Annotated in this window: 108 protein-coding genes, 1 tRNA gene, 4 pseudogenes and 1 riboswitch (1 of these 114 running past the window's edge); of the genes and pseudogenes, 54 read left to right on the top strand and 59 right to left on the bottom strand. The window is 50.6% G+C overall.

Annotation, left to right across the window (positions count from 1 at the left end; genetic code table 11):
- Positions 1 to 560, bottom strand: the 5' portion of a protein-coding gene (dalD, locus tag A7098_RS00605) for a D-arabinitol 4-dehydrogenase (protein ID WP_105280161.1). 808 nt of this gene lie to the left of the window's left edge; 560 of the gene's 1,368 nt are visible here — the first part of the coding sequence; the start codon lies at positions 558 to 560; its stop codon lies off the left edge, out of view.
- A gap of 208 nt (positions 561 to 768) precedes the next feature.
- On the opposite strand from dalD, the gene A7098_RS00600 reads away from it, so the two are divergent.
- Positions 769 to 1,710: a sugar-binding transcriptional regulator gene (locus A7098_RS00600; RefSeq protein ID WP_105280160.1), complete on the top strand. Its 942-nt coding sequence runs from the start codon at positions 769 to 771 to the stop codon at positions 1,708 to 1,710.
- A gap of 102 nt (positions 1,711 to 1,812) precedes the next feature.
- Here the strand turns inward: A7098_RS00600 and A7098_RS00595 are convergent, their stop codons facing one another.
- From A7098_RS00595 to fbaB, 8 genes are all read right to left on the bottom strand, one after another.
- Positions 1,813 to 2,586 carry a DeoR/GlpR family DNA-binding transcription regulator gene (locus A7098_RS00595; RefSeq protein WP_010347143.1) on the bottom strand — a complete coding sequence of 258 codons (774 nt, stop codon included), beginning with the start codon at positions 2,584 to 2,586 and terminating at the stop codon, positions 1,813 to 1,815.
- 105 nt (positions 2,587 to 2,691) lie between these two features.
- A complete protein-coding gene (gatD, locus tag A7098_RS00590; protein ID WP_105280159.1) occupies positions 2,692 to 3,732 on the bottom strand; it encodes a galactitol-1-phosphate 5-dehydrogenase in 1,041 nt (346 codons plus the stop codon).
- A 48-nt stretch (positions 3,733 to 3,780) separates the two neighbouring features.
- Complete coding sequence (locus tag A7098_RS00585; protein WP_000490656.1) at positions 3,781 to 5,136, bottom strand: PTS galactitol transporter subunit IIC; 1,356 nt, start codon at positions 5,134 to 5,136, stop codon at positions 3,781 to 3,783.
- 3 nt (positions 5,137 to 5,139) lie between these two features.
- A complete protein-coding gene (gene gatB / locus A7098_RS00580) occupies positions 5,140 to 5,424 on the bottom strand; it encodes a PTS galactitol transporter subunit IIB (protein ID WP_000823282.1) in 285 nt (94 codons plus the stop codon).
- A 31-nt stretch (positions 5,425 to 5,455) separates the two neighbouring features.
- Positions 5,456 to 5,908: a PTS galactitol transporter subunit IIA gene (gatA, locus tag A7098_RS00575; RefSeq protein ID WP_032225653.1), complete on the bottom strand. Its 453-nt coding sequence runs from the start codon at positions 5,906 to 5,908 to the stop codon at positions 5,456 to 5,458.
- A gap of 12 nt (positions 5,909 to 5,920) precedes the next feature.
- Positions 5,921 to 7,183 carry a tagatose-bisphosphate aldolase subunit GatZ gene (gene gatZ / locus A7098_RS00570; RefSeq protein WP_105280158.1) on the bottom strand — a complete coding sequence of 421 codons (1,263 nt, stop codon included), beginning with the start codon at positions 7,181 to 7,183 and terminating at the stop codon, positions 5,921 to 5,923.
- Positions 7,184 to 7,211: 28 nt separating this feature from the next.
- Positions 7,212 to 8,066, bottom strand: coding sequence for a tagatose bisphosphate family class II aldolase (locus tag A7098_RS00565; RefSeq protein ID WP_000289781.1), 855 nt, complete (start codon positions 8,064 to 8,066; stop codon positions 7,212 to 7,214).
- A gap of 321 nt (positions 8,067 to 8,387) precedes the next feature.
- Entirely contained in the window at positions 8,388 to 9,440 is a 1,053-nt protein-coding gene (gene fbaB / locus A7098_RS00560; protein WP_000129560.1) for a class I fructose-bisphosphate aldolase, read from the bottom strand.
- A gap of 255 nt (positions 9,441 to 9,695) precedes the next feature.
- Here fbaB and A7098_RS00555 point away from each other — a divergent pair, with 255 nt between their 5' ends.
- Genes A7098_RS00555 through A7098_RS00545 form a run of 3 tightly spaced genes read left to right on the top strand, consistent with a single transcriptional unit; the run spans position 9,696 to position 12,936 of the window.
- Complete coding sequence (locus A7098_RS00555) at positions 9,696 to 10,973, top strand: nucleoside permease (protein WP_105280157.1); 1,278 nt, start codon at positions 9,696 to 9,698, stop codon at positions 10,971 to 10,973.
- Positions 10,970 to 11,974: an ADP-ribosylglycohydrolase family protein gene (locus tag A7098_RS00550; RefSeq protein WP_105280156.1), complete on the top strand. Its 1,005-nt coding sequence runs from the start codon at positions 10,970 to 10,972 to the stop codon at positions 11,972 to 11,974. The genes A7098_RS00555 and A7098_RS00550 overlap by 4 nt, the downstream gene beginning before the upstream one ends.
- Entirely contained in the window at positions 11,971 to 12,936 is a 966-nt protein-coding gene (locus A7098_RS00545; protein WP_105280155.1) for a carbohydrate kinase family protein, read from the top strand. The genes A7098_RS00550 and A7098_RS00545 overlap by 4 nt, the downstream gene beginning before the upstream one ends.
- Here A7098_RS00545 and A7098_RS00540 read toward each other — a convergent pair.
- From A7098_RS00540 to rcnR, 5 genes are all read right to left on the bottom strand, one after another.
- Positions 12,910 to 13,656: a GntR family transcriptional regulator gene (locus tag A7098_RS00540; RefSeq protein WP_032225659.1), complete on the bottom strand. Its 747-nt coding sequence runs from the start codon at positions 13,654 to 13,656 to the stop codon at positions 12,910 to 12,912. The two genes, A7098_RS00545 and A7098_RS00540, sit on opposite strands and share 27 nt — an antisense overlap.
- Positions 13,657 to 13,707: 51 nt before the next feature.
- Positions 13,708 to 14,526: a glycoside hydrolase family 25 protein gene (locus tag A7098_RS00535; protein ID WP_105280154.1), complete on the bottom strand. Its 819-nt coding sequence runs from the start codon at positions 14,524 to 14,526 to the stop codon at positions 13,708 to 13,710.
- Between the two features lie 64 nt (positions 14,527 to 14,590).
- A complete protein-coding gene (gene thiD / locus A7098_RS00530) occupies positions 14,591 to 15,391 on the bottom strand; it encodes a bifunctional hydroxymethylpyrimidine kinase/phosphomethylpyrimidine kinase (protein WP_000822251.1) in 801 nt (266 codons plus the stop codon).
- On the bottom strand, positions 15,388 to 16,176 hold the full coding sequence (gene thiM, locus A7098_RS00525; RefSeq protein WP_105280153.1) for a hydroxyethylthiazole kinase: 789 nt from the start codon (positions 16,174 to 16,176) through the stop codon (positions 15,388 to 15,390). The genes thiD and thiM overlap by 4 nt, the downstream gene beginning before the upstream one ends.
- Positions 16,177 to 16,210: 34 nt before the next feature.
- Positions 16,211 to 16,307: riboswitch (TPP riboswitch) on the bottom strand.
- A gap of 91 nt (positions 16,308 to 16,398) precedes the next feature.
- Positions 16,399 to 16,671 carry a Ni(II)/Co(II)-binding transcriptional repressor RcnR gene (gene rcnR, locus A7098_RS00520; RefSeq protein ID WP_000019944.1) on the bottom strand — a complete coding sequence of 91 codons (273 nt, stop codon included), beginning with the start codon at positions 16,669 to 16,671 and terminating at the stop codon, positions 16,399 to 16,401.
- A gap of 120 nt (positions 16,672 to 16,791) precedes the next feature.
- On the opposite strand from rcnR, the gene A7098_RS00515 reads away from it, so the two are divergent.
- Together A7098_RS00515 and rcnB are read left to right on the top strand one after the other, a co-directional pair.
- The gene (locus A7098_RS00515; protein WP_000134643.1) at positions 16,792 to 17,613 is read left to right on the top strand and encodes a nickel/cobalt efflux protein RcnA; all 822 of its coding nucleotides are present in this window, start codon (positions 16,792 to 16,794) and stop codon (positions 17,611 to 17,613) included.
- A 218-nt stretch (positions 17,614 to 17,831) separates the two neighbouring features.
- Complete coding sequence (rcnB, locus tag A7098_RS00510; RefSeq protein ID WP_000155513.1) at positions 17,832 to 18,170, top strand: Ni(II)/Co(II) efflux transporter accessory subunit RcnB; 339 nt, start codon at positions 17,832 to 17,834, stop codon at positions 18,168 to 18,170.
- Positions 18,171 to 18,251: 81 nt separating this feature from the next.
- On the opposite strand, the gene A7098_RS00505 is transcribed toward rcnB, so the two are convergent.
- From A7098_RS00505 to apbC, 6 genes are all read right to left on the bottom strand, one after another.
- Positions 18,252 to 19,286: a putative fimbrial-like adhesin protein gene (locus A7098_RS00505; RefSeq protein WP_105280152.1), complete on the bottom strand. Its 1,035-nt coding sequence runs from the start codon at positions 19,284 to 19,286 to the stop codon at positions 18,252 to 18,254.
- Between the two features lie 15 nt (positions 19,287 to 19,301).
- Positions 19,302 to 21,782 carry a fimbrial biogenesis outer membrane usher protein gene (locus tag A7098_RS00500; RefSeq protein WP_105280151.1) on the bottom strand — a complete coding sequence of 827 codons (2,481 nt, stop codon included), beginning with the start codon at positions 21,780 to 21,782 and terminating at the stop codon, positions 19,302 to 19,304.
- 15 nt (positions 21,783 to 21,797) lie between these two features.
- The gene (locus A7098_RS00495; RefSeq protein ID WP_105280150.1) at positions 21,798 to 22,472 is read right to left on the bottom strand and encodes a fimbria/pilus periplasmic chaperone; all 675 of its coding nucleotides are present in this window, start codon (positions 22,470 to 22,472) and stop codon (positions 21,798 to 21,800) included.
- An 85-nt stretch (positions 22,473 to 22,557) separates the two neighbouring features.
- Positions 22,558 to 23,100: a fimbrial protein gene (locus A7098_RS00490; protein WP_032225668.1), complete on the bottom strand. Its 543-nt coding sequence runs from the start codon at positions 23,098 to 23,100 to the stop codon at positions 22,558 to 22,560.
- Positions 23,101 to 23,391: 291 nt separating this feature from the next.
- Positions 23,392 to 23,673, bottom strand: a complete 282-nt coding sequence (locus A7098_RS00485; RefSeq protein WP_032225669.1) for a YehE family protein — start codon at positions 23,671 to 23,673, stop codon at positions 23,392 to 23,394.
- Between the two features lie 262 nt (positions 23,674 to 23,935).
- Positions 23,936 to 25,045 (bottom strand): iron-sulfur cluster carrier protein ApbC, encoded by a 1,110-nt coding sequence (gene apbC / locus A7098_RS00480; RefSeq protein WP_001005449.1) that lies wholly within the window; start codon positions 25,043 to 25,045, stop codon positions 23,936 to 23,938.
- A 132-nt stretch (positions 25,046 to 25,177) separates the two neighbouring features.
- Between apbC and metG the strand changes: the two genes are divergently transcribed.
- From metG to A7098_RS00465, 3 genes and pseudogenes are all read left to right on the top strand, one after another.
- A complete protein-coding gene (metG, locus tag A7098_RS00475; RefSeq protein ID WP_105280149.1) occupies positions 25,178 to 27,211 on the top strand; it encodes a methionine--tRNA ligase in 2,034 nt (677 codons plus the stop codon).
- A 174-nt stretch (positions 27,212 to 27,385) separates the two neighbouring features.
- Positions 27,386 to 27,625: pseudogene (locus tag A7098_RS24065) on the top strand (hypothetical protein); the annotation flags it as partial.
- 106 nt (positions 27,626 to 27,731) lie between these two features.
- Positions 27,732 to 28,193 (top strand): YehR family lipoprotein, encoded by a 462-nt coding sequence (locus A7098_RS00465; RefSeq protein ID WP_010347181.1) that lies wholly within the window; start codon positions 27,732 to 27,734, stop codon positions 28,191 to 28,193.
- A 42-nt stretch (positions 28,194 to 28,235) separates the two neighbouring features.
- Here the strand turns inward: A7098_RS00465 and A7098_RS00460 are convergent, their stop codons facing one another.
- The 3 genes from A7098_RS00460 to btsS are packed head-to-tail and all read right to left on the bottom strand — an operon-like array spanning position 28,236 to position 31,154.
- Complete coding sequence (locus A7098_RS00460; protein ID WP_010347183.1) at positions 28,236 to 28,706, bottom strand: DUF1456 family protein; 471 nt, start codon at positions 28,704 to 28,706, stop codon at positions 28,236 to 28,238.
- A 46-nt stretch (positions 28,707 to 28,752) separates the two neighbouring features.
- Positions 28,753 to 29,472 carry a two-component system response regulator BtsR gene (gene btsR / locus A7098_RS00455; protein WP_000598641.1) on the bottom strand — a complete coding sequence of 240 codons (720 nt, stop codon included), beginning with the start codon at positions 29,470 to 29,472 and terminating at the stop codon, positions 28,753 to 28,755.
- A complete protein-coding gene (btsS, locus tag A7098_RS00450) occupies positions 29,469 to 31,154 on the bottom strand; it encodes a two-component regulatory system sensor histidine kinase BtsS (RefSeq protein ID WP_105280148.1) in 1,686 nt (561 codons plus the stop codon). The genes btsR and btsS overlap by 4 nt, the downstream gene beginning before the upstream one ends.
- Positions 31,155 to 31,375: 221 nt before the next feature.
- On the opposite strand from btsS, the gene mlrA reads away from it, so the two are divergent.
- Positions 31,376 to 32,107: an HTH-type transcriptional regulator MlrA gene (gene mlrA, locus A7098_RS00445; protein WP_001240389.1), complete on the top strand. Its 732-nt coding sequence runs from the start codon at positions 31,376 to 31,378 to the stop codon at positions 32,105 to 32,107.
- Positions 32,108 to 32,166: 59 nt separating this feature from the next.
- Positions 32,167 to 32,274: a protein YohO gene (locus tag A7098_RS00440; protein ID WP_001216965.1), complete on the top strand. Its 108-nt coding sequence runs from the start codon at positions 32,167 to 32,169 to the stop codon at positions 32,272 to 32,274.
- On the opposite strand, the gene yehW is transcribed toward A7098_RS00440, so the two are convergent.
- The 5 genes from yehW to bglX form a co-directional block, all read right to left on the bottom strand.
- Positions 32,255 to 32,986, bottom strand: a complete 732-nt coding sequence (yehW, locus tag A7098_RS00435; protein WP_000700017.1) for a glycine betaine ABC transporter permease YehW — start codon at positions 32,984 to 32,986, stop codon at positions 32,255 to 32,257. The two genes, A7098_RS00440 and yehW, sit on opposite strands and share 20 nt — an antisense overlap.
- Positions 32,987 to 32,990: 4 nt before the next feature.
- Entirely contained in the window at positions 32,991 to 33,917 is a 927-nt protein-coding gene (gene yehX / locus A7098_RS00430; RefSeq protein WP_105280147.1) for a glycine betaine ABC transporter ATP binding protein YehX, read from the bottom strand.
- On the bottom strand, positions 33,910 to 35,067 hold the full coding sequence (gene yehY, locus A7098_RS00425) for a glycine betaine ABC transporter permease YehY (RefSeq protein ID WP_105280146.1): 1,158 nt from the start codon (positions 35,065 to 35,067) through the stop codon (positions 33,910 to 33,912). The genes yehX and yehY overlap by 8 nt, the downstream gene beginning before the upstream one ends.
- A 6-nt stretch (positions 35,068 to 35,073) precedes the next feature.
- Entirely contained in the window at positions 35,074 to 35,991 is a 918-nt protein-coding gene (gene osmF, locus A7098_RS00420) for a glycine betaine ABC transporter substrate-binding protein OsmF (protein WP_085460933.1), read from the bottom strand.
- Between the two features lie 251 nt (positions 35,992 to 36,242).
- A complete protein-coding gene (bglX, locus tag A7098_RS00415; protein ID WP_105280145.1) occupies positions 36,243 to 38,540 on the bottom strand; it encodes a beta-glucosidase BglX in 2,298 nt (765 codons plus the stop codon).
- Between the two features lie 195 nt (positions 38,541 to 38,735).
- Between bglX and dld the strand changes: the two genes are divergently transcribed.
- A complete protein-coding gene (dld, locus tag A7098_RS00410; RefSeq protein ID WP_085460934.1) occupies positions 38,736 to 40,451 on the top strand; it encodes a D-lactate dehydrogenase in 1,716 nt (571 codons plus the stop codon).
- Between the two features lie 120 nt (positions 40,452 to 40,571).
- Here dld and pbpG read toward each other — a convergent pair whose 3' ends face one another.
- Both pbpG and A7098_RS00400 read right to left on the bottom strand, forming a co-directional pair.
- Positions 40,572 to 41,504, bottom strand: coding sequence for a D-alanyl-D-alanine endopeptidase (pbpG, locus tag A7098_RS00405; protein WP_010347193.1), 933 nt, complete (start codon positions 41,502 to 41,504; stop codon positions 40,572 to 40,574).
- Positions 41,505 to 41,677: 173 nt separating this feature from the next.
- Positions 41,678 to 42,265: a Yip1 family protein gene (locus A7098_RS00400; protein ID WP_000020073.1), complete on the bottom strand. Its 588-nt coding sequence runs from the start codon at positions 42,263 to 42,265 to the stop codon at positions 41,678 to 41,680.
- A gap of 169 nt (positions 42,266 to 42,434) precedes the next feature.
- On the opposite strand from A7098_RS00400, the gene A7098_RS00395 reads away from it, so the two are divergent.
- Positions 42,435 to 43,013 carry a DedA family protein gene (locus tag A7098_RS00395; RefSeq protein WP_085460935.1) on the top strand — a complete coding sequence of 193 codons (579 nt, stop codon included), beginning with the start codon at positions 42,435 to 42,437 and terminating at the stop codon, positions 43,011 to 43,013.
- 125 nt (positions 43,014 to 43,138) lie between these two features.
- On the opposite strand, the gene A7098_RS00390 is transcribed toward A7098_RS00395, so the two are convergent.
- Positions 43,139 to 43,900 carry an SDR family oxidoreductase gene (locus tag A7098_RS00390; RefSeq protein ID WP_105280144.1) on the bottom strand — a complete coding sequence of 254 codons (762 nt, stop codon included), beginning with the start codon at positions 43,898 to 43,900 and terminating at the stop codon, positions 43,139 to 43,141.
- Positions 43,901 to 43,952: 52 nt separating this feature from the next.
- Positions 43,953 to 45,389 carry a multidrug resistance outer membrane protein MdtQ gene (gene mdtQ / locus A7098_RS00385; protein WP_105280143.1) on the bottom strand — a complete coding sequence of 479 codons (1,437 nt, stop codon included), beginning with the start codon at positions 45,387 to 45,389 and terminating at the stop codon, positions 43,953 to 43,955.
- A 222-nt stretch (positions 45,390 to 45,611) separates the two neighbouring features.
- On the opposite strand from mdtQ, the gene yohP reads away from it, so the two are divergent.
- Positions 45,612 to 45,695, top strand: coding sequence for a small membrane protein YohP (gene yohP, locus A7098_RS24060; protein ID WP_000691708.1), 84 nt, complete (start codon positions 45,612 to 45,614; stop codon positions 45,693 to 45,695).
- A gap of 371 nt (positions 45,696 to 46,066) precedes the next feature.
- Here yohP and dusC read toward each other — a convergent pair whose 3' ends face one another.
- The 6 genes from dusC to A7098_RS00340 form a co-directional block, all read right to left on the bottom strand.
- Entirely contained in the window at positions 46,067 to 47,014 is a 948-nt protein-coding gene (dusC, locus tag A7098_RS00365; protein WP_105280142.1) for a tRNA dihydrouridine(16) synthase DusC, read from the bottom strand.
- Between the two features lie 61 nt (positions 47,015 to 47,075).
- Positions 47,076 to 48,269 (bottom strand): 3-hydroxybenzoate 6-monooxygenase, encoded by a 1,194-nt coding sequence (locus tag A7098_RS00360; RefSeq protein ID WP_000170146.1) that lies wholly within the window; start codon positions 48,267 to 48,269, stop codon positions 47,076 to 47,078.
- Between the two features lie 14 nt (positions 48,270 to 48,283).
- Positions 48,284 to 48,928, bottom strand: coding sequence for a maleylacetoacetate isomerase (gene maiA / locus A7098_RS00355; RefSeq protein ID WP_105280141.1), 645 nt, complete (start codon positions 48,926 to 48,928; stop codon positions 48,284 to 48,286).
- 8 nt (positions 48,929 to 48,936) lie between these two features.
- Entirely contained in the window at positions 48,937 to 49,638 is a 702-nt protein-coding gene (locus A7098_RS00350; RefSeq protein ID WP_000196042.1) for a fumarylacetoacetate hydrolase family protein, read from the bottom strand.
- Between the two features lie 15 nt (positions 49,639 to 49,653).
- Positions 49,654 to 50,682, bottom strand: coding sequence for a gentisate 1,2-dioxygenase (gene gtdA / locus A7098_RS00345; RefSeq protein ID WP_000131690.1), 1,029 nt, complete (start codon positions 50,680 to 50,682; stop codon positions 49,654 to 49,656).
- Between the two features lie 11 nt (positions 50,683 to 50,693).
- Positions 50,694 to 52,052: an aromatic acid/H+ symport family MFS transporter gene (locus A7098_RS00340; protein WP_000194207.1), complete on the bottom strand. Its 1,359-nt coding sequence runs from the start codon at positions 52,050 to 52,052 to the stop codon at positions 50,694 to 50,696.
- Positions 52,053 to 52,178: 126 nt separating this feature from the next.
- Between A7098_RS00340 and A7098_RS00335 the strand changes: the two genes are divergently transcribed.
- From A7098_RS00335 to preA, 8 genes are all read left to right on the top strand, one after another.
- Positions 52,179 to 53,087: a LysR substrate-binding domain-containing protein gene (locus tag A7098_RS00335; RefSeq protein WP_000024642.1), complete on the top strand. Its 909-nt coding sequence runs from the start codon at positions 52,179 to 52,181 to the stop codon at positions 53,085 to 53,087.
- Between the two features lie 130 nt (positions 53,088 to 53,217).
- Positions 53,218 to 53,616, top strand: coding sequence for a CidA/LrgA family protein (locus A7098_RS00330; RefSeq protein WP_001516704.1), 399 nt, complete (start codon positions 53,218 to 53,220; stop codon positions 53,614 to 53,616).
- The gene (locus A7098_RS00325; RefSeq protein WP_000968197.1) at positions 53,613 to 54,308 is read left to right on the top strand and encodes a CidB/LrgB family autolysis modulator; all 696 of its coding nucleotides are present in this window, start codon (positions 53,613 to 53,615) and stop codon (positions 54,306 to 54,308) included. The genes A7098_RS00330 and A7098_RS00325 overlap by 4 nt, the downstream gene beginning before the upstream one ends.
- Before the next feature lie 130 nt (positions 54,309 to 54,438).
- Positions 54,439 to 55,323, top strand: coding sequence for a cytidine deaminase (cdd, locus tag A7098_RS00320; RefSeq protein ID WP_000553574.1), 885 nt, complete (start codon positions 54,439 to 54,441; stop codon positions 55,321 to 55,323).
- A 184-nt stretch (positions 55,324 to 55,507) separates the two neighbouring features.
- Entirely contained in the window at positions 55,508 to 56,227 is a 720-nt protein-coding gene (gene sanA, locus A7098_RS00315) for an outer membrane permeability protein SanA (protein WP_000920075.1), read from the top strand.
- Positions 56,228 to 56,229: 2 nt separating this feature from the next.
- Positions 56,230 to 56,469 (top strand): DUF2542 family protein, encoded by a 240-nt coding sequence (locus A7098_RS00310; protein WP_000383083.1) that lies wholly within the window; start codon positions 56,230 to 56,232, stop codon positions 56,467 to 56,469.
- Positions 56,470 to 56,733: 264 nt separating this feature from the next.
- Complete coding sequence (locus A7098_RS00305) at positions 56,734 to 57,972, top strand: NAD(P)-dependent oxidoreductase (protein ID WP_032225690.1); 1,239 nt, start codon at positions 56,734 to 56,736, stop codon at positions 57,970 to 57,972.
- Positions 57,966 to 59,201: an NAD-dependent dihydropyrimidine dehydrogenase subunit PreA gene (gene preA, locus A7098_RS00300; protein ID WP_105280140.1), complete on the top strand. Its 1,236-nt coding sequence runs from the start codon at positions 57,966 to 57,968 to the stop codon at positions 59,199 to 59,201. Before A7098_RS00305 ends, preA begins: the two co-directional genes overlap by 7 nt.
- 152 nt (positions 59,202 to 59,353) lie before the next feature.
- Here preA and mglC read toward each other — a convergent pair whose 3' ends face one another.
- From mglC to folE, 6 genes are all read right to left on the bottom strand, one after another.
- A complete protein-coding gene (gene mglC / locus A7098_RS00295; RefSeq protein WP_001275122.1) occupies positions 59,354 to 60,364 on the bottom strand; it encodes a galactose/methyl galactoside ABC transporter permease MglC in 1,011 nt (336 codons plus the stop codon).
- A gap of 15 nt (positions 60,365 to 60,379) precedes the next feature.
- Positions 60,380 to 61,900: a galactose/methyl galactoside ABC transporter ATP-binding protein MglA gene (mglA, locus tag A7098_RS00290; RefSeq protein WP_105280139.1), complete on the bottom strand. Its 1,521-nt coding sequence runs from the start codon at positions 61,898 to 61,900 to the stop codon at positions 60,380 to 60,382.
- A 60-nt stretch (positions 61,901 to 61,960) separates the two neighbouring features.
- Positions 61,961 to 62,959 carry a galactose/glucose ABC transporter substrate-binding protein MglB gene (mglB, locus tag A7098_RS00285; RefSeq protein ID WP_001036964.1) on the bottom strand — a complete coding sequence of 333 codons (999 nt, stop codon included), beginning with the start codon at positions 62,957 to 62,959 and terminating at the stop codon, positions 61,961 to 61,963.
- Between the two features lie 279 nt (positions 62,960 to 63,238).
- Positions 63,239 to 64,279 carry an HTH-type transcriptional regulator GalS gene (gene galS, locus A7098_RS00280; protein ID WP_000628680.1) on the bottom strand — a complete coding sequence of 347 codons (1,041 nt, stop codon included), beginning with the start codon at positions 64,277 to 64,279 and terminating at the stop codon, positions 63,239 to 63,241.
- Positions 64,280 to 64,420: 141 nt separating this feature from the next.
- Positions 64,421 to 65,578, bottom strand: a complete 1,158-nt coding sequence (gene yeiB / locus A7098_RS00270) for a DUF418 domain-containing protein YeiB (RefSeq protein ID WP_000440930.1) — start codon at positions 65,576 to 65,578, stop codon at positions 64,421 to 64,423.
- A 16-nt stretch (positions 65,579 to 65,594) separates the two neighbouring features.
- Positions 65,595 to 66,263, bottom strand: a complete 669-nt coding sequence (gene folE, locus A7098_RS00265) for a GTP cyclohydrolase I FolE (RefSeq protein WP_001139613.1) — start codon at positions 66,261 to 66,263, stop codon at positions 65,595 to 65,597.
- A gap of 257 nt (positions 66,264 to 66,520) precedes the next feature.
- Between folE and yeiG the strand changes: the two genes are divergently transcribed.
- Positions 66,521 to 67,357: an S-formylglutathione hydrolase gene (gene yeiG, locus A7098_RS00250; RefSeq protein WP_000425475.1), complete on the top strand. Its 837-nt coding sequence runs from the start codon at positions 66,521 to 66,523 to the stop codon at positions 67,355 to 67,357.
- Positions 67,358 to 67,388: 31 nt separating this feature from the next.
- Here the strand turns inward: yeiG and cirA are convergent, their stop codons facing one another.
- From cirA to yieE, 3 genes are all read right to left on the bottom strand, one after another.
- The gene (gene cirA / locus A7098_RS00245; protein WP_105280138.1) at positions 67,389 to 69,380 is read right to left on the bottom strand and encodes a catecholate siderophore receptor CirA; all 1,992 of its coding nucleotides are present in this window, start codon (positions 69,378 to 69,380) and stop codon (positions 67,389 to 67,391) included.
- Positions 69,381 to 69,672: 292 nt separating this feature from the next.
- Positions 69,673 to 71,142 (bottom strand): lysine-specific permease, encoded by a 1,470-nt coding sequence (lysP, locus tag A7098_RS00235; protein WP_000253268.1) that lies wholly within the window; start codon positions 71,140 to 71,142, stop codon positions 69,673 to 69,675.
- A gap of 204 nt (positions 71,143 to 71,346) precedes the next feature.
- Positions 71,347 to 72,228: a DNA-binding transcriptional regulator YeiE gene (gene yieE, locus A7098_RS00225; RefSeq protein WP_085460940.1), complete on the bottom strand. Its 882-nt coding sequence runs from the start codon at positions 72,226 to 72,228 to the stop codon at positions 71,347 to 71,349.
- 98 nt (positions 72,229 to 72,326) lie between these two features.
- Here yieE and A7098_RS00220 point away from each other — a divergent pair, with 98 nt between their 5' ends.
- From A7098_RS00220 to A7098_RS00210, 3 genes are all read left to right on the top strand, one after another.
- A complete protein-coding gene (locus A7098_RS00220; protein ID WP_105280137.1) occupies positions 72,327 to 73,376 on the top strand; it encodes a YeiH family protein in 1,050 nt (349 codons plus the stop codon).
- 73 nt (positions 73,377 to 73,449) lie between these two features.
- Complete coding sequence (gene nfo / locus A7098_RS00215) at positions 73,450 to 74,307, top strand: deoxyribonuclease IV (RefSeq protein ID WP_000873880.1); 858 nt, start codon at positions 73,450 to 73,452, stop codon at positions 74,305 to 74,307.
- A gap of 2 nt (positions 74,308 to 74,309) precedes the next feature.
- The gene (locus A7098_RS00210) at positions 74,310 to 75,398 is read left to right on the top strand and encodes a sugar kinase (protein WP_105280136.1); all 1,089 of its coding nucleotides are present in this window, start codon (positions 74,310 to 74,312) and stop codon (positions 75,396 to 75,398) included.
- A gap of 54 nt (positions 75,399 to 75,452) precedes the next feature.
- Here A7098_RS00210 and rihB read toward each other — a convergent pair.
- A pseudogene (gene rihB / locus A7098_RS00205) lies at positions 75,453 to 76,393 on the bottom strand (ribosylpyrimidine nucleosidase).
- A gap of 127 nt (positions 76,394 to 76,520) precedes the next feature.
- On the opposite strand from rihB, the gene A7098_RS00200 reads away from it, so the two are divergent.
- A complete protein-coding gene (locus tag A7098_RS00200) occupies positions 76,521 to 77,219 on the top strand; it encodes a transcriptional regulator YeiL (protein ID WP_105280135.1) in 699 nt (232 codons plus the stop codon).
- Between the two features lie 70 nt (positions 77,220 to 77,289).
- On the opposite strand, the pseudogene A7098_RS00195 reads toward A7098_RS00200, so the two are convergent.
- The 6 genes and pseudogenes from A7098_RS00195 to fruB all read right to left on the bottom strand — a co-directional run bounded on the left by A7098_RS00195 (position 77,290) and on the right by fruB (position 84,701).
- Positions 77,290 to 78,539, bottom strand: a pseudogene (locus A7098_RS00195) (NupC/NupG family nucleoside CNT transporter).
- A gap of 93 nt (positions 78,540 to 78,632) precedes the next feature.
- The gene (gene psuG, locus A7098_RS00190) at positions 78,633 to 79,571 is read right to left on the bottom strand and encodes a pseudouridine-5'-phosphate glycosidase (RefSeq protein ID WP_001292481.1); all 939 of its coding nucleotides are present in this window, start codon (positions 79,569 to 79,571) and stop codon (positions 78,633 to 78,635) included.
- A complete protein-coding gene (locus tag A7098_RS00185; RefSeq protein WP_105280134.1) occupies positions 79,559 to 80,500 on the bottom strand; it encodes a pseudouridine kinase in 942 nt (313 codons plus the stop codon). Before A7098_RS00185 ends, psuG begins: the two co-directional genes overlap by 13 nt.
- Positions 80,501 to 80,924: 424 nt before the next feature.
- Positions 80,925 to 82,616, bottom strand: a complete 1,692-nt coding sequence (fruA, locus tag A7098_RS00180) for a PTS fructose transporter subunit IIBC (RefSeq protein WP_105280133.1) — start codon at positions 82,614 to 82,616, stop codon at positions 80,925 to 80,927.
- A gap of 16 nt (positions 82,617 to 82,632) precedes the next feature.
- Entirely contained in the window at positions 82,633 to 83,571 is a 939-nt protein-coding gene (gene fruK / locus A7098_RS00175; RefSeq protein ID WP_000091270.1) for a 1-phosphofructokinase, read from the bottom strand.
- Positions 83,571 to 84,701 (bottom strand): fused PTS fructose transporter subunit IIA/HPr protein, encoded by a 1,131-nt coding sequence (fruB, locus tag A7098_RS00170; protein WP_032225707.1) that lies wholly within the window; start codon positions 84,699 to 84,701, stop codon positions 83,571 to 83,573. Before fruB ends, fruK begins: the two co-directional genes overlap by 1 nt.
- Positions 84,702 to 85,068: 367 nt before the next feature.
- On the opposite strand from fruB, the gene setB reads away from it, so the two are divergent.
- Positions 85,069 to 86,250 carry a sugar efflux transporter SetB gene (gene setB / locus A7098_RS00165; RefSeq protein ID WP_032225709.1) on the top strand — a complete coding sequence of 394 codons (1,182 nt, stop codon included), beginning with the start codon at positions 85,069 to 85,071 and terminating at the stop codon, positions 86,248 to 86,250.
- Here setB and A7098_RS00160 read toward each other — a convergent pair.
- Positions 86,247 to 86,501, bottom strand: coding sequence for a YkgJ family cysteine cluster protein (locus tag A7098_RS00160; protein WP_024165195.1), 255 nt, complete (start codon positions 86,499 to 86,501; stop codon positions 86,247 to 86,249). The two genes, setB and A7098_RS00160, sit on opposite strands and share 4 nt — an antisense overlap.
- Before the next feature lie 154 nt (positions 86,502 to 86,655).
- Between A7098_RS00160 and yeiP the strand changes: the two genes are divergently transcribed.
- The 10 genes from yeiP to yejF all read left to right on the top strand — a co-directional run bounded on the left by yeiP (position 86,656) and on the right by yejF (position 99,094).
- Positions 86,656 to 87,228: an elongation factor P-like protein YeiP gene (yeiP, locus tag A7098_RS00155; RefSeq protein WP_001136827.1), complete on the top strand. Its 573-nt coding sequence runs from the start codon at positions 86,656 to 86,658 to the stop codon at positions 87,226 to 87,228.
- Between the two features lie 223 nt (positions 87,229 to 87,451).
- Positions 87,452 to 88,918 (top strand): mannitol dehydrogenase family protein, encoded by a 1,467-nt coding sequence (locus A7098_RS00150; RefSeq protein ID WP_001091945.1) that lies wholly within the window; start codon positions 87,452 to 87,454, stop codon positions 88,916 to 88,918.
- A 117-nt stretch (positions 88,919 to 89,035) separates the two neighbouring features.
- Positions 89,036 to 90,022, top strand: coding sequence for a zinc-binding GTPase YeiR (yeiR, locus tag A7098_RS00145; protein ID WP_000198832.1), 987 nt, complete (start codon positions 89,036 to 89,038; stop codon positions 90,020 to 90,022).
- A 38-nt stretch (positions 90,023 to 90,060) separates the two neighbouring features.
- Positions 90,061 to 90,774, top strand: coding sequence for a Kdo(2)-lipid A phosphotransferase (gene lpxT, locus A7098_RS00140; RefSeq protein WP_105280132.1), 714 nt, complete (start codon positions 90,061 to 90,063; stop codon positions 90,772 to 90,774).
- A gap of 411 nt (positions 90,775 to 91,185) precedes the next feature.
- Positions 91,186 to 91,752, top strand: coding sequence for a bifunctional murein DD-endopeptidase/murein LD-carboxypeptidase (gene mepS, locus A7098_RS00135; RefSeq protein ID WP_000241011.1), 567 nt, complete (start codon positions 91,186 to 91,188; stop codon positions 91,750 to 91,752).
- A gap of 178 nt (positions 91,753 to 91,930) precedes the next feature.
- A complete protein-coding gene (locus A7098_RS00130; RefSeq protein ID WP_105280131.1) occupies positions 91,931 to 93,487 on the top strand; it encodes a cyclic di-GMP phosphodiesterase in 1,557 nt (518 codons plus the stop codon).
- An 81-nt stretch (positions 93,488 to 93,568) separates the two neighbouring features.
- The gene (locus A7098_RS00125) at positions 93,569 to 95,383 is read left to right on the top strand and encodes an extracellular solute-binding protein (RefSeq protein WP_105280130.1); all 1,815 of its coding nucleotides are present in this window, start codon (positions 93,569 to 93,571) and stop codon (positions 95,381 to 95,383) included.
- Positions 95,384 to 96,478 carry a microcin C ABC transporter permease YejB gene (locus tag A7098_RS00120; RefSeq protein WP_000501604.1) on the top strand — a complete coding sequence of 365 codons (1,095 nt, stop codon included), beginning with the start codon at positions 95,384 to 95,386 and terminating at the stop codon, positions 96,476 to 96,478.
- Positions 96,478 to 97,503: an ABC transporter permease gene (locus tag A7098_RS00115; RefSeq protein ID WP_105280129.1), complete on the top strand. Its 1,026-nt coding sequence runs from the start codon at positions 96,478 to 96,480 to the stop codon at positions 97,501 to 97,503. The genes A7098_RS00120 and A7098_RS00115 overlap by 1 nt, the downstream gene beginning before the upstream one ends.
- A 1-nt stretch (position 97,504) precedes the next feature.
- A complete protein-coding gene (gene yejF, locus A7098_RS00110) occupies positions 97,505 to 99,094 on the top strand; it encodes a microcin C ABC transporter ATP-binding protein YejF (RefSeq protein WP_105280128.1) in 1,590 nt (529 codons plus the stop codon).
- Positions 99,095 to 99,097: 3 nt separating this feature from the next.
- Here the strand turns inward: yejF and A7098_RS00105 are convergent, their stop codons facing one another.
- From A7098_RS00105 to rsuA, 3 genes are all read right to left on the bottom strand, one after another.
- Positions 99,098 to 99,442, bottom strand: coding sequence for a YejG family protein (locus A7098_RS00105; protein WP_105280127.1), 345 nt, complete (start codon positions 99,440 to 99,442; stop codon positions 99,098 to 99,100).
- A 332-nt stretch (positions 99,443 to 99,774) separates the two neighbouring features.
- Positions 99,775 to 100,965 (bottom strand): multidrug efflux MFS transporter Bcr, encoded by a 1,191-nt coding sequence (gene bcr / locus A7098_RS00095; RefSeq protein ID WP_000213383.1) that lies wholly within the window; start codon positions 100,963 to 100,965, stop codon positions 99,775 to 99,777.
- A 27-nt stretch (positions 100,966 to 100,992) separates the two neighbouring features.
- Entirely contained in the window at positions 100,993 to 101,688 is a 696-nt protein-coding gene (gene rsuA, locus A7098_RS00090; RefSeq protein ID WP_105280126.1) for a 16S rRNA pseudouridine(516) synthase RsuA, read from the bottom strand.
- Between the two features lie 149 nt (positions 101,689 to 101,837).
- On the opposite strand from rsuA, the gene A7098_RS00080 reads away from it, so the two are divergent.
- Entirely contained in the window at positions 101,838 to 103,598 is a 1,761-nt protein-coding gene (locus tag A7098_RS00080) for a DEAD/DEAH box helicase (protein ID WP_000578056.1), read from the top strand.
- Between the two features lie 124 nt (positions 103,599 to 103,722).
- Positions 103,723 to 104,007, top strand: coding sequence for a 50S ribosomal protein L25 (gene rplY, locus A7098_RS00075; RefSeq protein WP_000494185.1), 285 nt, complete (start codon positions 103,723 to 103,725; stop codon positions 104,005 to 104,007).
- Positions 104,008 to 104,170: 163 nt separating this feature from the next.
- Here rplY and yejK read toward each other — a convergent pair whose 3' ends face one another.
- Positions 104,171 to 105,178: a nucleoid-associated protein YejK gene (gene yejK / locus A7098_RS00070; protein ID WP_000050780.1), complete on the bottom strand. Its 1,008-nt coding sequence runs from the start codon at positions 105,176 to 105,178 to the stop codon at positions 104,171 to 104,173.
- Between the two features lie 181 nt (positions 105,179 to 105,359).
- Between yejK and A7098_RS00065 the strand changes: the two genes are divergently transcribed.
- The 14 genes and pseudogenes from A7098_RS00065 (at position 105,360) to A7098_RS23900 (ending at position 115,232) form a co-directional block, all read left to right on the top strand.
- Positions 105,360 to 105,587 carry a YejL family protein gene (locus A7098_RS00065; protein ID WP_001135667.1) on the top strand — a complete coding sequence of 76 codons (228 nt, stop codon included), beginning with the start codon at positions 105,360 to 105,362 and terminating at the stop codon, positions 105,585 to 105,587.
- Positions 105,588 to 105,606: 19 nt separating this feature from the next.
- Positions 105,607 to 107,367 (top strand): LPS biosynthesis-modulating metalloenzyme YejM, encoded by a 1,761-nt coding sequence (gene yejM, locus A7098_RS00060; RefSeq protein ID WP_000256207.1) that lies wholly within the window; start codon positions 105,607 to 105,609, stop codon positions 107,365 to 107,367.
- Between the two features lie 74 nt (positions 107,368 to 107,441).
- Positions 107,442 to 107,518 (top strand) — tRNA-Pro (locus tag A7098_RS00055).
- Positions 107,519 to 107,724: 206 nt separating this feature from the next.
- Positions 107,725 to 108,969, top strand: a complete 1,245-nt coding sequence (locus A7098_RS00050) for an integrase domain-containing protein (RefSeq protein WP_048230352.1) — start codon at positions 107,725 to 107,727, stop codon at positions 108,967 to 108,969.
- A 306-nt stretch (positions 108,970 to 109,275) separates the two neighbouring features.
- The gene (locus tag A7098_RS00045) at positions 109,276 to 109,467 is read left to right on the top strand and encodes an AlpA family transcriptional regulator (RefSeq protein ID WP_047668755.1); all 192 of its coding nucleotides are present in this window, start codon (positions 109,276 to 109,278) and stop codon (positions 109,465 to 109,467) included.
- Positions 109,468 to 109,693: 226 nt separating this feature from the next.
- Positions 109,694 to 110,077, top strand: a pseudogene (locus A7098_RS24370) (ash family protein); the annotation flags it as partial.
- A 35-nt stretch (positions 110,078 to 110,112) separates the two neighbouring features.
- Positions 110,113 to 110,301, top strand: coding sequence for a host cell division inhibitor Icd-like protein (locus A7098_RS23905; RefSeq protein ID WP_004013533.1), 189 nt, complete (start codon positions 110,113 to 110,115; stop codon positions 110,299 to 110,301).
- Positions 110,294 to 110,479 (top strand): hypothetical protein, encoded by a 186-nt coding sequence (locus tag A7098_RS00030; RefSeq protein ID WP_048230353.1) that lies wholly within the window; start codon positions 110,294 to 110,296, stop codon positions 110,477 to 110,479. Before A7098_RS23905 ends, A7098_RS00030 begins: the two co-directional genes overlap by 8 nt.
- Positions 110,480 to 110,508: 29 nt before the next feature.
- Positions 110,509 to 110,796: a DUF4222 domain-containing protein gene (locus A7098_RS00025; RefSeq protein WP_048230354.1), complete on the top strand. Its 288-nt coding sequence runs from the start codon at positions 110,509 to 110,511 to the stop codon at positions 110,794 to 110,796.
- Positions 110,793 to 112,928 (top strand): DUF927 domain-containing protein, encoded by a 2,136-nt coding sequence (locus tag A7098_RS00020; RefSeq protein ID WP_048230355.1) that lies wholly within the window; start codon positions 110,793 to 110,795, stop codon positions 112,926 to 112,928. The genes A7098_RS00025 and A7098_RS00020 overlap by 4 nt, the downstream gene beginning before the upstream one ends.
- Before the next feature lie 235 nt (positions 112,929 to 113,163).
- Positions 113,164 to 113,589, top strand: coding sequence for a single-stranded DNA-binding protein (locus A7098_RS00015; protein ID WP_048230356.1), 426 nt, complete (start codon positions 113,164 to 113,166; stop codon positions 113,587 to 113,589).
- Between the two features lie 35 nt (positions 113,590 to 113,624).
- Positions 113,625 to 114,161 carry a ProQ/FINO family protein gene (locus A7098_RS00010; RefSeq protein WP_048230357.1) on the top strand — a complete coding sequence of 179 codons (537 nt, stop codon included), beginning with the start codon at positions 113,625 to 113,627 and terminating at the stop codon, positions 114,159 to 114,161.
- A gap of 2 nt (positions 114,162 to 114,163) precedes the next feature.
- Positions 114,164 to 114,442, top strand: coding sequence for a PerC family transcriptional regulator (locus A7098_RS00005; RefSeq protein WP_048230420.1), 279 nt, complete (start codon positions 114,164 to 114,166; stop codon positions 114,440 to 114,442).
- 637 nt (positions 114,443 to 115,079) lie between these two features.
- The gene (locus A7098_RS23900) at positions 115,080 to 115,232 is read left to right on the top strand and encodes a hypothetical protein (RefSeq protein ID WP_001384688.1); all 153 of its coding nucleotides are present in this window, start codon (positions 115,080 to 115,082) and stop codon (positions 115,230 to 115,232) included.
- Positions 115,233 to 115,343: the final 111 nt, after the last annotated feature.

Below are 115,343 nucleotides of genomic sequence, written 5' to 3'. Positions count from 1 at the left end.
TGTTTACCCGTAAGTTGTAAGAACTCCACCAGGCCATCATGGAAACGCTCGCCGTTATGCCGCACGTTATCGCAGTTCAGCAGGGTCAGCGGTCCGGCGTTATTTGCCATACGAGCTTCAAGAATGCGGGTAATAACACCATAAATGGTTTTGCATTCCCCCTTGAGGTCGGCAGCTAAATCAGAGTTTGTAACTTCCAGCTTATGGCTGGTATTGAGGTAGTAGCCCCCCTCAGTCACCGTAAAGGCAATCACTTTGGTTTTCGGGTCAGCGCCTTCGGTAATCAGCGGTTGTAAGTCGGCCTGCCAGGGCAACAATTTCTGAATTGAGGTGATCTCTTCATATTCGTTCTCCCCTTCTGGGCTAACCGTTTCCAGAACATAGCGGCCTTTTTGCGCCATCAACGCCTGCACAACGTGTTCGGCATCGTTACGAATATTGCCCGCCGCGATACTCCAGCGAGTATCCCCCGCCACCAACAGGCGATGCAGATACCACGCCTGGTGTGCGCGGTGGAAAGAACCTAAACCGATATGCAGCCATGTGTATTTTTCGTTCATTGTCTGTTCTCCATTGACGTTATGGCTGCACTGTAAATGAACATTTGGCTTAAATAAGAGCGTTAGATCACAAAAGAGCAAATGATCTTTAAAATTACAAATGACCAGATACAGGTAAAAACTTGCCTCACGGCAGAGCTGTCGCCAGAATGACGCTATCTGTTGTGGGATTTTCTCTATCCCACACGCAATCTTGAGGCAGGGAAACGTGAACAAAGAAGATGACATCAGGCTCGATCAAAAAGTACGAGCAGCATGGATGTATTACATCGCCGGACTTAACCAAAGCGAAATCGCCAATCAGTTAGGAACTTCTCGTCCGGTAGTCCAGCGGCTCATTGCCGCCGCTAAAGACGAAGGGATTGTGTCGATTGGATTGCATCATCCTGTGGCGAATTGTCTCGATTACGCGCAACTTTTAAAGGAAAAGTACCATTTAACCGACTGTAATATTGTGCCGGTATACAGTGTTGATAGTACCCTCGATAGCGTGACATTTGGCTGTTATCAACTGATGGCGCGTTATTTACAAGGTGATAAACCGACTATTGTCGGTATCGGTTCTGGCTTAACCCTAAAGAAAACCATCAGACGGATTGATTTTGATAGCCAAAACACCCGTTGTGTTGCCCTGATCAGCGCCATGAACGAACACGGACAATGTAACTATTACGACGATGTACCACTACTGCTGGCGAGAAAGATTCAGGGCAAATATTATCAATGGCCTGCCCCGCGCTATGCCCAGTCGCGGGAAGAGCATCAAATGTGGTCAACCAACCGACTGTTTCGCAATGTCTCTGCGGTCGCCTGTAATTCCGATGTCATTTTTGTCGGTATTGGCGCATTAGGTCGGCAAAGCCCGATTTTCAAAGATGGCTTTATCAATGAACAGCAACTGGAAGAGTTAACGATGCTCGGCGGCGTTGGGGAAATTCTCGGGCGCTTTATCGACGCCGACGGCAACGTGGTGGAAAACCATATTAACCGGATGATCACCAGCTACGATATCCGCGAAAGTCAGTGCCCGCGCATCGCCGCCGCCTGCGGTGAAGATAAACGCCCGGCAATTCTCGCGGCGTTAAAAGGCGGATGGATCAACGGCCTGGTGACCGATGAACACACCGCACGTTGGTTATTGACTCGCTAGCCCCCGCCTGGAACTATTTCATCTTCTGCTTGCGAAATAAATCCCGATAGCACAGGTTATCGGGATTTTTATAAACTGAATGATCACCTTATTCGCTTTGCTCTACACCGTAATTAATTTCACCCGTGTATTCTGCAATGCCAGTTTATCCACCTCTGACACGGCATCATCAGTAATAATAATGTCAATTTTTTCGATTGGCAGTACCTGATTAAATCCACGGCGGTTGAATTTCGTTGAGTCCAGTACCGCAACCACTTTATTTGCTGCGGTGACCATAGCACCGCTAATCGAATAACCTTCATTAAAGGTGGTAATGCCATTTACCGCATCGATACCGTCAGCGCCGACAAACATTAAATCGGCATTGATATCCTGCAATGAACGCTCGGCAATAGAACCATGCATCGAGCGCGTTTTATGGCGTACCGTGCCACCACAAACCACCAGCGTAATATCTTTATTTTCAGAAAGGGCAAATGCCGCCGGGAGACTGTTGGTAATCACCGTGATATTTTTGGCAGTCATTAATCCTTCGGCGATAAGCATTGTCGTACTTCCGCTGTCGAGAATAACGGTCATCCCTTCGTGGATCATTTTTACTGCTGCCTGTGCAATTCTGTTTTTCGGCGCACTGGCGAGCTGAAAGCGATCTTTAAATCCTACTTCCTGTGTCTCGGTTTCGCTATTGCCGGACATTATTTTCGCCGCACCACCATGAAAGCGCGTGACCACGCCTTTTTGTTCGAGAAAGCGCAAATCGGCACGGATTGTCGCTTCCGAGGCAGCAAATATTCCCGCCAGATCCTGAACAAGCACGGTTCCCTGTTCATTCACTAATTGGATGATCTTATTCCTTCGCTCGAATGAATTCATCGTCATTTACCCATATTCAATTGCGCATAGTGTAAACGAAGGGGGGGCATTGGTGAATGATCTGTTTTTCACAACGGTGAGCCAGCATCACGCTGGCTCACGGTTTCAGGGAATGAGTAACACCTTACCCGGCATGGTATTGCGAGCGATGTCACGCACCGCCTGAGCGAAGCTTTCAAAACCGCCACGGTGAGCGATTAATGGCTCCAGGCTTAACTTACGTTCTGCCAGCAACCGGCTCGCTGTTTCCCACTCCTGCCCAGGCCACGGGCTGGAGTAGTTCATCCAACTGCCGATAACCGTCAGCTCTTTACGCAATATTTTGCCAAACGTTGCCGACGTTAAATGCAGATCCTGATGCAACGTGCCCACCAGCGCCAGTTGTGCATGAGGCCCGGCAATCTCTACCGCCAGTTCGACAGTTTGCGGTACGCCAGCCGTCTCAAGGATAAGCTGATTAAAACGCAGTTCGCGTAAAACAGCCTGCATATGTGGCGCACTCATTTCACTGCTGTTAAATGTTTGCGTGGCACCAAAGGATTTTGCCAGTGCCAGTTTTTCTGGGCTAATGTCGATAGCCGTCACACTCTTCGCCCCCAGCGCGACTGCGCACTGGATCGCCAGCAGGCCGATAGTTCCGGCACCAATAATAATGACGTTTTTATTTTCACAGCCTTGCGCCAAATGGAAAGCGTGCAGGCCGACGGTAATTGGTTCAATAAAAGCGCCATCCTGAATCGGCATTTCCTCCGGTAGTGCGAAGACATTTTTTCGATTCACCACAATATATTCTGTCAATCCCCCGTTGCGCCGTGATCCAATAAAATCATATTTCGCACACTGGGAATAAAAGCCTTTCAGACATTCCGGACATTGAAAACAGGGTAATAACGGCACACAGGCGACCGCATCGCCAGGTTGTAAATCATTTACCCCACTCCCCACAGCATCAACAAAACCACTAAATTCATGCCCTAATGTTATGGGGTAATAATGTGCACCATTTTTAAATATCCGGGGCAAATCGGAACCACATAATCCCGAACTGGCAATTTTAATTCGCACATCATCCTGATGATGAATTTCGGGTAACTCGTGCTCTTCCACGCGGACAATACCATCAGTATCATTAACAACTGATTTCATAAAAACTCCTGAGTGATAAAGGGGGATATTCTCCCCCTTGGGTATAATTTATTGTGCGACAGCAGCTTTATCTTTGTTAATAACACCGCGCGCCCGACGCCAGGTCATAAAAATACCGGTGAGATAAATAGCGCCGATAATAATGAAACCGGGGATATTCTGCGGGGAGAAAACCTGAATCAGTAACCAGGTAATCGGTGAGCCGCCCTGATCCATCGAAGCCACCATGCCTCCGGCTTTTAACGCGCCCGCATTGGCAGCCAGTTGGGTATGCAGGCCAATAGTTTGCGTCGCAATCCACAGGGTGATGCTCATAATGATGATGCCAGAGATCAGGGTGCGGAACAGGTTTCCACGATGCACCGCGACCGCCATCGCTACAAAGAAGCCGATGGTGGCAAGGTCGCCAAACGGCAGCACCTGATTACCCGGCACACAAACGGCAATCAATATAGTGAGCGGGATAAAAATCAGGCTTGCCGACACCACAGCCGTATGCCCCAGCAACAACGCCGGATCAAGTCCAATCAAAAATTCCTGACCGCCGAACTTCGCCTGTAAACGGCTACGCGCCTGCTTCGCGATGGGTGTTAAACCATCCATGATGGGCTTGATCACCCGTGGCATCAGCAGCATCACCGCTGCCGTTTTTACTGCCAGTTGCAATACACCTTTGACATCGTAACCGGCAAGAATGCCGATAATCAGTCCCATCACAAAACCCACGGTGACCGGTTCGCCAAAAGGGCCAAATTTGCGCTGAATATCGTCGGCGCTAAATTTAATCCGGTTAATACCAGGGATTTTTTCGATAATGGCATCGACCAGCACCGCAATCGGCCCCATATACGCCGATGTGCCGTGCGGAATGGCAATGCCTTCCAGCTCAAAGAAATCACGGGTATCGCGTGCAAACCAGTCGCCCAGCTTATAAACAAACGCTGCGTGAATCACCACACCCGCGATGCCAATCATCCATGAACCCGTCGCCAGATGCAGCAACGCGCCGGTGAAGGTCATATGCCAGATATTCCAGATATCGACATTCACTACCCGCGTCATACGCGTGAGCAGCATTGCCACGTTAACCAGAATCGCAATCGGAATAGCCACCAGCGCAATTTGCGACGCCCAGGTCATTGGAGATGATCCCGGCCAGCCGACATCGACCACATGCAGATTTAAGTCGAAATTTTCCGCCATCGCTTTCGCCGCCGGGCCAATGGAATCCAGCATTAAGCCAATCACCAGACCGATGCCAACAAAGCCAATCCCGATATGCAGACCCGCTTTAAAGCAATCGCCTGCTTTCATGCCTAATATTTTTGAAAAAATAATAATGACAATCGGCAACATGACCGTAGGGCCAAGGTCGAGAATATAACGCATGACTTCTGAAAACATAGGTCACCCCTGTAAGATAGTCAGAATTTTATTTTGTAATGCTTCGATCCCTACACCAGAAACAAAAGGCATACCGTGAACTAACGGAATATCACCAAAACTGCGGTCAACTTTGGCTGTCGTACAAATCAAATGGACACCATCCATATAAGTTTCTATTTCATTAACCCGACACTGGATTAATTCAACAGGGATATTATGGCTCTGACACAGCTCTTTAATTTCTTCCGCCGCCATCGTAGAAGTCGCAACCGCGCCTCCGCAAGCGACAATAATCTTGCGTTTCATAAATAGTCCTTTTTATTAGTACAGAGGGATTTTATTCATTTGAATCTAAAACAGATGTTTTGAAATATTCCATTAATTGCACTTCAGGAATGCTGATAAGCGTTTCGACCACATCGGGTTGTTGCAGCTTGCCAAATAAACGGCGTAAAAGTTTCAGTTGCTGCTGTGGATTTTCTACAATCAGGGCGATGATTAATGAAACCGCCACTTCGTTATCATCATCGGCTTGCTGAAAATTGATTTTATCCGCGAGTCTTAACAGATAAATGGCTGACGTTTTTGCATGAATCGCCTCGCAGTGCGGTATTGCAATGGCGTGCTGTTCCAGCATGATCCCGGTGGGAAACTCCGCTTCTCTGGCGATTAATGCCTGCGGCCAGGAGTCATGAACAACGCCTTGTGCGACCATTTCGTTGCCAATATGGGTTAGTGCTTCGCGGCGATTAGCAAAAGAAATATCGCTACGAACAAATAGCTTTGTCATATTACATCCTTATTATTTTGCACAACCGTAACGATAGGCGCGCAGAACATCAAAAATTTTATCCATAATAAGCTGATGTGGTATCGCCTTGAGTTCCTCGCTCTGGATGCGTTCAAATTGCTTTGGTAAATACTGACTAATTATACCCAGTGGAATTTCGACACCGTCAAGGTTCGCCATCATCATCTCGACACTATTTTTAATTCGGCTATGCGGCCAGTAATAACGGATACGATCAGAAAGGCTATAACGAATATCCAGTAAAGAATCGTTAAATCCAGTACGGTAATATTTTTTCCAGTATTGCGGTTCGTCGAGCATGACTTCTTCAATCACGTCAAGACAACTGCTGCGATTTTCCGGCGCGATAAGTTCCCGCTCAATTTGCGCCAGAGCAAATATCGCCTCGCGTAAAGCAAAGGTTAATGCTGGCCCTACTTTCAAAATGGCAAAGTGATCGCGTACTAATTCCCGATACGCCGTCCGGGTCTGGTAATCGGTGGAATGTGCTTCATAAACCATTCTGGTGTTTTCTATCCATTGCGCCAGCGCCTGCGCTTCTTGCGGCTGATAATGGATAATATTGCTGTGATCAAATTCCACGCCAGGCTGTACCACTATCGCAATCACGCGCGTTAACGCCTCTGTCAGGCCACAGGCAATAAACGCTTTTTGATGTGTGCGTAAAGTATTGGCGGCATCTTCTACCCTTGTGATGTGCACCGACTGAATGGCGCTGGCCTCACCGCCCGGAACCGGAACTTCGGTGCCAATCACATAAGTCAGTTGTTCACGCTGGCAATCTGTCGCCACGCTTTCCGCAGCAAAGCAAAGTACAGCGGCACGTTCAGCAACCGTTTCTGGCACTAACGGTACAGGATCACCCGCACAGGACATTGACGCATCAAGATGAATTTTACTGAAACCGGCACGAACATATGCCTTTACCAGTTCGACGGATTTTTCCATCGCCGCATCCGCATTTTCTTGCTGCCAGCAGTTTGGCCCCAGATGATCACCGCCAAGAATAATGCGCTCGCGCGCAAACCCAACTCTATCGGCAATCGCAAAAACAAATTCGCGAAAATCTGCCGGTGTCATTCCGGTATAACCGCCAAATTGATTGACCTGGTTTGACGTTGCTTCAATCAGCACTTTGCGTGTGCTGTTGAGATCGAAAGCCAGCGCCGCTTCAATAACCAACGGATGCGCCGAACAGACTGAACAAATTCCGATATGTTCACCGGCTTTATGCCGGGCAATTAACGTTTTCATGGTTTTTCCTTGTTAAATGGCAGATGCGTTATGCCCTGCCTTCGCAGCCGCAATCGGCAATCACTTTGCGCACCACATCGCGCATTGCGAATTTTGCCGACTGTAAATAATCCCGGGGATCGGTCGCTTCGGGGTGCTCGGTCAGATAACGTTTTAACGCCTGCGAGAAGGCATTTTTCAGCTCCGTCGCGACATTGATTTTGCAAATTCCCAGGTTAATGCTTTGACGAATGTCCGCAGAAGACAGTCCCGACGCACCATGCAGTACCAGCGGTAGCGCAACCTGCTGACGAATGGCCTCAAGGCGGGAGAAATCCAGCGCCGGAGCACTGGCATACATACCGTGAGCGGTGCCGATGGCGACCGCCAGGGAATCAATCCCGGTTGCCTCGGCATATTCACGCGCCTGTACGGGGTTGGTGTACAACGCATCGGCTTCATTGACTTGCACATCATCTTCCTGGCCGCCAAGTTGCCCCAGCTCCGCTTCGACGCTGACATCAAAGCGATGGCAAAAATCCACCACCTCTTTGACCCGTGAAATATTTTGCGCATAAGGCAAATGCGAGGCGTCAATCATTACTGAGCGCACGCCGGAGCGCACTTTCTGAGCGATATCTTCAAACTTTGTGTGATGGTCAAGGTGAATCGCCAGCGGATGGTGATACTGCTTCGCCATCGCGCTAACCAGCGCCAGTAAGTTTTCTGTTCCGGCATGGTTAAATGTACCTGGCGTTCCGGCGATGATGACCGGCGCATTCAGGCTGGCTGCGCTTTCCACCACCACCTGCATCGTTTCGAGATTGTGAATATTGAATGCCGGAACCGCGTAGCCGCCGCGCTGCGCGTTGTTCAGCATCTGCTTTGTCGATACCACGTACATTTTCACATCCCGTCGTTTTCTTTCGATTTCAAAATATAATGAAATTATTTGTTTTTGAATGTCGAGATAACGATCACAAAAAAGACAAAATGAAAACAAATACAGAATGACAGGCCAAAAAAACGACCTTCCGAGAAGGAGGCCGTAACAAAGTGCACGTTGTTTTATGTCGGATGCGGCGTGAACGCCTTATCCGACCTACGGGGTAGTGCTGTGTGTAGGCATGATAATACGCTTCTGCGTCGCATCAGGCATAGGTTGCCAGATGCGGCGTGAACGCCTTTTCCGGCCTACGGGGCAGTGCTGTTCGTTTAAAACGTATCAGGCGATAGTAATTTTGCTATCAAGATAAACGTCCTGCACGGCGTTAATCAGTTTCACGCCGTCAGCCATCGATTTCTTGAACGCCTTACGTCCAAGAATCAGCCCCATTCCGCCTGCGCGTTTGTTGATAACCGCAGTACGCACCGCATCGCTAAGGTCAGTTTCACCGCCCGCAGCACCACCGGAGTTAATCAACCCTGCGCGCCCCATATAGCAGTTAGCTAACTGATAACGCACCAGATCAATCGGGTTTTCGCTGGTCAGCTTGCTGTACACGCGATCGTCGGTGTAGCCGTAATTAATCGCTTTATAGCCGCCGTTATTTTCCGCCATTTTCTGTTTGACGATGTCCGCGCCAATGGTCGCCGCCAGATGGTTCGCCTGACCGGTCAGGTCGGCGGAAACGTGGTAATCAACGCCCTCTTTCTTAAAGGCGGAATTACGCAAATAGGCCCACAGCACGGTCACCATGCCCAGTTCATGCGCACGTTCAAAGGCCGCAGAAATTTCTTCAATCTGGCGACGTGACTCTTCTGAGCCAAAATAAATGGTCGCACCAACCGCCACCGCGCCCATATTGAACGCCTGCTCTACGCTGGCATATAGCGTTTGATCGTAGGTGTTCGGGTAACTTAGCGTCTCGTTATGGTTGAGTTTGACGAGGAACGGAATGCGGTGCGCGTAACGCCGCGATACCGATGCCAGCACGCCGTAGGTTGACGCCACACAGTTACAGCCCGCTTCAATCGCCAGTTCAACAATATTTTTCGGGTCAAAGTAGAGCGGGTTAGCGGCAAATGAAGCTCCGGCAGAGTGCTCGACGCCCTGATCAACCGGCAAAATGGAAAGGTATCCCGTTCCCGCCAGACGCCCGGTGTTGTACAGCGTCTGCATATTACGTAACACCGCTGGCGGGCGATTATTGTCAATCATCACGCGATCTACGTAGTCATGTCCGGGGAGATAAAGCTGGTCAGAAGGAATAGTCATACAACGATGCTGTAAAAGGTTGTCGGCATCTTTGCCAAGCAACTGCGCAATATCTGTCATTACTATGCTCCCGTAAATTCCGATTGGATATCGGCTATGGATTGTCCTGGCCCGCCTTTGCGGGCAATCATAATCCTGGTCGTTACGGGCTATTTTTTCCATTCTCAGGATGTTTTTTCAGCGTTTTCTGTTGGCTCGATTCATCAAAAAAAGTGTTACAGCGGTCAAGCTTTCATCGCAAAGGTATTTAAAAGGTATTATTAGGTGGTATTGTCAGCGCGTACCTTACATTACCTGTCATGAAGGAATTAAAAGATGAAAACAACAGCAAAGCTGTCGTTCATGATGTTTGTTGAATGGTTTATCTGGGGCGCGTGGTTTGTGCCATTGTGGTTGTGGTTAAGTAAAAGTGGTTTTAGTGCCGGAGAGATTGGCTGGTCGTATGCCTGTACTGCCATTGCGGCGATCCTGTCGCCGATTCTGGTTGGCTCCATCACTGACCGCTTTTTCTCGGCGCAGAAAGTGCTGGCGGTATTGATGTTCGCTGGTGCGGTGCTGATGTATTTCGCCGCGCAACAGACCACTTTTGCCGGGTTCTTCCCGTTACTGCTGGCCTACTCGCTAACCTATATGCCGACCATTGCGCTGACTAACAGCATCGCTTTTGCCAACGTGCCGGATGTGGAGCGTGATTTCCCGCGCATTCGTGTGATGGGCACTATCGGCTGGATTGCCTCCGGTCTGGCATGTGGATTCTTGCCGCAAATGCTGGGGTATGCCGATATCTCACCGACTAACATCCCGCTGCTGATTACCGCCGGAAGTTCTGCTCTGCTCGGTGTGTTTGCGTTTTTCCTGCCCGACACGCCGCCAAAAAGCACCGGCAAAATGGACATTAAAGTCATGCTCGGCCTGGATGCGCTGATCCTGCTGCGCGATAAAAACTTCCTCGTCTTTTTCTTCTGTTCATTCCTGTTTGCGATGCCACTGGCGTTCTATTACATCTTTGCCAACGGTTATCTGACCGAAGTCGGCATGAAAAACGCCACCGGCTGGATGACGCTCGGCCAGTTCTCTGAAATCTTCTTTATGCTGGCATTGCCGTTTTTCACCAAACGCTTTGGTATCAAAAAGGTATTGTTGCTTGGTCTGGTCACTGCCGCAATTCGCTATGGCTTCTTTATTTACGGCAGTGCGGATGAATATTTCACCTACGCGCTATTATTCCTCGGCATTTTGCTGCACGGCGTAAGTTACGATTTTTACTACGTTACCGCCTACATCTATGTCGATAAAAAAGCCCCCGAGCATATGCGTACCGCCGCGCAGGGGCTGATCACACTCTGCTGCCAGGGCTTCGGCAGTTTGCTCGGTTATCGTCTTGGCGGCGTGATGATGGAAAAGATGTTCGCTTATCAGGAGCCGGTAAACGGACTGACTTTCAACTGGGCTGGAATGTGGACTTTCGGCGCGGTGATGATTGCCATTATCGCCGTGCTGTTCATGATTTTTTTCCGCGAATCCGACAACGAAATTACGGCTATCAAGGTCGATGATCGCGATATTGCGTTGACACAAGAGGAAGCAAAATGAAAACAGAACGTATTCTCGGTGCTCTTTACGGGCAGGCGTTAGGGGATGCGATGGGGATGCCCTCCGAGCTTTGGCCTCGTTCCCGCGTCAAAGCACACTTTGGCTGGATTGACCGATTTCTGCCTGGACCAAAGGAGAATAACGCGGCCTGTTATTTTAACCGCGCCGAATTCACCGATGATACCTCGATGGCGCTGTGTCTGGCGGATGCGCTGCTGGAACGTGAAGGCGAGATAGACCCGGATCTGATTGGGCGTAATATTCTCGACTGGGCGCTGCGTTTCGACGCTTTCAACAAAAACGTGCTTGGCCCGACCTCAAAAATTGCGCTTAACGCCATTCGCGACGGAAAGCCCGTTGCTGAACTGGAAAACAATGGCGTGACCAACGGTGCCGCGATGCGCGTCTCACCATTGGGTTGTTTACTTCCGGCGCGCAATGTTGATTCCTTTATTGATGATGTGGCGCTGGCGTCCAGCCCGACCCATAAATCCGATCTGGCAGTTGCAGGTGCGGTAGTCATCGCATGGGCGATTTCTCGTGCCATTGACGGAGAAAGCTGGTCAGCGATTGTTGATTCACTGCCTTCAATTGCGCGACATGCTCAACAAAAACGCATCACCACGTTCAGCGCCTCACTGGCGGCGCGTCTGGATATTGCGCTGAAGATTGTTCGTCACGCCGACGGCACCGAATCCGCCAGCGAACAGCTTTACCAGGTGGTTGGCGCGGGCACCAGCACTATCGAGTCCGTTCCATGCGCCATTGCGCTGGTTGAACTGGCACAAACCGATCCTAACCGCTGCGCCGTCCTGTGCGCCAATCTTGGCGGCGACACAGACACCATCGGTGCTATGGCGACGGCAATTTGCGGCGCGTTGCATGGTGTAAATGCTATCGATCCTGCGTTAAAGGCGGAACTGGATGCGGTAAATCAGCTTGATTTCAACCGCTATGCCACGGCGCTGGAGAAATATCGTCAACAACGGGAGGCGGTATGAGCGGTGCTCGATTACACACGCAGCTGCCTGAATTAACCACGCGTCAGCCGGTTATGGTGATTGGCGCGGCGGTCATTGATGTGATCGCCGACGCTTACGCCCTGCCCTGGCGCGGGTGCGATATCGAACTGAAACAGCAGAGCGTAAATGTTGGCGGCTGTGCGTTGAACATTGCCGTAGCGTTAAAGCGCCTCGGTATCGAAGCGGGTAACGCCCTGCCGCTCGGTCAGGGGGTGTGGGCGGAGATTATTCGCAACCGGATGGCAAAAGAGGGATTACTCAGCCTGATCGATAACGCCGAAGGTGATAACGGCTGGTGTCTGGCGCTGGTTGAGCCGGATGGCGAACGCACTTTTATGTCGTTCAGCGGTGTGGAAAATCAGTGGAATCACCAGTGGCTGGCGCGACTAACCGTTGCACCTGGTAGCCTGCTCTATTTTTCTGGTTATCAACTGGCCTCGCCCTGCGGCGAATTGTTAGTGGATTGGCTGAAGGGACTGCAAGACGTGACGCCGTTTATTGATTTTGGCCCTCGTATTGGCGATATCCCGGATGCATTACTTGCGCGCATCATGGCTTGTCGACCGCTGGTGTCGCTTAATCGCCAGGAGGCTGAGATTGCCGCCGAACGTTTTGCTTTATCCGCAGAGATAACAACACTTGGCAAGCAATGGCAGGAGAAATTTGCCGCGCCGTTGATCGTTCGTCTCGATAAAGAAGGCGCATGGTATTTCAGCAACGACGCTTCTGGCTGCATTCCGGCATTTCCCACGCAAGTCGTTGATACGATTGGTGCAGGCGACAGTCATGCAGGTGGCGTACTGGCGGGACTGGCCTCCGGTTTACCGCTGGCAGACGCAGTGCTGCTGGGTAATGCGGTGGCATCGTGGGTTGTCGGGCATCGCGGCGGTGATTGCGCGCCAACGCGCGAGGAACTACTCCTCGCAAACAAAAACGTATAGATCGCTGCGACAGTGACTGATGCTGTACTCAATAGGCCGTTGCTGTTGGTCAAGCGCCACTTGCTTGATCACCAGCACCGGTATTTTGCTATCTAACTGAATATGTGACTGAAACTCGGCATCCGGCATTCGGGCGCTAACGCGGGAACGGGTACGCTTTGGAAAAATATGCTGACTGCGAAAGTAGTCATAGAGAGAAATACCGATAGCATCAACATCATGAATTAAATGCGCAGGAACCCACGACTCCTCAATCGATACCGCTTCTTCATCCACGTAGCGAATGCGCTTAAGCAAGAAGACATCACTTCCTGCTTCAACCGCCAGCTGCTGCGCGACTTCTTCAGGGCACTCTACCACTCGCTTATTAACCCACAGCGTGTCGGGCTTTTTACCGCGCAACACCACCTGCTGCGAAAAGCCTCGCGCTTCTTTTAACGAGTATTCGAAGATGTTGTTGATCTGCGTGCCGTAACCACGCGAACGCGTCACCACGCCCTCTGCTTCCAGCGCCTGCATCGCCTTGCGCACCGTAATGCGCGAAACGCCGGTTAACTGACTTAAATCGCGTTCGCCGGGCAAAATATTGCCATGCTCCAGCACCCCGCTACGCACGGCATTTTTTACCGTTTCGGCAAACTTAATATAAAGCGGCGTGTTGTCCGCCGCTAAAATACGTTCATTCAGTTGGGCAATAAGCTGGGTATGCGCTTGTTCCATTTGTCTTTTTCCTGCCGGGGAGTCTGGTGGGAGTATATCACTGCTTCTTATTTAAGGCGTTTCTTTAATCCCATGAACGAATGCCTGCAACTCCTCCGCCGTGCCATTAAACACATTAAAATCCACCGAACCATTAATGCCATCTACCTGTCCACGGTCGGAATGCTGCCAGAAGCGCCAGGCCATTCCGTCATTGTCCGGACGACGTTGATAATAGTGAGCCACCCACCACGGATATTCATTGAAATGGCCCGCCAGATTCGTGTGATAAAACGTCGCGCCAGCATAAATAATCGGCTTTTTTCCCGTGCTTTTTTCGACCATTTTTAGCCACTGACTGACCCGTTTGCGTAATTCTTTTGCCGATAATTTTCCTCGCTCTTCTACGTCCAGCACGGCAGGGAAATCGCCGTGGGCAAAATCCACCGTTTGCAGAAATAATCTGGCCTGAACTGAAGCGGATACCGACGGAGAAAAATAGTGATACGCCCCACGCAGCAGGCCATTTTCACGGCTTCTTTGCCAGTTGCGCGAAAAATACGGGTCAACCAGCTTTTCGCCTTCCGTAGCCTTAATAAAAGCAAACTGTAAGCGGATACCGTTGTCGCGCATTTTTGCAACACGCTGCCAGTCGATCCGCTCCTGCCAGCGTGAAACATCAATACCATGAATGGTGTAATTGGCAGGTATGCGAATAGCGAAAGATTTAACCGGGTGATAACCGTAGAAGTGGATGTAGTCTTTAATCTGAACTGCTGTCGAATAGAAAAAATTCACCGTCTGACGCGGATAAATTGCAACGATGGAAATTAGCCCAAGAGCGCATAATAAAGCGGTGAATTTTTTTCGACTGGTGATTCTCAGCTGCATTGGTTTCATCCCTGAATGTCAGTGCCAAAGACTGACAATAACCAAAGCAGCCATAGTACGGTGCTCACCACCAGGCGTGGAAGTGGTGAACCGGACCAATCCCGTGACCGACTTCCAGCGTGTCTGCCTGGGCTAACGCTGCCGACAGCCAGCTTTTTGCCTCCTGTACGGTGTCGCCCCAGTTTGTATGGCGCGGACGCAACGCCGCCAGTGCCGCAGAGAGCGTACAACCGGTGCCGTGGGTGTTTTTGGTCATAATGCGCGGTGCGGTAAAACGTTGTTCACCGTCGCGGGTAAACAGCCAGTCCGGGCTTTGTTCATCATCCAGATGACCGCCTTTCATTAGCACAGCGCCACAGCCCATCGCCAATAATTCACGTCCCTGCTCCAGCATTTCCTGTTCATTACGCGCGTGTGGCGCATCGAGCAAAGCAGCTGCTTCCGGCAAGTTCGGTGTAATTAATGAAACCTGTGGCAATAATCGACTACGTAGCGTGGCTACCGCCGAAGGTGAAAGCAGCGGGTCGCCGCTTTTCGCCAGCATGACGGTATCCAGCACCACGTTTTGGATCTGATAACGTTGCAGCCGTTCCGCCACCGCTTCAACGATATCGGTTTCTGCCAACATGCCGATTTTGGTGGTGTCGATTCGCACATCGCTGAACACCGAATCGAGCTGGGCGGCGACAAAATCAGGATCAATGCGATACACCGACTGTACGCCACGGGTATTTTGCGCCACCAGTGCAGTAATAACTGAGCAACCATAAGCGCCAAGTGCCGAGAAGGTTTTAAGATCGGCCTGAATCCCCGCACCACCGCTCGGATCTGTACCAGCAATGGTCAGAGCGTTAATCCGTTTCATGCCCGCACCTCCTGCGTCAGCTGCCAGAGCGCATCAAGGAAATGTGGAACAAAACTGCCCGGCCCTTCGCTTCTGACGACTGCGCGTTCTCCGGCTTGTTTCATCCAGTGACAGGCAGACGCAACATTTTCCAGCGTATCGCCCGGTAATGCACAGCTCGCAGCGACAACTGCCGATAATGCGCAGCCAGTTCCCACCACTTTGGTCATTAACGGGTCACCGCCGTGAATACCAACGGTGCGACGACCATTAGTAACATAATCCACCTCGCCAGTGACCACGACGATTGCGCCGGTTTCCCGTGCCAGAGTTTGTGCGGCGGGCAACGCATTGGCTGCTGCGTCAGTGGTATCCACACCACGACCACCATTAGCGATGCCTGCTAATGCCATGATTTCCGAAGCATTACCGCGTATGGCGCTTGGTTTAAGAGACAGGAGTTTCAGACAAAAACGGCGGCGATAATCGAGTGCACCAACCGCGACCGGGTCAAGTGTCCAGGGTGTTTGGGAGCGTGTTGCCTGTTCTACGGCGGCACGCATCGCCTGTGCGCGTGGCTGCGTCAGTGTACCAACGTTAATCAGTAAAGCACTGGCAATTGCCGCAAACTGACTGGCCTCTTCGGTTTCGATAACCATCGCTGGCGATGCGCCGAGCGCCAGTAAAGTATTGGCAGTAAAGGTTTGCACCACATCATTAGTCATGCAATGCACAAGGGGGGAATATTGGTGAAAAAGGTGTAACACGGGCGCTGATTGCGCCGGACTCAGCAGGTCGACTTGCATAATTTGCTCCTGCCATAACGTGAAGAAGCAATGACCTGATGGTCTGTGACTTCCCTACGCTGGCATTATCCAGATCAGGTGATACGGGTATTTCTCAGCCTTCACGCAGAAGGGCACCCCGAGTCGTTTGGTTGCGATAATAAATCGCAGAGGAGGATGGTAATGTCCGGCGCGCGCGTTGTAAACGAGGAAAAACGGCAGTATTACAATAACGTCACGAAACTATTTTATATACGAATCCAGCACCTTAAGGACAACATCCAGGTCTTCTTCACGCTTTAGTTCATCGCCCTGGTGAACAATGTGTTCCGTCAGATGACCTTTAATCACTTCCCGCATCAGGCCGTTTACCGCGCCACGAATGGCGGCAATCTGTTGTAGAACGGCAGCACATTCATGCGGTTCGTCGAGCATTTTCTTAAGCGCGACGACCTGTCCCTGAATCTTACTGGCGCGCGCTTTCAGTTTCTGTTTGTCGCGGATGGTATGAGACATAACAACACCTGGTTAACAAGATAATGAAAAATCATAGCACTACTAATCTACTGGGGGGTAGTATCATGTACTGGGGGGGAGTAGAATCTCTGCATCCATTTAATACTAAGAATTATTATCATGACTGAATTTACCACTCTTCTTCAGCAAGGAAACGCCTGGTTCTTCATCCCCAGCGCCATCTTACTCGGTGCACTTCATGGTCTGGAGCCTGGGCACTCAAAAACGATGATGGCGGCGTTTATCATCGCCATTAAAGGTACGATTAAACAGGCGGTGATGCTTGGACTGGCAGCAACCATTTCGCATACTGCGGTAGTCTGGTTGATTGCCTTTGGCGGGATGGTGATCAGCAAACGCTTTACTGCGCAGTCGGCGGAACCGTGGCTACAGTTAATTTCTGCGGTCATCATTCTCGGCACCGCATTATGGATGTTCTGGCGCACATGGCGCGGTGAACGAAACTGGCTTGAGAATATGCACGGGCATGATCACGAGCACCACCATCATGACCATGATCACGAACATCATCACCATCACGGACATGGCGAGAATGTCGAATATCAGGACGCCCATGAGCTGGCTCACGCAAATGACATTAAACGACGCTTTGATGGCAGGGATGTCACGAACTGGCAGATTTTACTGTTTGGCTTGACTGGCGGACTGATCCCCTGCCCTGCAGCGATAACTGTGCTGCTGATTTGTATTCAACTGAAAGCCCTCACTCTGGGAGCAACTCTGGTCGTTAGTTTCAGTATTGGCCTTGCGTTAACGCTGGTCACCGTGGGCGTTGGCGCGGCAATCAGTGTCCAGCAAGTGGCAAAACGCTGGAGCGGATTTAACACACTAGCCCAAAAAGCCCCCTATTTTTCCAGTCTGTTGATTGGCTTAGTTGGTGTGTATATGGGCGTGCATGGCTTTATGGGCATAATGCGATAACTCAATCCTTTGGGCTTGCATGTTATCTTCAGCCCAGGATGATTCTTAAATCAGCTATTTCCGCTGACTCTTCGCCCGATGAGGATGCTTTTACAGCATCCTTTCATTTACACTTTTTACGAAATCATGGGATCACTAACAAAATATCGCTTGTCGGTTATATTGTATGACAGGAAAGATATGCGACTGATTTTGCTGATCCCCAACGTGGAGAGTATATGACCATAAGAAATAAGTTATTGTTGGGTGCGCTGTTGCTGGCAACCAGCGTAGCGTGGGCCGCACCGGTCACTGCGGGTTCGACCAATGCCTCTGGAATTTCAAAGTATGAGTTGAGCAGTTTCATCGCTGACTTCAAGCATTTCAAACCAGGCGATACCGTTCCAGAGATGTACCGCACCGATGAGTACAATATTAAGCAGTGGCAGTTACGTAACCTGCCTGCCCCTGACGCCGGAACTCACTGGACCTATATGGGTGGCGCATATGTGTTGATCAACGACACTGACGGTAAAATCATTAAAGCCTACGACGGCGAAATATTCTACCATCGCTAAAAAAAGCCCCCTCATCATGAGGGGGAAATGCAGACACCTTGTTATTTTTTATTATTAGCCACTTGCTCGTCTTACTTGTTATTAGTCGTATTTCACGTTGATCAAGGCAGTAGCCTCCAGTGCGCCAGATTTAACTTTATTTTTATCATATACATAGTAACTGGCTGTTACCGGAATTGAGACTGTTGTATCTGTAATTTTTGACTTCGCCGCAATTTCCTTTAAATTTGTGTATCCTTTACTGCTGTCAGTGATATTTAAAAGTGTGACTGGTGAACCATTACTTTCAAGAATAAATCCTACGCCATTATCTTCCGCACCTTTCAGTATCGTGTTACTGCTGGTTAACAAATCAGAACTTGATAAATACACCTGCATTTTCCGTGATGTTTGATTTTGTTGACCTAATAAATTTTTACAACGCAGAATAATATCCCCTTTCTTGCTATTTATTGTTGTTTTGTTACCTGTGACTGGTAATTGTGAAACGGGAATACTCTCTAAAGTAATTAATAAATCATCAGGTTTGCAGGTCGTTGTTATCGGGTTGTATGACAATGCCAGATTAAAGGAATAGACACCTGCATTTTGTGCCAATGCATTTCTGTAGCTATTCACACATGCATCCCACGACTTTCCTCCTAGCAAACACAGTAAAAATTGCACTGCAGCACTTCCACGCGTTGTTGATGAAGCACTGGATAATGTCGCGACACCATTAATCATCACTGCTCCGCCGCCCCCTGCAGAAACATTCACTTTCGCGTTACTGGCTGCCGATGTCACCGTTACTGAATAACCACTGGTGAAACTGGTCTGGTTATTTGATAATGTGATGCTGTTTTTGTTAGTCCATTCAAAATGTAAATTTAATTTAATGGTATCGTTATAAAGTCCAACAACAATATCCGACGGACTCATGGGGTTGATGGTATTCGTACTCACGCATGACGAGTCATTAAAATTATGCTCATATGTCGCCGTTTGTGTTTGAGTTAGCGCAAAATCTCCCTGAACAACCAAATTATGCTGCGCTGACAACTCTCCATAACATGCCGCATAGCTCACAGGCATAACCATCATCATTAATATAAATTGCATTATGCGAATTTTCATAGAACCACCTGACTATTACTGGCAAATATAATTTTTACTTTCATCAATCTCTTTACCGAAGGTGATTATGCATGAAAGTCCTTGTCGTTTATCAATTGCTACATTAACCGATGGCGGTACGTCATTGGTGCGAATAAATAACTGGCTTCCCTGACCGACAACGCCAATATTATGGCCATGGATATCATTAACTTCATAACCAAACGTTAATGGTTGTCCATCCACTCTTAACGCTTTTATAAACCAGGGTTTGCGCTGATCGGTATCAAAATTAATCAGCACGACCGCGCCGCGATAAGGGGCGGCAATTTTCCGGTTGCCACGTAATTCTGCTTCGCTATCGCTTTGCGACACATCCAGCATCAGGTGATTTTCCCGATAAGACGTCATTCCGTCGTATACCACCACCCCATTAGGATTTGTAGTGCGATATTTTTGTCCATTAACATAAGCATCTTTAATTCCTGGTGCATACATCACAGCAAACGTTTCAGAAAGACGATTCGCCAGATTCACACCACCAGACCAGGCGACAATGCCCCCTGAAACACTGGCTCCAGCCTGTCGATAAATACTCGACTGACTATAACTGCCATTCACTGTCACCATCGGCGCGTTCCAGGTTAAATTCGCCCCAGCTGTCGTTTCGTTCCCCTGATGCTGATGACTCAAGTTGGCACCATAGTTAAACTGATCGCGGCTCCCAACCGTTCCCGATATTCCTGTATTGTTTGAGGCAAAACCCTGATCGTCAAAGGTCGTTGAGTTAGACATATATATTTGCCGCCGTGGTGTCGTGACATCATCACCCCAATCAAAGGGAATCGATATAAAAATATTAAAGCGTTTTTCTTCATGATGATTCTCGTCATAAGCCTGACTTGCTGCGAGGGTATAGCTTATCCGTTGCAAGTTATTGGAGTAACTCAACTGATAATCTTTGCTGCTGCCGCTACGCCCCCAGTAATCTCGCCATAATGTGCTTAATGACACAGAACCCCAGCCTTCTGGCAATGACTGACTCATATTGGCGGAAAAGCTATTTTTGCGCCCAAAATCATTCTGGTAATAATCTGCAATGTCATAGGCATCATTTTTATCGCGACGATAATTATCTTTATTATTTGCCCAGACATAATCATTAAACGTCCGGTAATCGCGCGAAGAATAACGCCAGGCTGCCAGGCCAAAACGCGTCGATGTTTGAGTCACAAATTTGTTGTAGGCTATCTGATAACTTTGTCCGTCAAAAATATCGCCATTATCTTGCTTACTATGAGATTTTGTTGCATCGACAGAAATCGCGCCAATACGTGTATTCCAGCCAGTCCCAAGAGTAAATGCGTAGTAATTATTGGCAATCATCGTGCCGCCATACAGCGTTAATAAATTATTAAAGCCATACTGGTAACCGACCTGAACAAAATCGCTTTGCTTATTTGCTCCTTCAATATGGCTACGACCCGCCGCAAAATCATATTTCGACACGCCCGGTTGCAACATATTTGGCACCGCCGAATAAGGCACCAGGTACGTGGTAACCGAACCGTCAGCCTCTTTCACGCTAACATCAAGATCCGCTCCACCACCGGCCAATTGCAAATCAGTAATCGAAAATGAGCCAGGTGGAACCTCCTTCTGATAAACAATAAAACCGTTTTGTTCAATGGTTACCAGCGCGTTACTCTGCGCAATCCCCAGCACTCGTGGGGTAAAATTTTGTTTCGAGTCAGGCAACATCTGCATATCACGAAAAAGTCGCACGCCACTGAAGCGAACAGAGTCAAAAATATCGCTTGAGGTGTACATATCACCGACACGCAGCGTGCCGAGAATTTGTGCAAACCCGCGTTCCAGATATAGGGTATTGCTTTTCCACTCCCCAGGATTATTATCCGTTTTGCTGAAACTGGCATCAGAATGCAGTTGCCACCCCAGCAGATTTAATCCACTGTTAAAACGAACATAACTACTCTTGTTATTACCCGACGCTTTATAGTCGCTGTAATACTGGCTCATATAATAAGAGGTATAAAAAGCATTAATACCCCGTTCCCAGTTTTCCGGCGGGACATAACCACTTTCCAGTTCATCAACCCAGGCTTGCGGAACGCTGAAATCTAAACGAAAAACACCGATATTCCAGGCATAACTCCCACCCTGAACAAGTTGCTCTAATGTTAAACATTGCTTACTACTGGCGAAGTTATCGGTATTAATACCTAACCGCTTGATAATTTCTCTCGCCAGGCATGTTTCTTCGGGGTTATCTTTAACGATAATCTCATATTTCCCACGCCATTGTTTATTGACATAAATATCGATGTCATATTGGCCCGGTAAAGGTTGATTATCATCAAGGCGAATATGAGCAACCTGTTGGTCTTTCATTCCCCCCATCATAAAATGGGTGTCAAAGGTTTCTTCCGCTGCATACGCTTCAATGCCGAGCAATAACGCTACGATTGCTAATGCGAGTGGGGTTATTCTCAACACGGGCAGCTCCTGCAATTAAATTTTGTCGCTAATATAGTTGCCATCATCATCAATAATGATCAAATACCAGCTATTCGCATTATTAGTTTTGACGTTTACACTCTGGCTTTCTAATGGCGCAATCATGATGGTTTCATAATTGACTTTGACATTATTCGCTTTTACATCGGAAATCGTCACCCAGTTCGGCGAATCATTTTTTATCACCAGCCCATTGCCGCTACGATTTACCAGCAATTTCTTAAACGTTGCTTTATTAACCGGAGCAATACCCGCCGGTCGGTAAAACAATTTGATTCTGTTTTGCATCGCAAACTTCAGTGCATTCTTGCCTTCTTGTTCTGGACTATTAGGTGGAATATCCAGAACGTTCAGATAAAAAATGCTCTCTTTATTACTGGGCAACTTATTCGGCATGATTTTAATTTTTACTTGCTGTCCGGAGTTAGCCCCTATTTTTGCCACTGGTGGCGTTAGCATGAAAGGAACCTGAATCTTTTCCGGCGGCAGTGATGTGTCGCCATCATCAATCCACGCCTGAAGTAATGAAGATCGGTTTCCCTGATTCATCAACTGCACCATCACTTCTTTATTTTCAGCCGGGTAAATAATTCGCGTCCCGTAGATGACAATTCCGGCATGTGCAGGAAGAACCATAGAAGAAATGAGTAAAGCTAATAACCCTTTCATCTTAATGCCTCTTAAAATTAAAAGGCCGCCATGGAGATAGCGGCCATGTTTATTTCCTGGAGAAACTTGCAAAATTATTTAATTATTAATCCTGCGCCACACGCATAACTAAAGAAGAGACCACATCACCTGATTGCACTGAGTCTTCTGTCAGTTTCAGGTATTTTGCTTTAAACGGAATCGCATACTGACCATCCGCTGTTTTATAACTCTCAATATTAAAAGGCGCTGAAACATCCAGTACATTGCTGTTATCGCCTAAATAGAGATAATAACCCACGGTATCGTTACTACTGGCTATAGCCTTATCGTTGCCGGTTATTTTATCATTGGTGATCAACGAGAGTTTTACACCAGCTACTTCTTTCGGGCAGCTAATTTTTAACATGCTGCTGGTTACACCGACTGCATCATCATAGGTTGAATATTTCGCTTTACCTTCAAAGACAGTGGTCGGAACAGTTGGCATATTAATACTTACTGAATCACCACCCGCTTCAAATTTACACGGAGACTCTGCAATATTCCCCTTAATGGTTAAAGTTCCGGTATCAACGTCTGCAGCAAATACGCCAGCACTCATAAAAAAAGAAGAAAAGACAGCGGTAGCAATAATTGAATGTTTCATAATAGGTTCCTTAATATAGTTTATTTTGATTGTTAAGACTCTGTATCTCGTGGAAACAAATTTCTCACATCAAAAAGGTTACCGCAATGTAAACGCATTGTTTTATTGATTTAAAACAATTTAACCATTGCAATATAATTACAACAAATACTTAAGGGAATTAAATATTTACCACATCTATTAATTGACATAATTTACTGTTAACCACATTCTTAAAATAAATAAAAAAGCCTAAATCATTCACGGGAATGATTTAGGCTTTCCAAATATTATTAAAAGAGTGTTGCCTGATTAATCGTAGCGATTTAATACGATTCGACGTTTGCTATCGTTGCCCGCTGTAACCAGCTCTGTAGTGACGCCTTTTACCGGCGAAGAAATCCGATGACGGGTATCAACGCTTTGCGATACCTGACCGCAATGCTGTTGGGGCTGGCTATTAACAATATCCATACTGCATGTTGGGGGGCTGATCCTGCCATTAATCGTTAATGCGGCAGTCTCTGAAGAGAACGCGGGAGAAGCCAATCCATAGGCAAGAAAAATGATTCCTGACAGCCAATACTTATTCATTGAACGTTATCCCTGTAGTAAAGGTTATGCCTGGATAGATTGAGTGCATAACAAACTATAGCTGTACATCCGCTACACAGCCACGAAGGATGATAAAGAGGCTTTACCTGTACGATCAATCTACTTTGTACAGTTTAGGACTAAGATCCACTGAATATTCGCAGCATTAAAAAAGCGTTCATTTAAAGCCACAAAATAAATACACCGCATCAATGTATCATTTCTGCGGTGTATGACGAACAACCAGAAAGGCTAATGCACGTTAGACCGCGCGGAAGGAGATCTCACCTGGAATAACTTCACCTTGCCAGTAGAGCTGAGCAGCAACCCGGTCAGCCAGTTGGCGGTAGATAGTAGTAAATTCGCTCTCCGGACGGCTGATAACGGTAGGTGTTCCTTTGTCGAGATCTTCACGCAGGCTAATGTGTAACGGCATTTGCCCCAACAACTGCGTATGGTATTTCTCGGCCAGTTTCTCTGCCCCACCAGTGCCGAAAATCGGCTCATGATGACCACAGTTACTGCAAATATGGACGCTCATGTTCTCGACAATACCCAGTACCGGAACTTCGACTTTCTCGAACATCACGATACCTTTTTTCGCATCAATCAGCGCGATGTCCTGTGGCGTGGTGACCACTACTGCACCGGTTACAGGAATGTTTTGCGCCAGTGTCAATTGAATGTCACCGGTGCCTGGCGGCATGTCGAGCACCAGATAATCCAGATCCGGCCATAAGGTTTCTTGCAACATTTGCATCAACGCCTTGCTCGCCATCGGGCCACGCCACACCATCGCGTTGTCGTCAGTGACCAGATAACCAATTGAGTTGGTTGCCAGGCCATGAGACATAATCGGTGCCATATGAGTCCCGTCTGGCGAGGTCGGACGCTGATTTTCTGCCCCCAGCATGGTTGGGATAGACGGACCATAAATGTCGGCATCCAGAATGCCGACTTTCGCTCCTTCCGCCGCCAGCGCCAGCGCCAGGTTTACCGCCGTGGAGGATTTACCCACGCCACCTTTGCCGGAACTGACCGCGATAATGTTCTTCACGCCGTTAATTCCCGGCTGATTCTTCACGCGTTTCAGCGTGGCAATGTTATGCGACAGTTTCCAGTCGATAGCTTTTGCCCCGGTGATACGCAGCAATTCGGCGCTACATTGCTCTTTTAACTCTTCGAACGCGCTATGCCAGACGAACGGCATAACCAGCTCCACATGCAGCGTGTCGTCCATCCAGGCGACATGATGCAACGCTTTCAGCGTGGTAAGGTTATGCTTCAGGGTTGGGTGCTGAAAATTAGCCAGTGTCCCGGCGACCATTGCGCGCAAGGCTTCTGGTGATTTGGCCTGGGATTGTTCGTTCATCCCGACTCCTTATTTATATAGATAAACCATCAGCTAAATAGTTTACCTGAAGAAAATAGATAAGTACTTACTTAACATTTTCCCATTTGGTACTATCTAACCCCTTTTCACTACTAAGAAGTAATGCCTACTATGACTCAAGTCGCGAAGAAAATTCTGGTGACGTGCGCACTGCCGTACGCTAACGGCTCTATCCACCTCGGCCATATGCTGGAGCACATCCAGGCTGATGTCTGGGTCCGTTACCAGCGAATGCGCGGCCACGAGGTCAACTTCATCTGCGCCGACGATGCCCACGGTACGCCGATCATGCTGAAAGCCCAGCAGCTTGGTATTACCCCGGAGCAGATGATTGGCGAAATGAGTCAGGAGCATCAGACTGATTTCGCAGGCTTTAATATCAGCTACGACAACTATCACTCGACGCACAGCGAAGAGAACCGTCAGTTGTCTGAGCTTATCTATACTCGCCTGAAAGAGAACGGTTTTATTAAAAACCGCACCATCTCTCAGTTGTACGACCCGGAAAAAGGTATGTTCCTGCCGGATCGTTTTGTGAAAGGCACCTGCCCGAAATGTAAAGCGCCAGATCAATACGGCGATAACTGTGAAGTCTGCGGCGCGACCTACAGCCCGACTGAACTGATCGAGCCGAAATCTGTGGTTTCTGGTGCTACGCCGGTGATGCGTGATTCCGAACACTTCTTCTTTGATCTGCCCTCTTTCAGCGAAATGTTGCAGGCATGGACCCGCAGCGGCGCGTTGCAGGAGCAGGTGGCAAACAAAATGCAGGAGTGGTTTGAATCCGGCTTGCAACAGTGGGATATCTCCCGCGATGCGCCTTACTTCGGTTTTGAAATTCCGAACGCACCGGGCAAATACTTCTACGTCTGGCTGGACGCGCCGATTGGTTACATGGGTTCCTTCAAGAATCTGTGCGACAAGCGCGGCGATACCGTAAGCTTCGATGAATACTGGAAGAAAGACTCCACCGCCGAACTGTACCACTTCATCGGTAAAGATATCGTTTACTTCCACAGCCTGTTCTGGCCTGCCATGCTGGAAGGCAGCAACTTCCGCAAGCCGACCAACCTGTTTGTTCACGGCTATGTGACGGTGAACGGCGCGAAGATGTCCAAGTCTCGTGGCACCTTCATTAAAGCCAGCACCTGGCTGAATCATTTTGACGCTGACAGCCTGCGCTACTACTACACTGCGAAACTCTCTTCGCGCATTGATGATATCGATCTCAACCTGGAAGATTTCGTTCAGCGCGTAAATGCCGATATCGTCAATAAAGTGGTTAACCTGGCCTCCCGTAACGCTGGCTTTATCAACAAGCGTTTTGACGGCGTGTTGGCAAACGAACTGGCTGACCCTGAACTGTACAAAACCTTTACCGATGCCGCTGAAGTTATTGGCGAAGCGTGGGAAAGCCGCGAATTTGGTAAAGCTGTGCGCGAAATCATGGCGCTGGCTGACCTGGCTAACCGCTATGTTGACGAGCAGGCTCCGTGGGTGGTGGCGAAACAGGAAGGCCGCGATGCCGATCTGCAAGCGATTTGCTCAATGGGCATTAACCTGTTCCGCGTGCTGATGACTTACCTGAAGCCGGTACTGCCGAAACTGACTGAACGTGCGGAAGCATTCCTCAATACGGAACTGACCTGGGATGGTATTCAGCAACCGCTGCTGGGCCATAAAGTGAATCCGTTCAAGGCACTGTATAACCGTATCGATATGAAACAGGTGGAAGCACTGGTGGAAGCATCCAAAGAAGAAGTGAAAGCAACTGCCGCGCCAGTTACTGGCCCGCTGGCTGATGATCCGATTCAGGAAACCATCACCTTTGACGACTTCGCCAAAGTTGACCTGCGCGTGGCGCTGATTGAAAACGCAGAGTTTGTTGAGGGTTCTGACAAGCTGCTGCGCCTGACGCTGGATCTGGGTGGCGAAAAACGCAATGTCTTCTCCGGCATTCGTTCTGCTTACCCAGACCCACAGGCGCTGATTGGTCGTCACACCATTATGGTGGCTAACCTGGCTCCGCGTAAAATGCGCTTCGGTATCTCCGAAGGCATGGTGATGGCTGCCGGTCCTGGCGGGAAAGATATCTTCCTGTTAAGCCCGGATGCCGGTGCTAAACCTGGTCATCAGGTGAAATAATTCCCCTTCAAGGCGCTGCATCAACAGCGCCTTTTCTTTATAAATTCCTAAAGTTGTTTTCTCGCCTTTTTGTCGCTCTGTAACCTGCGCAAATGCTGTTAGCATCTGTATTAAACTGGATAAAATTACAGGGATGCAGAATGAGACACTTTATCTATCAGGACGAGAAATCACATAATTATTCAACTGTTCCATAACGGCTGGCGCTATCAGGAACAGAGCGCCATTAGTCAGGCTGATTTGCTGGCGAACGAACTCACCGTAATCGGTTTTTATCGGCTGGCGCATGTGTTGAAGCAATTACGCAATTCGGAAAGCGAGACACTGGCAGAAGTATTGAATAATTGTGTTTTACTCTGCGAACAGTTGTTACTGATGCTTGAGCAACAAGGAGGAAAAAATGCTTTTTATTAAGAGATCTACTCCATTTCCGGACTGCTCAAGACGAGGTATAAAGAATATTCTATAGCGCCCTGGTGAGAGTCACCAGTTTTCTGATCTTGATAAAATGGAGTTTTACATGAAGGCTTTCAACAAGCTGTTTTCCCTCGTTGTTGCATCTGTTCTGGTTTTCTCTCTCGCTGGCTGTGGTGACAAAGAAGAATCAAAGAAATTTAGTGCCAATCTGAACGGTACTGAAATTGCCATTACCTATGTCTACAAAGGCGACAAGGTGCTTAAGCAATCTTCAGAAACCAAAATTCAGTTTGCAACCATCGGTGCAGCTAACAAAGAAGAGGCGGCTAAAAAGCTTGAGCCGTTAAGTGCAAAATATAAAAACATTGCTGGCGTTGAAGAAAAATTAACCTTTACTGATACTTACGCGCAGGAAAACGTGACTATCGATATGGAAAAAGTTGATTTTAAAGCCCTGCAGGGTATTTCCGGCATTAACATTTCTGCTGACGATGCCAAAAAAGGTATCACTATGGCGCAAATGGAACTGGTGATGAAAGCCGCTGGCTTTAAAGAAGTGAAATAATCTGCCGGAGGCCATGCTCTCTGCATGGCCTCCAGACCTGTCTTAGTTTTTCTTCACATGCTGGCGCGCAGCCAGTCCACGCAGAAAATAACGCAAGAATTGATCGCCGCATTCGCGGAAGTTTTTATGATCCGGTGCGCGCATCATCGCAGTAATTTCCGGCATAGAAACGCGGAACTGCTGTTCGGTGAGGATCGCCAGGATGTCATCGGTTTTCAGTGAAAACGCGATACGCAATTTTTTCAGCACAATATTGTTATTAATACGACGTTCCGGCTCCAGTGCCGGTGCAGACTCATCCCTGCCGCGTTTTTCGTAAATCAGACCATTCAGGAACGAGGACAAAATAATGTCCGGACAACGTTGAAAACCTTCTTCATCTTCTTTACGCAACCAGATGGCAATCTGTTCGGCAGTGGTTTCGACATTGCCCAGCGCCAGAATGCGCACCAGGTCGTTATTATTGGCTTTTAAAATGTAGCGCACGCTGCGCAGAATATCATTACTTAGCATGAGGCCTTCAGGTGTTGATGAGGCAAAAAGCCATTTTAGCAGTCTTTTACAGGCCAATCGCCTCTTTTAAGCTTTTCAGATAACGGCGGCTGACCGGCACGGTTAAGCCATTACGCAAAATCAACTCGGCCTGGCCATTATCTTCCAGGCGAATCTCCTGCAAATGCGCGAGGTTAACCAGATACTGACGATGGCAGCGTAGTAGTGGTGTACGACTCTCCAGGGTGCGTAATGTCAGTTCAGTAAAGCCCTCTTTCCCTTCGTGACTGGTGACGTAAACACCGCTCATCCGACTGCTGACAAACGCTACATCTTTCATTTGCAGTAAATAAATCCGACTGTGCCCCGTACAAGGAATAAATTTCAGCGCCTGCTGATTTTCCGGTAACAGCGAAACATCCTGCTTGCTCCGCTCCTGACGCAGACGAGCCAGCGTTTTCTCCAGCCGCGCTTCATCAATCGGCTTCAGCAGATAATCAAAGGCATGTTCTTCAAAGGCTTTAATGGCGTATTCGTCAAACGCGGTGAGAAAAACGATATACGGACGATGTTCCGGGTCGAGCATCCCCACCATTTCCAGACCGCTGATGCGTGGCATCTGAATGTCGAGAAACAGCACATCCGGGCGCAGTTTATGCACCGCGCCAATCCCTTCCACGGCGTTTGAGCACTCGCCGACAATTTCAATATCGCTCTGCTCCTGCAAAAATACGCGCAGGTTTTCCCGTGCTAATGGTTCATCATCGACAATTAAGACTTTAATCATGCCTCGTCCCTCCATGGCAGTCGTAACGTTATTCGGGTGTAACTATCAGGCTCACAGGCGACGCTTATCCCATAGTCATCGCCAAACCGCTCACGTAAACGCTTATCCACCAGATTCATCCCCAGCCCACTGGCATTGGTTGCCGGTTGATACAAACCGGCATTGTCTTCGATCTCCAGCATCAAATGTTGCCCTTCACGCCTTGCGCTAATTGCCACTCGCCCTGTATCCAGCAGTTGTGAGGTTCCATGTTTAATAGCGTTTTCCACTATTGGTTGCAGGGTAAACGCGGGCAACTGCTGCCGGGATAATTCCTCCGGAATAGAAATGTTGACCTGCAACCGTGACTGGAAGCGCGCCTTTTCAATTTGCAGATAAGCATTCACATGTTCAATTTCGTCGGCGAGAGTAACAAACTCCGAAGGCCGCTTTAAGTTTTTGCGGAAAAAAGTGGAAAGATACTGCACCAGCTGGCTGGCCTGTTCGCTGTCGCGACGGATCACCGCTTTAATGGTGTTAAGCGCATTGAACAGGAAATGGGGATTCACCTGGGCGTGAAGCAGTTTAATTTCTGACTGCGTGAGCATCGCTTTTTGCCGCTCATATTGCCCGGCGAGGATCTGCGCCGAAAGCAATTGCGCAATCCCTTCCCCCAGCGTGCGGTTGATTGAGCTGAACAAACGGTTTTTCGCTTCATACAATTTGATGGTGCCCATCACCCGCTGATTCTCACCACGCAACGGAATCACCAGCGTCGAACCCAGTTTGCATTGCGGATGCAAAGAGCAACGGTAAGGCACTTCGTTGCCATCGGCGTAGACCACTTCGCCGGTTTCAATCGCTTTTAAGGTGTAGGTTGAGGAAATCGGTTTGCCTGGCAAATGATGGTCGTCACCAATTCCGGTAAAGGCCAGCAATTTCTCGCGATCGGTAATGGCTACTGCGCCAATATCCAGTTCCTGATACAGCACCTGTGCCACTTTCATGCTGTTCACTTCGTTAAAACCCTGGCGCAAAATGCCTTCCGTCGAGGCAGCAACTTTCAGCGCGGTGGCAGAAAAAGCCGAAGTGTATTTTTCAAACATCGCGCGTTTATCCAGCAATATACGCATAAACAGCGCCGCACCGACGGTATTGGTGACCATCATTGGCGCAGCAATATTACTCACCAGACGCACCGCATCTTCATAAGGTCGGGCAATCGCCAGGATGATCAACATTTGCACCATTTCAGCGACGAACGTGACTGCACCGGCGGTAATGGGGTTAAAGACTTTATCAGTGCGCCCGCGACGGATCAGGATGCTGTGTACCAGGCCGCCGAGCAATCCTTCGACGATGGTCGAAATCATGCAGCTTAGCGCAGTCATGCCCCCCATTGAGTATCGATGTAACCCGCCGGTCAGACCAACCAGCCCTCCGACGACCGGACCGCCGAGTAAGCCGCCCATCACCGCGCCAATCGCCCGCGTATTAGCAATCGAATCGTCGATGTGCAACCCGAACCAGGTGCCCATAATGCAGAAAATGGAAAAGACGATGTAGCAGAGAAATTTATGCGGCAGACGAACCGTGACCTGCATTAATGGTATGAATAATGGCGTTTTACTCATTAACCACGCAATGACTAAAAAAACGCACATCTGCTGAAGCAGCAGCAACACCAGATTAAAATCGTACATACCCGCAAACCACACTTCCCTTTAAAACGCGTAACATACATTGCCTGCGTTTAACTTTCTTTGAACTCTTGCAGAAAAATGAGAATTCGTGAGTACGATCACTCAAAATCACCTGGCAAAAATAAAATCACCCTAACGATGAACTAAAAACGGACAAAACTACCTGGTTCGCAAATCTGCGTCTAAAGTTAAACCGGGACCTCGCGAGCAAGGGTGAGAGGATGGCGCTTTACACAATTGGTGAAGTGGCGTTGCTTTGTGATATCAATCCTGTCACGTTACGCGCGTGGCAGAGGCGTTACGGATTGTTGAAACCGCAGCGCACAGACGGCGGTCATCGCCTGTTCAACGATGCCGATATCGACCGGATCCGCGAGATCAAACGCTGGATCGATAACGGTGTGCAGGTCAGCAAAGTTAAAATGCTACTCAGTAATGAGAATGTTGATGTGCAAAACGGCTGGCGCGATCAGCAAGAAACTCTGCTTAATTACCTGCAAAGTGGCAATCTACAAAGTCTGCGAATGTGGATCAAAGAACGTGGTCAGGATTACCCCGCCCAGACGCTCACCACACATCTGTTCATTCCTCTGCGCCGACGTCTTCAGTGTCAGCAACCAACTCTCCAGGCGTTACTGGCGATCCTCGACGGTGTACTGATCAACTACATCGCCATTTGTCTGGCTTCAGCACGTAAAAAACAGGGTAAAGATGCGCTGGTGGTTGGCTGGAATATTCAGGATACCACGCGGCTGTGGCTGGAGGGTTGGATTGCCAGCCAGCAAGGATGGCGCATTGATGTCCTCGCCCATTCCCTCAACCAGCTCCGCCCGGAACTGTTTGAAGGCCGCACGCTATTGGTGTGGTGCGGTGAAAACCAGTCTCCCGCCCAGCAGCAGCAGCTCACCAACTGGCAGGAACAAGGCCATGATATTTTCCCACTCGGCATTTAATGATTCGTTAACAAATGCGCTTTACTGTACAATCCTTTCGTTAACATAAGGAGTGCATTATGCGCATAGCGAAAATTGGGGTTATCACCCTGTTCCTGTTGATGGCGTTAGGCGGTATCGGTGGCGTCATGCTCGCAGGTTATACCTTTATTTTGCGTGCTGGCTGAGTAGCTGCACCAACCGTTCAAACAGGCGGTCTACGATGATCGCCGCCAGTGCCACCAGCAACGCCCCCTGAATCACATAAGCAGTGTTAAATCCGCTAAGTCCGATGATGATGGGCGTACCCAGCGTGCTGGCTCCTACCGTTGAGGCAATGGTCGCCGTACCAATATTGATAATCACTGAAGTCCGCACGCCAGCCAGAATCACTGGCGCTGCCAGCGGTAACTCCACTTTACGCAATCGCTGACTCCGGCTCATTCCCATCCCTTTGGCAACGTCTGTCACGCTGGCATCAATCGCTCCCAGTCCGGCAAGTGTCGCCTGTAAGATCGGTAATACGCCGTAAAGGATCAAAGCAATAATCGCCGGTTGCTGACCAAACCCCATCACCGGAACAGCAATCGCCAGCACAGCTACGGGCGGAAAAGTCTGCCCAACGGCGGCAATGGTTTCGACCATCGGGCGAAACTCCGCGCCCCACGGGCGAGTGACAGCAATTCCGGCACCAGTACCAATGATCACGGCAAACAAACTTGAGATCCCCACTAGCCAGAAATGAGCCAGCGCCAGGGCAGCAAAACTTTCCTGCTGATAAACAGGCCGAGGTAATTGTGGAAATAAAGCTCCAAACAACGGCTGGCTATAGGGTAGCCAGAAAATCAGCCCCACAAACAGAGCAATAAGCCAGAACAGCGGATCGCGCATTATTTTCATACGATTACGCCTCCACCAGCAGATCCTGAAAATGTAATGTGCCGCAAGGTTTACCTTGATCGTCAACCACCGGCAACACTTCACAACCACGAGCGACAAACAATGAGAGCGCATCACGTAGCGTCATCTCTTCTGCCAGCGCCTCACCTTCAGCGCGTTCGTTGCGGCGCACATAATCAGTCACACTACGTAACGAAAGCAGGCGCACACCCAGTTCACTACGTCCAAAAAACTGGCGGACAAAATCATTCGCCGGACGAGTCAGCATCGTCAGCGGATTGCCCTGCTGCACCACTTCACCATGATCCATCAACACCAGATGTTCTGCCAGCCGTAGCGCCTCATCAATATCATGAGTGACCAGCACAATGGTGCGCCCCAGCAAACGGTGAATGCGCGTCATCTCTTGTTGCAACGCGCCGCGCGTCACCGGATCCAGCGCGCCAAACGGTTCATCCATCAGTAAGACTTGCGGATCGGCAGCCAGTGCGCGCGCCACTCCCACACGTTGCTGCTGACCACCGGAAAGCTGATGCGGATAACGCTCACGCAAATTTGACTCCAGCCCCAGTAGCGCCATTAATTCGTCGATACGATCGTCAATCCGCGCCCGCGACCATTTTTGCAATTGCGGCACGGTAGCGATGTTTTGCGCCACGCTCCAGTGGGGAAACAGGCCAATAGATTGAATGGCATAGCCCATCCGGCGGCGCAACTCCAGTACTGGCAGCGAGCGAATTTCTTCACCGGCAAAGCGGATCACGCCGCTGTCATGCTCCACCAGGCGGTTGATCATTTTCAGGGTGGTGGATTTGCCGGAGCCAGAGGTGCCAATCAGCACCGAAAAACTCCCTTCCTGAAAATTGAGATTGAGATCGTTAACGGCTTTTTGTGCGCCGAACAGTTTGCTGACATGGCTAAATTCAATCATTATGTTTCACCTTCAGCAGTGCGATAAGCAAATCGAACAGCGCGTCGGTAAGCACCGCCAGAACAATTACCGGGATCACCCCCAGCAACACTAAATCAATGGCGCTGCTTAACAGCCCCTGAAAAACCAGCGCACCAAAACCGCCTGCGCCGATTAACGCCGCAATCACCGCCATGCCGACGGTTTGCACCATCACCACCCGCAGGCTGCGCAGAAATACCGGTAACGCCAGCAGTAACTGAACATGCAGGAAACGCTGCGCCCCGCTCATGCCCATCGCTCTGGCGCTCTCCAGCACATCGCGCGGGATCTGGTTCAAACCGACTACCACGCCGCGCACCAGCGGCAGCAAGGCATAGAGCACCAGCGCAATCAGTGCGGGTGTCATTCCGGTTCCTGCTATGCCGAGCTTCCCCAGCCACGGAAAGGCCGTAACCAGCGCGGCAAGCGGCGCAATCAACAGGCCAAAGAGCGCCACCGAAGGCACGGTCTGAATGACATTGAGCAGAGAAAAAATCGCCCCCTGCCGCGCGGTGGAAAAGTAGCACCAGACGCCCAGCGGCACGCCAATCACCAGCGCCGGCAGTACCGAGCCAAACAGCAGGGTCAGATGCTGTGCCAGCGCGTCATCAAACACATCCTGACGGTTGGCGTATTCTTTCATTAGCGAGAGATCGTTAAGCGTGCCGGAGTACAGCAACCACAACGGAATGATGGCAATCTGCATATGCAACAACCAGCGCCACAGCGGATGCGTGGAGATTCGGCGGATTGCATCACTACAGGCCAGCAGTGCCAGCGCCGCTGCCAGCCAGAAACCACTGCCGAGGCTGGTACGCGCCAGCACACTGCCATTTTGCGCCAGTTGTGTCGCTGCCTTTCCCGCGCCCCACACCAGCAATACGAAGACGAATTGCGCAAGGATGAGTGCAAAAATGCTGCCTTTTCTACCGGGAATAAAACAGGCAGTCAGCCAGGCGCAACCAACGCCCACCAGCATCCAGATCGTTTGCGGCCACAGTTGCCAGAGATGACGCCCTTCACCCGAGACTAAACGATTAGGCGCATAACTGATAAACGGCAGTGCCGCTGCGATTGCCGTCAGCAACAGCAGCAGCGCCAGAACAGGATTAATACGGAGATAAGTCACGAGAAATTACTTCGTCCACCCTTTTTGTTTCAGGTAGTCGGCAGCCACTTTTTTGGCATCCAGTCCTTCAACGGCAATGCTGGCATTCAGTTGCTGCAATGTTTTTTCATCGAGGCTGGCGAAGACTGGCTGTAGCCACTGTGCCATTTGCGGATACTCCTTCAACACCGATTCACGCACCACTGGTGCAGGCGCGTAGATAGGTTGCACGCCTTGCGGATCGCTTAAGGTTTGCAGCCCCAGCGCCGCGACCGGACCGTCAGTGCCGTAAGCCATTGCGGCATTAACGCCAGAAGTTTGCTGGGCAGCGGCTTTAATCGTTACCGCCGTGTCGCCGCCTGCAAGTGACAGTAACTGATCCTGATCGAGTTTAAAGTCGTAAGCTTTTTCAAAAGCGGGTAACGCATCGGCGCGTTCGATAAACTCTGCCGAGGCTGCCAGTTTGAAGGTGCCGCCCTCTTTCAGATAACGACTCAGGTCGGCAAGCGAAGTGAGTTTGTTTTTCTCTGCAACATCCTGACGCACGGCGATGGTCCAGGTGTTATTCGCAGGCGCGGGCGTCAGCCAGATTAACTTGTTTTGCTCTGCATCGAGCTTTTTGACTTTCTCGTAGCCTTGCCCGGCATTTTTCCACGCCGCATCGTTTTCATCTTTAAAGAAGAAAGCGCCATTGCCGGTGTATTCCGGGTAGATATCCAGCTCGCCGGAAGTGATCGCCCCGCGCACCACCGGCGTGGTTCCCAGTTGCACTTTATTCACCGTCGGTACGCCGTGGCTTTCGAGTACCTGCAAGATGATGTTGCCGAGTAGCGCGCCTTCGGTATCGATTTTTGAACCGACTTTAACGGGGGAAGCCGCGTGCAGCGGCAGGCTCACGGCTGCCAACATAACCAGTGAACCTGCCCAGACCTTTGAGAGTGGCATGATGCTTTCCTCATTCTTTTACTGTTGTTTTCAGCGAATTAAGAGAAAAGCATAGTTGATAATGGCGGGGTTAGCCTGACTGGGAGGATTCAGTTGCAGAATCAGATAAATACTTAAGAGGCATATTCGGTTCGGCGTTTCCTGCCGGATGCGGCGCGAGCGCCTTATCCGGCCTACAAAGGGCGAAAATTCAGCAAGTTAAGATATGAACATCAGGCAAAGGGCGCAAACGTCGCGCCCTTACTAAAGCATTACAGCAACTCAAACTCACCTTTCTTAACGCGCGCGGAATCGGTGCCGATAAAGACGTTGAACTTGCCTGGCTCGGCGTCATATTTCATCTGTTGATTCCAGAACTTCAGCGCCTCGATATCGATCGGGAAGCTGACGGTCTGAGTTTCGCCCGGCTTCAGGGTGATTTTCTCAAAGCCTTTTAGCTGTTTCACCGGGCGACTCATGGAAGCCGTCACATCCTGCAAGTACATCTGCACTACCGTCGCCCCTTCGCGTTTACCGGTGTTCGTCACCTGCACGCTGGCCGTCACTTTGCCGTCACGCTTCATTGTCGGCGCAGAAAGTTTCACATCAGAGACGGTGAACGTGGTATAGCTCAGACCATAGCCGAACGGATAAAGAGCCCCGTTAGCTTCATCAAAATAACGCGAAGTGTATTTGTTCGGCTTGTCGGCATTATACGGACGCCCGGTATTCAGATGGCTGTAGTACACAGGGATCTGCCCGACAGAACGCGGGAAGGACATCGGCAGCTTGCCGGACGGGTTGTAATCGCCAAACAATACATCGGCAATCGCATTCCCCCCTTCCGTACCCGCAAACCAGGCTTCCAGAATCGCGTCGGCCTGCTGATCTTCTTTCACCAGCGCCAGCGGACGACCGTTCATCAGCACCAGCACCAGCGGTTTACCGGTGGCCTTCAGCGCCGCAATCAAATCACGCTGACTTTGCGGGATGGTGATATCGGTACGGCTGGAGGCTTCGTGCGCCATCCCCTGAGCTTCACCGACTACCGCCACCACCACATCAGATTGTTTCGCGGTCTGCACCGCTTCATCAATCATCTCTTGCGGCGAGCGCGGATCGACCTTTACCGCCTCTTCATACTGATTCAGGAAATCGATAATGCCTTTGTCACTGGTGACGTTTGCCCCTTTGGCGTACAGCACTTTACCGTTTTCACCAACGGCATTTTTAATCCCGGTCAGTACGGTCACGGATTGATCGGCAACACCGGCTGCGGACCAGCTGCCCATCACGTCACGTTTACTGTCCGCCAGTGGCCCAACCACCGCAATGGTGGCCGATTTTTTCAGCGGTAACGTTTCGAGACGGTTTTTCAGCAGCACCAGGCTTTCTCGCGCCACTTCACGCGCTTCTTTGCGATGCAGGCGGCTTTCAGCATTGGTATCCACCGGGTCAGACTCTTTCGGCCCAAGGTGGCTGTACGGATCGTTAAACAGTCCCATGTCATATTTGACGTTCAGTACGTGACGCGCGGCATCGTCCAGCTCTGCCATCGTCACTTTGCCGGATTTGATCAAACCAGGCAGATACTTCGAGTAATACTCGTCGCTCATGCTCATGTTGATCCCGGATTTCAGCGCCACGCGCACCGCATCTTCCGGATCTGCCGCCGTACCGTGTTTAATCAGTTCTTTGATTGCACCGTGATCGGAAACGGTGATGCCTTTAAAGCCCCACTGGTCGCGCAGAACATCTTTCAGCAGCCAGGAATCGGAGGTGGCTGGCGTGCCGTTCAGCGAGTTCAGCGCCACCATCACCGCGCCGCTGCCAGCGTCCAGCCCCGCTTTGTACGGCGGCATATAATCATTAAACAGGCGCTGCGGACTCATATCGACGGTGTTGTACTCTTTACCGCCTTCTACCGCGCCGTATGCGGCAAAGTGTTTGACGCTGGTCATCACCGAGTAGCGATCTGCCGGGCTTTTACCCTGCATCGCTTCCACCATGGTTTTACCCATTGTTGAGGTGAGATACGTATCTTCGCCAAAACCTTCGGAAGCACGTCCCCAGCGCGGATCGCGCGAGACATCGACCATTGGCGCCCAGGTCATATTCAGGCCATCATCTGCCGCTTCATAAGCAGAGACGCGCCCTACTGTTTTCACCGCATCGAGGTTAAAAGAAGAGGCCAGGCCGAGGCTAATCGGGAAGACAGTGCGCTGACCGTGCAGCACATCATAGGCAAAGAAGAGAGGAATTTTCAGGCGGCTTAATTCCATCACCTGATCCTGCATAGCGCGGATATCCTGACGGGTTACGGTGTTGAAAATCGCCCCAACCTGCCCGTCTTTGATCATCTCGCGGATCGCCTCTTTCGGGTTATCCGGGCCGACGCTGATTAAGCGCAGTTGACCAATCTTCTCATCAACCGTCATTTTTTTGAGCAGTTCGGTGACGAACGCATCCCGCGCTTCGGGCGTTAATGGATGGTTACCGAACAAATCATCCGCCAGTGCTGGCTGTAAGGCCAGACTTACCGCGATACCTACTGAACATAGCCATTTCATGTGGATTTTTCTTCCTTTGTTGCCCGATGTGGCAGCGAAAATGGTGCAAAAACCGTAGTTTGCCATAAGCATGATGGAGAGAGAAAAAGAATGCTCAGTTTATTGTCTGAATTTTCAAAATATTCACTCGCTGAATTGTCATACAAGGCGCTATTCTAGTTTGTGATATTTTTTCGCCACCACAAGGAGTGGAAAATGTCTTCCATGACAACAACTGATAATAAAGCCTTTTTGAATGAACTTGCCCGTCTGGTCGGTCATTCACACCTGCTCACCGATCCCGCAAAAACGGCCCGCTATCGCAAGGGCTTCCGTTCTGGTCAGGGCGACGCGCTGGCTGTCGTTTTCCCTGGCTCACTACTGGAATTGTGGCGGGTGCTGAAAGCCTGCGTCACCGCCGACAAAATTATTCTGATGCAGGCCGCCAATACCGGTCTGACCGAAGGCTCGACGCCAAACGGTAACGACTATGATCGCGATATCGTGATCATCAGCACCCTGCGTCTCGACAAACTGCACGTTCTCGGCAAGGGCGAACAAGTGCTGGCATATCCTGGCACCACGCTCTATTCGCTGGAAAAAGCTCTCAAACCGCTGGGTCGCGAACCGCACTCGGTGATTGGTTCGTCGTGCATAGGTGCATCGGTCATCGGCGGTATCTGTAATAATTCCGGCGGCTCGCTGGTGCAGCGTGGCCCGGCATATACCGAAATGTCGTTATTCGCGCGCATAAATGAAGACGGCAAACTGACGCTGGTGAACCATCTGGGGATTGATCTGGGCGAAACACCAGAGCAGATCCTCAGCAAGCTGGATGACGATCGTATCAAAGAAGATGATGTTCGCCACGATGGTCGTCACGCCCACGATTATGATTATGTTCACCGCGTTAGGGATATTGAAGCCGACACACCCGCACGTTATAACGCCGACCCGGATCGCCTGTTTGAATCCTCCGGTTGCGCCGGAAAACTGGCAGTATTCGCGGTACGTCTTGATACCTTCGAAGCAGAAAAAAATCAGCAGGTGTTTTATATAGGCACCAATCAGCCGGAAGTGCTGACTGAAATCCGCCGCCATATTCTGGCTAATTTCGAAAATCTGCCGGTTGCAGGGGAATATATGCATCGGGATATCTACGATATCGCGGAAAAATATGGCAAAGACACCTTCCTGATGATCGATAAACTTGGCACCGACAAGATGCCTCTCTTCTTTAACATCAAAGGGCGTACCGATGCGATGCTGGAGAAAGTGAAATTCTTCCGTCCGCATTTTACCGACCGTGCGATGCAAAAATTCGGTCATCTGTTCCCCAGCCATTTACCCCCGCGCATGAACAGCTGGCGCGATAAATATGAACATCATCTGCTGTTAAAAATGGCGGGCGATGGCATTGGCGAAGCGAAATCGTGGCTGGTGGATTATTTCAAACAGGCTGAAGGTGATTTCTTTGTCTGTACGCCGGAGGAAGGCAGCAAAGCATTTTTACACCGTTTCGCCGCTGCGGGGGCGGCAATCCGTTATCAGGCCGTGCATTCCGATGAAGTCGAAGACATTCTGGCGCTGGATATTGCTCTGCGGCGTAACGATACCGAGTGGTATGAGCATTTGCCACCGGAGATCGACAGCCAGTTGGTACACAAGCTCTATTACGGCCATTTTATGTGCTATGTCTTCCACCAGGATTACATCGTCAAAAAAGGTGTGGATGTACATGCGTTGAAGGAACAGATGCTGGAGCTGTTACGCCAGCGCGGCGCGCAATATCCTGCCGAGCATAACGTCGGTCATTTGTATAAAGCGCCGGAGACGCTGCAGAAGTTTTATCGCGAGAACGATCCAACCAACAGTATGAACCCTGGGATCGGTAAAACCAGCAAGCGGAAAAACTGGCAGGAAGCAGAGTAAATATAGCCGGATGCCTGATGCAGATGTAGGCCTGATAAGATGCGCCAGCATCGCATCAGGCATCGTGCCCGAATGCCGGATGCGGCGTAAACGCCTGCTCCTGCCTACAGGCAAGCAAACTTAATCGTTCTGTGCCGTCTGCCCCGCCGCCGCCATCTGAGCGGCTTTTTGTTTTTTATAGCTCAACGCCGCAGCCGGAACAGGCATCACTTTACCGGTCTCAATCCAGGTACGCAGGCGGCTGGCATCGGCAAAATGGGTATATTTGCCAAATGCATCCATCACCACCAGCGCCACCGGTTTATTATTGATAACCGTGCGCATCACCAGGCAATGCCCTGCGGCATTGGTAAAACCGGTTTTGGTTAACTGAATATTCCAGTTATCGCGATAAACCAGATGGTTAGTATTGCGGAACGGCAGGGTGTACGTCGGATTAGAGAAGGTCGCCATATCTTCACGGGTGGTACTCAACTGACCGATCAACGGATATTGTTTGCTGGCAATCAGCAATTTGGTCAGGTCACGGGCCGTCGAAACGTTATGCACCGACAACCCGGTCGGTTCAACAAAGCGCGTGTTGTTCATTCCGAGCGACTTCGCTTTCGCATTCATCGCTTTAATAAAAGCGTTATAACCACCAGGATAATGGTGCGCCAGGCTTGCCGCCGCGCGGTTTTCCGAAGACATCAGCGCCAACAACAGCATATCTTTACGGCTGATTTCGCTGTTCAGTCGCACGCGCGAATAGACCCCTTTCATCTCTGGCGTCTGGCTGATATCCACTTTCAGTTTTTCATCCAGCGGCAGTCGTGCGTCAAGCACCACCATTGCGGTCATTAATTTGGTGATTGACGCAATCGGACGCACCAGATCCGGGTGGTTCGAATAGATCACTTTGTTGGTATTCAGATCAACAATCATCGCACTACCGGAAGCGATTTCCGGCTGCGAAGCTGTGGTAGCGGCGGTCGTTTTCGCAACGGCCTGCGGTGCAAAAGGCACAGCCAGCATTAGAGCCAGGCTAAATAAAGAAACTCGAAATTTCGGCATGATGAGCATTCAGATAGTGGTTCACGCGCACGGGTTGCGCACCGCCGGAGTAAGGATTTACTGAGGCTAGCGACGCCATCATAACGAGCAAAAAGTGCGATCGTCAAAGGAGAATCGTGAGGAAATGCTGCATTGCTGACATTTACGTCAGCAATGCAACGCAAAAGAACTTTCTAGAACAGCCGATAACCGTACCCCCACAGAATAACGGTAATAGCGAGCAGCACTTCCAGCACCAGTACGCCAATCGCCAGCGTCGAACTGGAGAAACTAAGACCTTCCTCTTTGTTGATATTCAGGAAACTCGGAATACCGAGATAAAGCAGATAGCCGGTGTAAAACAGCGCCACCGTACCCACCAGCGCGCACAGCCAAACCAGCGGATAAAGCGCCACCAGGCCGCTTAAAAACAGCGGCGTTGCGACATATCCGGCAAAGACCATACAGTGCGCAAGCGATGGACGTTGCGGATATTTGCGCGCCATCCACCAGATGACTCGCCCCATCACCGCGACCCCTGCCAGCATAACGCCATAAAACAGGACAGCCAGCGCCAGTCCGGTAAACCAGGATAACTTCAGGATAGTGCCATCGCCAAAATTCCAGCCAATTTGCGTGGTGCCAATGAAGGCACAGATCACCGGAATCGCCGCCATCAGCAAAACGTGGTGGGTGTAGTGATGAGAAATCGTTTCGTTTTCACGATTAATCACCTGCATTTCACGATCGGGATGGGAAAACAGTCCCCAGACATGGCTCATACCGCCCCCTTTTTGTGAGTTGCTGAACCTGACAGTTCAAGTATAAGTCAGCTTGTGGTTATTTTTTGCCCTGTTGTGAAATTTGCGTCGCATGATGAAACGCCTTTTTCTGCGCAAACAATTCACAGGGTGTATGCTTACAGGCAACCAAAGGGAGACAGACTGGCCTATGGATCTCAATACACTCATCTCACAATATGGTTATGCCGCGCTGGTGCTCGGCAGTCTGGCTGAGGGTGAAACCGTGACTTTGCTGGGAGGCGTTGCGGCACATCAGGGATTATTAAAATTCCCGCTGGTGGTTCTTTCTGTGGCGCTTGGCGGCATGATTGGCGACCAGGTGCTTTATCTGTGCGGACGGCGGTTTGGCGGCAAGCTGTTGCGTCGTATCTCAAAGCATCAGGATAAAATTGAGCGGGCGCAGAAACTGATCCAGCGCCATCCGTATCTGTTTGTTATTGGCACGCGTTTTATGTATGGCTTTCGGGTCATTGGCCCGACGCTGATTGGTGCCAGCCAGTTGCCGCCGAAAATCTTTCTGCCGCTGAATATTCTCGGCGCATTTGCCTGGGCGTTGATTTTTACCACTATCGGTTACGCCGGTGGTCAGGTGATTGCGCCGTGGTTGCACAGTCTTGATCAGCATCTGAAACACTGGGTCTGGTTGATTCTGGCCGTGGTTCTGGTGGTTGGCGTGCGCTGGTGGCTGAAACGGCGCGGGAAGAAAAAGCCGAATAATCAGGCGTAAAGCAGTTGCCACAGATAAGTCGTTCGCGCCGCATCCGACATCAGGTGCACCATGCCTGATAAGACGCTGGCGCGTCTTATCATGCCTACAACATACCCATTGAAATATCCACATATCCCATTGCGCTACTCCGGTTTAAACTGCGGATTCGCCAGCATAAAACCGCCATCGACAATCAACGACTGCCCGGTGGTGTAATTTGCGCCTTCGGAACATAGCCAGGCCACCAGACTGGCAATCTCATGCGTTGCGCCGAAACGCCGCAGGGGAATTGATGGCTCTGCATCGGGCTTCACGTCGCCGTCATCCATGCCGTTCATCGGCGTGGCGATGGCACCTGGCGCGACCGCATTCACCAGAATCTTATGCCTGACCAGTTCGAGCGCCATCGCTTTGGTTAACCCGCCGAGTGCATGTTTAGCGGCGGTGTAGGCGCTGGCATACGGCAGCGGCGTATGTTCATGTACCGATGTAATGTTGATGATGCGACCACCTTGCCCCTGTTTCACCATCTGGCGGGCGGCAATTTGCGAGCATAAAAAAGCACCATCGACATCAACGGTAAAAATCTTGCGCCACTCATCAAAAGCCATATCAAGAAACGGCGCTTTGGTCATCGCTCCCGCGTTATTCACCAGCACATCAATACGCCCCAGTCGTTGAATGAGTTTCTCCAGCGCCTGCGCACCTTCTGGTAGATTGCCGAGATCCAGTTGCACCATCTCCGCACGGACGCCGTAGCTAACCACTTCACGCGCGGTTTCTTTTGCCCCTTCTTCATCTGAGTGCCAGGTAACGCCTATATCAAAACCCTGTTGCGCCAGTAATAACGCGCATTCTTTGCCGATCCCCGAATCGGAGGCGGTAATTATCGCGACCTGTGCCATCGAGATCTCCACTTAACGCTGAATAAACGTTAAGTATAGAAGGCGCATATCATCAGCGTTTGTAGCCCCCACCCAGCGCGCCGGTGAGTTGAACGGAGGCATCCAGCCACTGCCCCTGCAAGAGCAGACCGTTTGCCCGTTCACGCAGCGCCGGGATTCTGGCTTCGCTGACGCGGGAACCAGCAATGATGCCCGCGTTAAAGCGTGCCTGCGCAAGACCTACCACACGCAGGGCATCGCGCTCAATTTGCGCCTGATGCTGGTTTTTCTCCACCAACGTCTGAACCTGACTGGCTGCCCGCGCCACGTCATTTACCGCTTCAACCACCGCTTTGTTGTAGCTGGCGATAGACAAGTTGCTTTCGGCTTTCGCAATATCGAGATTGGCGTTAAGACGACCGCTATCGAAAATAGGTAGCGTCAAACCTGCCGTAACGCCCATTTGCTGCGCGGAATGACGGAACAGATCGCTTAAGTGCAACGCATCTTGTTGCAGGAAGGCCATCAGGTTTATGTCGGGGTAAAAGGCCGCTTTTGCTGCGTCGATGCTGCTTAAGGATGATTCAACGTACCAGTGCGCCGCCTGCAAATCGGCACGGCGTGCCAGCAAGGAATAACCCAGTTCATCAGGAAGCTGACTTGTCACTTCAGGCAGCACGACCGGATGCAGCTTTAAGGCGCTCGTCTGGCTGTTAGTCAGCGCACTTAACCGCGCCTCAATAATTTTCATTTTTCCCGCCGCATCGTTGCGCTGCTGCCGGGTTTTACTGGCATTAATATCGGTTTCCACACCTTCAACCGAAGAGGTAATTCCGTTTTGATACAACTGGCGATCGGTCGCGATAATGGTGTTCTGCTCTTTTTCGATTTGCTGCAAGACAGTATTTAACGCCGTCTGGGTTTGCCACTCCCAGTACAGACGTGCCACGCTGCCAGCCAGCAATTGGCGAGTTTGCTCGCGTTCCGCCACCCGTGCTTTAACCGTACCCAGGCGAGCAGTAACCTCCGCCCGATTCTTTCCCCAGATATCAAGATGCCAGCCCGCCGTTAAGCCAAAAGTACCGTTGGTGTACCACGGACCGGTCGTACCTGCCGCAGGATCGTTCAGAGCAAACGGCCCCATTAACCCTTCTGCCGACATTTTTTGCCGCTCCATATCCGCAGAAAAGTCGATCTGCGGACCATCCTGAGTGGCTACAGCTTTCGCCTGAGCTTCAGCCAGTTGAATGCGCTGTTCAGCCACCTGCATATCCGGTGCGTTCTGTAGTGCATTGTTAATTAATGAAGTGAGTTGATTATCGTGATATTCCAGCCACCACTGACTGTCTGGCCAACCATTCTTCAGCGCCATGGGTAATGCGGTGTCAACTTGTGCAGCGGGCGTTTGCTGGCTTAACGCCTGGCGGGTTTCGTGCACAGGCGCACATCCGGCCAGCATAAGCAACAGCGAAAAACAGGCGATAGCTGGATAAAAGGGATCACGATTCATGGGGAATAATCAGGTAAGAAATGGTGCGCGGAGATTACCGTGTGTTGCGATATATTTTTTAGTTTCGCGTGGCAATACATCACTGGCAATAAAACGACATATCCAGAAAAACATACAGTAAGTAAATGATATTCTCCGATTTATCTTAATCGGTTATGAATAACGGCAAAGGGTTTTATTTTTTCCTATACTTACTCAGCACTCACAAATAAAGGAACGCCAATGAAAATTATACTCTGGGCTGTATTGATTATTTTCCTGATTGGGCTACTGGTGGTGACTGGCGTATTTAAGATGATATTTTAAAATTAATTAATGTCATCAGATCCGAAAATAACAAGAATATTTCAGTCTCTCATCCTGTTGCGCTCCTGTCATGTGCATTGCTTCATATAATCACTGGCGCAAGGAGCGCGCAGGGGGCGGCCAATCGCCGCCGCCCCCTGCACCCCCGGGCTCTGGCGAACAAAATCGCCGCTGCGCGGTACCCTCGGCTTATCCCTTGCGGCTACCGGGTCGGGCGCGAGGTAACATCCCTGTAAAACGCGCCCTCAGCCCACATCCATGTGGGCTGCCCCGGCCTCCAGGGAACGCCTCGGCGATTTTGTCGCCACCAAACAACCGTGCGGCCTATTGATAAAGAGCTAACACATTGTCAAAAAACATCACTATGGTTTTTAGAGTTTCTCGATATCAATTGCCTGAATAGCCCTTGCAATATCAGGGGGATTATTCAACACCCGAACATGCTGAAATAATTCCGTTGCTTCATCGTATTCTTTACGCAAATAACTCAACCACTGTTTAATTCGCGCGACGTGATATAGCCCGGTATCGCCCTGCTTTTCCAGACGGGTATATTTTTGCAGCAAAGCAACCACCTCCGGCCACGGCATTCGCGGTTCGTTATATTTTACCACCCGGCTCAGGTTGGGAATATTCAGCGCCCCGCGACCAATCATTACCGCGTCGCAGCCGCTCATCGCCATACATTGTTGCGCACTCTGCCAGTCCCAGATTTCACCGTTGGCAATCACCGGAATATTCAGCCGCTGGCGAATCTCGCCAATCGCCTGCCAGTCAATATGCTCCGCACGGTAGCCCTGCTCTTTTGTCCGCCCATGCACCACCAGTTCCGTGGCGCCAGCCTGTTGAACAGCATCGGCAATTTCAAACTTCTTATCGCCGCTGTCCCAGCCAAGCCGCACTTTCACGCTGACGGGTAAATGCGCCGGCACAGCTTCGCGCATCGCTTTTGCCCCCTGGTAGATGAGCTCGGGATCTTTGAGTAACGTCGCCCCGCCGCCGCTACCGTTAACCGTTTTCGATGGGCAACCGCAATTGAGATCCACGCCCCAGGAGCCTAACTCCACCGCACGAGCGGCATTTTCCGCCAGCCATTGTGGGAACTGCCCCAGCAGTTGTACCCGCACCAGCGTACCGGATGGCGTTCGACTGGCATTTTGTAGTTCAGGGCAAATGCGATGAAAGACTTTTACCGGCAGCAGTTGATCGACCACGCGGACAAATTCGGTGATGCACAGATCGTAGTCGTTAACTTCGGTCAGCAATTCACGCACCAGAGAGTCAAGCACACCCTCCATCGGCGCCAGTAGTACACGCATATCATCACCCGCAAAAAAATGAGGCGCTATGGTAGCGCCTCCGGTCAGCGGATTAAAGTGCTCAGCGTGGTTGCAGACAGTTATCTTCTTTCCAGCCGTACAGCCACTCCATACCACGATAAAACTCTGCCTGCGATTTCCCTTTCCACAGCAGGTTACGTACCTGGCGTTCTACCCCCGCAGCGTGGTATACCCGCCCCATTTCACGGGTTGACCAGACGATGCGCGCGGTGCGTGGAATACGTACCGACTCATACAGCGCAAAGGCTTGTGCCGCATCGCCGTCACATTCTGCAAGCGCCTTACCGAGCGTCACCGCGTCTTCCAGTGCCATACAGGCACCCTGCGCCATATATTGCGCCACCGGATGCGCCGCATCGCCCACCAGCGTTATGCGCTTCGTTCCCCACTTCGCCACCGGTTCGCGGTCGGCAGTTGACCAGCGTCGCCATGACGTCGGTTTATCCAGCATCTGGCGCGGGCGTGGATGAATGCCTTCAAAATAGGAGAGCACTTCCTCTTTGCTGCCATCCTTCACGCCCCACTCTTCCTGCTGGCGACTGTGGAATGTCACCACCAGGTTATACTGCTTGCCGCCGCGCAAAGGGTAATGCACCAGGTGACAGTGCGGCCCCGCCCACAGTACCGGCGCGTTGATACGCAAATCTTCCGGCATATCGGCACAATCGATAACCGCACGGTAGACCACATGCCCGGTAACGCGCGGCACATCGCCTAATAAGCTCTGACGCACCACTGACTTCACGCCATCACAACCAATCAGAATATCGCCGCTCCAGCTATTGCCGCGATCGTCAAAAACGGTGACATCGTCTTCCGTCTCACGAATATCCACCACCTGTGTGGAGGTGTGATATTCGACGTCCGGATGCGTCAGTACCGCTTCCCACACCGAGGCATGGATATCAACGCGATGGATCACCGCGTAAGGGCCGCCAAAATGGTCACGAAAGGCCTGCCCGGTTTCAATGCGCACCACCTCTTCGGCGTTTACTGCGTCCATCATGGTGATGTGATCGGTAAACACCGCGCGCTGACGGGCAATTTCCCCGACGCCAAGACTGTCCAGCGCCGAAAACGCGTTTGGCCCCAACTGGATGCCTGCGCCAATCTCACCGATTTCATGTGCCTTTTCCAGCAGCACGACTTTGATCCCCAGGCGGGCCAGTGACAGCGCAGTTGCCGCACCGCCGATCCCGCCTCCCACAATTACTGCGCGTGTCACTTTCGTCATTATGCTTCTCCTGGTCAGGCTGAAATTTTATCTTGTTGATTTTCTGGCGCGGCAGCTATAAATGCTGGCAGCTGCGTGCAGACGTCGTACACCGCTTTACAGCGCGGATATGCACTCAGGTCGCAGTTCATGCGTAACGCATTTGCCCACTGTGGGACAAGGCAGCAGTCTGCCAGCGTCGGCGTCTCGCCCACACAAAATTGCCCCGACTGGCTCTGGCGCAGCAGTTGTTCCACCGCGCTTAACCCTTGCTGGATCCAGTGCGCATACCAGCGTTTTTTCTCTTCTTCACTGACGTTCAGTTCTTCGGTCAGGTAGCGCAGCACACGCAAATTATTCAGAGGATGAATGTCGCAAGCGATGGCATAAACAATTTCCAGGACTTTATTGCGAGCCGGTTCTTCCTGCGGCAACAGCGGAACTTGTGGATAATGACGATCCAGCCAGTCAATTATCGCCAGCGATTGACCGAGTGACTCGCCATCATCGGTCAGCAGCGTCGGCACCAGCCCGACCGGATTCATCCGCCGGTAGGCCAGTTCGTTTTGCTGACCAATGCGGATATTCACCCCTTCGGTCTGGTAATCGATACCCTTTAGCGCCAGCGCGATACGCACCCGGTACGACGCTGAACTATTAAAAAAACTGTACAGCTTCATCTTGCACCTCAGACAATCTTCACCGCGATAGGGGTTAAACCCTCGACGTTGCCCGTGATCACATCGCCTTTCACCACCGGGCCAACACCTTCCGGCGTGCCGGTGAAGATCAGATCGCCCGGTTGCAGTTCAAAGAAGCCGGACAGGTAGCTGATGGTTTCATTCACTGACCAGATGAGATGACGAATATCGCTGCGCTGATGATCTTCGCCGTTAACCTGTAACCAGATTGGCGCGTTCTCAATACCGCCGGTTTCGCTGGCTTTGTGCAGCGGCGCGATCGGCGCAGAGAGATCAAACGCTTTGCCGATTTCCCACGGGCGTCCCATCTGGCGCATTTCCATTTGACGATCGCGACGGGTCATATCAAGCCCCGTGGCATAACCCCAGACATATTCGTGGGCGTTTTCCAGCGGGATATCGCTGCCCTTTTTACCAATTGCCACTACCAGCTCAATTTCATAATGGTAGTTATCAGTCTGTGCCGGATACGGCAGCGCCAGCGTTTCGCCTGCGGCAACCGGAACAACGGCATCCGCTGGTTTGCAGAAGAAGAATGGCGGTTCACGATCCGGATCGAAGCCCATTTCGCGGGCGTGGGCAGCATAGTTACGTCCGACACAGTAAACGCGACGCACGGGGAATTGTTCATCACTGCCAACAACCGGTACGGTAACGGGCGCTTGCGGTTCGAATACATATTGAGTCATTTTTTCTCTCCCAAATTAATAACGCGCTTCGCGGAACAGCCCCAGGGCTTCTTGTACCGGTCTGTCCGAAAAACTAAATAAAACGGTATCTTGCGTGGTCTGGAATGACACGCCGTGCCAGGTCGGCACCACGAAGATATCTTTTGCACTAAAGGTGAAGGTTTCATTGCCGATAGTGACCAGCCCGCCGCCTTCCACCACGTGGTAGATGGTGCTGTCAGTTGTGCGCGCCACGCGGGAGGCGAACCCTTTCGGCAACAGTTGCAGGAAAGCGCCCATCGACGGCATCGGATACCCGCCGGTGACCGGATTTACGTAGCGCATTTTGTAGCCATCCCACTCATCGGCATCGCCCAGGCGGGTTAAATCGTGCAGCACTTCGCGGCTGCGATCATAACGGTAGTTAAAGATCGGCGAAGAGTTCCCCGTCTGATGGCGCAGCGGCAACATATTGGCGGCATAACGCGGCAGATAATCCCCCTCTTTGCGCGTTACCGGTTGTTGCTCTTCCGGATAATCTTCGGCAAAACCGCAGCCCAGAGTGTTCACTAATGGCAGATCCAGTCCATCCAGCCAGATAACCGGTTCGTCGCCAGGATTACCGTGATCGTGCCAGCGCCACTGCGGGGTCAGGATAAAATCGCCCTCATTCATTGGCGTGCGTTCGCCATCAACGGCGGTAAATGCGCCTTTACCTTCAACAATAAAACGCAGCGCCGACTGGTTATGACGATGGCTTGGTGCCACTTCGCCTGGCATGATCAGTTGCAAACCGGCATACAAGGTGGCGGTAATAGAGGACTGACCGCGCAGCGCCGGGTTTTCCAGCACCAGTACGCGACGCACCGCCTCTTTCGCGCCAATCAGGCTGCCACTTTCCAGCAACAACGGGCGGATCTCCTGATAATTCCAGTACGCTGGCGCGCAATTAGCGTTGGGCGTTTTCGGCACCAGATGGTGCAACGACTCCCACAGCGGGGTCAGGTTTTGCCCGGAAATGTGCTGATAAAATTGCTCGCGGCTATTTTGATTGTTATCAGTCATTGAGATGCTCCTTATTCGTTCACAACGCCTGCGCGAGGCAGTGAGTCAGGGACAGAGGTCGACTGGCGAACGACGGTAATCAGCAGCGTTAACATCACCGCACTGATCGCCGCAGGCACAGCGATAATGAAAAACAGAGTGTCGAAAGAGAAATTCATCGCCATCATCACGCCGCCAGAAAGCGAACCGACAATCGCGCCGCAGCGGCCGACGGCGTTTGACCAGCTCACGCCCGTGGCGCGACTTTGCGTTGGGTAGAGCGTGGCGGTCAGCGCGTTCAGCCCCACTTGCGATCCGCTGATACCAATGCCAGTGCCAAAGACAGCCAGTGCCATCAGCCATAATCCGTCCTGACTTAAGCCAATCATCACGATGCATACAACGCCTATGGCATAGCTCAGCGCCAACACGCGGAAAGGATTGAATTTATCCATCAGTACGCCCAGCGCCAGCGCGCCCAACGTGCCGCCAATCTGGAATGCGGCGGTAACCCAGGACGCATGTTGCAGGTCGATACCACGATGGTTAAGTAACGTCGGCATCCAGCTTGAGAGCAGGTAAATGATCAGCAGGCTCATGAAGAAAACGACCCACAGCATCAACGTGATGGTTAACTGACGCCCGGCAAACAACTGGCGAATGCTGCCTTTGGCAATAGCGGCTGGTTCATTGAGATAAAAGTGGGTATCGACATAACGCTCGCGAGTCATGGCACTCACGGTTTTTGCAATTACCGCCTGCGGTAACTGGCGACGCACCTGCCAGCGTGGCGATTCCGGCAAAACCACCACCAGCGCGACAAATAAAATCAGCGGTAATACGCCTCCCAGCACCAGAATGCCGTGCCAGCCAATCACCGGCACCAGTTGCGCGCTGACAATCCCGCCAAAGGCTGACCCCAGCGTGAAACCGCAAAACATCAGCGTTACCAGCGCGCCTCGACGACGAGCTGGCAGATATTCCGACGTCATGGTGATGGTATTCGGCATTGCGCCGCCAAGCCCTAACCCGGTGAGAAAGCGCAGGATTACCAGTGTTTGCAGATCTGGTGAAAAAGCAGAGGCAAGACTTAACGCACCAAATAAAAAGACGCACAACTCAATGACCCGTTTACGACCAAAGCGATCGGACAACGGGCCGCAAAGCAGCGCGCCTGCGGTTAATCCCAACAGACCCGCGCCAAACAGCGGCGCGAGATCGCCTGCGGAGAGTTGCCAGTGAGTACGAATATCGGGAGCGATAAAGCCGATAGCCGCCGTGTCAAAACCATCGAGCATTACCACCAGAAAACAGCAGATGATAACGCGCCACTGCATCTTGCCGACCGGAGCGGCATCGATCAGTGCTTGTAAATCACGTCGTTGAGTCATAGTGAATGCCTCAGTGCAGGTAAGGTAGATGTTTCTATTGTTTTGTATATGTTGCGATATTGTGATTAAAGAGATGAAATGTACAATGGCATTTTCGGCAGAGAGATAACCTGGAGGTTATGGCAAATGGCAAACTGGGCGCAGAAATTAAAACTTCATCACCTGCAAATGCTGGTGGCGCTGGGCGAACAGGGTAATCTGACCCATGTGGCGCGGATGATGAATATCACTCAGCCTGCGCTGTCGAAATGGCTGTCACAACTCGAAGATGAGATCGGCCTCACACTCTTTGAGCGGCACAGCAAAGGGCTACGTCCGACCGAAGGTGGCAAATTGTTATTGCAACATGCCCAACGATTAATCAATGACATGGAGCGATCGCAACATGAACTGGCGCGCTTTAAACAAGGCGGGCTGGTCGGCAGTCTGAAAATAGGTTGTTCTCCTGTCGCCACTGACTGCGTATCCCAGGCAATTTTGCATTTGCTAAAAGAGATGCCGACGCTGCACCTGAATATCGAAGAGAAGGTGATGACGCCATTACTGCAAGACCTGCTGGCAGGTTCTGTGGATGTAGTGGTTGGTCGTATTGGTGGTCGTGCACTGCAACTGCCGCTAAATTATCAGGTGCTCTACACCGAGCCAGTGTGCTTTGTCGCTCGCCCAAACCATCCACTGGCGAAATATGCCGCTCTTGGCTGGGATGATCTGGCTAACTGGCGCTGGATAGTCTGGCCAACCGGGACACCTATTCGTCTCAGTATTGATAATGCGCTGGTAGAACATGGCGTGATGCTGCCAGAAAACACCATTGAATCGGCGTCAATGAACGTCAGCACCAATCTGCTCCAAAGCAGCGACATGATTTCTATACTCTCTTTACGTCTGGCGCAACGCTATGCCAGTCAGGGGCAACTGGTGATCCTGAACCTGCCGAAGATAGAACAGAAAGGCAGCGTCGGCGTGTTCTGGCGTAATAACGAAACGCCCTCCCGTGCGCTAAGTCGGTTCCTGCACTTTTTGAACCAGAATTAGACCACTGAATTGGGCGCTTGCCCGATATTCGTCTCCTGTAATTCAACTATGCTCAGATTTCATGATGTGATCGGTAGCACGTTTTACAGATTAATTGTATGATGAATCCATCTCATCTGGGGTGTTGATCATGAGTAAGACACTGAACATTATCTGGCAATATTTACGCGCTTTTGTCCTGATTTATGCCTGCCTGTATGCAGGTATTTTCATTGCTTCCCTGCTACCGGTAACCATTCCGGGCAGCATCATCGGGATGCTGATCCTGTTTGTCCTGCTGGCCTTGCAAATTCTTCCGGCGAAGTGGGTCAATCCGGGGTGCTACGTACTGATTCGCTATATGGCGCTATTGTTTGTGCCGATTGGCGTAGGCGTCATGCAATATTTTGATTTGCTGCGCGCACAGTTTGGCCCGGTAGTGGTTTCCTGTGCCATTAGTACGCTGGTGGTTTTTCTGGTGGTGAGCTGGAGTTCGCACCTGGTACACGGTGAACGTAAAGTCATAGGTCAGAAAGGATCAGAGAAATGATGGCGAATATCTGGTGGTCATTACCGCTGACATTGATTGTCTTTTTTGCCGCCCGCAAACTGGCAGCGCGGTATAAATTTCCATTGCTCAATCCGTTGCTGGTGGCAATGGTGGTGATCATTCCTTTTTTAATGCTGACCGGCATCTCTTACGACAACTATTTTAAAGGTAGTGAGGTTTTAAACGATCTGCTGCAACCGGCGGTGGTGGCGCTGGCCTATCCTTTATATGAACAGCTGCATCAGATCCGCGCGCGCTGGAAATCGATCATCACCATTTGTTTTATCGGTAGCGTGGTCGCGATGGTGACAGGGACTTCCGTGGCATTGTTGATGGGTGCTTCACCAGAAATCGCCGCGTCAATCTTGCCGAAGTCGGTGACTACGCCAATTGCGATGGCGGTTGGCGGCAGTATTGGCGGTATCCCTGCAATTAGCGCAGTTTGCGTCATTTTCGTCGGTATTCTGGGCGCGGTGTTTGGTCATACGTTGCTTAATGCGATGCGTATTCGCACCAAAGCGGCGCGCGGTCTGGCGATGGGAACGGCCTCTCACGCCCTCGGTACGGCGCGCTGTGCCGAACTGGATTATCAGGAAGGCGCATTTAGTTCGCTGGCACTGGTGCTGTGCGGGATTATTACCTCGCTGATCGCACCGTTCCTTTTCCCGATTATTCTGGCTGTAATGGGCTAAAATTTTGCGATGCGTCGCGCATTTTTGATGTAAGTTTCACGTGTTGCATAATTAATGAGATTCAGATCACATATAAAGCCATAGCGGGTTCGTAAACTGTTACCCCATTACATGATTATGAGGCAACGCCATGCATCCACGTTTTCAAACTGCTTTTGCCCAACTTGCGGATAACTTGCAATCTGCACTGGAACCCATTCTGGCAGACAAGTATTTTCCTGCGTTGTTGACCAAAGAGCAGGTCTCTTCGCTGAAGAGCGCAACGGGGCTGGACGAAGACGCGCTGGCTTTCGCACTGCTGCCGCTGGCGGCGGCCTGTGCCCGCACGCCATTGTCGAATTTTAATGTTGGCGCTATTGCGCGCGGCGTGAGTGGAACCTGGTATTTTGGTGCCAATATGGAATTTATTGGCGCGACAATGCAGCAAACCGTTCATGCCGAACAAAGTGCTATCAGCCACGCCTGGTTAAGCGGTGAGAAAGCACTCGCCGCTATCACCGTTAACTACACGCCTTGCGGTCACTGCCGTCAGTTTATGAATGAACTGAATAGCGGTCTGGATCTGCGTATTCATCTACCGGGTCGTGAAGCGCACGCGCTGCGTGACTATCTGCCGGATGCTTTTGGGCCGAAAGATCTGGAGATTAAAACGCTGCTGATGGACGAGCAGGATCACGGTTTTGCACTGACCGGCGATGCGCTTTCTCAGGCGGCGATCGCAGCGGCAAACCGTTCACACATGCCTTACAGCAACTCCCCAAGCGGCGTGGCGCTGGAATGTAAAGACGGTCGTATTTTCAGCGGTAGCTACGCTGAAAACGCGGCGTTTAACCCGACTCTGCCGCCATTGCAAGGAGCGTTAATTCTGTTGAATCTCAAGGGGTATGATTACCCGGATATTCAGCGCGCGATTCTGGCAGAAAAAGCCGATGCGCCGCTGATTCAGTGGGATGCAACCTCCGCAACGCTTAAAGCTCTCGGCTGCAACAATATCGACCGCGTTCTTCTCGCTTAAGCCTGGTGCCGGATGCGGCGTGAACGCCTTGTCCGGCCTACAGCCCTGGCACACTGATAAGCGTCGCATCAGGCTTGCCAACTTATCCTGGTGTCGAAAATCCCGGCAAACAGTTTGCCGTTTCTTGCGCAAAGCCCGCAGGTAAAGTAGCCTGATTGAAATTCCCCAAGATCGAGTTTTCTGCATGTTAAAGCGCGTGTTTTACAGCCTGTTAGTCCTGATCGGCTTGCTGCTGTTGACTGTGCTCGGCCTCGATCGCTGGATGAGCTGGAAAACTGCGCCTTATATCTACGACGAGTTACAGGATCTCCCCTACCGCCAGGTCGGCGTGGTACTTGGCACCGCGAAGTATTATCGCACCGGGGTGATTAATCAGTATTACCGCTACCGTATTCAGGGGGCAATAAATGCCTATAACAGCGGTAAGGTGAATTATCTATTACTTAGCGGCGATAACGCGTTGCAGAGTTATAACGAACCGATGACCATGCGCAAAGATTTAATTGCCGCTGGTGTCGATCCAGCTGATATTGTTCTCGACTACGCAGGTTTTCGAACTCTCGACTCTATCGTACGCACGCGCAAAGTCTTCGATACTAACGACTTCATTATTATCACTCAGCGTTTCCACTGTGAACGGGCATTATTTATCGCTCTGCACATGGGTATTCAGGCGCAGTGTTATGCCGTACCATCACCCAAAGATATGTGGTCGGTACGTATTCGTGAATTTGCCGCTCGTTTCGGCGCTCTGGCTGATCTTTATATCTTTAAACGTGAGCCACGCTTTTTAGGTCCTCTGGTTCCTATTCCGGCAATGCACCAGGTGCCGGAAGATGCGCAGGGGTATCCGGCCGTTACCCCCGAACAATTACTTGAATTAGAAAAGAAACAAGGAAAGTAGTTATGGATGTTCAGCAGTTTTTTGTCATTGCCGTTTTTTTCCTGATCCCTGTATTTTGTTTTCGCGAAGCCTGGAAAGGCTGGCGTGCTGGCGCAATTGATAAACGGGTTAAAAATTCCCTGGAACCAGTGTATGTCTGGCGTGATAAAAATCCCGGACTCTTCTTCGCTTATATAGTGGCATATAGCGGCTTCGGACTTTTATCCATCGGCATGATTATTTATCTTATTTTTTACCGATAATATTATTTCTTCCTCTTGCTAATTATTGAGAATAATTATTAGTTCACCCACCAGGCTGCGGATATAACATTCTGAACCGCAGCTATTTGTGAATCTTTTCACAGTTTAAATTCCCCCGCACGCTTAGCCTTAATATTAGTACGTTATATTTACCCAAAATAATTTGAGTTGCAGAAAGGTGCGATGTCGCAGCACATGCCACTTGAAGTATTGCGAGTAAAACAGGCGTTCGCCTTAATTACCCATAGCATTAAGGAAGATCACATGCCGCAACAAAATTATCTGGATGAACTCACTCCGGCTTTTACGCCTTTACTGGCGATTAAAGAAGCCTCCCGCTGTTTATTATGTCACGACGCGCCCTGCAGTCAGGCTTGCCCGGCGCAAACCGATCCGGGGAAATTTATTCGCTCAATCTATTTTCGTAATTTTAAAGGCGCTGCCGAGACAATTCGCGAAAATAATGCCCTTGGTGCCGTTTGCGCCAGAGTGTGCCCTACGGAAAAATTATGCCAGAGCGGTTGTACCCGTGCGGGTGTCGATGACCCCATTGATATTGGTCGCTTACAACGTTTCGTTACTGATTTTGAACAACAAACCGGAATGGAGATTTATCAACCGGGCAGCAAGACGCGCGGTAAAGTCGCGATTATTGGCGCAGGCCCAGCCGGATTACAAGCCAGCGTGACGCTGACCAATCTGGGTTACGACGTCACAATTTATGAAAAAGGAGCACAACCCGGTGGCTGGTTGTGTAACGGTATTCCGCAATTTCGTTTGCCGCAGTCGGTGCTGGATGCGGAAATCGCTCGCATCGAAAAAATGGGTGTAGCCATTAAGTGCAACTGTGAAATTGGCAAAACGCTTTCGCTGGAACAACTGAAAGCAGAAAACCGCGCAGTGCTGGTCACCGTGGGGTTATCGAGCGGTTCTCGGCTGCCGCTGTTTGAGCATAGCGACGTTGAGATCGCCGTCGATTTCCTGCAACGCGCGCGTCAGGCACAAGGCGATATCCGCATCCCGCAAAGCGCATTAATTATTGGCGGCGGCGATGTCGCGATGGACGTTGCCAGCACGCTGAAAGTTCTCGGCTGCCAGGCGGTGACCTGTGTGGCGCGCGAAGAGTTAGATGAATTTCCGGCAAGCAAGAAAGAGTTCACCAGCACCCAGAAATTGGGGGTATCGATTATTGATGGCTTTACGCCAGTGGCGGTAGAGGGCAATAAAGTTACCTTTAAACATGTTCGTTTGCCGGGCGAACTGACAATGGCAGCGGACAAAATTATTCTCGCCGTCGGTCAACATGCCGAACTTACCGCTTTTGCGGCGCTGGAGCCGAAGCGCAACATCATCGAAACGAAAAATTACCAGACTCGCGACCCACAACTGTTTGCCGCTGGCGATATTGTTGAGGGCGACAAAACCGTGGTTTATGCCGTGAAGACCGGGAAAGAAGCCGCCGAGGCGATTCATCACTATTTAGAGGGAGCTTGCTCATGTTAACGAAAGATCTTTCTATTACCTTTTGCGGCGTGAAGTTTCCCAACCCGTTCTGCCTCTCTTCTTCGCCGGTCGGCAACTGCTATGAGATGTGCGCCAAAGCCTACGACACAGGCTGGGGCGGCGTGGTGTTTAAAACGATCGGTTTTTTTATCGCCAACGAAGTTTCACCACGTTTTGATCATCTGGTGAAAGAAGATACCGGTTTTATTGGCTTCAAAAATATGGAGCAGATTGCCGAACATCCCCTGGAGGAGAATCTGGCCGCTTTGCGTCGGTTGAAAGAAGATTACCCTGACAAGGTGCTGATCGCCTCGATCATGGGGGAAAATGAGCAACAATGGGAGGATCTGGCGCGTCTGGTGCAAAAAGCAGGCGCCGATATGATCGAATGTAATTTCTCCTGCCCGCAGATGACCTCTCATGCGATGGGGAGCGATGTCGGGCAAAGTCCGGAACTGGTAGAAAAATATTGTCGTGCGGTGAAACGCGGTTCCACTTTGCCGATGCTGGCGAAGATGACGCCGAATATCGGTGATATGTGCGAAGTGGCGCTGGCGGCGAAGCGTGGTGGCGCAGATGGCATTGCGGCGATTAACACCGTCAAATCCATCACCAATATCGATCTTAATCAGAAAATTGGTATGCCGATCGTTAACGGTAAATCGAGTATTTCAGGTTATTCCGGTAAAGCGGTGAAACCGATCGCCCTGCGCTTTATTCAGCAAATGCGCACCCATCCGGAACTGCGTGATTTCCCGATTAGCGGTATCGGTGGTATTGAGACCTGGGAAGACGCAGCGGAATTTTTATTACTCGGTGCGGCAACGTTACAGGTGACTACTGGCATCATGCAGTACGGTTATCGCATTGTGGAAGATATGGCGAGCGGGTTGTCACATTATCTTGCCGATCAGGGATTTGATTCATTGCAGGAGATAGTTGGCCTGGCGAATCATAATATTGTCCCGGCGGAAGATTTAGACCGCAGTTATATCGTCTATCCCCATATTAATCTTGATAAATGTGTCGGCTGTGGGCGCTGTTATATTTCCTGCTACGACGGTGGGCATCAGGCGATGGAATGGGATGAGAAATCGCGCACGCCGCACTGCAATACCGAAAAATGCGTCGGTTGTTTGCTTTGCGGTCACGTCTGTCCGGTGGGATGCATTGATCTCGGGGAAGTGAAGTTTAAAAAAGGAGAGAAAGAACATCCGGTAACGTTGTAGAACCAGCATCGCATCCGGCATTTGGCTCCTGTCGCCGGATGCGGCGTAAACGCCTTATCCGGCCTACAAAAACCATACAAATCAGTATATTGAGACCATTGTAGGCCGGATAAAACGCGCCAACGTCTTATCCGGCAATCCCTACATTCATATCACTTCTTACGCGCGTATTTCAGTGAATCCAGCGCCACGGCGAAGATAATAATCGCCCCTTTGATGATGTACTGCCAGTACGGATTTACGCCGATGTACGTCAGGCCATAGTTGATGACCGTAAAGATAATTACCCCGGTCACCACGCCAATCACCGTCCCCACACCGCCGCTGAACGATACGCCGCCCACCACGCACGCCGCGATGGCGTCCAGCTCATACATAAAGCCAAGGTTGTTAGTCGCAGAGCCGATACGTCCGGCTTCTAACATCCCGCCGAAGGCATAGAACACGCCAGACAGCGCATAAATCATCAGCAGGTTCAGGCCGACGTTGACACCAGAAACTTTCGCCGCTTCCGGGTTACCACCGATAGCAAAAATGTTCTTACCGAAGCGGGTTTTGTTCCACAGTACCCAAACGAACGCCACGGCAATCAGCGCGTAGAAGGTAATGTAAGAGAGACGGAAACTCCCCAGCGCGACAAAGCCCTGAGCAAAGGTAGAGAAGCCACTGTCAAAACCAGAAATTGGCGACGCACCCACAAAGTCATAATAGAGCGAGTTGATGCCGTAGACGATAATCATCGTGCCGAGCGTGGTAATGAACGGCGTTACGTTGAGATAAGCGATAATCAGGCCGTTGATTAAACCGATAACTGCGCCAATGGCACAGACAATCAGAATAACCAGTGCAATCGGCATCGTCGCCATTTCCGGGAACACTTTGTTGGCGTTTTCCATCGACTGCAATAACGTCGCGGCTACCACCGCTGCCAGCCCTACCTGGCGCCCGGCAGAAAGATCAGTCCCCTGAGTGACAATTAACCCTGCCACGCCGAGCGCGATAATAATACGTACCGATGACTGGGTGAGAATATTACTTAAGTTCAACAGACTTAAAAAAGTAGGATCCTGGAAAATTATAATCGCCAGCAAAACTAAAAGAACGACGTAAATACCGCCCTCTTTCAGGTAAGTAAGAAAACTTTTCTTATTTAACGCACTCATAGGAAGCCCCTAATCTTAAAGGTGCAAAGACGCAAGACGCAGAATTTCGTTTTGCGTTGTTGTTTTTGTATCGACAATTCCAGAAACGAGACCATTGCTCATCACCAGAATACGGTCTGTTATCCCTAACAACTCTGGCATTTCGGAGGAGATAATAATAATCCCCTTGCCTTTCTTCGCCAGTTCGGCAATTAACTGATAAATTTCAAACTTCGCCCCAACATCAATACCGCGCGTCGGTTCATCGAGCATTAATATTTCTGGTTGCGTTAGCAGCCAGCGACCAATGATCACCTTTTGCTGATTACCGCCGGAAAGTGAACCAATTTGCGTCCGATGCCCCGGCGTTTTTACCCGCATCGAATCAATAACCCACTGGGTATCGCTTTTCATCCGCGAGTTATCCAGTAAACCAACTTTATTTTTGTAGTTGCGAATATTGGAAATTAACGAGTTAAAACCGATATCCAGATAGGCATAAATTCCCGTCGAGCGGCGCTCTTCAGTGACCAGTGCAAATCCGTGGTTAATAGCTTCGTTGGCGTTATGGTTGTTGATCTTTTTGCCATGCAGCGTAATGGTGCCAGCCGATTTCTCGCGAATACCAAATAACGTCTCAACGATATCAGTACGTTTCGCTCCCACCAGACCGGCAATACCGAGGATCTCCCCTTTGTGCAGATCAAACGAGACATCGCGGATGGAAGGCTGGCGCAGCGACGTCAGGTTACGCACTTCCAGAATCACTTCGCCTGGCGTGTTTTGTTTGTCCGGGAAACGCTGGTTAAGAGAACGCCCAACCATCATGGCGATGATCTTGTCCATCGTCAGCCCTGCCAGCGGTTCGGTGGCGATCCACTGACCGTCACGCAATACGGTGACTTCATCACATAACTGGAAAATTTCTTCCATTTTATGCGAGATATAAACAATACCGCAGCCGCGCTCTTTTAATTTACGAATAATAGTGAACAGATGATTGACCTCTTTTTCGGTTAACGAAGAAGTCGGTTCATCCATAATCACAATTTTTGCGTTATAGGAAAACGCTTTGGCGATTTCGATCATTTGCATTTGCGAAACAGATAATGTCCCGACCCGCGCACGCGGATCGATATCAATATCCAGTTCATCAAAAATCGTTTTGGTTTCACGGTACATTTTGTCCTGATCGACAAACATGCCTTTGGTGGGATATCGCCCCAGCCACATGTTGTCCATCACCGAACGTTGTAATACCAGGTTTAACTCCTGGTGTACCATCGAAATCCCATTTTCCAGTGCTTCTTTGGCAGAATGAAAATCGATCTCTTTACCCTGGAATAAAATGGTGCCGGAGTCTTTTTGATAAATACCAAACAGGCATTTTAATAATGTTGATTTTCCTGCGCCATTTTCTCCCATTAATGCATGGATAGAATGTGGCCGGACTTTTAAATTAACGTTATCAAGTGCCTTAACACCGGGAAAAGACTTGTTGATACCGCTCATTTCCAACAAGTATTCCCCGGAAGACGGAGTCGTTGAGCTGACCATATAATTTTACCTTGTTGGCCATACAATAAGGGCGCAGTAAACGACTGCGCCCAATCAGTCTTATTTCTTGCTGAATTCAGCCAGGTTGTCTTTATCTACGCCGACATAAGGAACGCGGACAACTTTATTGTCGATTTTCCAGTTGGTGCCATCAGCCGCACCTTTGCCATCGGCCAGGTTTTTCGCCAGATCAAAGGTCGCTTTCGCCTGGTTGTTAGCATCGTTCAGCACCGTGCCCGCCAGTGCACCGGATTTCACCAGTGCCAGAGCTTCTGGAAGCGCATCGACGCCAAACACCGGAATGCTGGACTTGTTGTGCGCTTTCAGTGCTTCTACCGCGCCCATTGCCATCGCATCGTTGTTGGCAATAACCACTTCGATTTTGTTGGCGTTCGGGCCAGACAGCCACGCATCCATCTTATCTTTCGCCTGAGCGGTGTCCCACATAGCGGTATCTAATTGTAACTGCTCGGTTTTGATACCTTTATCGTTCAGTTCTTTTATCACGTAGGTAGTACGCGCTTCTGCATCCGGATGGCCCGGTTCACCTTTCAGCAGTACGAACTGAATCTGACCGTCTTTGTTAAGATCCCAACCCTGATTCGCCGCCCAGTGTTTAGCAATCAAATCGCCCTGAATAATGCCGGACTCTTTGGAGTCAGTGCCTACGTAGTAGGCTTTGTCATAGCTATCCAGCGCCTTACGGGAAGGTTCTTTGTTAAAGAAAACCACCGGCACGTTTTGCCCACGCGCTTTCTCAATCACCGTACCCGCAGCAGCCGGGTCAACCAGGTTGATTGCCAGCGCCTTCACCCCTTTCGCCAACAGCACGTCAATCTGATCGTTCTGCTTGGACTGGTCATTCTGTGAATCATTCATCAGCAGCTGGACGTCTGGCGCGGCTTTCGCATCTTGTTCGATAGCCTTACGCACCACGGACATAAAGTTATCGTCGTATTTATAAATCGTCACACCAATACGGGTATCTGCAGCGTGTGCAGCGGCACCGAATAACATGCTGGCCATCACAGCAGACAGGGTTAACACCTTCTTATTCATGGTATCTCCGGTTTTTCTTATGCAGGGTAGTGCTTGAGATAAATGCTCGGCGGGGCAGTATAGTTAATGAAGTGTTACTGAACGCCGAAGCTCACGTTTTAAAATTCGTTCTTCCATGCCCGGTAACGCTCCAGAAAACGACTTTAATTGTTGTTATGACGCTATAACCTCGATAAAAGTGATTATTCACTGTTACATATAGGTTACAACGTTAAAACGGTGCAATCATAGCTATCGCATTGTTAATATACTGTGAAATCACTCACAGATTGAAAGCGGTTACATCGCCTGATTTGTTGAGTTAGTGATCGCCGCCGCATTCTGGCGTGTTGCGACAGAATGCCGACGCACTAACGTCGGCATAAAACAGTGGCTGGCTCGCGGATCAATGTTGCCTGCTGCGCCCTGCAAGGCCAGTTCAGTAGCTAATTTTGCCATCGAAGCAATGGGATAACGCACGGTCGTTAATTGCGGGTCGGTGTAACGGGCGATGGGGATATCATCGAAACCGATGATGGAGAGATGTAACGGAATCGCAATGCCATTATCTTTTAATGCCGTCAGTGCGCCAGCGGCCATATTGTCGTTATAAGCAAACACAGCAGTAAGTTGCAGATTGCGTCCCAGCAGCTCGACCATTGCCGTCTCACCGCCGGGCATGTCCGGCGTGCCGGTGCCAATCCAGCTTTCCGGCGGAACAATATCCTGCTCTTTCAGCGCACTCATCCAGCCGGCTTTGCGCATTGCATCATCTTCAATGCCGTGGCTGGAAGAAAGATAACCGATGCGTTGATGACCGTTATTCAGCAACATACGCGTCGCCATTCGGGCACCGCTGAGATTATCCAGGCAAACGCAACGATGGGCGTAACCCGGTACAACGCGATTGATCAGCACCATACCAGGAATGTTGTCCATAAACTGCGCCAGTTCGTCGTCGCTTAACGCTTTCGAATGAACAATCAACGCATTACAACGCTGGCGAATTAACACCTCGATGGCGTGACGCTCTTTTTCCGCTTCATGATAGCTGTTGCCAATCAACACATATTTCTGATGCTGTTGGGCGACGAGATCGACGGCTTTCACCAGTGCGCCAAAAAACGCATCAGAAACGTCCATCACCACCACGCCAACGGTATCGCTCACCTGAGTTGCCAGCGCCTGGGCATTGGCGTTTGGCCGATAATCCAGTTCGCTTACGGCTTTCATTACCGCTTCACGCGTTTCTGCACTTACCAGCGTGCTGTTATTGAGCACTCGGGAAACCGTTGCCACAGAGACGCCAGCCTGACGCGCTACATCACGAATGGTGATCATATTCACTACCTGTTGTGAGATTGCAGTAGGTTACTGCTTGCTGGCGGCTATTTTGTCAGCACTGAATACAGGACTTCGTGAATCGAGTCACAGCAATGGAAACGGTTACAGCCGTTTTGTTAATGAATGTGATCAAGATCGTTATCTTGATGTTTTGGACAATGCAGGTCCCGCAGCACGGAGGGTGAGCTGACGCCAGAGCCATTCTATCGGCCCCTGACGGAAGTAACGTAGCCAGATAACAGAGAAGAGGATATTCGCCAGCCATACCGGAATAACAAACGCCAGCAATTCCAGACGGTCAAACTGCATAAACAAACCGAAGTGGTAAAATAGTGTGGTACAAATCAGCGTTTGTAACAGGTAGTTGGTCAGCGCCATCCGTCCGACGCAGGCGATCGCCAGCACCAGCTTAAAACGGCTTAATTGCGGCCAGTAGCCGAACAGCAACGACGCATAACCCATCGCCTGAAATGGCGCACTCAGTTCACGCGGCATCTGAAGTAAGAAGGCGCACCAGCGATACGCCCAGTCCAGCCGCCATTGTAGTGCGATAGCAGGAAGGTTAATCATCAGCCCAATCGCCACCAGCACAAAACCGGTACGGCGATAGTGGCGCAAGCTGTACTGCCCTTTCAGCCAACCGCTACGCATCAATGCCGCGCCAATTAACATCATCCCCGCCAGTTGCCAGCCATACTGCGCACCCAGTGCCAGTAAACTGTTCCCTACGCCATCGGCACGGTTACTGATGGCTTCCACGCCGCCGTGAAGTTTCCAGTATTTTTCATACAAAATGGCGGACGCATCCGGCGTCCAGGCGCGACTGGTCTGGCTGTCGGAAATCAACCCCAGCAGCAGCAAAACGCCAAGCCCTACCAGATATAGCATGACGCCGGTATTAAACAGGCTTTTTACCGATGGCGCATCGCGCACCAGCCGCCAGCTGATTAAGCCCACCAGCCCGTAAGCCAGCAGAATATCGCCGTCCCAGAATAACAAGCCGTGAATAAAGCCCAACAAGACTAACAGGGTGAGCCGTGACTGGATCCAGCGTCTGCCACGCGGCAGCAGCATTTGCAGCCCCGCACCAAACAGCAACGCAAAAAGCGTGAGGAATTTCACCTGCCCGATGAGATCGAGAAATGCCCATGTCCAGGCGTCAGACGGTGTAATAGCACCGTACCAGGCGGGGTTGAGATAAGCCGCCTTTGGAAGTCCAAAGGCGCTGATGTTAAGAAGCAGGATCCCCAGAATGGCGACGCCGCGAACAAAATCGAGCGTGACGTTGCGCTCCATGGTTCCTGCCTTTTAATCAGTTGTGATGACGCACGGCGCGCAGAAACTCGTGGCGTGTATTCTGACTGGATTTGAACAAACCCCCGAGGGAGGTCGTTGTCGTGGCGCTGGTCGCATCGCGGATACCACGCGCTTTCACGCAGTAATGCACCGCATCGATAGAGACCGCCACGTTATTGGTGCCCAGCAGCGTTTGTAGCGCAATGAGAATTTGCTGGGTCAGACGTTCCTGCACCTGCGGACGCTGGGCAAAGAACTGCACAATACGGTTAATTTTTGACAGACCGATCACCGAATCCTTCGGGATGTAGGCCACCGTCGCTTTGCCATCAATAGTGACAAAATGGTGTTCACAGGTGCTGGTCAGAGTGATATCGCGCACGGTAACCATTTCATCGACCTTCATTTTATTTTCAATGAGGGTGATTTTCGGGAAGTTGGCGTAATCCAGACCGGAGAAAATTTCATCGACATACATTTTGGCGATGCGATGCGGCGTTTCCATCAAACTGTCATCAGCCAGGTCGAGATTCAGTAGCTGCATGATTTCGGTCATATGGCCGGCAATAAGGCTTTTGCGCGTTTCGTTATCCATTTCATGCACGGGCGGGCGTAGCGGTGTTTCCAGTCCTCGCGCAACCAACGCTTCATGAACCAGGGCCGCTTCTTTACTGAGTGATGGCATTTATATTTTCTCCTGCAGGTGTGACGCCTCCGCCCTGCGTGGGGGCAAAGTTATTAAGCTGATTAGCAGCCTGATTATTGTGCGTGAGGTGACGCACATAATCCAGTATTCACAGCGATAATTATTGTAATTGCCGCTGCCTTTCAGCCGTAGATGTTAAAACATCGTTATGCATATGCGGAAGTGAAAGTTACTCACAACACACTGAATAAACGGTATGATGAAAAAATTGCAAACAACATAACAAGGAGCCACGCATGGAAATGCTCGAAGAGCACCGCTGTTTTGAAGGCTGGCAACAACGCTGGCGGCACGACTCCAGTACCTTAAACTGTCCGATGACGTTCAGCATCTTTCTCCCGCCTCCCCGCGATAACGCCCCGCCGCCGGTGCTGTACTGGCTTTCGGGATTAACCTGTAATGACGAAAATTTCACCACTAAAGCGGGTGCCCAGCGCGTAGCGGCGGAACTGGGGATTGTACTGGTAATGCCAGACACCAGCCCGCGCGGCGAACAGGTTGCCAATGATGACGGCTACGATTTAGGCCAGGGCGCAGGGTTTTATCTTAACGCTACGCAACCGCCGTGGTCGGCGCATTATCGGATGTATGATTATCTGCGTGATGAATTACCTGCGCTGATTCAGTCGCAATTTAACGTCAGCGATCGCTGCGCCATTAGCGGTCATTCAATGGGCGGTCACGGTGCGCTGATTATGGCGCTGAAAAACCCAGGTAAATACACCAGCGTTTCTGCCTTTGCGCCGATTGTGAATCCGTGCAGCGTCCCGTGGGGAATCAAAGCGTTTAGCGCCTATCTGGGCGAGGATAAAAATGACTGGGAGGAATGGGACAGTTGCGCGCTGATGTACGCCAGTAATGCGCAGGATGCGATCCCGACGCTTATTGATCAGGGTGATAGCGATCAGTTTCTTGCCGACCAACTCCAGCCTGCGGTGCTGGCAGAGGCCGCACGCCAGAAAGCGTGGCCAATGACGTTACGTATTCAGCCGGGTTATGACCACAGTTACTACTTCATTGCCTCTTTTATAGAGGATCATCTGCGCTTCCATGCGCAGCATTTACTGAAGTAAAACTTAGCCCGGTTCGCCGGGCATCTTCTCATCAGAAGCGATAATCCACCGCCATAAAGTAACGACGACCGTCTTCGTTATAGCTGTAGTCATCACGGCTGAGATCTTTATCAGTCAGGTTCAGCACGCCCGCACGCAGTTTGACGTCTTTGGTCAACTGCCAGGCTGCGCCGGTATTCCAGATCGTATAGCCGCCCGGCGTTTTGGCCGTCGCGCTGTCGGCTCGTTTCTGCCCGGTATAGTGGCCAGAAACATAGAATGACCAGTCTTCGAGCGCCAGCGGTTTCCAGTCCAGCGTACCGTTAGCGGTATGGAACGGCAGGTCGGAAAGTGGTTTGTTTTCGCCATTGCTGACATCACGACCATCGTTATAGGTGTAGTTGAGTGACAGTTTCCATTCGTCATTGAAAGGAATTTTCAACTCCGTTTCCACGCCCTGAATCCGCGCTTTATTAACGTTGTAGTAGCTGAATACCGGTATGCGTCGCCCGTTCGCTCCCGTTTCAAAACCGACAAAGTTCTGGTAACCCGGTGCAGCGTTAACGTCAGACGTGCGGCTGATGCTAATACGATCTTTCACATCGTTGCGGAAAACGGTAACGCTGGATTCACCCCCTTCCAGCCAACCATCTTCGCCCATATAGTAAAGCCCCAGCTCCCAACTTTCGCTGGTTTCTGGTTTCAGATCCGGGCTACCCACAATCTTACATGCGCCACGGCAGGAATTGCTCGTCCAGTCAGGGCTAAGTTGCAGCAGAGAAGGCGCTTTAAAAGCTGTCGCCCAGCCACCTTTCACGGTAACGGTGTCGGTAGCGTTATAGACCAGATAGGCACGCGGGCTCCAGTGATCGCCGTAAGTTTCGTGATCGTCCATACGCACGCCGGTCGTCAGCGCCAGCGGCTCAAAGATCCGCCATTCATCTTCCACAAACAGCGCGTACTGGCTGGCAGACGTTTTGGAACTGGTGCCACCGGTCAGGTTTACTGCATCACTAAGTTTGTCGTGACGCCATTCACCGCCAACCGTGACAAACTGATTAATCGCCGTCAGCGGCAGCGTGTATTTGCCATCAACGGTATTGCTTTCAGAGGTAATTGGGCTGCTGTTGCCAGGGTTTTTGTTTTCGACTTTCTCGCCGTAGTATTTCAGTTCGCTGGTGCCGTAATCCCAGCGACCATTATGGCTGACAGAGTAGTTCTGGCGTTCCAGGCGGTTTTTGTCCAGCGAGTCGGAATCACGATCCTGACGGTCGAAACCGTAACCGGCGGTAAAATCGTGATTTTGATTCGGCGTCCAGGCAAATTCGACATTACCGTCGCGGCTGGAGAATCCTTCAATACGCGGAGTCTCTCCGGTATCTGTGGTGGTTGAGTTTTGCGGGTCATCCTTTTCACGTTTAGCCAGGCTGCCGTAAGCTTTCATTCCCAGCACACCATCAATTAATGGCCCACTGGTGAAGAACTGACCATTGTATGTGTCACCACGATCGCGATGTTCCTGAATGGTGGTATCGATCGTAACAGTGCCCGACCATTTCTGACCGATTTTTTTAGTGATGATATTGACCACGCCGCCGAGCGCATCAGAACCGTACAACGAGGACATCGGGCCACGTACCACTTCAATACGTTCGATGGAATCAACCGGGATCCAGTTCAGATCGAAGTCATTGTGACGAAAGACAGCATTGCGGGAGTTAACGCGTTTACCATCGACGAGAATCAGCGTGTAGCTGCTGTCCAGGCCACGAATACTGACGCCCTTGCGGTTATCCCCTTCGTTAGTCAGTTGTACGCCCGGCACTTCTTTGAGGACATCCTTCAGATTCTGTACTGGTTTACGCTGCAGGTCTTCCTGGGTAATGACGCTGATACTTGCAGGTGCATCTTTAAGGTTTTGTTCAACAGAAGATGCTGTGACAACCATCGTCTCGCCATCATCATCAACCGCCAACACAGGCCATGCACAAGAAATTGCGGACAAACACAGCCCGACCCGTACGAAAGGGTTCAACCTAAACATTCCATATCTCCATGAGGTAACTACGAAAATAAAATGGGTTATCGCTCACATCTTCTTCACGTCCCCTTGCGTACGGCAGCATCGCGGTGGACTTTTTTGTATGCAGGTGATCATCCCAGAAAGCTTGAACAGTCTCTGATTTGTCAGCCTTTTTTGATTTCGGCGTAACGATAATGCAAACGATAACAATTATCAATCCAAATATTAAATTTTATATCCTCGTGTTTTATCAGGGAAATAGAATTGAAAAAGCCCTCTCGGTTGAGAGGGCTTAACAAGGAAGGGAGAAAACTTATTTCTTATCGTTCTGCGGGAACTTCATTTCGCTGTAACGCACGAAGTGGGTTCCTTTAATCAACTTGTAACCAAACCAGATGGCCAGGAACAGTGGGATACCAATATACGTTGCCGCTACGCCGCCCCAGTCAATGGTATCTTTCAGGAACGCCTCATAGTTCTGGCCCAGGGTGATGATCAGACACAGAATGAAAGCGAAGATCGGTCCCAACGGGAAGAAGCCCGAACGGTACGGCAGGTCGTTAATATCGTGTCCCTGCAATACATAGCCGCGACGGAAACGATAGTGGCTGATAGCAATCCCCAGCCAGGCGATAAAGCCTGTCATCCCGGAGGTGTTCAGCAGCCACAAATACACTGTCTGGTTACCAAACATGGAGGTCAGGAAACACAGACCGGCAATCACCGTCGTGGCATACAGCGCGTTACGCGGTACACCGCCACGCGACAGTTTGGCGAAAATACGCGGCGCTTTTCCGTCACACGCCAGGGTGTAAAGCATACGGGTAGATGCGTACATACCGGAGTTACCCGCCGACAGTACGGCTGTCAGAATGACCGCATTCATTACCGCTGCCGCAGAAAGCAGACCCGCGTGCTGGAACACCAACGTGAACGGGCTGACGCTGATGTCTTTCACATCGTTACGCAGCAGGCTGGGATCGGTGTACGGAATGATCAGGCTGATGATCAGAATCGCAAACACATAGAACAGCAGGATTCGCCAGAATACCTGACGCACCGCACGCGGAATATTTTTCCCAGGATCTTCAGATTCGCCCGCTGCAATACCAATCAGTTCGGTTCCCTGGAAGGAGAAGCCAACAATCATTGCCACGCCGATCATCGCCGCAAAACCACCGGCAAACGGTGCTTCACCTATCGTCCAGTTGCTCCAGCCCACAGGCTGCGCACCTTTGAAGATACCGATAATCATCATCACGCCGACGACGATAAAGATAATCACTGTCGTGACTTTGATCAGTGAGAACCAGTACTCCGCTTCACCAAAGCCTCTGACCGAAATGTAGTTCAGCAGGAAGATGACGCCAAGGAACAGCGCACTCCAGATCCAACCGGGAACATCCGGGAACCACCAGCTCATGACCAGCTGCGCAGCCACCAGGTCAACGGCGATAGTCACCGCCCAGTTGTACCAGTAGTTCCAGCCCAGCGCGAAGCCAAAGCCCTCTTCCACATAGTTCTGACCGTAAGTCGCAAACGAACCAGAAACCGGCATATACGCCGCCAGTTCGCCAAGACTGGTCATCAGGAAGTAGACCATCAGGCCAATCAAAATATACGAGAGCAGCGCCCCGCCCGGACCTGCCTGAGAAATCGTTGCGCCAGAGGCAACAAAAAGACCCGTACCGATGGAGCCGCCAATGGCAATCATCGTCAGGTGACGCGCCTTTAATTCACGGCGTAAGCCTGGCGCTTCTGTTGTTTTAGTTTCGGAAACCATACAAAAATGCTATCCATCTTAAAAATGAGGCGCGATTGTAGCAGACGATTTGCAATCCTTCCGGTAGAAATGCGCTTTTATAAGAGACCTTCATGATCGCCCAGGAATTATAAGTAAAGCAGTCTATCTCTTTTCTGGCGAATGCATGACGCTGGCGCTGCGTCACGAAATTGACACAGCACCAGCATGTTCCTGTACCGCAATTTAACGCGGCACATTAGCGGGATCGCAATAGTCCAGAAAGCGCCGTAGCGCGTTGGAAAGGTGTTTTTGCCGATGATGGATACGCCACAACGTACGCATCAGGCGCGGTAGAGGGACAGCAACTTCACTTAATGAGCCAGCCTGTAATTGATCTTCAATTACCCGTCGCGACAGGCAACTAATTCCCAACCCATGACGCACCGCATGTTTGATAGCCTCGGAGTTACCTAATTCCATCGCCATCTCAAATTTCGGTAAATGTGACAGCAACAGATAATCGACAATTTCCCGCGTGCCGGAACCGCGTTCGCGCAGGATCCACGGCGCAGCGGCCAGTTGTTCTAAGGTGACCGGCCCACGAGCCAACGGCGAAGTCGGCGCGGCGAACACCACCAGCTCGTCTTCCAGCCACGGTTCAGAAATGATTTCAGTGCTATGGCATGGCCCTTCAATAAAGCCAATATCAACGCGGAAATCCAGCACTGCCTGCATCACGTCCTGGCTGTTACCAACGCTAAGTTCAATCGGCAACTGCGGGTAATCATGGCGATAACGGGCGATAACGGCGGGCAGGATGTAATTACCAATGGTGCTACTGGCATAGACACGAATCGCGCCGTTGTCTTCGCGAAACAGTTGTTCGATTTCGACGGCCTGTTCCAGCAACGCCAGCGCACGCGGATAGAGCAGCCGCCCGTGTTCATTAACAACCAGTCTTTTCCCCACGCGATCAAACAGTTGCACGCCTAGCTGCCCTTCCAGATCGGTCAACGCCGCGCTCACTGCTGATTGCGACAACGCCAGCATCACCGACGCCTGGGTGGTTGATCCACTTTTCAATACTTCTGCAAAAACTTCCAACTGCCGGAGGGTGATGTGCATAGTCGCTTACCACTTATAAAGATTAATTATAAATATATAATCAATTTTATTTTTAAACCAGTTAGTCGTAACCTTATGCCCGGATAAAGGAGAGGGTTATGACGAATATCACCTTACAGAAACAACATCGTACACTGTGGCATTTCATTCCGGGGTTAGCCCTGAGTGCAGTTATCACCGGGGTCGCCCTGTGGGGTGGTTCCATTCCCGCTGTTGCGGGTGCCGGGTTTAGTGCCCTCACTCTCGCAATCTTGTTGGGGATGGTTTTAGGCAACACAGTATATCCGCATATCTGGAAAAGCTGTGACGGCGGTGTGCTGTTTGCCAAGCAACATTTACTACGTCTGGGTATTATTCTTTACGGTTTCCGTTTGACGTTTTCACAAATTGCCGATGTCGGTATTAGTGGGATCATCATTGACGTGTTGACACTGTCCAGCACCTTCCTGCTGGCCTGCTTCCTGGGGCAGAAAGTGTTTGGCCTGGATAAGCACACCAGCTGGTTGATCGGTGCCGGTAGCAGTATTTGTGGTGCTGCGGCGGTACTGGCGACTGAGCCGGTAGTGAAAGCAGAAGCCAGTAAAGTGACTGTGGCTGTCGCAACCGTGGTTATCTTCGGAACCATCGCGATTTTCCTCTACCCGGCAATGTATCCGCTGATGACCCAATGGTTTAGCCCGGAAACGTTCGGTATCTACATTGGTTCTACCATGCACGAAGTGGCGCAGGTAGTGGCAGCTGGTCATGCCATCAGCCCGGAAGCTGAGAACGCAGCAGTTATCTCCAAAATGCTGCGCGTGATGATGCTGGCTCCGTTCCTCATCCTGCTGGCGGCACGTGTTAAACAGCTGTCTCCTGCGAATGGCGGCGAGAAAAGCAAAATCACCATTCCGTGGTTTGCCATCCTGTTCATCGTGGTTGCCATCTTTAACTCGTTCCACCTGTTACCGCAGAGCCTGGTGAACATGCTGGTAACGCTGGATACCTTCCTGCTGGCAATGGCGATGGCGGCGCTGGGTCTGACCACTCACGTCAGCGCGCTGAAAAAAGCCGGGGCGAAACCTCTGCTGATGGCACTGGTACTGTTTGCCTGGCTGATTGTTGGTGGTGCTGCGATTAACTATGTAATTCAAAGCGTCATCGCATAAACCACTACATCTTGCTCCTGTTAACCCGCTATCATTACCGTTTTCCTCCAGCGGGTTTAACAGGAGTCCACATATGAAATACATTGGAGCGCACGTTAGTGCTGCTGGCGGTCTGGCAAATGCCGCAATTCGCGCCGCCGAAATCGACGCTACCGCGTTTGCCTTGTTCACCAAAAATCAACGTCAGTGGCGTGCCGCACCGCTCACGACGCAAACCATCGATGAATTCAAAGCCGCCTGTGAAAAATATCACTACACGTCGGCGCAAATTCTTCCCCACGACAGTTATCTGATTAACCTCGGTCATCCGGTCGCTGAAGCTCTGGAAAAATCACGCGATGCGTTTATAGATGAAATGCAGCGTTGCGAACAACTGGGACTTTCTTTGCTCAACTTCCACCCAGGCAGCCATCTGATGCAGATTTCAGAAGAGGATTGTCTGGCGCGCATTGCCGAATCCATCAATATTGCGCTGGATAAAACACAAGGCGTGACAGCGGTGATTGAAAATACCGCCGGTCAGGGCAGCAACTTAGGGTTTAAATTCGAACATCTCGCGGCGATTATCGATGGCGTGGAAGATAAATCCCGCGTCGGCGTCTGCATTGATACCTGCCATGCTTTCGCTGCAGGGTATGATTTGCGTACTCCAGCCGAATGCGAGAAAACGTTCGCTGATTTTGCCCGTATTGTTGGCTTTAAGTATCTGCGTGGGATGCACCTTAACGATGCGAAAAGCACCTTTGGCAGCCGCGTTGACCGCCATCATAGCCTCGGTGAAGGCAATATCGGTCATGATGCGTTCCGCTGGATCATGCAGGACGACCGTTTCGACGGCATTCCGCTGATCCTTGAAACCATCAACCCGGATATCTGGGCAGAAGAGATTGCCTGGCTAAAAGCGCAACAAACTGAAAAAGCGGTAGCCTGAAGATGAATAACCGGGAAAAGGAGATCCTTGCAATTTTACGGCGTAACCCGCTGATTCAGCAGAATGAAATTGCTGACATGCTGCAAATTAGCCGTTCGCGCGTTGCAGCGCATATTATGGATTTAATGCGCAAAGGGCGGATTAAAGGCAAAGGTTACATTCTCACCGAGCAGGAATACTGCGTCGTGGTGGGAACAATCAATATGGATATTCGCGGGATGGCGGATATCCGTTACCCACAAGCGGCTTCTCATCCCGGTACGATTCATTGTTCGGCAGGCGGCGTTGGGCGCAATATCGCCCACAATCTGGCGCTGTTAGGCCGCGATGTCCATTTACTCTCTGTGATTGGCAATGATTTTTATGGCGAGATGCTCTTAGAAGAGACGCGCCGTGCTGGAGTGAATGTCTCTGGCTGCGTTCGTTTACATGGTCAAAGCACATCAACGTATCTGGCAATTGCCAATCAAGACGAACAAACCGTATTGGCGATTAATGATACTCATCTGCTGGAACAGTTAACGCCGCAATTATTGAACGGGTCACGTGATTTACTTCGTCATGCGGGCGTGGTACTAGCAGATTGCAACCTGACTGCCGAGGCGCTGGAGTGGGTCTTTACCCTCGCTGATGAAATCCCGGTATTTGTCGATACCGTTTCAGAATTCAAAGCGGGCAAAATCAAACACTGGCTGACGCATATTCACACCCTGAAACCCACTTTACCGGAGCTGGAAATTTTGTGGGGAAAGGCGATCACCAGCGATGCTGACCGAAATGTCGCAGTGAATACGTTGCATCAGCAAGGTGTTCAGCAACTGTTTGTTTATTTGCCCGATGAATCCGTTTATTGCAGCGAAAAGGATGGCGAACAATTTTTGCTGACCGCGCCAGCGCATACGACAGTCGATAGTTTTGGTGCTGACGATGGTTTTATGGCGGGCCTGGTATATAGCTTTCTTGAAGGATACAGTTTCCGCGACAGCGCCCGTTTTGCGATGGCCTGCGCGGCAATTTCGCGCGCCAGCGGCAGCATAAATAACCCTACCCTGTCTGCTGATAACGCGCTTTCATTAGTGCCGATGGTGTAACAATGCTGCCGGATGCGACGCTTGACACGTCTTATCCGGTCTTATTATCAACACTTAGTGGGTTTTGATGTAGCCGCGAACGCACTCTTCGACTAATCCCCAGAACCAGTCGGTATCAATAGTGATGCCGACTTTGGTATTGGCGGGCTTGCCAAGAACGCCCAGCTCATCGCAGACGGTACGCCCGTAGCAAGGGCCGCTATTAACGTCCACTTCGACATACATTTCCTGGGTTTTAATGCCATCAGAGTTGATCAGATAACCTATGCAGGTGGCGTCATGCACCGGGCCGCCAGCCAGGCCGTAGTTTTCGAACTGGGTTTTGAGGGTGAAATTCATGATGTCACGGAACAGTTCGCCGGCAGGGCCACCGGCCCTTTCCATCCGCGCAATCACATCCGGGGTACACACGGTCTGGTTAGTGAGATCCAGGCCCATCATCACCAACGGAACGCCGGAGGGAATACCACGCGTGCCGCTTCTGGATCAGCAAAAATGTTGAACTCGGCAGACGGCGTGAAGTTACCTGTACCATAAGCGCCGCCCATCAGCACAATTTCACGGATTTTTGGCAGGATTGCGGGCTGCATACGCATCGCCACCGCGATGTTTGACAGCGGCCCCACCGGCACCAGAGTGATATCACCTTCGCTTGCCATCAGGGTATCAATGATGTATTTCACCGCATGGGTGCTTTCAGCCTGGCGGGTCAGCGGTTCGAACACCGGGCCATCCAGACCGGTTTCGCCATGAATATTATCGGCAACGATTTGTTTGCGCATAATTGGCTGCGGCATCCCCGCATACACCGGAACATTAATCTCCAGTTTCTGACAAACATTCAGACCATTAATTAATGTTTTATCAAGCGTCTGATTACCCGCCACAATGGTGATACCTAATAAATCAATCGCCGGATGTTTCGCGGCCATCATTATGGCAATAGCATCATCATGACCCGGATCACAATCCAGAATAATTTTCCTCTTTTCCATTGTTTATTTCCTCTGTTTCAGTTGCGTTATTTTTTCTACAACAAAGAAATTTCCACCGGCCGATGATTGAATCTTAACAACAGCGTACGTATGCTAAATATGAGAAATCTCATAGCGGATAAACATCGTGAAAGAAATCCACAATAATGAACTTAAGCAGCAACTGATTAGTGAGTCCGCATTTAATGAGTGCTTTTCAACGGATGTTTCAGCCGATACACGACTGTTTCATTTTTTAGCACGTGACTACATTGTGCAGGAAGGGCAACAGCCGTCCTGGCTATTTTACCTGACGCGAGGCCGCGCCAGGCTTTACGCCACGCTAGCTAATGGTCGCGTGTCGCTGATCGATTTCTTTGCCGCCCCCTGTTTTATTGGCGAGATTGAGTTAATCGATAAAGACCATGAACCGCGTGCGGTGCAGGCTATTGAAGAGTGTTGGTGCCTTGCGCTCCCTATGAAACATTACCGTCCGCTGTTATTAAACGATACCCTATTTTTACGAAAGCTCTGCGTTACTTTAAGCCATAAAAATTATCGCAATATTGTTTCTTTAACTCAGAATCAATCATTTCCATTAGTGAATCGCCTGGCAGCATTTATATTACTCTCGCAGGAAGGTGATCTTTATCACGAAAAGCATACGCAAGCGGCAGAGTATTTAGGCGTTTCTTATCGACACCTCTTATATGTTCTCGCACAATTCATTCACGACGGTTTATTAATTAAAAATAAGAAAGGGTATCTCATTAAAAATAGAAAGAAGTTGTTGGGACTGGCGCTGGAGATGGACCCGGAGAATAAATTCTCCGGGATGATGCAGTAAAAATGATTTGCAATAGCGCGATTACCGGATGCGACGATTGATGCGTCTTATCCGGCCTACAAATCGAGCATTACGCCAGCCCAATAAAGAACCCGGCAATGGTCGCACTCATCAGGTTGGAAAGCGTCGCAGCTGCCAGCGCCCGTAAACCAAGCTGGGCGATTTCCGGCGCCCGTTTTGGCGAAATAGCCGAGAACGCCCCAACGACAACACCGATAGAACCAAAGTTAGCAAAACCACAAAGCGCAAAGGAGATAATGGCAACAGTTTTCACGTCCAGCGTGCCGCCCGTTTGCAAATATGGCGAGAAACTCAGGTAAGCGACAAATTCGTTAATCGCCAGTTTCTGCCCAATCAGGCTACCCGCAAGGTTGGCATCACTCCAGTCCACGCCCATGATCCACGCCAGCGGTGCCAGTACATAGCCAAAAATACTTTCCAGAGAGGCATTGGCAAAACCAAACCAACCGCCAATTCCACCGATAATGCCGTTGATCAGCGCAATAATCGCCACAAACGCCATCACCACCGTCGCCACACCTGCGGCTATTTTCAGTCCGATCATCGCACCATTCGCCGCTGCTTCGATAAAGCTTTTTGGCGGCGTTTCGCTGAACGACAGATTTTCAAATGTCACCTGCGAAGGCTCGGTTGCCGGGCTAAGAATACGTGCAAACAAAATACCGCCAGGGATCGCCATCAGCGATGCCGCTAACAGATAGTCAATTGGCACGCCCATTCCGGCGTAACCAATCATCATCGAACCGGCAATAGACGCCATGCCGCTACAAATTGCGGCAAACAACTCGTTGCGATTCATACGATCAATAAACGGTTTTACGATCGCCGGGATCTCGTTTTGCCCAAGGAAAATGGTGGTGACCGCGACAAAAGATTCTATTTTGCTGATGTTGAGGGCTTTCTGGAAAATACTGCCAAGAATGCGAATCAGGAGTCCCATCACGCCAATGTAGTACAGCAGACTGATGAGCGCAGTAACGAAAATAATCGCCGGAAGTACGCGAAAGGCGAAGATAAAGCCCGCGCCATCAAACAGGACATCCATTTTCGGCCCCACCAGAGAGCCAAAAATAAAGGCGCTACCCGCATCGCTGTAGGACATGACTTTATGTACGCCCAATGCCGCCTGCTCTACAGCCCATTTTCCCGGTGGGAAGTAGAGCATAATGCCGCCAATGGCGATTTGCAGCAGCAGCGCGGCTCCAACCGTGCGCAAACTGATGCTCTTTTATTCACTGACAACACAAACGCTATTGCCAGTAACACCACCATCCCCACAACACTTCTCATTATATCCATAATGATTTTCCCTTCATGCCCATAAACCCGGCGCCAGCGCCAGGTTTCGGTTTGTATGATGAGTACGGGCGACGGCTTTCTGCCCGTCAGAAATTAACCCGCAAGACGCTGGTATTCTTTGGCAATTTCGCTCGCCAGAATGGCGTTGTTAAACACCAACTGGATGTTGGATTTCAGGCTGTCGCCACCGGTCAGTTCTGCAACGCGTGCCAGCAGGAACGGCGTACTTTCTTTACCGATTACACCTTGCTCTTCAGCTTCGGCAACTGCCTGATCAATTGCAGCGTTAATACTTTCTTCCGGCATCGCAAACTGTTCCGGAATTGGGTTTGCCACTACCAGGCCACCGTTCAGACCACTTTGCCATTTCACCGCCATCGCACGGGCAATTTCGCTGGCGCTGTCGAGACGGATGCTGACTTCAAACGGGCTGGTGCGGCAGAAAAACGCTGGTAATGCTTTGGTCTGATAGCCAATTAACGGCACACCGAAAGTTTCTAAATATTCGGTGGTTAAGCCTAAATCGAGAATAGATTTTGCTCCGGCACAAACTACGGTGACATTAGTGTGCGCCAGTTCCTGTAAATCGGCGGAAATATCGAAGGTATTTTCCGCCCCGCGATGAACACCGCCAATACCGCCAGTGGCAAATACTTTAATTCCGGCAAGCGCCGCAATAATCATGGTGGAAGCCACGGTGGTTGCGCCATTTTTTCCGGCGGCAACAACAAAAGGTAAATCGCGACGGCTAACTTTCGTTACGTTATGTCCTTCACGACCCAGCAATTCAATTTCTTCTTTGCTTAAGCCCACTTTCATCACGCCGCCAATAATAGCGATAGTGGCTGGTACAGCGCCCTGTTGACGAATAGTTTCTTCTACTTCAATTGCGGTCTGGGCATTTTGCGGGAACGGCATCCCGTGAGAAATAATGGTCGATTCCAGCGCCACAACCGGTTTTTTGTTTTTTAAAGCGTCCTGTACTTCCGGGGAAATTTGTAATAATTCAGGGGAAATTTTTAATTCAGACATTCTGCGTTCTCCACTAACGATATAACGTTGGCAATCGATAAATCAGGGTTATTGGTGTATTCACAGGAGAGCGCCATTGACGAACATCCCTGTGCAAAACGAACAGATTCGGCAAACGGCATCCCGTCTAACCAACACGAAGCAAGTCCCGCCATCATGGCATCGCCCGCTCCGGTAACATTAATGACATTGGTTTTAATCGGTGCAGACCAGCCGCTTTCGCCGCTGATATCACTATAATAAACACCATCACCACCCATGCTCAGAACCAGTCGGTTCAGGCCATGTTGATGGAACCAGGCGGCAACCTTTGCTACATCTTCACGCCCGGAAAGCGCAATCCCGCTCAGGGTTTCCGCTTCAAGACGGTTTGGCTTCAGGGTATGAATTTGACTTAATCGCTCGCGTACTTTGACGCATTTCCAGGCCGAAACCGGATCGACAAATACCGGTACGCCAGCGGCATTATCCAGAATCCAGACCAATGTCTCTTCACTGATATTACAGTCTGCGACAATGACCTTTGCCCCCTGAATAAATTCACGGTGCTGTGCGAGATATTCCGCTGAAATACAGTTACTAATATTCATGTCATTTATAGCAACCAGCATTTCACCGGTATTATCGAGTAATGATAAATAACTCGATGTATTTTCCCCAGGCACAATAAGGCATTTATCGACATAAACACCGGAGTGATTGGTTTGTGTCAGGAGCGATTGACCATAAAAATCACTGCCTACGGCGCTCAGTAGCCAGGCTTTGTTTCCCAGCAACGCCAGATTTTGTGCGATATTGCGCCCTACTCCACCGGGAGTAAATTTTATTTTCCCTGGATTGGAATCCGCATAATTTAATGATTCATGTGAATATCCGGCGACATCAATATTCGCCGAACCTATAATTACGACATAATCCTTTTCGCGCATAGCACGTCCTCTGGTAAAAGATTACCAACCCTTTCAATCCACAAGAATAGAGATAACTGCAAAGACGGTTTAAACATGTGTTCATATTTAAACATGTGCTCATAGTATGCATGTTTTACTTAAAGTAAATTACCGCCAGAGGGGCAAAATGAGCAGATTTGAACAGGCTCACAAAACGCTATTATTGGCGGTTTTAGAAAAAGCGAAGAAATTGTGAAGTGATGCACAGAATGGAAACAATAAAAAAGGGCAGAAATTAATCTGCCCTTGAGGAAATGACGTTACTGTTTGATGAGAGTGTCAGCTTTCTATTGGAAAATAAAACCATTCAAAATCATAGAATTGCCGTCAACAATTTATCACTCACCTTGCACTCATCAAATGATACAGGGCAGAAAATTTCTGCCCTGTAGTTCACGTTTTATTATGCTGCTTTCGCCATAACGTCCGCTTCCGGACGTTTCAGGAAGGCATAAGCCAAACCCGCCACCAGCGTACCAGCAATAATTGCCACCAGGTAACCCAGTACCGGCGTAATGGCGCCTGGGATCAGCAGAACAAACAGACCACCGTGCGGTGCCATCAATTTCGCACCAATCGCCATTGAGATTGCGCCAGTCAGCGCCCCACCAACGATACAGCACGGCAGCACTCGCATCGGATCACGGGCAGCAAACGGAATTGCACCTTCCGAAATAAAGCACAGGCCAAGTACCAAAGCTGCTTTGCCGCCTTCCTGCTGCGCTTTGTCGAATTTGCGACGCGCCACCATTGTTGCCAGACCCATTGCCAGCGGAGGCACCATACCTGCCGCCATAATCGCCGCCATCGGGCCATAGGTTTGGGTACTCAGCAGACCCACACCGAATGCATACGCTGCTTTGTTTACCGGACCGCCCATGTCAGTACACATCATGCCACCGAGGATCGCGCCCAGCAGAACCGCATTCGCAGTACCCATGGTTTGCAGCCAGTGAGTCAGACTTTCGAGGATGCCAGCAACCGGTTTACCGATCAGGTAGATCATCGCCAGACCAACCACCAGACTGGAAATCAGCGGAATGATCAGAATCGGTTTCAGCGCCTCCATACTCTGTGGCAGTTTCAGTTGCGTACTGATTAACTTCGCGATGTAACCCGCCAGGAAGCCCGCAATGATCCCGCCAATGAAGCCAGAACCTGTGCTGACCGCCAGCATACCGCCAATCAGACCCGGCGTGAGACCCGGACGATCGGCAATAGAGAAGGCAATGTAACCCGCCAGTACCGGCACCATCAGCGCAAAGGCTGAACCACCGCCAATCTGCATCAGCGCCGCCGCCAGCGTCCCCTGCTCTTTAAACGCTTCGATACCAAAAGCAAAGGAAAGCGCGATACACAGACCACCCGCAACCACCATTGGCAACATGTAGGAAACGCCCGTCAGCAGGTGACGATACGCGCCTGCACTCTCTTTCCTACCTTCAGTGGTCGCCGTTTGAGCTTTACCCGCCGGTTCGTAAGGCGTCGCTTCAGCAACCGCTTTATCCAGCTCCTGAGCCGTTTTCTTCAGCGCCAGACCGGTAGAGGTGCGATACATTGGTTTACCGGCAAATTTCGCCAGATCCACTTCGATATCTGCTGCCACAATCACCAGATCCGCTGCTGCCACTTCTTCAGGCGTGATTGCGTTACCCGCACCAACGGAGCCACGGGTTTCAACTTTCACCCACCAGCCACGTTTTTTCGCTTCGGTTTCAATGGCTTCAGCCGCCATAAAGGTGTGCGCTACGCCAGTTGGGCAAGCTGTCACCGCAACCACGCGTTTCGGGCCACTGGCGACAACCGGTGCTGTCGCAGCGACCGGCGCAGTGTAAGGCTTCGCATGGCCTTTGGCTTCACTCAGGAATAGCTCAGGATGCGCGACTGCGCGGGAAATATCGCCCAGCCAGACATTTTTACCGTTCAGCGCGCTGTCGTTCGGGATGGAATCACCCAGAACAATCGCCATTTCAGCGTCGTTCGGATTGTCGATGATTTCCAGTTTTGCTTTTCGCGCCGCCGCGCCCAGCAGGGTCTTCGCCATATAGGCGCGTGCCTGACCGAGATTAGCGTCAATAATCAGCAGCGTTTTCATTATGCCTCTCCTGCTGTCAGTTAAAAGGTTGTAAGTCGACGCGCGCCATCATTGCGGCCAACTGCGGACGATCGGTAATACCCACATTGCTTTGACTGACCGCCAGGGCTGCAACAGCCGTTGCCAGACGCAGTGTGTGTTCACTGGATTCACGCATCAGCAAGCCATAAATGAGGCCGCCAACCATGGAATCCCCTGCGCCAACAGTGCTTACGACATCGACTGACGGTGGTTTGGCGATCCATTCGCCGGAGGCATTAACCCAAAGCGCGCCTTCGGCACCCAGTGAAATGACGACATGCGCGATACCTTGTTCACGTAGCGCATGTGCAGCTTCAATGACATCTTTCATTTCAGGCAGTTTACGGCCTGCCCAGATTTCCAGCTCGCGACGGTTAGGTTTCACCAGCCACGGTGCCGCTTTCAAACCTGCCACTAATGCTTCGCGGCTACTATCAAAGATAATGCAAGGACACTGACTACGCAGGCGAGTCATCCAGTCGGTGAATGCTTCCGGGCTGACGCCTGACGGTAAACTGCCGCTGACACAGACCATATCGAACTGACCGAGCCAGCTCAGAGAATCAGTCACAAAGCGTTCCCAGTCTGCTGGAGTGACTTCAAAACCCGAGAAATTGAGGTCAGTAACTTCGCCGTCTTTTTCCGTCAACTTAACGTTAATGCGGGTACGCCCCTGTACAACCTGGAAACGGTTGGCAATGCCCAGCTCGCTGAACAGTTGCTGAAATCCGTCCTGATTGTCTTTACCCAGAAAGCCGCCAACGGTGACATCAATACCCAGATCTTTCAGAACTTTGGCAACGTTGATACCTTTACCCGCCGCATGAAGACCGGTGGTTTTCACCAGGTTCACTTCGCCGCGTTCAATTTCCGGGCAGAAACCAACAAGGTCATACGCCGGATTGAGGGTGATCGTAGCAACACGTCTGCTCATTACGCGCCCTCCCCAAGACCTGCGGCGATGGCGTCGCCAATTGCCTTCAGTGCCTGTTCAGCATCCGCCCCTTGGGCGGTAAAGCGCAGGCGATGACCTTTCTTAACGCCAAGTGCCACAACTTTCATCAGACTACGTCCGTTTGCCGGTTTGCCGGTGCCATCAAGGTTTGTCACGGTAATATCACTGTTAAATTGTTTAATGGTATTGACCAGCATGGTGCCTGGACGAGCATGCAGGCCGTGTTCGTTGCGCACCACAAACTCCGCGCTTAACACGTCGTCAGTCGGCGCATCATCGCTGGTCAGCAGTGCCAGCAATGTTGCCGCATCCGCTTTCAGCAAACGGTCAGCTTTATTGTCGAGTAACAGATCGGCGAGACGCTTAAGAACTGCGACGGGCTGATCGTCATTCATTGCCACACTCACCAGCATGGCTGCCGTTTCGCCGTCCACATCAAAAGCATTTGCCGCGCGGCTTACCGCAATCGCGCTACGCAGGTTGCCTTCGGCGCTATCGCTCAGCCAGATGCCCTGTCCGAGATTCAGAGGTTGTTCATTGATGGCTTTAGTGACGAAGGTGGCGTCAACGGCACCCGCTTCTTTCAGACGTGCAGCGTTCAGCGCCTGCAGAGTCAGCAGATCGCTGGCGACAATATCCAGCGTCAGCATTTCGTTATCGAGTTTCAGCTGCTCACTCTGCTTTTCGCCCATCAGCAATGCGCGAAGTTCTTCTGCTGTCGTTGCTGACTTCAGTTGTTCAGCAACGGAATCATCGCTTAGCACGTGGGTCAGCTGGCGCAGCAGGCCCAGGTGTTCGTCCGAGCTGGCGGCAATACCGATCGCCACGTACGCTACCTGACCGTCACCCCAGGTGACGCCTTCCGGGAACTGAAATACCTGAACGCCGGTTTTCAGCACCTGATCGCGGGTGTCGGTGGTGCCGTGAGGAATAGCAATACCATTGCCGAGGAACGTTGAGGTTTGCTGCTCGCGCGCCAGCATGCCATTGACGTAGCCTTCAGCTACATTACCGGCCCGCACCAGCGCCGCAGCGACCTGGCGAATCGCCTCTTCTTTGTCTCCGGCCTTTTCGCCCGGATGGATGTCCTGTACGGATAACTGGAACATAGTTCTCCTCTCTTGCTGAATTGAAACGATTCAGCTTCTATGAGAAAAAAAGCGCCAACCTGGCTTACGGTTAAAGACAAGATCGCGCTGAAACGTTTCAATAAAGCATAATACTTCTGTTTCAGCACGCAAGGGAAGCTGTAAACTTATGACCAAAATTTTGATGTGCTGCACAATTTTTTGTCATTTTTCCTAATTGCTGACGGGAAAACTCGTTGCCAGCAATTTCATTTCAGCAGCGTCAGCAGACAATCAACAAGAGTGAAATGGCATTTTGATTATTCGTGGCGAGTTTGATTTCACTGACTGTTTATTTTCTGACAAGCAGCGTAAACTCCGCGTCTCCATCTTTCAGTGATCGACCAGCATGCATAACTCCCCCGCAGTCTCCAGCGCGAAATCGTTTGACCTGACATCGACGGCGTTTTTAATCGTTGCCTTTCTCACCGGTATTGCGGGCGCTCTGCAAACCCCGACGCTCAGTATATTCCTTACCGATGAAGTGCACGCCCGTCCGGCGATGGTGGGATTCTTCTTTACCGGCAGTGCTGTCATCGGGATTCTGGTGAGTCAGTTTCTCGCCGGACGCTCTGATAAGCGTGGCGATCGTAAATCACTGATTGTCTTTTGCTGCCTGTTAGGCGTGCTGGCCTGCACCCTTTTTGCCTGGAACCGCAACTACTTTGTTTTGCTGTTCGTTGGTGTCTTTCTTAGTAGCTTTGGCTCTACCGCCAACCCGCAAATGTTTGCTCTCGCCCGTGAGCACGCTGACAAAACCGGGCGTGAAGCGGTGATGTTCAGCTCTTTTTTACGCGCTCAGGTTTCACTGGCATGGGTCATTGGTCCGCCGCTGGCTTATGCCCTGGCGATGGGGTTCAGCTTTACGGTAATGTATCTCAGCGCAGCAGTGGCGTTTATTGTCTGCGGCCTGATGGTGTGGCTATTTTTACCGTCGATGCAAAAAGAGGTTCCGCTGGCGACCGGCACGGTTGAAGCGCCGCGCCGTAATCGTCGCGATACGCTACTGCTGTTTGTCATTTGTACGTTGATGTGGGGGTCAAATAGCCTGTACATCATCAACATGCCACTCTTTATTATCAACGAATTGCATCTTCCCGAGAAACTGGCGGGCGTGATGATGGGAACCGCCGCAGGCCTGGAAATCCCGACCATGTTGATCGCGGGTTATTTTGCCAAACGTCTGGGTAAGCGTTTCTTAATGCGCGTTGCCGCCGTGGGTGGCGTCTGTTTTTACGCAGGTATGCTGATGGCGCATTCACCTGTCATTCTGTTGGGCTTGCAGCTGCTGAATGCTATTTTTATTGGCATTCTGGGTGGCATCGGGATGCTCTATTTTCAGGATCTGATGCCCGGTCAGGCGGGTTCAGCAACCACGCTCTATACCAATACCTCGCGTGTGGGCTGGATCATCGCGGGGTCAGTGGCGGGCATAGTCGCCGAAATCTGGAATTATCACGCCGTGTTCTGGTTTGCGATGGTGATGATTATCGCCACTCTGTTCTGCTTACTGCGGATTAAAGATGTTTAAGGCGCGGTCAGTATTTCCAGATCTATAAGCCAGGTCATCGCCTGCTGACGCGTGTTACCGCACATTTCAGCACTGGCTTGTAAACCTGCGCAAACTTTCGGACGTAGCGGCGATGTAAAAATTTTACAACGTTGCTGTTCATCAAGCTGAATGCAGGGCGTATTGGCGGGCTTGCCATCTGGCATACCGGGTATAGGGCTGGAAATTGAAGGGGCAGTGCAACACGCCCCGCAACCCGGACGGCATTCCATACGTTGTTCTCTTAAGGTTAACCACCGGATTGATGAGCGCGCACAGTACCACCTTTTTTGCACCAGCAAAAGTGCGAATACCACTTGCCTGAAAGGCTCGTCGCGAGTAGTTTGACGCGATATTTTTGACATTTTCGATAACAGGAATTTTTCGATGCCAAGAGCGAACGAAATTAAAAAAGGTATGGTACTGAATTACAACGGCAAATTGCTGCTGGTTAAGGATATTGATATTCAGTCTCCCACCGCCCGTGGTGCCGCTACGCTGTACAAAATGCGTTTTTCTGATGTCCGTACCGGGCTGAAAGTGGAAGAACGCTTCAAAGGCGATGATATCGTTGACACCGTAACGCTGACCCGTCGTTACGTTGACTTCTCCTACGTCGATGGCAACGAATATGTCTTTATGGATAAAGAAGACTATACCCCGTATACCTTCACTAAAGATCAGATCGAAGAAGAGCTGCTGTTTATGCCGGAAGGCGGTATGCCGGATATGCAGGTTCTGACCTGGGACGGTCAACTTCTGGCGCTTGAACTGCCGCAAACCGTTGATCTGGAAATTGTTGAAACCGCACCGGGCATCAAAGGCGCGTCTGCCAGCGCCCGTAACAAACCGGCGACATTGAGCACCGGTCTGGTCATTCAAGTACCAGAATACTTAAGCCCAGGCGAAAAAATTCGTATCCATATCGAAGAACGCCGCTATATGGGTCGTGCTGACTAACTTCAGCCAGATATCAGAAAAGGGATGGCTCAGACTGTCCCTTTTTTAATTTATTATACCAATCTTCTATTTTGCGCTTCCTGAACATCGTTCTCCCGCAATATTCACCACTAAATTGATCGCCCTCACACTTCATCGCATTAACAATCCAGACCAATTTCAATTGCTGTCATATAACTTTACACTGTCGTTGTTAATTAATCGTTACTAAGACGTGACTCCTATGAATACAATCGCCTCCGTTACGCTCCCGCAGCATGTACACTCGCCCCGCTACGATCGGCAACAATTGAAATCTCGTATCGTTCATTTTGGATTTGGAGCCTTCCACCGTGCGCATCAGGCGCTATTAACCGACCGTGTGCTGAATGCCCAGGGCGGCGACTGGGGGATCTGTGAAATCAGCCTGTTCAGTGGCGATCAGTTGATGAGCCAGCTTCGCGCGCAGGATCATTTATACACCGTGTTAGAGAAAGGCGCAGACGGCAACCAGGCTATTATTATTGGAGCCGTTCGCGAGTGCCTGAATGCAAAACTGGATTCCTTAGCGGCGATTATTGAGAAGTTTTGCGAGCCGCAGGTGGCGATTGTTTCCCTGACGATTACCGAAAAAGGCTATTGCATCGACCCGGCTACCGGCACACTCGACATCAGCAATCCACGTATCGTTCACGATCTACAAAGTCCCGAAGATCCTCACTCCGCGCCAGGCATTCTCGTCGAAGCACTAAAGCGCCGCCGTGAACGCGGCCTTGCCCCGTTTACCGTGCTCTCCTGCGACAACATTCCCGATAATGGCCATGTGGTGAAAAACGCGGTGCTGGGGATGGCGGAAAAACGTTCGCCAGAACTTGCGGAATGGATAAAAGATCACGTCAGCTTTCCGGGAACCATGGTAGACCGCATTGTCCCGGCAGCAACAGACGAATCACTGGCGGAAATTAGCCAGCATCTGGGCGTGAATGATCCCTGTGCGATTAGCTGCGAGCCGTTTATCCAATGGGTGGTGGAAGATAACTTCGTCGCGGGGCGCCCTGCCTGGGAAGTCGCTGGCGTGCAGATGGTCAATGATGTTCTGCCGTGGGAGGAGATGAAACTGCGTATGCTAAATGGTAGTCACTCTTTTCTCGCTTATCTGGGTTATCTCGCAGGATTCGCCCATATCAGTGATTGTATGCAGGATCGCGCCTTTCTCCATGCCGCCAGAACATTAATGCTGGATGAGCAAGCGCCGACGCTGCGGATTAAAGATGTCGATTTAACACAATATGCGGATAAGTTAATTGCACGTTTTGCTAACCCGGCGCTGAAACATAAGACCTGGCAAATCGCGATGGATGGCAGCCAGAAATTACCGCAGCGTATGCTGGCAGGCATTCGCATACATCTGGCGCGCGGAACGAACTGGTCATTGTTGGCATTAGGCGTTGCTGGCTGGATGCGCTATGTGAGCGGTGTTGATGATGCCGGAAATGCTATTGATGTTCGCGATCCGCTTAGCGATAAAATTCGCGACCTGGTCGCGGGCAGCAGCAATGAACAACGCGTAACCGCCCTGCTTTCCCTGCGTGAGGTTTTCGGTGATGACCTGCCAAATAACCCGCATTTTGTGCAGGCTATCGAACAAGCCTGGCAACAAATCGCGCAGTTTGGGGCGCATCAGGCGCTATTAAACACTCTCAAAATTTAACGATTTCTGCGGTTAAAGCGGATGAAGCCCGTCTTCGTCCGCTCTCCCCTTCTCTTTTCTGCCTTTTTTAGCCAGGATTAACGCACAGTTAACTTATCAGAGTATTGCGGAGCCGCTGTGACCAGGACCAACCTCATCACCGGTTTTCTCGGCAGCGGGAAAACCACGTCGATTCTTCATCTATTAGCCCATAAAGATCCCAACGAAAAATGGGCGGTGCTGGTTAATGAATTTGGAGAAGTCGGAATTGATGGCGCTTTGCTCGCCGATAGCGGCGCATTGCTGAAAGAGATCCCCGGCGGCTGCATGTGCTGCGTTAATGGTTTACCCATGCAGGTAGGTCTGAATACCTTACTGCGTCAGGGAAAACCAGACCGCTTGTTGATAGAGCCAACCGGGCTGGGCCATCCGAAACAGATCCTCGATCTGTTAACCGCACCAGTTTATGAACCGTGGATCGACTTGCGCGCCACGTTGTGTATTCTCGATCCACGCCTGCTGTTGGATGAAAAAAGTGTCAATAATGAAAACTTCCGTGACCAGTTGGCTGCCGCAGACATCATTGTCGCCAATAAATCCGACCGCGCGACGCCCGAAAGCGAGCAAGCGTTGCAACGCTGGTGGCAACAAAATGGTGGCGATCGGCAATTAATTCACAGCGAACATGGGCAAATTGAAGGTCATCTTCTGGATTTACCCCGTCGCAATTTAACTGAGTTGCCTGCCAGCGCCGCCCATTCACATCAGCATGGCGTGAAAAAAGGGTTAGCGGCGTTAAGCCTGCCAGAACATCAACGCTGGCGTCGCAGTCTGAACAGCGGACAAGGACATCAGGCCTGTGGCTGGATATTCGACGCTGATACGGTGTTCGACACCATCGGCATTCTGGAATGGGCACGACTTGCACCAGTAGAGCGAGTGAAAGGCGTTATGCGCATTCCGGAAGGCCTTGTGCGAATCAACCGTCAGGGCGATGACCTGCACATTGAAACGCAAAACGTTGCACCACCGGATAGCCGTATTGAGCTGATTTCCAGTAGCGAAACTGACTGGAACGCCTTACAAAGCGCGCTGTTGAAGCTTCGTTTAGCGACCACCGCGTAAGGTTGCCTGCGTTTTTAAGTAAGATAATTAGAGAAAATATGATTAAAAATTTGCCGCAAATAGTGTTGTTGAACATTGTCGGCCTCGTGCTGTTTCTTTCCTGGTACATACCCGTTAATCATGGATTCTGGTTATCGATTGATACGAATATTTTTTATTTCTTTAATCAGAAACTGGTCGAAAGTAAGGCCTTTTTGTGGCTGGTTGCATTGACCAACAATCGCGCTTTCGACGGTTGTTCACTGCTGGCGATGGGAATGTTGATGCTGAGTTTCTGGCTGAAAGAAAATGCCCCAGGCAGACGACGTATCGTAATTATTGGTCTGGTCATGCTGTTAACCGCAGTGGTATTAAACCAGCTGGGTCAGGCATTAATTCCGGTAAAACGGGCCAGCCCGACATTAACCTTTACAGATATTAACCGCGTCAGCGAACTGCTACCTGTACCCACGAAAGATGCATCACGAGATAGCTTTCCCGGCGATCACGGCATGATGTTACTTATTTTTTCCGCCTTTATGTGGCGCTATTTCGGAAAAGTCGCAGGTCTTATCGGCATTATTATTTTTGTGGTTTTTGCATTTCCCAGAGTAATGATTGGCGCGCACTGGTTTACCGATATCATTGTCGGCTCCATGACCGTGATATTGATCGGTTTACCCTGGGTGCTGTTGACGCCATTAAGTGATCGATTAATCACCTTTTTTGACAAATCACTACCGGGAAAAAGCAAACATTTCCAAAACAAATAACTCACAGTAATTAACATCATCAGGTTTATTTTTATAGTAAGGATAATCCTGATGATGCGCACGATTGCTTTCATTCATCGAATACAATGCTCATTTTTTAAGCAAATGAATGGGTTGCATGTTTTTCGCACAATCGTTCTTTAATTGACCAATCCCACTTATTAACTTTCTGTATCACTTTTTCTTATAAAAAATCATGTAAAACCGCTCGCCAAGACCGCGCCAATCGGGTAATCTCGGACTCGTTTTGCCTCGGCGTTAAATTATCCTCACAGCATATAATTTTGTGCGTTAGTCCACAGATTTGGCCTTAAGGAATTGTTTCAACATGCCCAGGTAATTAGTCTCGTGTCGCTTGGCATTTTTTATAACGATATTTATCGTTAAGGACTTCAAGGGAAAACAAACAACATGGTCAAATCTCAACCGATTTTGAGATATATCTTGCGCGGCATTCCCGCGATTGCAGTAGCGGTTCTGCTTTCTGCATGTAGTGCAAACAACACCGCAAAGAATATGCATCCTGAGACACGTGCAGTGGGTAGTGAAACATCATCACTGCAAGCTTCTCAGGATGAATTTGAAAACCTGGTTCGTAATGTCGACGTGAAATCGCGAATTATGGATCAGTATGCTGACTGGAAAGGCGTTCGTTATCGTCTGGGCGGTAGCACCAAAAAAGGTATCGATTGTTCTGGTTTCGTACAACGTACATTCCGTGAACAATTTGGCTTAGAGCTTCCGCGTTCAACGTATGAACAGCAGGAAATGGGGAAATCAGTTTCCCGTAGTAATTTGCGTACAGGCGACTTAGTCCTGTTCCGCGCGGGTTCAACCGGACGCCATGTCGGTATTTATATCGGTAATAATCAGTTTGTTCACGCATCCACCAGCAGTGGTGTAATTATTTCCAGCATGAATGAGCCGTACTGGAAGAAGCGTTACAACGAAGCACGTCGGGTTCTCAGCCGTAGCTAATAAATCGTTTGGATGCAATCCCTTGGCTATCCTGACGAGTTAACGAAAAGCACTGCTTAGGCAGTGCTTTTTGGTTTTTCTCATCCGAGAAAATGATGTTTCCACATCTTGAACCAGGCTATAGTCCCGTCATTCTTTCCTTTTAGTGTTGTCGTATTTTCAGGATATTATCGGAACCATGTTCATACGAGCTCCCTCTTCTGGACGTAAGATCCTGCTCACCTGCATTATTGCGGGCGTGATGATTGCGATACTGGTCAGCTGCCTTCAGTTTTTAGTGGCCTGGCATAAACACGAAGTCAAATACGACACCTTGATTAGCGACGTACAAAAATATCTCAATACCTATTTTGCCGACCTGAAATCCACCACTGACAGGCTCCAGCCGCTTACCTTAGATACCTGCCAGCAAGCTAACCCGGAGCTGACTGCACGCGCAGCATTTAGCATGAACGTGCGAACGTTTGTGCTGGTAAAGGATAAAAAGAGCTTCTGTTCTTCTGCAACTGGTGAGATGGACATCCCACTCAGTGAACTGATTCCGGCACTAAACATCGGCAAAGATATTGATATGGCAATATTGCCAGGCACACCGATGGTGCCCAATAAACCAACGATCGTCATCTGGTATCGTAACCCTTTATTAAAAAATAGCGGTGTTTTTGCAGCATTGAATCTGAACCTGACGCCGTATATTTTCTATAGCTATCACCAGCAAGATTTCAACGGTATCGCGCTCATTATTGGTGATACTGCGCTATCGACTTTTACGTCGCATTTGATGAACGTCCGTGAGTTAACCGGCACGCCGGTACGTGAAACCAAAATTGCAGGCCTTCCGCTGACCGTTCGGCTTTATGCTGATGACTGGACATGGAACGATGTGTGGTACGCGTTTCTACTGGGTGGTATGAGTGGAACTGTCGTTGGCCTGCTCTGCTATTACCTGATGAGCGTGCGTATGCGCCCAGGCAGAGAAATTATGATGGCCATCAAACGTGAGCAATTTTACGTGGTGTATCAACCGGTGGTTGATACGCAAACACTGCGGGTAACTGGCCTGGAAGTACTGCTACGCTGGCGTCACCCGGTAGTGGGTGAAATTCCCCCGGACGCCTTCATTCACTATGCCGAATCGCAAAAGATGATTGTACCTCTCACCCAGCATCTGTTTGAGCTGATTGCTCGTGATGCCGCAGAATTAGAAAACATACTGCCGGTGGGCGTGAAATTTGGCATTAACATCGCGCCGGATCATCTGCACAGCGAGAGCTTTAAAGCAGATATCCAAAAACTGCTCACTTCCCTGCCCGCACACCATTTCCAGATTGTGCTGGAAATTACCGAGCGCGATATGCTGAAAGAGCAAGAAGCCACGCAACTCTTCGCCTGGCTGCATTCAGTCGGCGTAGAAATTGCTATTGATGACTTCGGCACCGGGCACAGCGCGCTTATTTATCTGGAACGTTTCACGCTCGATTACCTGAAAATTGACCGTAGCTTTATCAACGCCATAGGTACGGAAACGGTCACCTCACCCGTACTTGACGCGGTGCTGACGCTGGCGAAACGTCTCAATATGCTGACAGTTGCTGAAGGGGTCGAAACACCGGAACAGGCGCGCTGGCTACGCGAACGTGGCGTTAATTTCCTGCAAGGTTACTGGATTAGTCGCCCCCTGCCGCTGGATGATTTTATCCGCTGGCTGGAGAAACCTCATACGCCACAGTGGTAAGGTGTGCGTGCGTCCCTTATTATTCATAGTGAAAGCATGCCGGATTGCGGCTAATGATGAGTAAAAGGAAATCCGTTGCAGATGATTGTGCGCATACTGCTGCTGTTTATCGCTCTGTTCACCTTTGGTGCGCAGGCGCAGGCTATCAAGGAAAGCTATGCCTTTGCAGTGCTGGGAGAACCCCGGTACGCGTTTAATTTCAACCATTTTGATTATGTGAACCCCGCCGCGCCAAAAGGTGGGCAGATAACGTTGTCAGCCCTCGGCACCTTCGATAATTTCAACCGTTATGCATTGCGCGGCAACCCCGGCGCACGCACCGAGCAGTTGTACGACACGCTATTTACCACCTCCGATGACGAGCCAGGCAGTTATTACCCGCTGATTGCCGAAAGCGCGCGCTATGCTGACGATTATTCCTGGGTGGAAGTCGCCATTAATCCGCGCGCCCGTTTTCATGACGGTTCGCCTATTACTGCCCGCGATGTTGAATTCACTTTTCAAAAATTTATGACCGAAGGCGTGCCGCAATTTCGTCTGGTTTATAAAGGCACTACCGTTAAAGCCATTGCGCCGTTAACCGTGCGCATTGAATTAGCCAAACCCGGTAAAGAAGATATGCTGAGTCTGTTTTCGCTGCCGGTATTTCCAGAAAAATACTGGAAGGATCACAAACTTAGCGATCCGCTCGCCACGCCTCCGCTTGCCAGTGGTCCGTACCGAATTACGTCCTGGAAAATGGGGCAGAATATTGTCTATTCCCGCGTGAAAGATTACTGGGCGGCAAACTTACCGGTAAACCGTGGGCGCTGGAATTTCGACACCATTCGCTACGATTATTACCTCGACGATAATGTCGCCTTTGAAGCATTTAAAGCTGGCGCTTTTGATTTGCGTATGGAGAACGACGCCAAAAACTGGGCCACGCGCTATACCGGTAAAAATTTCGACAAAAAATATATCATCAAAGATGAGCAAAAAAACGAGTCGGCACAGGATACGCGCTGGCTGGCGTTTAACATTCAGCGTCCGGTATTCAGCGATCGCCGGGTCCGGGAAGCGATCACTCTCGCCTTTGACTTTGAATGGATGAACAAGGCGTTGTTTTACAATGCCTGGAGTCGCACGAACAGTTATTTTCAGAATACCGAATACGCGGCCAGAAATTACCCCGACGCAGCTGAACTGGTGCTTCTGGCGCCGATGAAAAAAGATCTACCGCCAGAAGTCTTCACGCAAATCTACCAGCCGCCGGTATCCAAAGGCGATGGCTACGATCGTGACAACCTGTTAAAAGCCGACAAACTTCTCAACGAAGCGGGCTGGGTGCTGAAGGGGCAGCAACGCGTAAATGCCACAACGGGTCAACCGCTCAGCTTTGAGTTATTGCTGCCTTCGAGCAGCAATAGTCAGTGGGTATTGCCGTTCCAGCACAGCCTGCAACGGCTGGGTATCAGTATGGACATTCGCAAGGTGGATAACTCGCAAATTACCAACCGAATGCGCAGTCGCGACTATGACATGATGCCGCGCGTGTGGCGAGCAATGCCGTGGCCCAGTTCCGATTTACAGATTTCCTGGTCATCGGAATATATCAATTCCACTTATAATGCACCCGGCGTGCAAAGTCCGGTTATCGACTCGCTGATCAACCAGATTATTGCCGCGCAGGGAAATAAAGAAAAATTGCTGCCGTTAGGGCGCGCACTGGATCGCGTATTAACGTGGAATTATTACATGCTGCCAATGTGGTACATGGCGGAAGACCGTCTCGCCTGGTGGGATAAATTCTCCCAACCCGCTGTGCGCCCTATTTACAGCCTCGGTATCGATACCTGGTGGTATGACGTCAATAAAGCGGCCAAACTGCCGTCAGCCAGACAACAGGGAGAGTAGATGGGCGCTTATCTGATTCGCCGTCTGTTGCTGGTGATCCCAACGTTATGGGCGATTATCACCATCAACTTTTTCATCGTGCAAATTGCGCCTGGCGGTCCGGTCGACCAGGCCATCGCCGCCATTGAGTTTGGTAATGCCGGAGTATTACCCGGCGCAGGCGGTGAAGGTGTTCGTGCCAGCCATGCGCAAACGGGCGTCGGCAATATCAGCGACAGTAATTACCGTGGCGGACGCGGATTAGATCCAGAAGTGATCGCCGAGATCACTCATCGCTACGGTTTCGATAAGCCGATCCACGAACGTTACTTCAAAATGCTCTGGGACTACATCCGCTTTGATTTTGGCGACAGCTTGTTTCGCAGCGCCTCGGTGCTGACGCTGATTAAAGACAGTCTGCCGGTTTCCATCACCCTCGGATTATGGAGCACGCTGATTATCTATCTGGTGTCGATTCCGTTAGGCATTCGCAAAGCTGTTTATAATGGGAGCCGCTTTGACGTCTGGAGTAGCGCATTTATCATCATCGGTTACGCCATTCCGGCCTTTTTATTTGCCATCTTGCTGATTGTCTTCTTCGCAGGCGGCAGCTATTTCGACCTGTTCCCTCTACGCGGCCTGGTTTCCGCTAACTTTGATTCGCTGCCGTGGTATCAGAAAATCACTGATTATCTGTGGCATATCACGTTACCCGTGCTGGCGACAGTGATTGGCGGCTTTGCGGCACTTACGATGCTGACCAAAAACTCATTCCTTGATGAAGTGCGCAAGCAATACGTGGTTACCGCGCGTGCGAAAGGGGTCAGTGAGAAAAATATTCTCTGGAAACATGTGTTTCGTAACGCCATGCTGCTGGTGATTGCCGGTTTTCCGGCGACGTTTATCAGCATGTTTTTCACCGGTTCGCTGTTGATTGAGGTGATGTTTTCGCTCAATGGCCTCGGCTTACTGGGCTACGAAGCGACCGTCTCGCGCGATTATCCGGTGATGTTTGGCACCTTGTATATTTTCACCCTAATTGGCCTGCTGCTGAATATCGTCAGTGATATCAGCTATACGCTGGTCGATCCGCGTATTGATTTTGAGGGACGTTAATGTCGCGACTCAGCCCCGTCAATCAGGCCCGTTGGGCGCGTTTTCGCCATAACCGTCGCGGCTACTGGTCGTTATGGATTTTCCTCGTCTTGTTTGGTTTGAGTTTGTGTTCTGAACTTATCGCCAACGATAAACCGTTGCTGGTGCGTTATGACGGCAGCTGGTATTTCCCGTTGCTGAAAAACTACAGCGAAAGCGATTTTGGCGGTCCGCTGGCAAGCCAGGCAGATTATCAGGACCCGTGGCTGAAGCAACGGCTGGAAAATAACGGCTGGGTACTGTGGGCACCGATTCGCTTTGGTGCTACCAGTATCAACTTTGCTACCGATAAGCCCTTCCCTTCTCCCCCCTCCCGGCAAAACTGGCTGGGAACAGATGCCAACGGCGGCGATGTGCTGGCGCGCATTCTCTATGGCACGCGGATCTCAGTTCTGTTTGGCCTGATGATGACCCTCTGTTCCAGCGTGATGGGCGTGCTGGCGGGGGCGCTACAAGGCTATTACGGCGGTAAAGTCGATCTTTGGGGACAACGTTTTATTGAAGTATGGTCGGGGATGCCGACGCTGTTTTTGATTATTTTACTTTCCAGCGTCGTACAGCCTAACTTCTGGTGGCTGTTGGCAATTACCGTCTTGTTTGGCTGGATGAGTCTGGTCGGTGTGGTGCGGGCGGAGTTTTTACGTACCCGTAATTTCGACTACATCCGCGCGGCGCAGGCGCTTGGCGTCAGCGATCGCAGTATCATCCTGCGTCATATGTTGCCAAATGCCATGGTCGCTACCCTCACCTTTTTACCGTTTATTTTATGCAGTTCAATAACTACCCTGACCTCACTCGATTTCCTCGGCTTCGGTCTGCCGCTCGGTTCACCGTCACTCGGCGAACTGCTGTTACAAGGGAAAAATAACCTTCAGGCCCCGTGGCTTGGGATCACCGCCTTCTTGTCGGTGGCGATATTGTTGTCTTTGCTGATCTTTATTGGTGAAGCCGTCCGCGACGCATTTGATCCTAATAAGGCGGTGTAGCATGACGCAAACTCTGTTAGCGATTGAAAATTTGTCGGTGGGTTTTCGCCATCAGCAAACTGTCCGTACCGTAGTGAATGATGTTTCACTACAGATTGAGGCTGGCGAAACGCTGGCGCTGGTGGGCGAGTCAGGTTCTGGCAAGAGCGTTACTGCACTGTCGATTTTACGTCTGCTCCCTTCCCCGCCGGTAGAATATCTTGCTGGAGATATTCGTTTTCATGGCGAATCGCTACTTCATGCCAGCGAGCAAACGTTGCGCGGCGTACGCGGTAATAAGGTAGCCATGATCTTCCAGGAGCCAATGGTGTCGTTAAATCCATTGCATACTCTGGAAAAACAGCTTTATGAAGTGCTTTCACTCCATCGCGGTATGCGACGAGAAGCGGCACGTGGCGAGATATTAAATTGCCTTGATCGCGTCGGTATCCGTCAGGCAGCAAAACGACTGGCAGATTACCCGCATCAGCTCTCAGGCGGCGAACGCCAGCGGGTGATGATTGCAATGGCGCTATTAACGCGCCCGGAATTATTAATTGCCGATGAACCGACTACCGCACTGGACGTCTCTGTCCAGGTGCAGATTTTACAGTTGTTGCGCGAACTGCAACATGAACTGAATATGGGGATGCTGTTTATTACTCATAACCTCAGCATCGTCAGAAAACTGGCTCACCGCGTGGCAGTGATGCAAAACGGTCACTGCGTGGAGCAAAATAACGCCACTGCGCTATTTGCCTCTCCTGTTCATCCTTACACGCAAAAGCTACTCAACAGCGAGCCGTCAGGCGACCCGGTGCCGTTGCCAGAACCAGCCTCAACGCTGCTTGATGTTGAACAGCTTCAGGTTGCCTTCCCCATTCGCAAAGGGATTTTGAAACGCGTTGTCGATCATAACGTGGTAGTGAAAGACATCAGTTTTACGCTACGAGCAGGTGAAACGCTGGGTTTAGTGGGCGAGTCCGGTTCCGGGAAAAGCACGACAGGACTGGCGCTGCTGCGACTGATTAACTCTCAGGGCAGCATCGTCTTTGACGGTCAGCCATTGCAAAATTTAAATCGCCGCCAGCTATTGCCGATTCGCCATCGCATTCAGGTGGTATTTCAGGATCCAAACTCCTCGCTCAACCCACGACTCAACGTTTTGCAGATTATTGAGGAAGGGTTGCGGGTTCACCAGCCGACGCTTTCTGCCGCACAACGCGAAGAACAAGTGAAAGCCGTGATGCATGAAGTGGGGTTAGATCCTGAAACACGCCACCGCTATCCGGCAGAGTTTTCCGGGGGGCAACGACAACGCATAGCGATTGCCAGAGCGTTGATTCTTAAGCCTTCACTGATCATTCTTGATGAGCCAACATCGTCGCTCGACAAAACGGTACAGGCGCAAATATTGACGCTATTGAAATCATTGCAACAAAAGCATCAACTGGCCTATTTGTTTATCAGCCACGATTTACACGTCGTCCGCGCGCTATGTCATCAGGTTATCGTACTGCGACAGGGGGAAGTGGTGGAACAAGGGCCGTGCGCACGCGTATTTTCCGCACCACAGCAGGAGTATACGCGTCAGCTACTGGCGTTAAGCTGACGCTTAAAAAGGATTGTAATTTGAGAAGGACTCGGCAATTGCCACACCAAAATTTTTCAATCGGCATGTCGCCGCAAACTCATCATGGCGATTTACAAACAGGCACGGCTCACCTTCACACTCCAGTACCGAGCATGGAACTTCAATGTCGCTTAACGCCTGGCTTAGTTTGTACATCACCGACCATGCATTATCACCATCCGGGCTAAGCAATTTAAGCGCCACCAGGCTGTTGTCACCGCACGGTCCATTTTGCGGAATCGGTTCAACCTTCGAACCTGCGAAACCAGCAGACCAGCGATAGTTCTGCGGCAGTCGATGGACGATTGAGAGTTGTAATGAAGTCACTTATTTTCCCCGGAAGCACATTTACTTCACAATTTGTTTACATCAATTTTAACACATCAACAACAACCCGTCTTTAAACAGATCGTAAAGATTGATGCCTCGCCTGCGTGGCCTCTATGGCTCTGATTTAAATAATATCTGCGGGCGTGGTCACGTTTGCGGGGCTATATGTACCCGTTTCTGCGATCTAACTCAACCTTTTTAACTACAATGATGTGACTTTTTACATAAATTGATTTTACATAAAATAAACATATATCGGGGGAATGATGGATTTGTGGTTGACATGCATCAACAAAGGAAGCCTTTTAGCTTCCCCGTTGTGCAATAGATCACCGTTTTTTCGGCCGACTGGCGTACAGACAGAAGAGAATGGAGCAGGTCGCACAGAACGCAATCGACCAGATCATCGGCCATGCGGAGTTAAAGGTCGCAAGGGAGAGCAATGCACCGACAATGGCGCCAATACCAAAGCGGAAGGTTCCTGCCAGCGATGATGCCGTTCCCGCCATATGGGGAAACTCATCCAGAATGACCGCCATCGCATTGGATGACACCATCGACACGCAGCCCACAAACGCCGCCACACCAACCACCAGCGACCAGAACCCCAACCCCAGCAGCGCACTGATGACCATCCACGCCGCCATAATAAATTGTATCCACAGCCCCGACCGGAACATATTCAGCGCGCCAATGCGGCGAACAAAGCGACTGTTAAAGATGGTCATCACGAACAAGAAAACAATATTCAGCGCAAAGTAATAACCAAAGTTTTCCGGCGCGACGTGGTTAATTTCAATGTAGACAAACGGTCCGGCGCTTAAGAATGAGAACATCCCGGCAAAGCTGAAACCGCTGGCCAGCATATAACTCAGGACGCGCTTATGGCGGAACAGTGCGGCGAAGTTGCCAATGGTGGTACGGATGTGAAACGGCTGACGACGCTCCGGCGGTAACGTTTCTTTGATCAGGAAGAAGATCATCGCCGAAGCCAGAATCGCCGCCACGGCGAGGATCCAGAAAATGTAATGCCAGCTCAGCCACACCAGCACCCAGCCGCCAACAATCGGCGCCATCAGAGGCGCGATGGTCGTTACCAGCATGACAAACGACATCATCCGCGAGAACTCTTCTTTCGGGTAGATGTCGCGCATCAGGGCATTGATGACCACGCTGGCCGCCGCCGCTGCCAGCCCGTGAAAGAAACGCATCACAATCAGCTGATCGATAGTTTGCGCCAGTGCACACGCCACCGCCGCCGCAGCAAATACCAGCGTACCGCCAAGAACCACCGGCTTACGCCCGAAGCTATCTGCCATCGGCCCGTAGATTAACTGCCCCAACGCAAAACCCAGAATATAGGTACTCAGGGTCATCTGCGTACTGCCCGCTGGCACACCAAACTGCGCAGAAATCACTGGCAGCGCGGGCAGATACATATCAATCGACAGCGGCATCAACATGGCCAGCAGGCCAAGGATAAAAACAATAGCAAACGACGAATGCTGTCGGGTGGTCACAACGGGCTCCTGAAAGTTATTAAAGTGTTAGACGACGCTGGCAACTTCTTCTTCAGTTAATGGACGATATTCACCGGGTGCTAAATCAGCATCCAGCGTAATGCCGCCAATACGTTCACGATGCAGCTCAACCACGTGGTTACCCACGGCGGCGAACATGCGTTTCACCTGATGATAACGCCCTTCGCTGATGGTCAGACGTACCTGCGTCGGCGTAATCACTTCCAGCACAGCAGGCTTAGTGAGATCTTTTTCGTTATGCAGCTGCACGCCTTTAGCAAATTGCTCTGCCGTATCGTCAGCTACGGGGGATTCCAGCGTCACCAGATAGGTCTTCTCGCAATGATGGCGCGGAGAAGTAATGCGGTGCGACCACTGACCATCATCTGTCATCAGCACCAGGCCGGTAGTGTCGATATCCAGCCGCCCTGCGGCGTGTAGTTTCCACGCCACAGGTTCATCCAGAAAATAGAGCACCGTTGGGTGATCCGGATCGTCAGTAGAACAAACATAGCCCTGAGGCTTATTGAGCATGAAGTAACGTGGTCCGTGTTGCTGTGCCAGCGGGTTTCCATCGTAAGCCACACTGTGTTCAGGGAGCAGTTTAAACGCTGCATTGCGGACGATTTCGCCATCGACGGTGACACGAGTAGCACGGATTTCACGCCCGGCAATAGCACGGCTAACGCCGAGTTGCTGTGCGATAAATTTATCAAGTCGCATGTGTGTGATTTTGCCTGTAAAAAACGGAGGTCGGGTAATGACCCGAAAATCTGAACTGTTGTTCGCCCAGTATAGCGGTCTAATAACTTCCCTCAAGAGAAAAAGATCCGTGGCATACTATTAGCAGAATAATCTACCTACGCGAGACCATGATTTTTACACTCCGTCCATATCAGCAAGAAGCCGTGGATGCCACGCTCAACCATTTTCGTCGTCATAAAACTCCTGCCGTTATCGTGCTGCCTACTGGTGCAGGTAAAAGCCTGGTGATAGCGGAACTGGCACGGCTGGCGCGTGGTCGCGTGCTGGTGCTGGCGCACGTCAAAGAGCTGGTGGCGCAAAACCATGCAAAATATCAGGCTCTGGGGCTGGAAGCCGATATTTTTGCCGCCGGGCTGAAGCGTAAAGAGAGCCACGGTAAAGTGGTGTTTGGCAGCGTGCAGTCGGTCGCACGCAATCTCGATGCCTTTCAGGGTGAATTTTCGCTGTTGATTGTCGATGAATGCCACCGCATTGGCGACGATGAAGAGAGCCAGTATCAGCAAATCCTTACTCACCTGACAAAAGTGAATCCCCACTTACGCCTGTTGGGGCTGACCGCCACGCCTTTTCGGCTGGGCAAAGGCTGGATCTACCAGTTCCATTATCACGGCATGGTACGTGGCGACGAGAAAGCCCTTTTCCGTGACTGCATTTATGAGCTGCCGCTGCGTTATATGATTAAACACGGCTATCTGACGCCACCAGAACGGCTTGATATGCCGGTAGTGCAATACGATTTCAGCCGCTTGCAGGCACAGAGTAATGGGCTGTTCAGCGAAGCCGATCTCAACCGCGAGCTGAAAAAACAACAACGTATTACGCCGCACATCATCAGCCAGATTATGGAGTTCGCCGCAACGCGCAAAGGGGTGATGATTTTCGCCGCGACGGTTGAACACGCAAAAGAGATTGTGGGATTGCTGCCCGCCGAAGATGCAGCACTCATTACCGGTGACACACCCGGCGCTGAACGTGATGTATTAATTGAAGATTTTAAAGCCCAGCGTTTTCGCTATCTGGTCAACGTTGCGGTACTGACCACCGGATTTGACGCCCCGCACGTCGATCTTATCGCCATCCTGCGTCCTACTGAATCAGTGAGTCTTTACCAACAAATTGTCGGACGCGGTCTGCGTCTGGCGCCCGGCAAGACTGATTGCTTAATTCTTGATTATGCGGGTAATCCTCACGATCTCTACGCGCCAGAAGTTGGCACCCCAAAAGGCAAAAGTGACAACGTTCCGGTACAGGTTTTCTGCCCTGCCTGCGGTTTTGCCAACACCTTCTGGGGCAAAACGACCGCCGACGGTACATTGATTGAACACTTTGGTCGTCGCTGTCAGGGGTGGTTTGAAGATGACGACGGTCATCGCGAACAGTGTGACTTCCGTTTCCGTTTTAAAAATTGCCCGCAATGTAACGCGGAAAACGATATTGCCGCCCGACGATGCCGCGAATGTGACACGGTACTGGTTGATCCAGACGACATGTTAAAAGCGGCGCTACGACTCAAAGACGCGCTGGTATTACGCTGTAGCGGCATGTCTTTGCAGCATGGTCACGACGAGAAAGGCGAATGGCTGAAAATCACCTATTACGATGAAGACGGCGCGGATGTGAGTGAGCGTTTCCGTCTGCAAACGCCCGCCCAGCGTACCGCCTTCGAACAACTTTTTATCCGCCCGCATACGCGCACACCGGGCATCCCTCTGCGCTGGATAACCGCCGCCGATATCCTCGCCCAGCAAGCGTTACTGCGCCATCCGGATTTTGTTGTTGCGCGAATGAAAGGTCAGTACTGGCAAGTGCGTGAAAAAGTGTTCGATTACGAAGGTCGTTTTCGTCGGGCGCATGAATTACGCGGTTAATGGTAGTTTTGATTGATGTATAAGGCGATTGAGTATAGAATCTCGCCCGCTTTTGCATACGCAAAGCAGATCACTTACCTGTTGCTGGGTCGCCTGTAGCAGGATTAATTTAAGAGAGAAAGAAATGTTTACTATTAACGCAGAAGTACGTAAAGAGCAGGGTAAGGGTGCGAGCCGCCGCCTGCGTGCCGCTAACAAGTTCCCGGCAATCATCTACGGTGGCAAAGAAGCGCCGCTGGCTATCGAGCTGGATCACGACAAAGTCATGAACATGCAAGTTAAAGCTGAATTCTACAGCGAAGTTCTGACCATCGTTGTTGACGGTAAAGAAATCAAAGTTAAAGCTCAGGATGTACAGCGTCACCCGTACAAACCGAAGCTGCAGCACATCGACTTCGTTCGCGCTTAATTGCTGAATAAGTTGTAAAAAACCCCGCTCCGGCGGGGTTTTTTGTATCCGCAGATTATGCCTGATGCGACGCAGTGCGTCTTATCAGGCATACAGGTATTACCGTTATTTGCAGGCCAGAGAAGGCGTCACGCCGCATCTGGCATTCATTACGTAAAACCGATTAATTACCGCCAGACGTCCGGCGCTGAAGCTGATCGCGCAAGTTCGGCGGCGTGCCTTTAATGGTCAGGGTATCGGTCGCCGGGTCCCAGAAAATCCGTTCGCCTAACAGCATTGCATCAAAGTTGATGGTTAAGCCACCACCGCTACCGGCAAACTTAGTCAACTGACGCAGCGTGCTACGATCTGCCGGGAAGCTCTCTTCCAGTTCATAGCCTTTTTCAGCCGCAAATTCCGTGAAGCTCACTTCGCTGACGCCCGCCAGTTCTTTCGACAGCGACTCCAGCTCGATCTCTTCGCCCGCCTGCAATTGCTCATTACAGTAGCTATAAACCTGCTGGCGAACGTTCTGCCGTTCTGCTTTATCCAGTTGCGCTTCGGCGGTAAAGTCATCGACCGCCTGTAACAGTCCACGGTTTTGCGCTTTCGCATTCAATCCTTCGCTGGCACCGAGGAAGTCCATAAAGAAATCAGCCACTTTGCGCCCTACTCGCCCTTTCAGGAAAGTGAGATAACGGGTCGATTCTGGATTGGTTTCCCACTCGGTCAAATCGATACGCGCAACGATATCAGCATGATTAATATCGAGATAATGGGTCGGGTTGATGTCGAGGTTTTCGTTAACGCGCATACTGCTTAAATTGTTCAGTACGCAAATCAGCAAATACTCAACCGCCAGATAGCGATAGTGACAAAACAGCACGAAGCCGCCGTCAGCAAAAGGATATTTCGCCAGTTCGTCACGCAGGCGACCAGTTGCTGCCCGACTAAATGCCAGAAAGTCTTCTTCGCCCTGACGCTGTAAGCGCAGCGTCTGCGCCAGTTCACTCTCCTCGCTAAACAAACCGTAGGCTTTATTCTTGGCGCTATAGACACGATGCAGCTCCGCCACCATCTCAACGACGGTTTCCGTCGGTTCCAGCAATGAATCGCGCAGCACCAGCTCAAGGTTCTGCTCATCACGCTTGATAAGCTGGTGCAGAGCAATCTGGTTGATATCCAGACTCATGATAAACTCTCCTTTTAGACCGGGCGGTATTCAACCACCGCTGGTTAAGCGACGCAATAAAAGATGGCGGTCATTTTACAGAAGGTGGCGTAACGCGAATGATTTAAAGTATAAAAAAGCAGAAAAAAAACCGTTGCTACGGTAATATGTTGCCCTTTCATCAACTAACTGATTTCGATTTATGCCACAAATTTCCCGCTACAGTGATGAACAGGTTGAACAATTGCTCGCAGAGCTGCTCAACGTACTGGAAAAACATAAGGCTCCGACCGACCTTTCCCTGATGGTGTTAGGCAATATGGTCACCAACCTTATCAACACCAGCATTGCCCCGGCTCAGCGCCAGGCGATTGCCAACTCTTTTGCCCGCGCCTTACAGTCCTCTATCAACGAAGACAAAGCGCACTAAGGGAAACAGATAACAGGTTATGGTAACTCATCGTCAGCGCTACCGTGAAAAAGTCTCCCAGATGGTCAGTTGGGGGCACTGGTTTGCACTGTTCAATATTCTGCTTTCGCTCGTCATTGGCAGCCGTTACCTGTTTATCGCCGACTGGCCGACAACGCTTGCGGGTCGTATTTATTCCTACGTAAGCATTATCGGTCATTTCAGCTTCCTGGTGTTCGCCACCTATTTGCTGATCCTCTTCCCGCTGACCTTTATCGTCGGCTCCCAGAGGCTGATGAGGTTTTTGTCCGTCATTCTGGCAACAGCGGGAATGACGCTATTACTGATCGATAGCGAAGTCTTTACCCGTTTCCATCTCCATCTTAATCCCATCGTCTGGCAGTTGGTTATCAACCCGGACGAAAATGAGATGGCGCGCGACTGGCAGCTGATGTTCATCAGTGTGCCGGTTATTTTATTGCTTGAACTGGTGTTTGCGACGTGGAGCTGGCAAAAGCTACGCAGCCTGACGCGTCGTCGGCGCTTCGCGCGCCCGCTGGCCGCATTCTTATTTATCGCCTTTATCGCCTCGCATGTGGTGTATATCTGGGCCGATGCCAACTTCTATCGCCCGATCACCATGCAGCGCGCTAACCTGCCGCTTTCGTACCCGATGACGGCGCGACGTTTTCTTGAGAAGCATGGTCTGCTTGATGCGCAGGAGTATCAACGCCGTCTTATTGAGCAAGGTAATCCAGACGCCGTTTCCGTTCAGTATCCGTTAAGCGAACTGCGCTATCGCGATATGGGCACCGGGCAGAATGTGCTGTTGATTACTGTCGATGGCCTGAACTACTCACGCTTCGAGAAGCAGATGCCTGCGCTGGCAGGCTTTGCGGAACAAAATATTTCGTTCACGCGCCATATGAGTTCCGGCAACACGACCGACAACGGCATCTTTGGCCTGTTCTATGGCATATCGCCAAGTTATATGGACGGCATTCTGTCGACCCGTACACCTGCGGCATTAATTACCGCGCTTAACCAGCAAGGCTATCAACTGGGGTTATTCTCATCCGATGGCTTTACCAGCCCGTTGTATCGTCAGGCATTGTTGTCAGACTTCTCAATGCCGAGCGTTCGCACGCAATCCGATGAGCAGACTGCTACACAGTGGATCAACTGGCTGAGCCGCTACGCGCAAGAAGATAATCGCTGGTTCTCATGGGTATCTTTCAATGGCACCAACATTGACGACAGCAACCAGCAAGCATTTGCACGGAAATATAGCCGCGCGGCAGGTAATGTCGATGACCAGATTAACCGCGTGCTTGATGCGCTGAAAGCGTCCGGCAAGCTGGACAATACGGTGGTGATTATTACTGCCGGTCGGGGCATTCCGCTGGTCGAAGAGGAAGAAACCTTTGACTGGTCCCACGGTCATCTTCAGGTGCCGTTAGTGATTCACTGGCCAGGCACTCCGGCACAGCGAATTAATACCCTGACCGACCATACCGATCTGATGACCACGCTGATGCAACGTCTGCTACACGTCAGCACACCAGCGAGCGAATATTCGCAAGGTCAGGATTTGTTCAACCCTGAGCGCCGTCATTACTGGGTGACTGCGGCGGATAACGATACGCTGGCAATTACCACCCCGAAAATGACGCTGGTACTGAACAATAACGGTAAATACCGCACTTACAACTTACGTGGCGAAAGAGTGAAAGACGAAAAACCACAGTTAAGTTTGTTATTGCAAGTGCTGACAGACGAGAAGCGTTTCATCGCTAACTGATTAATTATAAATCAGTTAGCAAAATATCTTACTTGCAATCGGTGTGGAAAACGGTAGTATAAGCAGCCACGAGTCGGCACGTAGCGCAGCCTGGTAGCGCACCGTCATGGGGTGTCGGGGGTCGGAGGTTCAAATCCTCTCGTGCCGACCAAATCGACCATAGTTAATCATCGTTTTTATGGAAAAAGCCCGCTAATTCATTGAATAGCGGGCTTTTTTATTGTTTTTAGTCATCGTTATTCCACGGTAACAGTGGTTTTCAGCCGTTTTTTTTAGTTATATGTTTAGTTATACGGTCTGGCGGGTAGCTAAACCCGTATAACTAAAACCTGTTTTTTCCCGTGGATTCAAAAACGTATGGCAAGAAAGGCGACCCCACTCACCACCACACAGATCAAAGCAGCTAAACCAGCGGAAAAAGAATACACCTTACAGGATGGCGGCGGGCTTTTTCTCGTCATTAAGCCGTCTGGTTCGAAACTATGGCGATTCAACTACTATCGACCGTCGGACAAAAAACGAACAATCATTAGTTTGGGATCGCTCGATGAAGTCTCCCTGGCTGATGCCAGAAAACGCCGTAGCGAGTACAGGACGTTAATTGCGTCAGGGATTGACCCACAGCATCACGAGCGGCAAAAACGCGAAGCAGAGGCCAGAAGACAGGGCAACACGTTCGAAAATGTGGCCGCATCGTGGTACGAAATGAAAAAAAACCAGAATCTCGCCCACAATACGATCAAGGACATCTGGCGCTCGCTAGAGAAATATGTATTCCCGTATATCGGAAACACACCGATAGATACTCTCACCGCTCGCCGCTTTGTTGAGATACTCACGCCCATCAAGGCACGTGGCAACCTAGAAACACTGAAACGCGTTTTACAGCGCATCAATGAAGTGATGGATTTTGCTGCCAACAGTGGACTGATTGACATCAACACCGCCGCGAACGTCCGCAAGGCATTCCCTTCCCCCACCAAAAAGCACATGCCAACTATTCGACCAGAGCAGTTGCCGCAACTTATGAACGATTTAACGATTGCCAGCATAGAACGACAAACCAAGTTGTTGATTGAGTGGCAGTTGTTAACCGCAACCCGCCCAGCCGAAGCCTCCGCCGCACGGTGGGAAGAAATCAACCTTGAGGCGGCAACCTGGACGATACCAGCCGGACGCATGAAGATGCGCCGTGATCATGTGATCCCTCTTTGCGCTCAGGCGATGGCAGTGCTTGAAGCCATGAAGCCGATTAGCGCACGAAGGGAGCATGTTTTCCCAAGTCTTAAAAATCCAGTGCAACCAATGAGCAGCCAGACAGCAAACGCAGCATTACGGCGAATGGGTTACGCTGGTGTGCTGGTATCTCACGGACTACGCGCAATATTCAGCACGGCGGCGAATGAAGAAGGATTTGAGCCTGACGTGATCGAAGCCGCACTAGCCCACGTGGACACAAACGAAGTTAGACGGGCATACAACCGAAGCAACTACCTGGAAAAACGTAAAGTGTTAATGTGCTGGTGGGGTGATTTTGTGGAAGCAGCCGCAACCGGAACAACCATCGCCAGCGGGCACAGAGGATTACGCGGAATAAAATAAAATATTTAAAAATTTATTAGCTCCTAATTGGTGTCAGTTAGGAGCTAATTTGTATCTCATTACTATCCCATTTCTGTCTCACTTCTGCCTCATTTCTATCTCATTTCTATCTCATTACTGTCTCATATTGAGATATATTTAAATTCTTTTTATGTTAGAAAATTAAAAAATAATCAATCACACAACTCTTATTAAATAATTCTTGACTTGCTTTTTTATAGATTTGTATTCTTTTTATATGCTTTCATATGGTTACCGTCACTTTCATTCAAAAAGTGATATTTTGCTGTCTTTAGGAGAAATAAGATGAGAGCTATTCTTTTACGACCAGAGGTAAAGGCCTTGCTACGCATCAAGTCTGACTCGACCCTAACGGAGATGATTAACAAGGGCGGGTTCCCCAAAGGGTTCCGTATCGGGCTGCGTCGCATTGGCTGGTATGAAGATGAGGTGCTCGCCTGGTTGAAAGAACGTGAGAGGGAAACTCGTGAAGCGTAAGTGTGATTAACGCTCGCCTGATTACTATCAAGCAACAAGACAATTAAGAGAGAACATTATGAATACTGGCAAAAATGCCCAAACAGGGGCAGGTTTTCGTTCAACCATAAAAAATATGGCTGATGTTATTACTCAGTACAAACCTTACGAACGAATTAATTGAACTAATCGCACTTCCGTTTTAAATGGAAACGAACAATCGCATAGATTAAACGACAAAATAAATATGCTTTTTACAAACAAAATAAAAGCGACCGCAGAGGGTCGCCAGAGAACATGTATTAAACTTGAACGCATCGCCAACAATGCCACATTTACGGCTGGTGGGCAATGTGATTTGTGTGGTGGGCACACCTTCAACACATCCGACCACATGAGCCGGAAAACGGGATATACTTGCCGAATCCCTTATAAAACGGGGATCGGGATTGCTACCCCGCTGAAGCAAAAGGCGACACATGACGCGCCAGCGTCTTTTTTGTTGTCTGTACACACGCACACCTTATCAATGGTGGGCTGTATGGGGCTGACTTCGGTCAGGCTGGTTTCCTTTTGCGCCAGTTGTAGCAACTCCGTACAGTCCACCGCCAGCGAGTTTGCTACCTCCGGCGGTGGTTATATTCCAACGCAAAAGGAGGCTGCCAAATGGCTACTATCCCTGCCCTCGCACATACTCAGAACGCCTTTATCTGGCGCTTTATCATCGTTAATCCGAGTGATTCCCGCGTCGTTCACGTCGTGGCGTCAACCGAGCAGGAAGCGCGTAACCGTTGCCCGTCCGGTTGTGTTGCCGTATTCGCTGCCCGTATTCGTCAGGGGGTAAGTCATGCTTAAGCGATTCCAGATAACCGCACGCGCTGTAAATCATCAAGGCCACGTTATTGATATTCGGCAAAACGTGAACGCCACCTGCGTTAGTGCAGCTATAGCAATATTGAAAGAAGAGTTAATCGGCTGTGAGTTCACGCAGGTGATGATCCGTGTCGTAGTTGAAGTGTCGACTATTCATTAATTCAGCTTTAACAAAACGTAATTCGACAAATGAAAGCAAAAAATTCTGGCTTTACTGCCAGCGGTAAAACTCGTCCTAAATTCATGCACGGCGATATTTACCGCGATAAATACGGCAGCACGGTAATGATTAAGGGCGTGAGTGAACGACGCATTACCTACCGCCGTGAAGGATACAAATATGACTGCGTGATGCCTGTTTATCATTTCCAGCGTGATTTTACGCTGGTGGATCATCGTGAAACCGTAAATCAGAACCGTGCAGCAAGATACATCCGCAAAATCTGCGAAATGATGGTTACTGGGGGCAAGAAATGAAACGCGCACCGAATTTAAAGCACCAGCCGAAAGACAAAATGACGGAGGTGATTATCTTTGCGGGTAGTGATGCTTGGGCACATGCGAAGCAGTGGCAGGAGATGGACGGGCAACTTGCTGGCGATAACGTGCCTCCTGTCTGGCTTGGAGAGCAACAACTTGCCGAACTGGACAACCTGCAAATCGTCCCGGACGGACGCTATCGCGTGCGTCTCTATCAGGCGGGGTTATTGCGTCCGGAGCTTGTTAATACCATCGGGCAGAAACTGGCAGCGGCAGGTGTCAAGGATGCTGATTATTACCCTGAAGGAATGCACAGCCAGAAACGGGAGAACTGGCGCGAATATCTGGAACGTGAGCGCCAAAACATTGATGACGGGCTGGCTATCCGGCTTCAGACAAAAGAAAACGCCACCGGAAGTCATGGCGATGATGAATTAAAGCCCCGTGTAGAAAGCCGCGCCGATGGTGTTTTCTGGGTAACGCCCAAAGTTGACAAACAGTCAGGCGAAATTATCCGGCCTGAGACGTGGTTATGTTCCCCGCTTGAACTACTGGGAACGGGAACAATCGGTAAAGAGCATTACCGCGTGATGCGCTGGAAAAAACCGGCAAACCATGAATCCATCACAATGGCGATCCCGTGTGGTGGCATTGGCGACCGTGACGGCTGGCGGTTGCTTAAAGATCACGGCCTGAACGTGACAACAAACGGCAAATACAGGGCTATCCTGGCTGACTGGATGCAGTTAAGCGGAAACCATGAGGAATGGCAGTTAAGCACAACAACGGGGTGGCATTTTGGCGCGTACATCATGCCGGACGGTTCAGTCATTGGTGAGTCTGAAAAACCGATCCTGTTTACCGGAAAAACGGCTGCCGTTAGTGGTTATTCCGTAGCAGGAACGACAGAGGGCTGGCGCGATACAGTGGCGCGACTGGCTGGTGGTAATCCGTCCATGATGCTGGGTGTGGCGGTATCGTTATCAGCACCATTAATCGGGCTGGTGGGCGCTGACGGCTTCGGGGTACATCTTTTCGAACAATCATCGGCAGGGAAAACCACCACACAGAACATCGCATCAAGTTTATGGGGAGAGCCGGACGCGCAACGGCTGACTTGGTACGGAACGGCGTTAGGTATCGCCAACGAGGCAGAGGCACACAACGACGGGCTGTTACCCCTGGATGAAATAGGCCAGGCCGGAAACGCGCGGGAGGTGTCCACATCGGCTTATACGCTGTTTAACGGTTCGGGGAAATTACAGGGGGCGAAGGACGGCGGCAACAGGGAGATAAAACACTGGCGAACGGTGGCGATCAGTACCGGAGAAATGGACGTTGAAACATTCCTCAAAAGTGAGGGGATAAAAGTCAAGGCGGGGCAGCTTGTCAGGTTGCTTAACGTGCCGATGGAGAAGTCTACGCAGTTTCACGAATACAGCACAGGAAAGGCGCACGCAGACGCGTTAAAAGCCGCCTGGACAGAAAACCACGGGGCGGCGGGTCGTGAATGGGTTAAATGGCTGGCAGCCCACCAGCAGGAGGCTAAGGACACGGTAAGGGCGTGTCGTGAACGGTGGCGCAACCTGATACCGGAGAGCTACGGCGAACAGGTTCATCGCGTAGGGGAACGATTCGCCATACTGGAGGCCGCGCTTGTGCTGTCCGGTCATGTTACGGGCTGGAATGTTCAGACGTGCCGTGATGCCATTCAGCATAACTTTAATGCCTGGGTGAAGGAGTTCGGCACGGGTAACAAGGAACACAGGCAGATTATTGAACAGGCAGAGGCATTTCTTACTGCCTACGGCATGAGCAGGTTTGCGCCTGTCAATTATGACCCTGCAAGCCTGCCGATTTCAGAACTGTACGGCTACAGGGAAAGCGAGGGGCGTTACGGTGAGCCTGTTTTGTTTTACGTCCTGCCGGAGCCATTTAAATCGCATGTGGCGAAGGGATTTAACAAGGATGCCGTAGCAAGAGCCCTTCACGAAGCCGGAATGCTGAAAAAGCCAGCCAGCGGGGAAGGATGGCAAATCAGAACACCACGTCTTAAGCACATGAAGGGGGCACGACTAAGGGTGTACGGCCTTTTACTTGCACAGGATCATGATGATGAAGGTGGTTAATCTCTCGCGTGTAGGTTTAAAAACTCTTGTCCCACCTGTCCCAACCTGTGAAAAACACACATAACACACTGAATTATACTGGGTTACATCAGAAAAAGTGGGACAAGGGCGGGACAAGTTAAGGTGATTTTGGGACAAGTTAGGAGCATTTTGGGACAAGTCAGCAGGCGTTATTTTTACCTGGCTGGTGGACATTAAAAATCCAACCAACATTTAAAACCAGAGAGCAGACAATATGACGGCACAAATATCAGCTTACGGGCGGCTGGTGGCTGACCCGCAGTTAAAGACCACCAGCAAGGGAACACCAATGGCGCTGGTGAGTATGGCTGTTCCCCTTCCGTGCAGTCAGGCATATGACGGAACAGCAACGATGTGGTTATCCGTCCTGGCGTTTGGCAGACAGGCCGATGCACTGGCAAAACACCAGAAAGGCGAACTGGTGAGCGTGGCGGGTAACATGCAGATAAGCCAGTGGACAGACCAGAACGGGGAAATGCGGCAGGGCTGGCAGGTCATCGCAGACAGCGTAATCAGTGCGCGAACCGTACGACCAGGAGGCAGGAAAGGACAGCAAGGGCAGGCTACTGACGCACTGAACAGGGCAAAGCAGCAGACGGGCCTGCAGGATGCCCCATATGAGGACGAAATACCATTTTAACTGCCAGTGGATTCACTAACAGAGGCTAACAAATAATGACTACACTGACTATTAGCAGAAAACCGAAAGGCATTTACGGCATACCACAGAAAAAGACACAGACGACACAGCAGCAGGATAAAACCACATCAGCGCATAAAGTGATACCCGGCAATCAGAACGCACCGCAGAGCCGCAAACAGAAGCCCACAGGGGCGACACCGTGGCGGCATATGACCAAACGCCAGGGCAAAAACCGCAGGCGCGTTAACCGTCTTATTGAACTATGGCCTGAATTATTCAGCCTGGAATCACCGAAGCCGCTTAAGGTAGGGATATTTGAAGACCTGATACAGGATATTGCCGTCAGGGCGCTGGCTTTTGGGTCAGGGGCATTACGTGCGGCGCTAGCATCTTATGCTCATTCTCCGCGTTATTACCGTGCCTTAATGGCTGGTGGCGTGCGTTACGATCTGAATTGCCAGCCATGCGGTGAGGTGACACAACAGGAACAGCAGGACGCGGAAGCACGACTGATGGCACTGAAAGAGAAGCGCAAACGTAAGTCGAACAAGGAACAAGCTGGCGTATGAGTATGATTCACGACAGTAAAGCGGAAGATCTGGAGGCTAAAGGCCTGTACCGGAGAGCGGCGACCCGATGGGCTGAGGTCATGCAACAGGTGAACACCGATAAGGAGCGCGAACAGGCAGTAAAGCGTCGCGCGGAATGTATCCACAAGGCAGCACGTTCGCCCGTCATGCTGGATAATTTCGGGGGCTTGAGAGAGGCAGCAAACCGCACACAGGCGGATATGGGGATAGAAATCGCAAAATCTGTCTGGCGGAACTACCAGACAGACAAGGTTTTATAGTGGCAGTTCTGCATTATTTTTTGTGTTATTGAGTTGTAGAGCGTTTCAGGAGTTTTTTGAATCACATGAACGTTTCGCTGGTGGATATTCTTGACAAGCTGCAGCCAGGCCGACGCGTGCCAGCTCGCCGCAGTGCCTGGCATCTTCCGTACATCGTCTTTCTCGAACGGCGCGGAAACGATTTGATTGCGTTGAATCCCGTCACAGAGGATAGCGTTACGCTATCTCCTGAGAGTCTACTAGCCACAGACTGGGAGTACTGCTAAACACAAACGCATCGAGGGTGCTGGCGTGTTGCCAGCCCCACCCCCTCCGAAATGATCCCCCAAAAAGTACAAAATGATCCCCCACCAACGAACAGAAAACAAACAAACAAAGAGCAACAAATAAGCATTATTTACAATTCTTGACAAAAACACCCCCTATTTATAACCCTACCAAATTTAAAATTACATCTACAAAACAATAAGTTACAAAATCAGCAACGGATCATTTCGGAAAAAACGGTTAGTCCCTTTTTCGAAAAGGGATCATTTTGTTGCTTAAACTCATATGCGGATTACATATCAATACGCTAGTGATAGCCGTTCTGGAATGCCACAGAAACGCGCTGTAATCGATTCTGGCGCAATTAGCTGTGCTAGGTAATGATTTACCTATCTGGGGATGTTGCGCACGTCTGGATTGCGTTACCACCGAAGATTGTGCGCGTATGGTGGCTGTTACGGTGGCCTCCCGACAACGCAAAATTGCGGCGGCACAGTCGGTTTACCGCGCTAACACGGCTTGATTCACTCGCTCGACTTGTCCCACCTCCCCCCCAACTTGTCCCAAAACAGCCTAGACTTGTCCCACCTTACCTAATTTATTTCTAACAAAATCAATTTGTTAGGTTTCAATG

The sequence above is a fragment of the Escherichia sp. MOD1-EC7011 genome (assembly GCF_002965005.1).
In the GTDB taxonomy this organism is placed as follows: domain Bacteria; phylum Pseudomonadota; class Gammaproteobacteria; order Enterobacterales; family Enterobacteriaceae; genus Escherichia; species Escherichia ruysiae.
This window is presented reverse-complemented; position numbering and strand designations above follow the sequence as displayed.

Bases quoted from the DNA above. Each gene is read 5' to 3' on its own strand.
- fruA (WP_105280133.1), bottom strand. From the start codon at position 82,616: ATGAAAACGCTGCTGATTATTGACGCTAATCTCGGTCAGGCACGCGCC.
- dld (WP_085460934.1), top strand. From the start codon at position 38,736: ATGTCTTCCATGACAACAACTGATAATAAAGCCTTTTTGAATGAACTT.
- A7098_RS00020 (WP_048230355.1), top strand. From the start codon at position 110,793: ATGAAACGCGCACCGAATTTAAAGCACCAGCCGAAAGACAAAATGACG.
- A7098_RS00045 (WP_047668755.1), top strand. From the start codon at position 109,276: ATGAGAGCTATTCTTTTACGACCAGAGGTAAAGGCCTTGCTACGCATC.
- gatZ (WP_105280158.1), bottom strand. From the start codon at position 7,183: ATGAAAACGTTAATTGCCCGGCATAAAGCCGGTGAACATATCGGAATT.
- A7098_RS00485 (WP_032225669.1), bottom strand. From the start codon at position 23,673: ATGAATAAGTATTGGCTGTCAGGAATCATTTTTCTTGCCTATGGATTG.
- A7098_RS00030 (WP_048230353.1), top strand. From the start codon at position 110,294: ATGCTTAAGCGATTCCAGATAACCGCACGCGCTGTAAATCATCAAGGC.
- A7098_RS00150 (WP_001091945.1), top strand. From the start codon at position 87,452: ATGAATACAATCGCCTCCGTTACGCTCCCGCAGCATGTACACTCGCCC.
- mepS (WP_000241011.1), top strand. From the start codon at position 91,186: ATGGTCAAATCTCAACCGATTTTGAGATATATCTTGCGCGGCATTCCC.
- A7098_RS00515 (WP_000134643.1), top strand. From the start codon at position 16,792: ATGACTGAATTTACCACTCTTCTTCAGCAAGGAAACGCCTGGTTCTTC.
- lpxT (WP_105280132.1), top strand. From the start codon at position 90,061: ATGATTAAAAATTTGCCGCAAATAGTGTTGTTGAACATTGTCGGCCTC.
- maiA (WP_105280141.1), bottom strand. From the start codon at position 48,928: ATGAAGCTGTACAGTTTTTTTAATAGTTCAGCGTCGTACCGGGTGCGT.
- thiD (WP_000822251.1), bottom strand. From the start codon at position 15,391: ATGAAACGGATTAACGCTCTGACCATTGCTGGTACAGATCCGAGCGGT.
- A7098_RS00400 (WP_000020073.1), bottom strand. From the start codon at position 42,265: ATGAGCCATGTCTGGGGACTGTTTTCCCATCCCGATCGTGAAATGCAG.
- gatD (WP_105280159.1), bottom strand. From the start codon at position 3,732: ATGAAATCAGTTGTTAATGATACTGATGGTATTGTCCGCGTGGAAGAG.
- yeiG (WP_000425475.1), top strand. From the start codon at position 66,521: ATGGAAATGCTCGAAGAGCACCGCTGTTTTGAAGGCTGGCAACAACGC.
- A7098_RS00460 (WP_010347183.1), bottom strand. From the start codon at position 28,706: ATGCTAAGTAATGATATTCTGCGCAGCGTGCGCTACATTTTAAAAGCC.
- rsuA (WP_105280126.1), bottom strand. From the start codon at position 101,688: ATGCGACTTGATAAATTTATCGCACAGCAACTCGGCGTTAGCCGTGCT.
- mglA (WP_105280139.1), bottom strand. From the start codon at position 61,900: ATGGTCAGCTCAACGACTCCGTCTTCCGGGGAATACTTGTTGGAAATG.
- A7098_RS00120 (WP_000501604.1), top strand. From the start codon at position 95,384: ATGGGCGCTTATCTGATTCGCCGTCTGTTGCTGGTGATCCCAACGTTA.
- A7098_RS00015 (WP_048230356.1), top strand. From the start codon at position 113,164: ATGACGGCACAAATATCAGCTTACGGGCGGCTGGTGGCTGACCCGCAG.
- yejF (WP_105280128.1), top strand. From the start codon at position 97,505: ATGACGCAAACTCTGTTAGCGATTGAAAATTTGTCGGTGGGTTTTCGC.
- A7098_RS00330 (WP_001516704.1), top strand. From the start codon at position 53,218: ATGAGTAAGACACTGAACATTATCTGGCAATATTTACGCGCTTTTGTC.
- sanA (WP_000920075.1), top strand. From the start codon at position 55,508: ATGTTAAAGCGCGTGTTTTACAGCCTGTTAGTCCTGATCGGCTTGCTG.
- A7098_RS00025 (WP_048230354.1), top strand. From the start codon at position 110,509: ATGAAAGCAAAAAATTCTGGCTTTACTGCCAGCGGTAAAACTCGTCCT.
- thiM (WP_105280153.1), bottom strand. From the start codon at position 16,176: ATGCAAGTCGACCTGCTGAGTCCGGCGCAATCAGCGCCCGTGTTACAC.
- A7098_RS00310 (WP_000383083.1), top strand. From the start codon at position 56,230: ATGGATGTTCAGCAGTTTTTTGTCATTGCCGTTTTTTTCCTGATCCCT.
- yejM (WP_000256207.1), top strand. From the start codon at position 105,607: ATGGTAACTCATCGTCAGCGCTACCGTGAAAAAGTCTCCCAGATGGTC.
- galS (WP_000628680.1), bottom strand. From the start codon at position 64,279: ATGATCACCATTCGTGATGTAGCGCGTCAGGCTGGCGTCTCTGTGGCA.
- A7098_RS00490 (WP_032225668.1), bottom strand. From the start codon at position 23,100: ATGAAACATTCAATTATTGCTACCGCTGTCTTTTCTTCTTTTTTTATG.
- fruK (WP_000091270.1), bottom strand. From the start codon at position 83,571: ATGAGCAGACGTGTTGCTACGATCACCCTCAATCCGGCGTATGACCTT.
- gatA (WP_032225653.1), bottom strand. From the start codon at position 5,908: ATGACAAAGCTATTTGTTCGTAGCGATATTTCTTTTGCTAATCGCCGC.
- yehW (WP_000700017.1), bottom strand. From the start codon at position 32,986: ATGAAAATAATGCGCGATCCGCTGTTCTGGCTTATTGCTCTGTTTGTG.
- rcnR (WP_000019944.1), bottom strand. From the start codon at position 16,671: ATGTCTCATACCATCCGCGACAAACAGAAACTGAAAGCGCGCGCCAGT.
- A7098_RS00595 (WP_010347143.1), bottom strand. From the start codon at position 2,586: ATGAATTCATTCGAGCGAAGGAATAAGATCATCCAATTAGTGAATGAA.
- A7098_RS00160 (WP_024165195.1), bottom strand. From the start codon at position 86,501: ATGGAATGCCGTCCGGGTTGCGGGGCGTGTTGCACTGCCCCTTCAATT.
- A7098_RS00395 (WP_085460935.1), top strand. From the start codon at position 42,435: ATGGATCTCAATACACTCATCTCACAATATGGTTATGCCGCGCTGGTG.
- yehX (WP_105280147.1), bottom strand. From the start codon at position 33,917: ATGATTGAATTTAGCCATGTCAGCAAACTGTTCGGCGCACAAAAAGCC.
- A7098_RS00210 (WP_105280136.1), top strand. From the start codon at position 74,310: ATGAATAACCGGGAAAAGGAGATCCTTGCAATTTTACGGCGTAACCCG.
- A7098_RS00335 (WP_000024642.1), top strand. From the start codon at position 52,179: ATGGCAAACTGGGCGCAGAAATTAAAACTTCATCACCTGCAAATGCTG.
- A7098_RS00505 (WP_105280152.1), bottom strand. From the start codon at position 19,286: ATGAAAATTCGCATAATGCAATTTATATTAATGATGATGGTTATGCCT.
- dusC (WP_105280142.1), bottom strand. From the start codon at position 47,014: ATGCGTGTACTACTGGCGCCGATGGAGGGTGTGCTTGACTCTCTGGTG.
- rplY (WP_000494185.1), top strand. From the start codon at position 103,723: ATGTTTACTATTAACGCAGAAGTACGTAAAGAGCAGGGTAAGGGTGCG.
- A7098_RS00010 (WP_048230357.1), top strand. From the start codon at position 113,625: ATGACTACACTGACTATTAGCAGAAAACCGAAAGGCATTTACGGCATA.
- A7098_RS00115 (WP_105280129.1), top strand. From the start codon at position 96,478: ATGTCGCGACTCAGCCCCGTCAATCAGGCCCGTTGGGCGCGTTTTCGC.
- mglB (WP_001036964.1), bottom strand. From the start codon at position 62,959: ATGAATAAGAAGGTGTTAACCCTGTCTGCTGTGATGGCCAGCATGTTA.
- A7098_RS00130 (WP_105280131.1), top strand. From the start codon at position 91,931: ATGTTCATACGAGCTCCCTCTTCTGGACGTAAGATCCTGCTCACCTGC.
- yeiB (WP_000440930.1), bottom strand. From the start codon at position 65,578: ATGGAGCGCAACGTCACGCTCGATTTTGTTCGCGGCGTCGCCATTCTG.
- apbC (WP_001005449.1), bottom strand. From the start codon at position 25,045: ATGAACGAACAATCCCAGGCCAAATCACCAGAAGCCTTGCGCGCAATG.
- fbaB (WP_000129560.1), bottom strand. From the start codon at position 9,440: ATGACAGATATTGCGCAGTTGCTTGGCAAAGATGCCGACAACCTTTTA.
- yohP (WP_000691708.1), top strand. From the start codon at position 45,612: ATGAAAATTATACTCTGGGCTGTATTGATTATTTTCCTGATTGGGCTA.
- A7098_RS00585 (WP_000490656.1), bottom strand. From the start codon at position 5,136: ATGTTTTCAGAAGTCATGCGTTATATTCTCGACCTTGGCCCTACGGTC.
- A7098_RS00065 (WP_001135667.1), top strand. From the start codon at position 105,360: ATGCCACAAATTTCCCGCTACAGTGATGAACAGGTTGAACAATTGCTC.
- A7098_RS00545 (WP_105280155.1), top strand. From the start codon at position 11,971: ATGAGCGGTGCTCGATTACACACGCAGCTGCCTGAATTAACCACGCGT.
- yieE (WP_085460940.1), bottom strand. From the start codon at position 72,228: ATGCACATCACCCTCCGGCAGTTGGAAGTTTTTGCAGAAGTATTGAAA.
- btsS (WP_105280148.1), bottom strand. From the start codon at position 31,154: ATGTACGATTTTAATCTGGTGTTGCTGCTGCTTCAGCAGATGTGCGTT.
- psuG (WP_001292481.1), bottom strand. From the start codon at position 79,571: ATGTCTGAATTAAAAATTTCCCCTGAATTATTACAAATTTCCCCGGAA.
- A7098_RS00565 (WP_000289781.1), bottom strand. From the start codon at position 8,066: ATGTACGTGGTATCGACAAAGCAGATGCTGAACAACGCGCAGCGCGGC.
- A7098_RS00350 (WP_000196042.1), bottom strand. From the start codon at position 49,638: ATGACTCAATATGTATTCGAACCGCAAGCGCCCGTTACCGTACCGGTT.
- btsR (WP_000598641.1), bottom strand. From the start codon at position 29,472: ATGATTAAAGTCTTAATTGTCGATGATGAACCATTAGCACGGGAAAAC.
- A7098_RS00360 (WP_000170146.1), bottom strand. From the start codon at position 48,269: ATGACGAAAGTGACACGCGCAGTAATTGTGGGAGGCGGGATCGGCGGT.
- gtdA (WP_000131690.1), bottom strand. From the start codon at position 50,682: ATGACTGATAACAATCAAAATAGCCGCGAGCAATTTTATCAGCACATT.
- A7098_RS00080 (WP_000578056.1), top strand. From the start codon at position 101,838: ATGATTTTTACACTCCGTCCATATCAGCAAGAAGCCGTGGATGCCACG.
- A7098_RS00050 (WP_048230352.1), top strand. From the start codon at position 107,725: ATGGCAAGAAAGGCGACCCCACTCACCACCACACAGATCAAAGCAGCT.
- A7098_RS00340 (WP_000194207.1), bottom strand. From the start codon at position 52,052: ATGACTCAACGACGTGATTTACAAGCACTGATCGATGCCGCTCCGGTC.
- fruB (WP_032225707.1), bottom strand. From the start codon at position 84,701: ATGTTCCAGTTATCCGTACAGGACATCCATCCGGGCGAAAAGGCCGGA.
- metG (WP_105280149.1), top strand. From the start codon at position 25,178: ATGACTCAAGTCGCGAAGAAAATTCTGGTGACGTGCGCACTGCCGTAC.
- A7098_RS00305 (WP_032225690.1), top strand. From the start codon at position 56,734: ATGCCGCAACAAAATTATCTGGATGAACTCACTCCGGCTTTTACGCCT.
- A7098_RS00440 (WP_001216965.1), top strand. From the start codon at position 32,167: ATGCGCATAGCGAAAATTGGGGTTATCACCCTGTTCCTGTTGATGGCG.
- yejK (WP_000050780.1), bottom strand. From the start codon at position 105,178: ATGAGTCTGGATATCAACCAGATTGCTCTGCACCAGCTTATCAAGCGT.
- A7098_RS00125 (WP_105280130.1), top strand. From the start codon at position 93,569: ATGATTGTGCGCATACTGCTGCTGTTTATCGCTCTGTTCACCTTTGGT.
- rcnB (WP_000155513.1), top strand. From the start codon at position 17,832: ATGACCATAAGAAATAAGTTATTGTTGGGTGCGCTGTTGCTGGCAACC.
- A7098_RS00185 (WP_105280134.1), bottom strand. From the start codon at position 80,500: ATGCGCGAAAAGGATTATGTCGTAATTATAGGTTCGGCGAATATTGAT.
- A7098_RS00220 (WP_105280137.1), top strand. From the start codon at position 72,327: ATGACGAATATCACCTTACAGAAACAACATCGTACACTGTGGCATTTC.
- A7098_RS00325 (WP_000968197.1), top strand. From the start codon at position 53,613: ATGATGGCGAATATCTGGTGGTCATTACCGCTGACATTGATTGTCTTT.
- nfo (WP_000873880.1), top strand. From the start codon at position 73,450: ATGAAATACATTGGAGCGCACGTTAGTGCTGCTGGCGGTCTGGCAAAT.
- osmF (WP_085460933.1), bottom strand. From the start codon at position 35,991: ATGCCACTCTCAAAGGTCTGGGCAGGTTCACTGGTTATGTTGGCAGCC.
- mdtQ (WP_105280143.1), bottom strand. From the start codon at position 45,389: ATGAATCGTGATCCCTTTTATCCAGCTATCGCCTGTTTTTCGCTGTTG.
- gatB (WP_000823282.1), bottom strand. From the start codon at position 5,424: ATGAAACGCAAGATTATTGTCGCTTGCGGAGGCGCGGTTGCGACTTCT.
- yeiP (WP_001136827.1), top strand. From the start codon at position 86,656: ATGCCAAGAGCGAACGAAATTAAAAAAGGTATGGTACTGAATTACAAC.
- cdd (WP_000553574.1), top strand. From the start codon at position 54,439: ATGCATCCACGTTTTCAAACTGCTTTTGCCCAACTTGCGGATAACTTG.
- bglX (WP_105280145.1), bottom strand. From the start codon at position 38,540: ATGAAATGGCTATGTTCAGTAGGTATCGCGGTAAGTCTGGCCTTACAG.
- A7098_RS23905 (WP_004013533.1), top strand. From the start codon at position 110,113: ATGGCTACTATCCCTGCCCTCGCACATACTCAGAACGCCTTTATCTGG.
- cirA (WP_105280138.1), bottom strand. From the start codon at position 69,380: ATGTTTAGGTTGAACCCTTTCGTACGGGTCGGGCTGTGTTTGTCCGCA.
- A7098_RS00550 (WP_105280156.1), top strand. From the start codon at position 10,970: ATGAAAACAGAACGTATTCTCGGTGCTCTTTACGGGCAGGCGTTAGGG.
- mlrA (WP_001240389.1), top strand. From the start codon at position 31,376: ATGGCGCTTTACACAATTGGTGAAGTGGCGTTGCTTTGTGATATCAAT.
- mglC (WP_001275122.1), bottom strand. From the start codon at position 60,364: ATGAGTGCGTTAAATAAGAAAAGTTTTCTTACTTACCTGAAAGAGGGC.
- A7098_RS00465 (WP_010347181.1), top strand. From the start codon at position 27,732: ATGAAGGCTTTCAACAAGCTGTTTTCCCTCGTTGTTGCATCTGTTCTG.
- setB (WP_032225709.1), top strand. From the start codon at position 85,069: ATGCATAACTCCCCCGCAGTCTCCAGCGCGAAATCGTTTGACCTGACA.
- A7098_RS00390 (WP_105280144.1), bottom strand. From the start codon at position 43,900: ATGGCACAGGTCGCGATAATTACCGCCTCCGATTCGGGGATCGGCAAA.
- pbpG (WP_010347193.1), bottom strand. From the start codon at position 41,504: ATGCCGAAATTTCGAGTTTCTTTATTTAGCCTGGCTCTAATGCTGGCT.
- folE (WP_001139613.1), bottom strand. From the start codon at position 66,263: ATGCCATCACTCAGTAAAGAAGCGGCCCTGGTTCATGAAGCGTTGGTT.
- preA (WP_105280140.1), top strand. From the start codon at position 57,966: ATGTTAACGAAAGATCTTTCTATTACCTTTTGCGGCGTGAAGTTTCCC.
- A7098_RS00555 (WP_105280157.1), top strand. From the start codon at position 9,696: ATGAAAACAACAGCAAAGCTGTCGTTCATGATGTTTGTTGAATGGTTT.
- A7098_RS00535 (WP_105280154.1), bottom strand. From the start codon at position 14,526: ATGCAGCTGAGAATCACCAGTCGAAAAAAATTCACCGCTTTATTATGC.
- A7098_RS00540 (WP_032225659.1), bottom strand. From the start codon at position 13,656: ATGGAACAAGCGCATACCCAGCTTATTGCCCAACTGAATGAACGTATT.
- A7098_RS00005 (WP_048230420.1), top strand. From the start codon at position 114,164: ATGATTCACGACAGTAAAGCGGAAGATCTGGAGGCTAAAGGCCTGTAC.
- lysP (WP_000253268.1), bottom strand. From the start codon at position 71,142: ATGGTTTCCGAAACTAAAACAACAGAAGCGCCAGGCTTACGCCGTGAA.
- A7098_RS00495 (WP_105280150.1), bottom strand. From the start codon at position 22,472: ATGAAAGGGTTATTAGCTTTACTCATTTCTTCTATGGTTCTTCCTGCA.